Annotated in this window: 106 protein-coding genes, 1 other RNA gene, 3 pseudogenes and 1 other annotated feature (1 of these 111 cut by a window edge); of the genes and pseudogenes, 71 read left to right on the top strand and 39 right to left on the bottom strand. The window is 56.4% G+C overall.

Features of this window, described 5'->3' with window-relative positions; all coding sequences use genetic code 11:
• The first annotated feature begins 57 nt into the window (after positions 1–57).
• The 6 genes from ACMGGE_RS12205 (at position 58) to adrA (ending at position 5,726) form a co-directional block, all read left to right on the top strand.
• A complete protein-coding gene (locus ACMGGE_RS12205; protein WP_420293799.1) occupies positions 58–741 on the top strand; it encodes an extensin family protein in 684 nt (227 codons plus the stop codon).
• Positions 742–909: 168 nt separating this feature from the next.
• Entirely contained in the window at positions 910–2,124 is a 1,215-nt protein-coding gene (locus tag ACMGGE_RS12200) for a multidrug efflux MFS transporter (RefSeq protein WP_048030063.1), read from the top strand.
• A gap of 209 nt (positions 2,125–2,333) precedes the next feature.
• Positions 2,334–2,594: an anti-adapter protein IraP gene (gene iraP, locus ACMGGE_RS12195; protein WP_023293178.1), complete on the top strand. Its 261-nt coding sequence runs from the start codon at positions 2,334–2,336 to the stop codon at positions 2,592–2,594.
• Between the two features lie 99 nt (positions 2,595–2,693).
• Positions 2,694–4,109 carry an alkaline phosphatase gene (gene phoA, locus ACMGGE_RS12190; RefSeq protein ID WP_045909807.1) on the top strand — a complete coding sequence of 472 codons (1,416 nt, stop codon included), beginning with the start codon at positions 2,694–2,696 and terminating at the stop codon, positions 4,107–4,109.
• A 90-nt stretch (positions 4,110–4,199) separates the two neighbouring features.
• Positions 4,200–4,520, top strand: coding sequence for a phosphate starvation-inducible protein PsiF (gene psiF / locus ACMGGE_RS12185; RefSeq protein ID WP_008503278.1), 321 nt, complete (start codon positions 4,200–4,202; stop codon positions 4,518–4,520).
• 102 nt (positions 4,521–4,622) lie between these two features.
• Entirely contained in the window at positions 4,623–5,726 is a 1,104-nt protein-coding gene (adrA, locus tag ACMGGE_RS12180) for a diguanylate cyclase AdrA (protein WP_045909806.1), read from the top strand.
• A gap of 16 nt (positions 5,727–5,742) precedes the next feature.
• On the opposite strand, the gene proC is transcribed toward adrA, so the two are convergent.
• A complete protein-coding gene (proC, locus tag ACMGGE_RS12175; protein WP_032656527.1) occupies positions 5,743–6,552 on the bottom strand; it encodes a pyrroline-5-carboxylate reductase in 810 nt (269 codons plus the stop codon).
• Between the two features lie 97 nt (positions 6,553–6,649).
• On the opposite strand from proC, the gene ACMGGE_RS12170 reads away from it, so the two are divergent.
• From ACMGGE_RS12170 to ppnP, 5 genes are all read left to right on the top strand, one after another.
• Positions 6,650–7,108 carry a YaiI/YqxD family protein gene (locus ACMGGE_RS12170; protein ID WP_010428006.1) on the top strand — a complete coding sequence of 153 codons (459 nt, stop codon included), beginning with the start codon at positions 6,650–6,652 and terminating at the stop codon, positions 7,106–7,108.
• 144 nt (positions 7,109–7,252) lie between these two features.
• Positions 7,253–7,777, top strand: coding sequence for a shikimate kinase AroL (gene aroL / locus ACMGGE_RS12165; protein WP_045909805.1), 525 nt, complete (start codon positions 7,253–7,255; stop codon positions 7,775–7,777).
• Positions 7,778–7,821: 44 nt separating this feature from the next.
• Complete coding sequence (yaiA, locus tag ACMGGE_RS12160) at positions 7,822–8,013, top strand: protein YaiA (protein ID WP_023334675.1); 192 nt, start codon at positions 7,822–7,824, stop codon at positions 8,011–8,013.
• A 237-nt stretch (positions 8,014–8,250) separates the two neighbouring features.
• Positions 8,251–8,928, top strand: coding sequence for an AroM family protein (locus ACMGGE_RS12155; RefSeq protein WP_008503271.1), 678 nt, complete (start codon positions 8,251–8,253; stop codon positions 8,926–8,928).
• A gap of 71 nt (positions 8,929–8,999) precedes the next feature.
• On the top strand, positions 9,000–9,287 hold the full coding sequence (gene ppnP / locus ACMGGE_RS12150) for a pyrimidine/purine nucleoside phosphorylase (RefSeq protein ID WP_008503270.1): 288 nt from the start codon (positions 9,000–9,002) through the stop codon (positions 9,285–9,287).
• A gap of 48 nt (positions 9,288–9,335) precedes the next feature.
• Here the strand turns inward: ppnP and rdgC are convergent, their stop codons facing one another.
• A complete protein-coding gene (gene rdgC / locus ACMGGE_RS12145) occupies positions 9,336–10,250 on the bottom strand; it encodes a recombination-associated protein RdgC (protein WP_023310540.1) in 915 nt (304 codons plus the stop codon).
• 123 nt (positions 10,251–10,373) lie between these two features.
• Here rdgC and mak point away from each other — a divergent pair, with 123 nt between their 5' ends.
• Entirely contained in the window at positions 10,374–11,279 is a 906-nt protein-coding gene (mak, locus tag ACMGGE_RS12140; RefSeq protein WP_048225853.1) for a fructokinase, read from the top strand.
• Between the two features lie 66 nt (positions 11,280–11,345).
• On the opposite strand, the gene sbcC is transcribed toward mak, so the two are convergent.
• Both sbcC and sbcD read right to left on the bottom strand, forming a co-directional pair.
• Positions 11,346–14,477, bottom strand: a complete 3,132-nt coding sequence (gene sbcC, locus ACMGGE_RS12135) for an exonuclease subunit SbcC (protein WP_420293798.1) — start codon at positions 14,475–14,477, stop codon at positions 11,346–11,348.
• Positions 14,474–15,679 carry an exonuclease subunit SbcD gene (sbcD, locus tag ACMGGE_RS12130; protein WP_420293797.1) on the bottom strand — a complete coding sequence of 402 codons (1,206 nt, stop codon included), beginning with the start codon at positions 15,677–15,679 and terminating at the stop codon, positions 14,474–14,476. The genes sbcC and sbcD overlap by 4 nt, the downstream gene beginning before the upstream one ends.
• Positions 15,680–15,866: 187 nt before the next feature.
• Here sbcD and phoB point away from each other — a divergent pair.
• The 7 genes and pseudogenes from phoB (at position 15,867) to ACMGGE_RS12095 (ending at position 27,120) form a co-directional block, all read left to right on the top strand.
• Positions 15,867–16,555 (top strand): annotated as a pseudogene (gene phoB, locus ACMGGE_RS12125) (phosphate response regulator transcription factor PhoB).
• Positions 16,556–16,576: 21 nt separating this feature from the next.
• Complete coding sequence (gene phoR / locus ACMGGE_RS12120) at positions 16,577–17,872, top strand: phosphate regulon sensor histidine kinase PhoR (protein ID WP_420293796.1); 1,296 nt, start codon at positions 16,577–16,579, stop codon at positions 17,870–17,872.
• Between the two features lie 409 nt (positions 17,873–18,281).
• On the top strand, positions 18,282–19,601 hold the full coding sequence (gene brnQ / locus ACMGGE_RS12115; RefSeq protein ID WP_045909798.1) for a branched-chain amino acid transporter carrier protein BrnQ: 1,320 nt from the start codon (positions 18,282–18,284) through the stop codon (positions 19,599–19,601).
• Positions 19,602–19,681: 80 nt separating this feature from the next.
• A complete protein-coding gene (gene proY / locus ACMGGE_RS12110) occupies positions 19,682–21,055 on the top strand; it encodes a proline-specific permease ProY (protein ID WP_008503261.1) in 1,374 nt (457 codons plus the stop codon).
• 163 nt (positions 21,056–21,218) lie between these two features.
• On the top strand, positions 21,219–23,036 hold the full coding sequence (malZ, locus tag ACMGGE_RS12105; protein ID WP_420293795.1) for a maltodextrin glucosidase: 1,818 nt from the start codon (positions 21,219–21,221) through the stop codon (positions 23,034–23,036).
• 86 nt (positions 23,037–23,122) lie between these two features.
• Positions 23,123–25,738, top strand: coding sequence for a DUF2339 domain-containing protein (locus ACMGGE_RS12100; RefSeq protein WP_420293794.1), 2,616 nt, complete (start codon positions 23,123–23,125; stop codon positions 25,736–25,738).
• Positions 25,735–27,120, top strand: a complete 1,386-nt coding sequence (locus ACMGGE_RS12095; protein WP_420293793.1) for a DUF3999 domain-containing protein — start codon at positions 25,735–25,737, stop codon at positions 27,118–27,120. Before ACMGGE_RS12100 ends, ACMGGE_RS12095 begins: the two co-directional genes overlap by 4 nt.
• Before the next feature lie 43 nt (positions 27,121–27,163).
• Here ACMGGE_RS12095 and ACMGGE_RS12090 read toward each other — a convergent pair whose 3' ends face one another.
• Both ACMGGE_RS12090 and acpH read right to left on the bottom strand, forming a co-directional pair.
• A complete protein-coding gene (locus ACMGGE_RS12090; protein WP_008503347.1) occupies positions 27,164–27,766 on the bottom strand; it encodes a peroxiredoxin in 603 nt (200 codons plus the stop codon).
• A 127-nt stretch (positions 27,767–27,893) separates the two neighbouring features.
• Positions 27,894–28,475, bottom strand: a complete 582-nt coding sequence (acpH, locus tag ACMGGE_RS12085; protein WP_420293792.1) for an ACP phosphodiesterase — start codon at positions 28,473–28,475, stop codon at positions 27,894–27,896.
• Positions 28,476–28,567: 92 nt separating this feature from the next.
• Between acpH and queA the strand changes: the two genes are divergently transcribed.
• The 7 genes from queA to ACMGGE_RS12050 all read left to right on the top strand — a co-directional run bounded on the left by queA (position 28,568) and on the right by ACMGGE_RS12050 (position 35,234).
• Entirely contained in the window at positions 28,568–29,638 is a 1,071-nt protein-coding gene (gene queA / locus ACMGGE_RS12080; RefSeq protein WP_420293791.1) for a tRNA preQ1(34) S-adenosylmethionine ribosyltransferase-isomerase QueA, read from the top strand.
• Positions 29,639–29,691: 53 nt separating this feature from the next.
• A complete protein-coding gene (gene tgt, locus ACMGGE_RS12075; protein WP_003859110.1) occupies positions 29,692–30,819 on the top strand; it encodes a tRNA guanosine(34) transglycosylase Tgt in 1,128 nt (375 codons plus the stop codon).
• 22 nt (positions 30,820–30,841) lie between these two features.
• Positions 30,842–31,174, top strand: coding sequence for a preprotein translocase subunit YajC (gene yajC, locus ACMGGE_RS12070; RefSeq protein ID WP_003859109.1), 333 nt, complete (start codon positions 30,842–30,844; stop codon positions 31,172–31,174).
• A gap of 27 nt (positions 31,175–31,201) precedes the next feature.
• Positions 31,202–33,049 carry a protein translocase subunit SecD gene (gene secD / locus ACMGGE_RS12065; protein ID WP_072052285.1) on the top strand — a complete coding sequence of 616 codons (1,848 nt, stop codon included), beginning with the start codon at positions 31,202–31,204 and terminating at the stop codon, positions 33,047–33,049.
• A gap of 10 nt (positions 33,050–33,059) precedes the next feature.
• Positions 33,060–34,031 (top strand): protein translocase subunit SecF, encoded by a 972-nt coding sequence (secF, locus tag ACMGGE_RS12060; protein WP_048225871.1) that lies wholly within the window; start codon positions 33,060–33,062, stop codon positions 34,029–34,031.
• A 142-nt stretch (positions 34,032–34,173) separates the two neighbouring features.
• Complete coding sequence (locus ACMGGE_RS12055; protein ID WP_008503341.1) at positions 34,174–34,539, top strand: VOC family protein; 366 nt, start codon at positions 34,174–34,176, stop codon at positions 34,537–34,539.
• Positions 34,540–34,553: 14 nt separating this feature from the next.
• Complete coding sequence (locus tag ACMGGE_RS12050; protein ID WP_045909790.1) at positions 34,554–35,234, top strand: helix-turn-helix transcriptional regulator; 681 nt, start codon at positions 34,554–34,556, stop codon at positions 35,232–35,234.
• Between the two features lie 110 nt (positions 35,235–35,344).
• Here ACMGGE_RS12050 and ACMGGE_RS12045 read toward each other — a convergent pair whose 3' ends face one another.
• Positions 35,345–36,223, bottom strand: a complete 879-nt coding sequence (locus tag ACMGGE_RS12045) for a nucleoside-specific channel-forming protein Tsx (protein ID WP_025912622.1) — start codon at positions 36,221–36,223, stop codon at positions 35,345–35,347.
• Positions 36,224–36,493: 270 nt separating this feature from the next.
• A complete protein-coding gene (locus ACMGGE_RS12040) occupies positions 36,494–37,033 on the bottom strand; it encodes a DUF3251 domain-containing protein (protein ID WP_045909789.1) in 540 nt (179 codons plus the stop codon).
• 152 nt (positions 37,034–37,185) lie between these two features.
• Here ACMGGE_RS12040 and nrdR point away from each other — a divergent pair, with 152 nt between their 5' ends.
• The 5 genes from nrdR to thiL all read left to right on the top strand — a co-directional run bounded on the left by nrdR (position 37,186) and on the right by thiL (position 40,791).
• A complete protein-coding gene (gene nrdR, locus ACMGGE_RS12035) occupies positions 37,186–37,635 on the top strand; it encodes a transcriptional regulator NrdR (RefSeq protein WP_008503337.1) in 450 nt (149 codons plus the stop codon).
• Between the two features lie 4 nt (positions 37,636–37,639).
• Positions 37,640–38,743, top strand: coding sequence for a bifunctional diaminohydroxyphosphoribosylaminopyrimidine deaminase/5-amino-6-(5-phosphoribosylamino)uracil reductase RibD (ribD, locus tag ACMGGE_RS12030; protein ID WP_126534527.1), 1,104 nt, complete (start codon positions 37,640–37,642; stop codon positions 38,741–38,743).
• A gap of 87 nt (positions 38,744–38,830) precedes the next feature.
• Complete coding sequence (ribE, locus tag ACMGGE_RS12025; protein WP_006176874.1) at positions 38,831–39,301, top strand: 6,7-dimethyl-8-ribityllumazine synthase; 471 nt, start codon at positions 38,831–38,833, stop codon at positions 39,299–39,301.
• A 21-nt stretch (positions 39,302–39,322) separates the two neighbouring features.
• On the top strand, positions 39,323–39,742 hold the full coding sequence (gene nusB, locus ACMGGE_RS12020; RefSeq protein ID WP_006809908.1) for a transcription antitermination factor NusB: 420 nt from the start codon (positions 39,323–39,325) through the stop codon (positions 39,740–39,742).
• 77 nt (positions 39,743–39,819) lie between these two features.
• On the top strand, positions 39,820–40,791 hold the full coding sequence (thiL, locus tag ACMGGE_RS12015) for a thiamine-phosphate kinase (protein WP_048030082.1): 972 nt from the start codon (positions 39,820–39,822) through the stop codon (positions 40,789–40,791).
• A 62-nt stretch (positions 40,792–40,853) separates the two neighbouring features.
• On the opposite strand, the gene ACMGGE_RS12010 is transcribed toward thiL, so the two are convergent.
• From ACMGGE_RS12010 to xseB, 4 genes are read right to left on the bottom strand one after another with little or no spacing between them, the layout of a single operon-like run.
• Positions 40,854–41,828, bottom strand: a complete 975-nt coding sequence (locus ACMGGE_RS12010) for an aldo/keto reductase (protein WP_045909786.1) — start codon at positions 41,826–41,828, stop codon at positions 40,854–40,856.
• 60 nt (positions 41,829–41,888) lie between these two features.
• Positions 41,889–43,751, bottom strand: a complete 1,863-nt coding sequence (gene dxs, locus ACMGGE_RS12005) for a 1-deoxy-D-xylulose-5-phosphate synthase (protein ID WP_048030083.1) — start codon at positions 43,749–43,751, stop codon at positions 41,889–41,891.
• A 24-nt stretch (positions 43,752–43,775) separates the two neighbouring features.
• Entirely contained in the window at positions 43,776–44,675 is a 900-nt protein-coding gene (gene ispA, locus ACMGGE_RS12000) for a (2E,6E)-farnesyl diphosphate synthase (RefSeq protein WP_045909784.1), read from the bottom strand.
• Complete coding sequence (xseB, locus tag ACMGGE_RS11995) at positions 44,676–44,918, bottom strand: exodeoxyribonuclease VII small subunit (RefSeq protein ID WP_045909783.1); 243 nt, start codon at positions 44,916–44,918, stop codon at positions 44,676–44,678.
• Between the two features lie 191 nt (positions 44,919–45,109).
• On the opposite strand from xseB, the gene thiI reads away from it, so the two are divergent.
• Positions 45,110–46,558, top strand: coding sequence for a tRNA uracil 4-sulfurtransferase ThiI (gene thiI, locus ACMGGE_RS11990; RefSeq protein ID WP_420293790.1), 1,449 nt, complete (start codon positions 45,110–45,112; stop codon positions 46,556–46,558).
• 120 nt (positions 46,559–46,678) lie between these two features.
• Here the strand turns inward: thiI and yajL are convergent, their stop codons facing one another.
• Together yajL and panE are read right to left on the bottom strand one after the other, a co-directional pair.
• Positions 46,679–47,272, bottom strand: coding sequence for a protein deglycase YajL (gene yajL, locus ACMGGE_RS11985; protein ID WP_248220848.1), 594 nt, complete (start codon positions 47,270–47,272; stop codon positions 46,679–46,681).
• Positions 47,235–48,146 carry a 2-dehydropantoate 2-reductase gene (gene panE, locus ACMGGE_RS11980; RefSeq protein WP_420293789.1) on the bottom strand — a complete coding sequence of 304 codons (912 nt, stop codon included), beginning with the start codon at positions 48,144–48,146 and terminating at the stop codon, positions 47,235–47,237. The genes yajL and panE overlap by 38 nt, the downstream gene beginning before the upstream one ends.
• A gap of 121 nt (positions 48,147–48,267) precedes the next feature.
• Here panE and ACMGGE_RS11975 point away from each other — a divergent pair, with 121 nt between their 5' ends.
• Positions 48,268–48,759, top strand: a complete 492-nt coding sequence (locus ACMGGE_RS11975; RefSeq protein ID WP_023334701.1) for a YajQ family cyclic di-GMP-binding protein — start codon at positions 48,268–48,270, stop codon at positions 48,757–48,759.
• Between the two features lie 31 nt (positions 48,760–48,790).
• On the opposite strand, the gene ACMGGE_RS11970 is transcribed toward ACMGGE_RS11975, so the two are convergent.
• The 8 genes from ACMGGE_RS11970 to ACMGGE_RS11935 form a co-directional block, all read right to left on the bottom strand.
• On the bottom strand, positions 48,791–50,152 hold the full coding sequence (locus ACMGGE_RS11970) for an MFS transporter (RefSeq protein ID WP_045909780.1): 1,362 nt from the start codon (positions 50,150–50,152) through the stop codon (positions 48,791–48,793).
• Between the two features lie 149 nt (positions 50,153–50,301).
• Entirely contained in the window at positions 50,302–51,189 is an 888-nt protein-coding gene (gene cyoE / locus ACMGGE_RS11965; RefSeq protein ID WP_013095848.1) for a heme o synthase, read from the bottom strand.
• Positions 51,190–51,200: 11 nt separating this feature from the next.
• The gene (locus tag ACMGGE_RS11960; protein ID WP_006176899.1) at positions 51,201–51,527 is read right to left on the bottom strand and encodes a cytochrome o ubiquinol oxidase subunit IV; all 327 of its coding nucleotides are present in this window, start codon (positions 51,525–51,527) and stop codon (positions 51,201–51,203) included.
• Positions 51,527–52,141, bottom strand: a complete 615-nt coding sequence (locus ACMGGE_RS11955; RefSeq protein ID WP_008503324.1) for a cytochrome o ubiquinol oxidase subunit III — start codon at positions 52,139–52,141, stop codon at positions 51,527–51,529. The genes ACMGGE_RS11960 and ACMGGE_RS11955 overlap by 1 nt, the downstream gene beginning before the upstream one ends.
• Positions 52,131–54,122 carry a cytochrome o ubiquinol oxidase subunit I gene (cyoB, locus tag ACMGGE_RS11950; RefSeq protein ID WP_420293788.1) on the bottom strand — a complete coding sequence of 664 codons (1,992 nt, stop codon included), beginning with the start codon at positions 54,120–54,122 and terminating at the stop codon, positions 52,131–52,133. Before cyoB ends, ACMGGE_RS11955 begins: the two co-directional genes overlap by 11 nt.
• A gap of 16 nt (positions 54,123–54,138) precedes the next feature.
• Positions 54,139–55,086, bottom strand: coding sequence for a cytochrome o ubiquinol oxidase subunit II (gene cyoA, locus ACMGGE_RS11945; protein ID WP_008503322.1), 948 nt, complete (start codon positions 55,084–55,086; stop codon positions 54,139–54,141).
• Between the two features lie 479 nt (positions 55,087–55,565).
• Positions 55,566–57,041 carry a muropeptide MFS transporter AmpG gene (ampG, locus tag ACMGGE_RS11940; RefSeq protein WP_048030090.1) on the bottom strand — a complete coding sequence of 492 codons (1,476 nt, stop codon included), beginning with the start codon at positions 57,039–57,041 and terminating at the stop codon, positions 55,566–55,568.
• Positions 57,042–57,087: 46 nt separating this feature from the next.
• Positions 57,088–57,666, bottom strand: a complete 579-nt coding sequence (locus ACMGGE_RS11935; RefSeq protein ID WP_028017643.1) for a lipoprotein — start codon at positions 57,664–57,666, stop codon at positions 57,088–57,090.
• Positions 57,667–57,971: 305 nt separating this feature from the next.
• On the opposite strand from ACMGGE_RS11935, the gene bolA reads away from it, so the two are divergent.
• The 11 genes from bolA to ACMGGE_RS11880 all read left to right on the top strand — a co-directional run bounded on the left by bolA (position 57,972) and on the right by ACMGGE_RS11880 (position 69,051).
• Positions 57,972–58,289: a transcriptional regulator BolA gene (gene bolA, locus ACMGGE_RS11930; protein ID WP_021241655.1), complete on the top strand. Its 318-nt coding sequence runs from the start codon at positions 57,972–57,974 to the stop codon at positions 58,287–58,289.
• A gap of 330 nt (positions 58,290–58,619) precedes the next feature.
• A complete protein-coding gene (gene tig / locus ACMGGE_RS11925; RefSeq protein WP_008503318.1) occupies positions 58,620–59,918 on the top strand; it encodes a trigger factor in 1,299 nt (432 codons plus the stop codon).
• Between the two features lie 260 nt (positions 59,919–60,178).
• The gene (gene clpP, locus ACMGGE_RS11920) at positions 60,179–60,802 is read left to right on the top strand and encodes an ATP-dependent Clp endopeptidase proteolytic subunit ClpP (protein WP_008503317.1); all 624 of its coding nucleotides are present in this window, start codon (positions 60,179–60,181) and stop codon (positions 60,800–60,802) included.
• 126 nt (positions 60,803–60,928) lie between these two features.
• Entirely contained in the window at positions 60,929–62,203 is a 1,275-nt protein-coding gene (gene clpX, locus ACMGGE_RS11915; protein ID WP_045909778.1) for an ATP-dependent protease ATP-binding subunit ClpX, read from the top strand.
• Between the two features lie 182 nt (positions 62,204–62,385).
• Entirely contained in the window at positions 62,386–64,740 is a 2,355-nt protein-coding gene (lon, locus tag ACMGGE_RS11910) for an endopeptidase La (protein WP_420293787.1), read from the top strand.
• Positions 64,741–64,950: 210 nt separating this feature from the next.
• Positions 64,951–65,223, top strand: a complete 273-nt coding sequence (gene hupB / locus ACMGGE_RS11905) for a nucleoid-associated protein HU-beta (protein WP_002444653.1) — start codon at positions 64,951–64,953, stop codon at positions 65,221–65,223.
• Positions 65,224–65,435: 212 nt separating this feature from the next.
• Positions 65,436–67,307 carry a peptidylprolyl isomerase gene (ppiD, locus tag ACMGGE_RS11900; RefSeq protein WP_048030092.1) on the top strand — a complete coding sequence of 624 codons (1,872 nt, stop codon included), beginning with the start codon at positions 65,436–65,438 and terminating at the stop codon, positions 67,305–67,307.
• A gap of 148 nt (positions 67,308–67,455) precedes the next feature.
• Entirely contained in the window at positions 67,456–67,836 is a 381-nt protein-coding gene (locus ACMGGE_RS11895) for a helix-hairpin-helix domain-containing protein (RefSeq protein WP_069720233.1), read from the top strand.
• Between the two features lie 99 nt (positions 67,837–67,935).
• Positions 67,936–68,334 (top strand): YbgC/FadM family acyl-CoA thioesterase, encoded by a 399-nt coding sequence (locus ACMGGE_RS11890; protein WP_024906822.1) that lies wholly within the window; start codon positions 67,936–67,938, stop codon positions 68,332–68,334.
• A gap of 47 nt (positions 68,335–68,381) precedes the next feature.
• Positions 68,382–68,735, top strand: a complete 354-nt coding sequence (locus ACMGGE_RS11885) for a type II toxin-antitoxin system RelE/ParE family toxin (RefSeq protein WP_248220852.1) — start codon at positions 68,382–68,384, stop codon at positions 68,733–68,735.
• Positions 68,722–69,051, top strand: coding sequence for an addiction module antidote protein (locus ACMGGE_RS11880; RefSeq protein ID WP_028012165.1), 330 nt, complete (start codon positions 68,722–68,724; stop codon positions 69,049–69,051). Before ACMGGE_RS11885 ends, ACMGGE_RS11880 begins: the two co-directional genes overlap by 14 nt.
• A gap of 2 nt (positions 69,052–69,053) precedes the next feature.
• Here ACMGGE_RS11880 and queC read toward each other — a convergent pair whose 3' ends face one another.
• Both queC and ACMGGE_RS11870 read right to left on the bottom strand, forming a co-directional pair.
• On the bottom strand, positions 69,054–69,749 hold the full coding sequence (gene queC / locus ACMGGE_RS11875; protein WP_008503311.1) for a 7-cyano-7-deazaguanine synthase QueC: 696 nt from the start codon (positions 69,747–69,749) through the stop codon (positions 69,054–69,056).
• Between the two features lie 66 nt (positions 69,750–69,815).
• The gene (locus ACMGGE_RS11870; RefSeq protein WP_420293786.1) at positions 69,816–71,516 is read right to left on the bottom strand and encodes an SgrR family transcriptional regulator; all 1,701 of its coding nucleotides are present in this window, start codon (positions 71,514–71,516) and stop codon (positions 69,816–69,818) included.
• A gap of 101 nt (positions 71,517–71,617) precedes the next feature.
• Here ACMGGE_RS11870 and cof point away from each other — a divergent pair, with 101 nt between their 5' ends.
• Positions 71,618–72,436 (top strand): HMP-PP phosphatase, encoded by an 819-nt coding sequence (gene cof / locus ACMGGE_RS11865; protein WP_045356424.1) that lies wholly within the window; start codon positions 71,618–71,620, stop codon positions 72,434–72,436.
• 41 nt (positions 72,437–72,477) lie between these two features.
• Here cof and ACMGGE_RS11860 read toward each other — a convergent pair whose 3' ends face one another.
• The gene (locus ACMGGE_RS11860; RefSeq protein WP_048030096.1) at positions 72,478–73,524 is read right to left on the bottom strand and encodes a PLP-dependent cysteine synthase family protein; all 1,047 of its coding nucleotides are present in this window, start codon (positions 73,522–73,524) and stop codon (positions 72,478–72,480) included.
• A gap of 115 nt (positions 73,525–73,639) precedes the next feature.
• Here ACMGGE_RS11860 and ACMGGE_RS11855 point away from each other — a divergent pair, with 115 nt between their 5' ends.
• From ACMGGE_RS11855 to amtB, 5 genes are all read left to right on the top strand, one after another.
• Positions 73,640–74,098: an Lrp/AsnC family transcriptional regulator gene (locus ACMGGE_RS11855; protein ID WP_008503307.1), complete on the top strand. Its 459-nt coding sequence runs from the start codon at positions 73,640–73,642 to the stop codon at positions 74,096–74,098.
• Between the two features lie 30 nt (positions 74,099–74,128).
• Positions 74,129–75,901, top strand: coding sequence for a SmdA family multidrug ABC transporter permease/ATP-binding protein (locus tag ACMGGE_RS11850; RefSeq protein ID WP_126534535.1), 1,773 nt, complete (start codon positions 74,129–74,131; stop codon positions 75,899–75,901).
• Entirely contained in the window at positions 75,894–77,675 is a 1,782-nt protein-coding gene (locus ACMGGE_RS11845; RefSeq protein WP_048030098.1) for a SmdB family multidrug efflux ABC transporter permease/ATP-binding protein, read from the top strand. The genes ACMGGE_RS11850 and ACMGGE_RS11845 overlap by 8 nt, the downstream gene beginning before the upstream one ends.
• Before the next feature lie 220 nt (positions 77,676–77,895).
• A complete protein-coding gene (glnK, locus tag ACMGGE_RS11840; RefSeq protein ID WP_008503304.1) occupies positions 77,896–78,234 on the top strand; it encodes a P-II family nitrogen regulator in 339 nt (112 codons plus the stop codon).
• Between the two features lie 35 nt (positions 78,235–78,269).
• Positions 78,270–79,559, top strand: coding sequence for an ammonium transporter AmtB (gene amtB, locus ACMGGE_RS11835; RefSeq protein ID WP_047074530.1), 1,290 nt, complete (start codon positions 78,270–78,272; stop codon positions 79,557–79,559).
• Positions 79,560–79,654: 95 nt separating this feature from the next.
• Here the strand turns inward: amtB and tesB are convergent, their stop codons facing one another.
• Positions 79,655–80,515, bottom strand: coding sequence for an acyl-CoA thioesterase II (gene tesB / locus ACMGGE_RS11830; RefSeq protein ID WP_023293157.1), 861 nt, complete (start codon positions 80,513–80,515; stop codon positions 79,655–79,657).
• A 203-nt stretch (positions 80,516–80,718) separates the two neighbouring features.
• Here tesB and ACMGGE_RS11825 point away from each other — a divergent pair, with 203 nt between their 5' ends.
• Positions 80,719–81,246 (top strand): YbaY family lipoprotein, encoded by a 528-nt coding sequence (locus ACMGGE_RS11825; protein ID WP_045909766.1) that lies wholly within the window; start codon positions 80,719–80,721, stop codon positions 81,244–81,246.
• Between the two features lie 30 nt (positions 81,247–81,276).
• On the opposite strand, the pseudogene ACMGGE_RS11820 reads toward ACMGGE_RS11825, so the two are convergent.
• Positions 81,277–81,674: pseudogene (locus ACMGGE_RS11820) on the bottom strand (MGMT family protein).
• An 84-nt stretch (positions 81,675–81,758) separates the two neighbouring features.
• Between ACMGGE_RS11820 and ffs the strand changes: the two are divergent.
• From ffs to ACMGGE_RS11805, 3 genes are all read left to right on the top strand, one after another.
• Positions 81,759–81,855, top strand: an RNA gene (gene ffs / locus ACMGGE_RS11815) — signal recognition particle sRNA small type.
• Between the two features lie 261 nt (positions 81,856–82,116).
• Positions 82,117–82,368 (top strand): hypothetical protein, encoded by a 252-nt coding sequence (locus ACMGGE_RS11810; RefSeq protein ID WP_023310587.1) that lies wholly within the window; start codon positions 82,117–82,119, stop codon positions 82,366–82,368.
• Positions 82,365–82,580 carry a hypothetical protein gene (locus ACMGGE_RS11805; RefSeq protein WP_008503298.1) on the top strand — a complete coding sequence of 72 codons (216 nt, stop codon included), beginning with the start codon at positions 82,365–82,367 and terminating at the stop codon, positions 82,578–82,580. Before ACMGGE_RS11810 ends, ACMGGE_RS11805 begins: the two co-directional genes overlap by 4 nt.
• 82 nt (positions 82,581–82,662) lie before the next feature.
• Here ACMGGE_RS11805 and ACMGGE_RS11800 read toward each other — a convergent pair whose 3' ends face one another.
• Positions 82,663–84,084: a PLP-dependent aminotransferase family protein gene (locus ACMGGE_RS11800; protein WP_111967298.1), complete on the bottom strand. Its 1,422-nt coding sequence runs from the start codon at positions 84,082–84,084 to the stop codon at positions 82,663–82,665.
• A gap of 86 nt (positions 84,085–84,170) precedes the next feature.
• Between ACMGGE_RS11800 and ACMGGE_RS11795 the strand changes: the two genes are divergently transcribed.
• From ACMGGE_RS11795 to ACMGGE_RS11785, 3 genes are all read left to right on the top strand, one after another.
• Positions 84,171–84,782 carry a YczE/YyaS/YitT family protein gene (locus ACMGGE_RS11795; protein WP_032656565.1) on the top strand — a complete coding sequence of 204 codons (612 nt, stop codon included), beginning with the start codon at positions 84,171–84,173 and terminating at the stop codon, positions 84,780–84,782.
• Between the two features lie 78 nt (positions 84,783–84,860).
• Positions 84,861–85,931 (top strand): LacI family DNA-binding transcriptional regulator, encoded by a 1,071-nt coding sequence (locus ACMGGE_RS11790; protein WP_111967299.1) that lies wholly within the window; start codon positions 84,861–84,863, stop codon positions 85,929–85,931.
• A 102-nt stretch (positions 85,932–86,033) separates the two neighbouring features.
• Positions 86,034–89,123, top strand: a complete 3,090-nt coding sequence (locus ACMGGE_RS11785) for a beta-galactosidase (RefSeq protein WP_420293785.1) — start codon at positions 86,034–86,036, stop codon at positions 89,121–89,123.
• Positions 89,124–89,162: 39 nt separating this feature from the next.
• On the opposite strand, the gene ACMGGE_RS11780 is transcribed toward ACMGGE_RS11785, so the two are convergent.
• A complete protein-coding gene (locus ACMGGE_RS11780) occupies positions 89,163–89,984 on the bottom strand; it encodes a nickel/cobalt efflux protein RcnA (RefSeq protein WP_420293784.1) in 822 nt (273 codons plus the stop codon).
• 133 nt (positions 89,985–90,117) lie between these two features.
• On the opposite strand from ACMGGE_RS11780, the gene ACMGGE_RS11775 reads away from it, so the two are divergent.
• A complete protein-coding gene (locus ACMGGE_RS11775; protein ID WP_024906840.1) occupies positions 90,118–90,390 on the top strand; it encodes a metal/formaldehyde-sensitive transcriptional repressor in 273 nt (90 codons plus the stop codon).
• On the opposite strand, the gene ACMGGE_RS11770 is transcribed toward ACMGGE_RS11775, so the two are convergent.
• Positions 90,383–91,948 (bottom strand): EAL domain-containing protein, encoded by a 1,566-nt coding sequence (locus tag ACMGGE_RS11770; RefSeq protein ID WP_420293783.1) that lies wholly within the window; start codon positions 91,946–91,948, stop codon positions 90,383–90,385. The genes ACMGGE_RS11775 and ACMGGE_RS11770 overlap by 8 nt on opposite strands.
• Positions 91,949–92,167: 219 nt before the next feature.
• Here ACMGGE_RS11770 and ACMGGE_RS11765 point away from each other — a divergent pair, with 219 nt between their 5' ends.
• Both ACMGGE_RS11765 and ykgO read left to right on the top strand, forming a co-directional pair.
• On the top strand, positions 92,168–92,428 hold the full coding sequence (locus ACMGGE_RS11765; RefSeq protein ID WP_006176933.1) for a type B 50S ribosomal protein L31: 261 nt from the start codon (positions 92,168–92,170) through the stop codon (positions 92,426–92,428).
• A gap of 2 nt (positions 92,429–92,430) precedes the next feature.
• Positions 92,431–92,571 carry a type B 50S ribosomal protein L36 gene (gene ykgO / locus ACMGGE_RS11760; RefSeq protein ID WP_003859006.1) on the top strand — a complete coding sequence of 47 codons (141 nt, stop codon included), beginning with the start codon at positions 92,431–92,433 and terminating at the stop codon, positions 92,569–92,571.
• On the opposite strand, the gene ACMGGE_RS11755 is transcribed toward ykgO, so the two are convergent.
• Complete coding sequence (locus tag ACMGGE_RS11755; RefSeq protein ID WP_420293782.1) at positions 92,568–93,278, bottom strand: GNAT family N-acetyltransferase; 711 nt, start codon at positions 93,276–93,278, stop codon at positions 92,568–92,570. The two genes, ykgO and ACMGGE_RS11755, sit on opposite strands and share 4 nt — an antisense overlap.
• Before the next feature lie 101 nt (positions 93,279–93,379).
• Between ACMGGE_RS11755 and ACMGGE_RS11750 the strand changes: the two genes are divergently transcribed.
• Positions 93,380–94,843 carry a PLP-dependent aminotransferase family protein gene (locus tag ACMGGE_RS11750; RefSeq protein ID WP_420293781.1) on the top strand — a complete coding sequence of 488 codons (1,464 nt, stop codon included), beginning with the start codon at positions 93,380–93,382 and terminating at the stop codon, positions 94,841–94,843.
• Here ACMGGE_RS11750 and ACMGGE_RS11745 read toward each other — a convergent pair.
• From ACMGGE_RS11745 to acrA, 6 genes and pseudogenes are all read right to left on the bottom strand, one after another.
• A complete protein-coding gene (locus ACMGGE_RS11745; RefSeq protein ID WP_252077478.1) occupies positions 94,812–95,282 on the bottom strand; it encodes a YlaC family protein in 471 nt (156 codons plus the stop codon). The genes ACMGGE_RS11750 and ACMGGE_RS11745 overlap by 32 nt on opposite strands.
• 117 nt (positions 95,283–95,399) lie before the next feature.
• Complete coding sequence (gene maa / locus ACMGGE_RS11740) at positions 95,400–95,951, bottom strand: maltose O-acetyltransferase (RefSeq protein ID WP_045909755.1); 552 nt, start codon at positions 95,949–95,951, stop codon at positions 95,400–95,402.
• Between the two features lie 208 nt (positions 95,952–96,159).
• On the bottom strand, positions 96,160–96,378 hold the full coding sequence (locus tag ACMGGE_RS11735) for an HHA domain-containing protein (protein ID WP_008499287.1): 219 nt from the start codon (positions 96,376–96,378) through the stop codon (positions 96,160–96,162).
• A gap of 27 nt (positions 96,379–96,405) precedes the next feature.
• Positions 96,406–96,771: pseudogene (gene tomB, locus ACMGGE_RS11730) on the bottom strand (Hha toxicity modulator TomB); the annotation flags it as partial.
• Between the two features lie 518 nt (positions 96,772–97,289).
• The gene (acrB, locus tag ACMGGE_RS11725; RefSeq protein ID WP_045909754.1) at positions 97,290–100,436 is read right to left on the bottom strand and encodes a multidrug efflux RND transporter permease subunit AcrB; all 3,147 of its coding nucleotides are present in this window, start codon (positions 100,434–100,436) and stop codon (positions 97,290–97,292) included.
• A gap of 22 nt (positions 100,437–100,458) precedes the next feature.
• Positions 100,459–101,652, bottom strand: a complete 1,194-nt coding sequence (acrA, locus tag ACMGGE_RS11720) for a multidrug efflux RND transporter periplasmic adaptor subunit AcrA (RefSeq protein WP_045909753.1) — start codon at positions 101,650–101,652, stop codon at positions 100,459–100,461.
• Between the two features lie 141 nt (positions 101,653–101,793).
• Between acrA and acrR the strand changes: the two genes are divergently transcribed.
• Entirely contained in the window at positions 101,794–102,447 is a 654-nt protein-coding gene (gene acrR / locus ACMGGE_RS11715) for a multidrug efflux transporter transcriptional repressor AcrR (protein ID WP_048225918.1), read from the top strand.
• 113 nt (positions 102,448–102,560) lie between these two features.
• The gene (gene mscK / locus ACMGGE_RS11710) at positions 102,561–105,908 is read left to right on the top strand and encodes a mechanosensitive channel MscK (RefSeq protein ID WP_420293780.1); all 3,348 of its coding nucleotides are present in this window, start codon (positions 102,561–102,563) and stop codon (positions 105,906–105,908) included.
• A 1-nt stretch (position 105,909) separates the two neighbouring features.
• Here the strand turns inward: mscK and rsmS are convergent, their stop codons facing one another.
• Complete coding sequence (gene rsmS / locus ACMGGE_RS11705) at positions 105,910–106,098, bottom strand: pleiotropic regulatory protein RsmS (RefSeq protein ID WP_111967307.1); 189 nt, start codon at positions 106,096–106,098, stop codon at positions 105,910–105,912.
• A gap of 14 nt (positions 106,099–106,112) precedes the next feature.
• On the bottom strand, positions 106,113–106,640 hold the full coding sequence (priC, locus tag ACMGGE_RS11700) for a primosomal replication protein N'' (RefSeq protein ID WP_234081281.1): 528 nt from the start codon (positions 106,638–106,640) through the stop codon (positions 106,113–106,115).
• 50 nt (positions 106,641–106,690) lie between these two features.
• Between priC and ACMGGE_RS11695 the strand changes: the two genes are divergently transcribed.
• The 8 genes from ACMGGE_RS11695 to hemH form a co-directional block, all read left to right on the top strand.
• Positions 106,691–107,068, top strand: a complete 378-nt coding sequence (locus ACMGGE_RS11695; RefSeq protein ID WP_013095896.1) for a DUF454 family protein — start codon at positions 106,691–106,693, stop codon at positions 107,066–107,068.
• Between the two features lie 151 nt (positions 107,069–107,219).
• Positions 107,220–107,771 carry an adenine phosphoribosyltransferase gene (gene apt, locus ACMGGE_RS11690; RefSeq protein ID WP_000127359.1) on the top strand — a complete coding sequence of 184 codons (552 nt, stop codon included), beginning with the start codon at positions 107,220–107,222 and terminating at the stop codon, positions 107,769–107,771.
• A gap of 88 nt (positions 107,772–107,859) precedes the next feature.
• Positions 107,860–109,788 (top strand): DNA polymerase III subunit gamma/tau, encoded by a 1,929-nt coding sequence (gene dnaX / locus ACMGGE_RS11685; RefSeq protein ID WP_048030118.1) that lies wholly within the window; start codon positions 107,860–107,862, stop codon positions 109,786–109,788.
• Positions 109,118–109,182: a sequence feature (DnaX frameshifting element), on the top strand. (Overlaps the previous gene by 65 nt.)
• Before the next feature lie 54 nt (positions 109,789–109,842).
• Positions 109,843–110,175 carry a YbaB/EbfC family nucleoid-associated protein gene (locus ACMGGE_RS11680; RefSeq protein ID WP_003858972.1) on the top strand — a complete coding sequence of 111 codons (333 nt, stop codon included), beginning with the start codon at positions 109,843–109,845 and terminating at the stop codon, positions 110,173–110,175.
• Entirely contained in the window at positions 110,175–110,780 is a 606-nt protein-coding gene (gene recR / locus ACMGGE_RS11675) for a recombination mediator RecR (RefSeq protein WP_008499298.1), read from the top strand. The genes ACMGGE_RS11680 and recR overlap by 1 nt, the downstream gene beginning before the upstream one ends.
• Positions 110,781–110,890: 110 nt before the next feature.
• Positions 110,891–112,765, top strand: coding sequence for a molecular chaperone HtpG (gene htpG, locus ACMGGE_RS11670; RefSeq protein WP_045909747.1), 1,875 nt, complete (start codon positions 110,891–110,893; stop codon positions 112,763–112,765).
• 195 nt (positions 112,766–112,960) lie between these two features.
• Positions 112,961–113,605 carry an adenylate kinase gene (gene adk / locus ACMGGE_RS11665; protein WP_006809841.1) on the top strand — a complete coding sequence of 215 codons (645 nt, stop codon included), beginning with the start codon at positions 112,961–112,963 and terminating at the stop codon, positions 113,603–113,605.
• Positions 113,606–113,730: 125 nt separating this feature from the next.
• Positions 113,731–114,592: the 5' portion of a ferrochelatase gene (hemH, locus tag ACMGGE_RS11660; RefSeq protein WP_032646187.1), read on the top strand. 101 nt of this gene lie beyond the right edge of the window; 862 of the gene's 963 nt are visible here — the first part of the coding sequence; the start codon lies at positions 113,731–113,733; its stop codon lies beyond the right edge, outside the window.

The following is a 114,592-nucleotide window of genomic DNA, read 5'->3' as shown; positions in this document are numbered from 1 at the left end:
CCCGGCGTGTTTCGCGGCCTTCTGCCATAATGTTTTGGGGAATGTTGAGGGGGGAGAGTGAGAGGAAAAACGCTGCTGACCGGATTTATCATTTTGACCATCGCAACGCTGGGTTACCGCTGGTTGCCGACTTACTACAACCCTTTCACGCCGCTGACGCTTGACGATCCGCCAAGCCGAATCACTCAGTATAAGCTTCGGCGTTTAACTCCCGAGGCGTGCGCGAGCCTGCTGTTACAGGCTAATCAACGCGATCTCATCCGCACCCAGCCGGTAGCGGACAGCGGCGGCGCGTGTCCCCTTAACAACGTCGTGCGCGTGCGTGACTTCGGCCCAGTCGGCCTGAACAGCAGCTTTCTTGCCAGCTGCCCGCTGGCGCTCAGCTCAGCCCTCTTTATCAGCCAGCAGGCCCGGCCGCTGACAAAACGCTATACGGGCAGCGAGCTCGCGCGTATCGACCACCTTGGCAGCTTTGCCTGCCGCAATATTTATCACCGCCCTGACGCGCGCCGCAGTGAACATGCCACGGCGGAGGCGCTGGATATTGCCGCTTTTCGACTGGCGAACGGTGAACGCGTCACGGTGCTGAATGGCTGGAAGGCGACAACAACGCAGCCCTGGCTGAAGGCCATGCTGGCGGCGAGCTGCGGCTACTACGGGAACGGCCTGGGACCGGAGTATAACGCGGCGCATGCAAACCATTTTCATCTGGGAATGCGCGGTTTTGGCCTCTGCCGGTGAAGCATAATATTCCGCCAGAAAATGGATGAATTGTGACTTATTTCACAAATATGATGACTGGGAAGATAAAACACTAAAGTCTGTCGGGCCGCATCTCTGGTGCGACGTTGACACGCGTAACTTGCTAATCTGTCGGCGAATTCGCCTAAAAATGAAGACTATTTCGTTATGGAATCCTGGAAAGTTAATCTTATCTCGGTCTGGTTCGGTTGCTTCTTTACCGGGCTGGCCATCAGCCAGATTTTACCGTTCCTGCCGCTGTACGTGTCGCAGCTGGGGGTGACCTCGCATGAAGCGCTTTCCATGTGGTCCGGTCTGACGTTCAGCGTCACGTTTCTGGTCTCCGCCATTGTGTCACCGATGTGGGGCAGCCTGGCAGATCGAAAAGGCCGTAAACTGATGCTGCTCCGCGCCTCGCTCGGGATGGCGATTGCCATTCTGCTGCAGGCCTTCGCCACCAACGTCTGGCAGCTGTTTTTCCTGCGGGCGGTGATGGGGTTGACGTCCGGGTATATTCCAAACGCCATGGCGCTGGTCGCCTCTCAGGTGCCGCGCGAGCGTAGCGGCTGGGCGCTGAGTACGCTCTCCACGGCACAGATCAGCGGCGTCATCGGCGGGCCGCTGCTGGGGGGCTTTCTGGCGGACCACGTCGGGCTGCGCGCGGTATTTATTATCACCGCGATCCTGCTGGTGGTCAGTTTTCTGGTCACGCTCTTTCTGATTAAAGAAGGGGGGCGCCCGGTTATCAGTAAATCTGAACGCCTCAGCGGCAAGGCCGTTTTCGCCTCGCTGCCTTATCCGGGGCTGATGATTAGCCTGTTTGTGACCACCATGGTGATCCAGCTCTGCAACGGTTCGGTCGGTCCGATTCTGGCGCTGTTTATCAAGTCGATGGAGCCGGAGAGCACGAATATCGCTTTTCTGAGCGGCATGATTGCCGCCGTGCCCGGCGTATCCGCCCTGATTTCCGCGCCGCGTCTGGGTAAACTGGGGGACAGGATCGGCACGGCGCGCATCCTGATGGCGACGCTGATCTTTGCGGTGGTGCTCTTCTTCGCGATGTCGTTTGTCACTTCTCCGCTTCAGCTTGGCATATTGCGATTTCTGCTCGGCTTTGCTGACGGCGCCATGTTGCCTGCGGTACAGACCCTGCTGGTCAAATATTCCAGCGACCAGGTGACGGGGCGAATTTTTGGATATAACCAGTCATTTATGTATCTGGGGAATGTTGCCGGTCCGCTTATTGGCGCATCCGTTTCCGCAATGGCCGGTTTTCGTTGGGTATTTGCGGCGACAGCGATTGTTGTTTTAATCAATATTATTCAGCTGGCTATTGCACTGCGACGCCGCAGACAAATGGCGGAGGCCAAATCGGCGAGATAACACTTTAGTAGATGTATTATATATTCTTATGGTAGCCGCATTTTTATATAACAAAATGCGGCGTCTTTTTATAGAAAAACGTTTCGCTCACGGCGCTACCTCTTTATTTTTGTTCCTGTGTCACTTTTGCATACCATAATTAATTTCTTCTCTTTGCAATAGGGATTCAGAGTGATAACGTCAGACAAAACTGAAAAGGAACTGGCACGATGAAAAACCTCATTGCTGAATTGCTGGTCAAGCTGGCACAAAAGGAAGAAGAGTCAAAAGAGCTGGTGGCTCAGGTCGAAGCGCTTGAGATTGTGGTCACCGCGTTGCTGCGACAAATGGCGAAAACCGATCAGCAGGCGTTGATTGAGAGCGTGGAAGGCGCGCTGGAGAGCGTCAGGCCTGAATCGCAGGTACCGGTTGAGGATGCGGAGATGCTTCACCAGTACGTAAAGAAGCTGTTAAGGCATCCGCGCAGCTAAACCGTCACAGGACGTAACGACGTGTCATAGAATTGTCATGCAGGATGCCTATAGTCGCTCTGTTTTTATTTTTATGTATTTGTACATGGAGAAAATAAATTGAAACAGAGCGCACTTTTCATTGCATTACTTCCCCTGTTAATTACCCCTGCCATTTATGCAGATACGACGCAAACCAGCGTGCTGGATAATCGTGCGGCAAAAGGGGATATCACCCAGCCTGGCGGCGCGCGCCGTTTATCAGAAGATCAAACCGCCGCTATTCGCGCTTCGCTGAATGAGAAGCCGGCAAAAAATATTATTCTGCTGATTGGCGATGGTATGGGCGATTCCGAAATCACGGCGGCGCGAAATTATGCCGAGGGAGCGGGCGGCTTTTTTAAAGGTATCGATGCCTTACCGCTGACCGGACAATATACCCACTACGCGCTGGATAAAAAAACCGGTAAACCGGATTACGTAACGGATTCCGCGGCCTCTGCCACGGCGTGGTCCACCGGCGTTAAAACCTATAATGGTGCGCTGGGCGTGGATATTCACGAACACGATCATCAAACCCTTCTGGAGATGGCAAAAGCGGCGGGCCTGGCGACCGGCAACGTCTCCACCGCTGAACTTCAGGATGCGACGCCTGCGGCGCTGGTGGCACACGTGACCTCGCGTAAGTGCTACGGCCCGTCAGTGACCAGCGAAAAATGCCCTACAAATGCGCTGGAAAAAGGCGGCAAAGGCTCGATTACGGAACAACTGCTGAACGCACGTCCTGACGTGACGCTGGGCGGCGGCGCGAAAACCTTCGCGGAAACCGCGACGGCGGGCGAATGGCAGGGCAAAACGCTGCGCGAGCAGGCGCAGGCTCGCGGCTATCAGCTGGTGAGTGACGCAAATGCTCTGGCGGCGATAAGCGAGGCGAACCAGGACAAGCCGCTGCTGGGGCTGTTCTCCGACGGCAACATGCCCGTGCGCTGGGAAGGTCCAAAAGCCTCGTATCACGGCAATATCGATAAGCCTGCGGTGACCTGTACGCCAAACCCGAAACGCACGGACAGCGTACCAACGCTGGCGGCGATGACCGATAAAGCGATCTCTCTGCTGAGCAAGAGCGAAAAAGGGTTCTTCCTGCAGGTAGAAGGCGCGTCAATCGATAAGCAGGATCATGCGGCGAATCCGTGCGGTCAGATTGGCGAAACCGTCGATCTGGACGAAGCGGTGCAGAAGGCGCTCGCGTTCGCGAAAAAAGACGGTAACACCCTGGTGATCGTCACCGCGGACCACGCGCACGCCAGCCAGATCATTCCGCCAGATACCAAAGCCCCTGGCCTGACGCAGGCGCTGAACACCAAAGATGGTGCCGTCATGGTGATGAGCTACGGTAACTCTGAAGAAGAGTCCATGGAGCACACGGGCACCCAGTTGCGCATTGCCGCCTACGGCCCGCACGCGGCAAACGTGGTAGGCCTGACGGATCAAACGGATCTGTTCTACACCATGAAGGCGGCGCTGGGTCTGAAATGATAAAAATCCCGGCGGAAATCACATCTGCCGGGTGGTTTTTTTCCTGTCACGAACCAGACTTACAGGGAATGTTCACAAAAGGATGGTGCAATGAAAACAACATTACTGGTTACTCTGCTCTCCGGCCTGTTCCTGGTCGCCTCGGCGAACGCGGAGGAGAAAACGTTAACGCCGCAGCAGCAGCGTATGACCACCTGTAATCAACAGGCGACGTCTCAGAGTCTGAAGGGCGATGCTCGCAAGACCTACATGAGCGATTGCCTCAAAAACGGCGCCTCGAAGCCAGCTGAAAAAAGCCTGACGCCTCAGCAGCAAAAGATGCGCGAGTGTAATGCCAAGGCCACCGAACAGTCTCTGAAAGGGGATGACCGCAGCAAGTTCATGAGTGCCTGCCTGAAGAAAAAAGTGTAGTTCGAACGGGTGAGCGGCTCCGGCGGCTCACCCGAAATTTCATACTTTCCCCGCAGACCCCCTCTCTATAATTTGGGAAAATGTTTCAGAATATTCCCAAAAATGATGAATGATGAAACGTATTACAACAAAAAGCGCATTCGGGAAGAGTGGAATTTAACCCTTTCTCAGGATGACCCTCACCGCGCCGGCATTCAGTTTGCCCGGCGGGTTCGGCTGGCGCGCGCCGTGGGGCTGGCAGCGATGTTTTTCCCGGTTGCAGGAATGCTGGTCACCCATTTTTTACCCGGCGGCTGGTGGCTTTTACTGGTCGGTTGGGCGTTCGTATGGCCCCATTTCGCCTGGCAGTTATCCTGCCGGGCCGCGTCACCTCATCAGCAGGAAGTATTCAATCTTAAGATCGATGCCATCATTGCCGGGCTCTGGATCGGCGTGATGGGGATGAGCGCGTTACCCACGGCAGCGCTGGTGATGATGGTAGGGATGAATATGATGGGCTCCGGAGGCTGTCGTCTGTTTATTCCGGGGATCCTGTTGACCCTGCTCTCCGCGCTGGTGACGCTGCCGCTTGTCGGCCGCGTGGCCGTCTTTAACCCCGACCCGGTGGAGTGGGGCTTAACGCTGCCGGTGCTGGTGCTTTATCCCATGCTGTTTGCCTGGCTCAGCCACCGCACCGCCGTCAGGCTTGCTGAGCACAAGCAGCGGCTGGAAATGATGAGCACCCGCGACGGCATGACCGGGGTCTTTAATCGACGTCACTGGGAAATGCTGCTGCGAAATGAATTTGAGCATTGCCGCCGTGACCACTGCACCGCCACGATTTTGCTGATTGATATCGACCACTTTAAAAATATCAACGATACCTGGGGGCACGCAGTGGGGGATGAGGCGATCATTGCCATCACGCGCCAGCTCCAGATGTCGGTGCGGTCAGGTGATGCCATCGGCCGGTTTGGCGGGGATGAGTTTGCGGTGATTATGTCGCAGACCGCGGCGGAAAGCGCGATCGCCGTCATGTCCCGGGTGCATGAGCGGCTGGAAACGCTGTCGCTACCGTGCGCGCCAAAAGAGGCGCTGCGCATCAGCGTAGGCGTTGCCCCCTGGGGGCCGCAGTTTGGACATTATCGGGAATGGCTAAAGGCGGCTGACGTGGCGCTGTACAGAGCGAAAAATGCCGGGCGCAGCCGTACCGAAGTGGCCGCCTGACGCCCGACTGAAACGATCAGGATTTACTCAGCTTCTCTGATTTTTCCATGCATTTTGTCATGGCCTCAATGACGGCCGAGCGGAATCCGCGCTCTTCCAGCACCCGCACTGCTTCGATGGTGGTACCGCCAGGGGAGCAGACCATATCTTTCAGTTCACCCGGGTGTTTGCCGGTCTCCAGCACCATTTTGGCTGAGCCCATGACGGCCTGCGCGGCGAACTTATACGCCTGGGCGCGCGGCATTCCGCCAAGCACGGCGGCATCGGCCATCGCTTCTAAAAACATGAAGACATACGCAGGCGCAGAACCACTGACGCCGACTACCGGATGGATCATCGATTCGGCAATCACTTCTGCTTCACCGAAGCAGCGGAAAATGTTCAGTACATCCGCCACGTCTTCTGAGGTCACCAGGGCGTTAGGCGTGACGGAGGTCATGCCGGCGTTGACCAGTGAAGGGGTGTTTGGCATCGCACGGACGATTTTGCGGTCGTGGCCCAGCGCGCGCGCCAGCTGATCGAGCGTGACGCCCGCGGCAATCGACACCACCAGCGTCTCTTTATTCAGGCTGGAGGTAATGTCGCTCAGCACTTTGATCATGATGTTCGGCTTGACGGCGCCAAAGACGATATCGGCGACCTGGGCCACTTCCTGCGCGCTTTCGGCGGCGTTGATCCCGTACTGATCGCGCAACGCGGCGACCTTGTCCGGTGACGGGGTATAGACCCAAATCTGACCCGGCAACACCTGCCCGCTGGCGATCAGACCGCCAAGGATGGCTTTGCCCATGTTACCGCAGCCGATAAACCCGATTTTCTTGTCCATCACGATTCTCCGTCATTATGCGTTGTTTTCTCTGATTGATAGCTTAACAACGAAATGCAGGCGACAATAGTCGGCAGAGTTATTAAGGGGAGACAATATGGCGATTTGGGTTGATGCGGACGCGTGTCCGAATGTGATTAAAGAGATTTTATTTCGTGCCGCCGAGCGCGTTCAGATGCCGCTGACGCTGGTGGCGAACCAGAATATTCGCGTACCACCTTCGCGCTTCATCCGCTCTTTACGCGTGCCGGCCGGGTTTGACGTAGCGGATAACGAAATTGTCCGCCTGTGCAGCGCGGAGGATCTGGTGATCACGGCGGATATTCCGCTGGCTGCCGAAGTGCTGGAGAAAGGGGCGGCGGCGCTCAATCCGCGCGGAGAGCGATACTCGCCGTCGACCATTCGCGAGAAGCTCACTATGCGCGATTTTATGGATACGATGCGGGCCAGCGGCGTGCAGACCGGTGGGCCGGATAGCCTGTCACAGCGCGATCGCCAGCAGTTTGCTGCCGAACTGGATAAATGGCTGCTGGAAGTGAAGCGCCGCACAGCGTAATGATAATTATTGTCAATTTGTGGTACAGTGTGGCCTCCACAGGGTTGTCATCCCGTACCGCTTTGCAGTAAAGTAATCGCAACATCTTCTGCAATTATTTCTTTACACTCTTCAGCCATCCGGCATCAAGGGGAACACCTGGCTATGACCCAACCCATCTTTTTAGTTGGCCCCCGCGGCTGTGGGAAAACCACCGTTGGCCTGGAGCTGGCACGCGTGTGTCATCGCCAGTTTGTGGATACCGACCACTGGCTGCAAACCGAGGCTGGAAAAACCATCGCTGAGATTGTTGAACAAGAGGGATGGGAAAGCTTTCGCGCGCGCGAAACGGCCACGCTGAAAGCGGTCACCACCCCGTCTGCGGTGATTGCGACCGGGGGTGGCATTGTTCTGGCGGAGTGTAATCGTCAGTTTATGCGCGAAAAGGGGATTGTGATTTACCTCAGCGCGCCGGTGTCGGCCCTGGTTGGGCGTCTGGAAGCCTTTCCGGAAGAGGGGCAACGCCCTGCGCTAACCTCCAGGCCGCTGAACGAAGAGGTGAGTGAAGTGCTGGCGGAACGCGATGCGTTATACCGCGAAGCGGCTCACCACGTGGTGGATGCGTCCGCCTCTCCCGAAGACGTTGTGATTCAGATTATTACCGCCCTGCGTTTGGCTTGTGCCAGCTAAGCGGCGTCTATACTTATAGCTCAGACATAAAAAAAGGATGAGCTATGCCAACCAGACCTCCCTATCCGCGTGAAGCGCGCATTGTTACCGTTGAAAAAGGCCATACGGGTCATACCGTGACCTGGTATCAACTGCGTGCCGATCACCCAAAACCGGACTCGCTGATCAGTGAACACGAGACTGAACAGGAAGCGCTGGATGCGAAACGGCGCTACGAAGATCCCGACATAACCTGAATGTTTTCCTAAACGCTCCAGGATCGTGCCTGAATCACACTTTTTACTCATCGTGAAAGTTAAGCAGGAGTTAATATTTAGTTATTACAAGTAACTCTGGTATCGGCAGGCGATCTTTACATTTCGATGTCGGGATCACCTGCTACGCTTGGTGCTGTTTTGTTGAAAAAATGAACTGTGCAGCGTAGTGAGCCTGTACCTGTGTGCACGATGTTGGAGTAATGGAAGGCGATAAAGATGAAGGCAACGTTGGCGATCCTCACCATTGGTGTGGTCCCTGTAAGCGAAGTGTTACCGCTCTTAACCGAGCATGTATCTGAACAACAGATAACGCATCTGAGCCTGCTGGGGAAGATGAGTCGGGAAGAGGTCATGGAGGACTACGCTGTCGAGGCGGGGGAGGATCCCCTGGCGACGTTATTAAGTGACGGTAAACTGGCGCATGTTTCACGCCAGAAAATCGAGCGCTCGCTGCAGGGCGTAATAGAAGTGCTCGATAATCAGGGTTATGACGTTATTTTGCTGATGAGCACGGCCCCCATTAAGGGGCTCACGGCGCGCAATGCGATTCTGCTGGAACCGATGCGCATCATTCCGCCGCTGGTGGCCTCCATCGTGGATGGTCATCAGGTGGGGGTGATTGTCCCCATTGAGGAGCTCATGGATAACCAGGAGGCAAAATGGCACGTGCTGGAAAAAGTGCCCTTGTACGCGCTGGCCAATCCGTTCTGGGACAGTGAGGCCAAACTCATTGCTGCCGGGAAGGAACTGCTGGAAAGAGGGGCCGATGTCCTGATTCTGGACTGCCTGGGTTTCCACCAGCATCATCGTGATTTGCTGCAAAAAGCGCTGGATGTGCCGGTGCTGTTATCCAACGTTCTGATGGCTCGCCTGGCCTCGGAACTGCTCATGTAATGATTTTGCGTGACAGGTGATGAGCATGGCCCCTATAGTGAATTTTTATCTAAAAATATAAGGGCCAGTTCATGCTTCAGAGTAACGAATACTTTTCCGGTAAAGTGAAATCCATTGGTTTTACCAGCAGCAGCACTGGCCGCGCCAGCGTTGGCGTAATGGCGGAAGGGGAATACACCTTTGGCACGGCGGAAGCGGAAGAGATGACGGTGGTCAGCGGCGCGCTGAACGTCCTGCTGCCAGGTGAAACGGAATGGAAAGTTTACGCTGCCGGGCAAGTTTTCAACGTCCCTGGCCACAGCGAATTTCATTTGCAGGTGGCTGAGCCTACCTCTTATCTGTGCCGCTACCTGAAATAAAAAATTAGCCGGGTGGCGCTAACGCTTACCCGGCCTACGTTTTACCCGTTATCTCTGCGCTTCGCCGCCGAGACCTTCCACCAGATTCTGAATCAACGCGGCCAGCTCGCCGGTCATCAGGATGAAGTCCGCGTCAAAACGCTGGGCGTAATCTTCCCGGTCGATATCTTCGTTCTGATCGCGCAGCTCGTCGCAGAACTTCAGACGCTTCACGGAGCCATCGTCGCACATCACGAACTGAATACGCTGCTGCCAGTCGAGCGCCAGCTTGGTGACCACTTTACCCGCTTCAATGTGTACGGCGATCTCGTCGCTGACCAGATCCTGCTTCTTCGCGCGGATCACGCCGCCATCTTCCAGCAGGGCTTTCAGCTCGGCTTCATCAAGGATCTGGAAGCCCTGTGCCGCAGCACCGCTGCGTACCCATTCGGTCAGCGTTAACTCAATTGGCGTTTCCAGCGCCAGCGGAACGACCGGTAACGAGCCGATGCTCTTACGCAGCAGGGCCAGCGTATCTTCTGCTTTCTTGGCGCTGGCGCAGTCCACCATGATCAGCCCGTTAACGGTGTCGATCCACATCATGGTCTGGCTGAAGCGGCTGAAGGCGCGCGGCAGCAGAGAGTGCAGCACTTCGTCTTTCAGCGAATCTTTTTCGGTCTTTTTCAGCTTGCGGCCCTGCTCGGCTTCCAGCTTGAAAATTTTCGCCTCGAGCGCCTGCTTAACCACCGGCGTGGGCAGAATCTTCTCTTCTTTACGGGCGCAGACGATGATTTGACCCGTGCTGCTGGCGTGGGTCAATGCATCGCTTTGTGAACCCATTGGCGGAACCCAACCGGTTTTTGCCATATCCTGGCTACCGCAAGGGGAAAAGGTATAAGCGGCTAACTGTTTTTCCATCTCTTCTGCACGCAGCGAAACGTCGCGGCTGAGACGGTAAACCATCAAATTTTTGAACCACAGCATGATAATTTCCACGGCCTTGTCGTTAAATCAGCGGGCATGATAACGAATTGTCGCATCGCTTGCATTGCTAATCGGGATGCGTGCTTCTACTCTGTTGATAATCAAAATAATGAGGAGAGTCTTGTGCGTATTGGCATTGATTTGGGCGGCACCAAAACAGAAGTTATCGCACTGAGCGAGCAGGGGGAACAGCTGTTCCGCCACCGTCTGCCTACGCCGCGCGATGATTATCACCAGACTATCGAGACCATTGCCAGGCTGGTTGAGATGGCCGAGCAGGCCACAGGACAAACCGGCAGCGTCGGGATGGGGATCCCGGGGTCGATCTCGCCGTATACCGGCGTGGTTAAAAATGCTAACTCCACCTGGCTCAACGGTCAGCCGTTTGATAAAGATTTAAGCGCGCGCCTGAACCGGGAAGTGCGTCTGGCCAACGATGCCAACTGCCTCGCCGTCTCTGAGGCCATCGACGGTGCGGCGGCCGGTGCCCAGACCGTGTTTGCGGTGATCATCGGTACCGGCTGCGGCGCGGGCGTGGCGTTTGGCGGGCGTGCCCATATCGGCGGTAACGGCACGGCGGGCGAGTGGGGACACAACCCGCTGCCGTGGATGGATGAAGACGAACTCAAATACCGCACTGAAGTCCCGTGCTACTGCGGAAAACAGGGCTGTATTGAGACGTTTATCTCCGGTACCGGTTTTGCGACCGACTACCATCGCCTGAGCGGCCAGCCGCTCAAGGGTAACGAGATCATGCGTCTGGTCGAAGCGCAGGACCCGGTGGCGGAGCTGGCGCTTAGCCGCTACGAAATGCGGCTGGCGAAATCGCTGGCCCACGTGGTGAATATTCTCGATCCTGACGTGATAGTGCTCGGCGGCGGCATGAGCAACGTCGATCGGCTGTACGCCACGGTGCCGAACCTGGTGAAGCAGTGGGTCTTCGGCGGCGAGTGTGAAACCCCGATCCGCAAAGCGCTGCACGGGGACTCCAGCGGCGTGCGCGGCGCGGCGTGGTTATGGCCAGAATAAACGTTTATTCCCTCTCCCTGTGGGAGAGGGTTAGGGTGAGGGCATCAGACCGCACGATCCCCCCATTCATTCCACCGCAAATACCTTATCCAGCTTGCTATACCCCAGCCCGTTAATCTTCTTCACTTTGATCTGCACCGGAATACGCTCTTTCATCGCCTCTACGTGGCTGATCACGCCGATGGTTTTCCCGGTGGCGTTCAGCGCGTCGAGCGCATCCAGCGCCGTATCCAGCGTCTCACTGTCGAGCGTCCCGAACCCTTCATCCAGGAACAGCGAATCGATCCGCGTTTTATGACTCACCAGATCGGAAAGCGCCAGCGCCAGCGCCAGGCTGACCAGGAAGCTCTCGCCGCCGGAGAGGGTACGGGTATCGCGGACAGCATCCGCCTGCCACGTATCCACCACTTCCAGCTCCAGCGCGTCGCTGGCCTTACGCTGCAATAAATAACGCCCGTGCAGACGGTTAAGCTGCTGGTTAGCAAGCCAGACAAGATTGTCCAGCGTCAGCCCCTGGGCGAACTTACGGAACTTGTCGCCGGTGCTTGAGCCGATCAGCGCGTTCAGGTACCCCCAGTCATCCGCCTGGCGCGCGGCCTCTTCAATTTGCTGCATCAACGCCAGCTGGTGCTGCCGGTTATCGCTGTCCTGCTTAAGCTGCTGGCGGATCTCGCCCTGATGCGTGGTGTTCTCGCGCAGCTGTTGCGCCAGCTGCTGCAGCTGGCTTTGCAGCGTGGGTACATCGGCGTTGAGCCCTTCCGGCCTCTGCGCCAGATGAGACTGTAGCTGTTGGTTCGCTTGCCCGCACAGCGCCGCGGCCTGCTGTATCTGGTTTTCCAGCGACTGCTTTCGCTGTTCGAGGTGGCGAATGGCATCATCATCCAGCAGGGCGGCAAGAAAGGCGTCCTGGTTGGCAAAGCAGCTCGCCGAGAGCGCCGTGGTGAACTGCGTCTGCGACTGCTGCAGGCGCTCTCGCTCCAGCGCTTCCTGCTGCTGTTGCGCGCTCAGCTGGCTTTGCAGCGACACGCACTCGTCGTGGATGGCGCGCCAGTTATCAGGGATAACCGGTTCGGCGTCTTCGCTGTTCGTTGCCGGAAGCGCGTCGAGCAGTGGCTTCAGGGCGTTTATACGTTCCTGAAGCACGCCGTGCTGCGTTTGTTTCTCCTGCCACTGCGCGAATTCAGCTTCACGGGCCTGAAGCCAGGCGGCTTCCTGACCCTCTTCAGGTGCGTTAAGTGAGAGCGCGAGCAGGGCATGCTCCAGCGCCTGCCGCGTGGCCGCCAGCTGCTGCTGATACTGCCGCTCCTGCGTTTCCTGTTCGCTCAGCTGGTTCTGCAGGGTGAGACGCTGACTGAGCTGATAAAGCTGGCGCTCGTAATGTTCCTGTTCGTTCAACCATGGCGCGATATCGTCCTGAATATTCAAGGTAATGTTCAGTGACGTGCAGGCTGCCACCCACTCTTTAGTGAGCGCTTGCTCTTCCTGAGAAAGCGTCTGCGCGTCGTCTGTCTCGCGCTGGATCTGCTGAGTCAGGGCATTGACCTGTCCCAGCACCAGCAGGCCTTCCTCTTTAAGGGCGGCGACCTCTTTTTCCAGGGCATCACGGCGGCGCTGGTTATCCGTCAGCTCAAGCGACTGATATTGTTCAACGGCCGGATGTTCGCAGGAACCGCACAGCGGACAGGGTTTGCCCGCCTCAAGCTGGGAACGGTAATGCTCCAGCTTCTTAATTGTTGCTTCGGTTTCGCACAGGGCTTTTAGATCGAGATAATGCTGGTTTTTCTCTTTGTACTGCTGGCGGCGCAGCGTCAGCGTTTCATTAAGCTTACTTTGTTCAGCCTGCGCCTTCAGCACGCTTTCACTGCTCTGGCGCAGGCGCTTTTGCAGCGGCTGATAGCGGGCATGCAGCGACGTCAGCTGCTGGCGCAGCGTGCGTAACCGGGACTGCTGCTCCATGGCCGCGCTGACCTCATCCGCCGTCAGCGTCAGCGCATTTTCCGGCATCGCAGCCAGCCTGTTGCGTAATTCACCTATCCGCGCAGCAAGCGAGGCTAACTGCGTTTTATCGCGGTTAAGCTGCGAGAACTGGGCACGCCAGCCTGCAATCTCCTGGCCTAACAGACGATAGCGCTCGTGCTCCGCCAGCCACTGCGCCAGCGCCGTCAGTTCGGCCTGTCGCTGCTCGTGGTCACGCAGGGCGGTATTGCGGATACGCGAACGCAGCGCGGTTCTGGCCTGTAAGCGAGTATTTACTTCGATAATTCGCTGCTGGGTTTGCGTCAGGCGCGCGGTTTGCTCCTGCTGATGATCCCAGAGCGGCCGAAGCTGGGCGGCGGGGAGAGCAAGCTGCAGTTTTGCCAGTTCAGGTGCAGCGTCCGTCAGCGCCTGTTGCGCCAGCTGCTGCATCGCGGTGACGCGCTGTTGCTCGCGCACGAGCTCATCATGGCGCGTAAGCCACTGAAAATCTTTTTGTTGGTTTTGCTGCTGTTCCAGCAGGGTTTTCTCTTCGTCAGTAAGTGCCTGCAAACTTTGCTGTAACTGCTGCTGTTGTTCTTCGCTCAACAGCACGACGCCCGCCGCCTGCGCCTCGCACTTTTCAAGCACGCTGCGGGCGGCTTTGTGTTTCTCAAACACCATGGCGGAAATCTGACCATAGATTTCGGTGCCGGTCAGCTCTTCCAGCAGCTCGGCGCGATCGCTCGGTTTGGCGTTGAGAAAGGCAGCAAACTGCCCCTGAGAAAGCAGCATGGAGCGGGTAAAGCGCCCGTAGTCCAGCCCGGTGAGCGCGGCGGTTTGCTCCAGTTTATCCGTCACTTTGTCGGCCAGGATTTTGCCATCTTCGCAGCGCGCCAGCTCCACGCGCGGCGCCTGAAGGTTCCCGTCCGGCTGGTTGCGCGCGCGGTTCTGGCTCCAGAAGGCGCGGTAGGCGGTGCCTTTTACCTCGAACTCCACTTCCGCCAGGCACTCGGCGGTGTCGCGCGTCATCAGGTCGTTTTGCGCCTGGGAGACCTTCTGCAGTCGCGGCGTTTCGTGATAAAGCGCCAGACAGATGGCGTCGAGCAGTGTGGTTTTACCTGCCCCGGTCGCGCCGGTGATGGCAAACAGCCCGTTGCTGGCAAACGGCTCAGCGGTAAAATCAATTTTCCACTCGCCCTTGAGGGAGTTAAGATTTTTCAGTCGCAGGCTCAAAATTTTCACGCGTTTTCTTCCTCATCATTGAGCGCATGCAGGGTATGGCTGAACAGTTCGCTGAGCCTTGTGCGCTTCGCCTCGTCGATTTCCTCCTGCGAGAGTCTGCGTTCAAACACCTCTTCGACCCCCAGTTCACTGAGCGTTTCGCGTTGGGCGCTTAACAGGATTTTCTCGCGCTGCTCGCGGCTGCGGCGCACCAGCAAGACCTCAACCGGCAAATCTTCGGTCAGCGCCTGGATTTTTCGCTGCATATCGTGCAGGTAGTCGTCGGTGGTGATTTCGATGTCCAGCCAGATGGGGGGATCTTGCTCGACGCCGCGCCACTGCTCCAGTTGGGCGGTGATGGCATCGAGATCGCCTTTCAGCACGGCCAGCGGCTGAGTAACGGGCACCTCCAGCGTGTCGACGGCGCTGAGTTTCCCGTCGGAGAAGGTCACCAGATGTACGGATTTGGCTTTGCCCGTTTCGTCAAAGCTGAGCGAAAGGGGTGAGCCGCAGTAGCGAATGTGCTCGCAGCCTCCGACGATCTGCGCCCGGTGAATGTGCCCGAGCGCAATGTAGTCGGCGGGCGGGAAGTGCTGCGCCGGAAAGGCATCCAGCGTGCCGATATAGATGTCACGCACGGCGTCACTTTTACTGGCCCCGACGGTGGTGAGGTGCCCGGTCGCAATCACCGGAATCGACTGGTCACCGCGCAGGGCACAGGCTTCTGCGTGCTGCTGGTGGTAATAGTCGGTGATGGCCTGTAATAAATGTTGCTGCTTTTCCGCGCCCGACAGCCCCGCCTGGCTTTGCACGATGTCCCGCGGACGTAAAAACGGTATCGGACACAGTACCGCCCCCGGCGACCCGTCGCGCTTTTTCAGGATCTGCGGGCCGTGCCCGGCGCTGGCGACGACGGTGGTATTGAGAAACGCCAGGATGTCACGGGATTCGTTCAGCGTTGCGACGGAATCATGGTTGCCGGCGACAATCACCAGATGACAGCCGGTTTGCTGCAGATTCACCACGAAGCGGTTATACAACTCGCGCGCATAGCTCGGCGGCGAGCCGGTATCAAAGATGTCACCCGCCACAATAATCGCGTCCACCTCGTGCGTCCGGGCCGTTTCCAGCAGCCAGCCCAGGAACGCTTCATGTTCAGCCGCACGGCTTTTGCTGTAAAAATTTTGACCCAGATGCCAGTCCGAGGTGTGAAGTATGCGCATAGCTGATCCGTGGCAAAAAAGAGAAAGCAGGATTATAAACGTTCAGAGAAGGGAAAATAACCGCTGTAATAAAACAACGGTTTGCCCGTTAACGTGGTACTGTTTTTCATAAATCTGTCATAAATCTGACGCATAATGGCGCCGAATTACAAACTTGTAACGTAAATAAGATAAGACAGGGCAAAGTATGGCGAGACGTATTCTGGTCGTAGAAGATGAAGCTCCAATTCGTGAAATGGTGTGCTTCGTGCTCGAACAAAATGGCTTCCAGCCGGTTGAAGCAGAAGATTATGACAGTGCAGTGAACCAGCTGAATGAACCCTGGCCCGATCTGATTCTGCTGGACTGGATGTTGCCCGGCGGCTCCGGACTGCAGTTTATCAAACACCTGAAGCGTGAAGCGCTGACCCGCGATATACCGGTCGTGATGCTCACGGCGCGCGGAGAAGAAGAGGATCGCGTGCGTGGTCTGGAGACCGGCGCGGACGATTACATTACCAAACCGTTCTCCCCAAAGAGCTAGTGGCCCGCATTAAAGCCGTAATGCGCCGTATTTCGCCGATGGCGGTGGAAGAGGTGATCGAAATGCAGGGGCTGAGCCTTGATCCGACGTCTCATCGCGTGATGACCGGTGAAAATCCCCTCGACATGGGGCCTACCGAATTTAAACTCCTGCACTTCTTTATGACCCACCCGGAGCGCGTGTACAGCCGCGAGCAGTTGCTGAATAACGTCTGGGGAACTAACGTGTATGTCGAAGACCGGACGGTTGACGTACATATCCGCCGCCTGCGAAAAGCACTGGAACTGAGCGGCCACGATCGCATGGTGCAGACGGTCCGCGGCACGGGTTATCGTTTTTCTACCCGTTTCTGAACAATGACAGGAGTGTGACGCGTGCTGGAACGTCTGTCATGGAAAAGGCTCGTCTTTGAACTGATCTTATGCTGTATTCCGGCCTTCATTTTGGGGGCCTTTCTTGGACACCTGCCGTGGTTTCTGCTGGCGTCGGTCACCGGGCTGCTCATCTGGCATTTCTGGAACCTGCTGCGCCTCTCCTGGTGGCTGTGGGTTGACCGAAGCATGACGCCGCCGCCGGGAAGCGGCAGCTGGGAGCCGCTGCTGTACGGTCTGCATCAGATGCAGATGCGTAATAAAAAGCGCCGCCGCGAGCTGGGAAGCCTGATTAAGCGTTTTCGCAGCGGTGCAGAGTCGCTGCCGGATGCCGTGATCCTGACGACCGAAGAAGGGACGATCTTCTGGTGTAACGGCCTGGCGCAGCAGCTGCTGGGCCTGCGCTGGCCGGATGACAATGGACAGAATATCCTCAACCTTCTGCGTTATCCCGAGTTCACGCTGTACCTGAAAAAGCGTGATTTCACCCGTCCGCACAATCTCAAGCTCAATAATGGTCGCCATCTGGAGATCCGCGTGATGCCCTACAGCGATAAGCAGTGGCTGATGGTGGCGCGCGATGTCACCCAGATGCACCAGCTGGAAGGGGCGCGTCGTAATTTCTTCGCCAACGTCAGCCACGAACTGCGAACCCCGTTGACCGTGCTGCAGGGCTACCTGGAGATGATGCAGGAGCAAACGCTGGAAGGTGCGCCGCGTGAAAAAGCGCTGCACACCATGCGCGAGCAAACGCACCGGATGGAAGGCCTGGTGAAGCAGCTGCTGACGCTCTCGAAGATTGAAGCGGCGCCAACGCTCGCGCTGAATGACACCATTGATGTCCCGATGATGCTGCGAGTCGTGGAGCGTGAAGCGCAGACGTTAAGCCACAAAAAGCACCACCTGACCTTTGACGTCGACAACACGCTGAAGGTGCTGGGCAGCGAAGATGAGCTGCGCAGCGCCATTTCCAACCTGGTGTATAACGCGGTGAATCATACGCCGGAGGGGACGGATATCGTGGTGCGCTGGCACTATACCCCAACGGGGGCCGAGTTTAGCGTGGAGGACAACGGGCCGGGGATTGCGCCGGAGCATATTCCGCGTCTGACCGAGCGCTTCTACCGTGTGGATAAAGCGCGATCGCGGCAGACGGGCGGAAGCGGCCTCGGGCTGGCGATTGTGAAACACGCGGTCAACCACCATGAAAGCCGTCTCGATATTCAGAGTACCCTGGGTAAAGGAACCCGCTTCAGCTTCGTTATCCCGGAACGATTAATTGCCAAAAAGATCGCCTGACAGCGGGCGTGTCATTTTACCTTTCCACGGGTCAGCCATCGCTGGCCCGTTTGCTTTGCAGTCAAGCGAAACGCGGATGAATTTTATACGGCTGGCTGTTTTTTGTTCGCATGATTAGCCATGGGTTTTTCTTATAAACAGCGTATTGTGCTGGTGCGTATTTTCATGCTGGCATATTGTTCTGGTTTTACGATCCCACCTTGCCTTTAAACGTTATAAGCGTTTAAATTGCCCCCCAGATACTGTCAGACCGACTGTATTTGCGTGGTAAATCGAAAAACTATTCTTCTCCACGCCAGGACGGGAGCATATCCCGCTAAAATTGAGTAAATTTTCGGCTGTATCGTCCCGTCAGGGATATCGAAAATCTCAATGTTTTCAACACCACATCCACAGGCAGTAAGGTTTTATGACCCATCACTTAAAATCGCGTGACATCATCGCGCTGGGCTTTATGACATTTGCGCTGTTCGTTGGCGCAGGCAACATCATTTTCCCTCCAATGGTTGGCTTACAGGCGGGTGAACACGTCTGGACCGCCGCGTTTGGTTTCCTGATTACTGCCGTGGGTCTGCCGGTGCTGACCGTCATCGCGCTGGCGAAAGTCGGTGGCGGTGTGGATAGCCTAAGCTCCCCGATCGGCAAAGTGGCAGGCGTTCTGCTGGCAACCGTCTGCTATCTGGCCGTGGGGCCGCTGTTTGCCACCCCGCGTACCGCGACCGTTTCCTTTGAAGTGGGGATTGCTCCCCTGACCGGTGACGGCGCGATGCCGCTGTTCATCTACAGCCTGATCTACTTCGCTATCGTGATTCTGGTTTCCCTCTATCCTGGCAAGCTGCTGGATACCGTGGGTAACTTCCTGGCTCCGCTGAAAATTGTGGCGCTGATTGTCCTGGCGGTAGCGGCCATCGTCTGGCCCGCCGGCCCGATTAGCGACGCGATGGACGCCTATAAAAACGCCGCGTTCTCTAACGGCTTCGTGAACGGCTACCTGACGATGGATACGCTGGGCGCGATGGTGTTTGGTATCGTTATCGTTAACGCCGCGCGTTCCCGCGGTGTGACCGAAGCGCGTCTCCTGACCCGCTATACCATCTGGGCCGGTCTGATGGCTGGCGTAGGGCTGACGCTGCTGTATCTGGCGCTGTTCCGTCTGGGCTCCGATAGTGCCATGCTGGTCGATCAGAACGCCAACGGTGCGGCTATCCTGCACGCCTACGTTCAGCACACCTTCGGTGGTGCGGGCAGTATGCTGCTGGCGGCGCTCATCTTCCTGGCCTGTCTGGTTACCGCGGTTGGCTTGACCTGCGCCTGTGCTGAGTTCTTTGCGCAGTATCTGCCGCTCTCTTACCGTACCCTGGTGTTTATCCTTGGTATCTTCTCCATGGCGGTGTCCAACCTCGGTCTGAGCCACCTGATTCAGGTCTCTATTCCGGTACTGACGGCGATTTATCCGCCGTGCATCGTGCTGGTGGTGCTGAGCTTCACCCGCCCGTGGTGGAACAACTCCTCACGAATTATTGCGCCAGCCATGTTTATCAGCCTGATTTTTGGTATCCTTGACGGGATTAAAGCATCAGCGTTCGCGGAAGTTCTGCCAGCCTGGACACAGCGTCTGCCGCTGTCCGAGCAGGGTCTGGCCTGGCTGATGCCTACCGTTGTTGCGCTGGTTCTGGCGATTATCTGGGACCGTGCCGCAGGGCGTCAGGTCGCATCGAACGCCCATTAATCAACGGCAACAAACTGTTTAACCACGGGGCTTAAGGCCCCGTGGTTTTTTGTTTTTTCGTGTTGAATGGCAAGATTTAAATGGAAAGCACTAACAAACTTAAACGTGGATTGAGCACACGCCACATCCGCTTTATGGCGCTGGGCTCGGCTATCGGCACCGGTCTTTTTTATGGCTCGGCAGATGCCATCAAAATGGCCGGTCCCAGCGTGCTGCTGGCGTACATCATCGGCGGCGTGGCGGCATATATCATCATGCGCGCCCTCGGCGAAATGTCGGTTCACAACCCCTCCGCCAGCTCATTCTCCCGCTACGCGCAGGAAAACCTCGGCCCGCTGGCCGGGTTTATCACCGGCTGGACCTACTGCTTCGAAATACTGATTGTGGCGATTGCCGACGTGACGGCGTTTGGCATCTACATGGGCGTCTGGTTCCCGGCGGTGCCGCACTGGATTTGGGTGCTGAGCGTGGTGCTGATCATTTGCGCCGTCAACCTGATGAGCGTGAAGGTGTTCGGCGAGCTGGAGTTCTGGTTCTCCTTCTTCAAGGTCGCCACCATCATCATCATGATTGTGGCCGGTTTCGGGATTATCATCTGGGGGATTGGCAACGGCGGGCAGCCGACCGGGATCCACAACCTCTGGAGCAACGGTGGCTTCTTCAGCAACGGCTGGCTCGGGATGGTGATGTCGCTGCAGATGGTGATGTTCGCCTACGGCGGTATCGAGATTATCGGTATCACCGCCGGGGAAGCGAAAGACCCGGAGAAATCCATTCCGCGCGCCATCAACTCGGTGCCAATGCGTATTCTGGTGTTTTATGTGGGTACGCTGTTCGTGATCATGTCCATTTACCCGTGGAACCAGGTAGGCACCAACGGTAGCCCGTTTGTCCTGACCTTCCAGCATATGGGCATTGCGTTTGCGGCCAGCATTCTCAACTTTGTGGTGCTGACCGCGTCGCTTTCGGCGATCAACAGCGACGTCTTTGGCGTGGGCCGTATGCTGCACGGCATGGCGGAGCAGGGCAGTGCGCCGAAGGTGTTCGCCAAAACCTCACGCCGCGGCACGCCGTGGGTGACCGTCGTGGTGATGACCGTGGCGCTGCTGTTCTCGGTTTACCTGAACTACATCATGCCGGAGAACGTCTTCCTGGTGATTGCGTCCCTGGCGACCTTCGCAACGGTGTGGGTGTGGATCATGATCCTGCTGTCGCAGATTGCCTTCCGTCGCCGCCTGTCGCCGGATGAGGCGAAAGCGCTGAAGTTCAAAGTACCGGGCGGCGTTGCGACCACCGTCGTGGGGCTGATCTTCCTGGTGTTTATCATTGGCCTGATTGGCTACCATCCGGACACCCGCATTTCGCTCTACGTGGGCTGCGCGTGGATCGTGCTGCTGCTGGTGGGCTGGGTGTTTAAATGCCGCCGCGACCGTCAGCTGGCGGAAGCGCAGTAAGGTAAAAATGCCGGGTGGCGCTGCGCTTACCCGGCCTACACTCCCTTTTACCCCCGAAAAAAACTCCTCCCCCGTCCTCCTCCCCCAATAAATCCCATCATGGTGAGCTATCCTTAACCACCCTGTGGCAAGGTGACGTCAATTTCATCAAAGGGGATTCGTGATGTTAAACGCCTGGCACCTTCCGGTTGCCCCATTTGTTAAGCAAAACAAAGACAACCTGGTGATTACGCTCTGGCTGGCGGGTGAAAATCAGCCTGAACGCGTGACGCTCCGCGCCGAAATCGATAACGAAGAGACCGGGCTGAAAATGCACAAGCTGCGCAGCCAGCCGCAGCCGGGGATCACCGCCTGGCGGGCGAATATCGACCTGCGTAGCGGACAGCCGCGCCGCCGCTACAGCTTCAAGCTTTTGTGGAACAACCGTCAGCTGTGGTTTACCCCGCAGGGGTTTAGCCGTTTTCCGCCCGCACGGCTGGAGCAGTTTGCTGTGGATTACCCGGATAACGGCCCGCAGTGGGTTAACGATCAGGTCTTTTACCAAATTTTCCCGGACCGTTTTGCGCGCAGCGAAAAGCGCACTGCCGACCAGGATAAGGTCTACTACCACCATGCCGCGGGCCATGACATTATCCTAAAAGCGTGGGATGAGCCGCTGACCGCGCAGGCGGGCGGATCGACCTTCTACGGGGGCGATCTCGACGGCATCAGCGAAAAGCTGCCGTACCTGAAAAAACTGGGCGTGACGGCGCTGTATCTCAACCCGGTGTTCAAGGCCCCGAGCGTACATAAATACGATACCGAAGATTATCGCCACGTTGACGCGCAGTTTGGCGGTGACGAGGCGCTGCTGCGCCTGCGTAAGAACACCCAAAACGCAGGTATGCGCCTCATTCTGGACGGCGTGTTCAACCACAGCGGAGATTCGCATGTGTGGTTTGATCGGCATAACCAGTCGATGGGCGGGGCATGTCATAACCCGGATTCGCCGCAGCGCGACTGGTATAGCTTTAATGAGGAGGGGCGTGCGCTGGACTGGCTGGGCTACCCGAGCCTGCCGAAGCTCGATTTCCAGTCGCCAACGCTTGTGAACGAGATTTACGGCGGGGAAGACAGCATCGTGCGCCACTGGCTGAAGGCGCCGTGGAATATGGACGGCTGGCGTCTGGACGTAGTGCATATGCTCGGCGAAGCGGGCGGGGCGCGGAATAACCTTCAGCACGTCGCCGGGATTACGCGCTCGGCAAAAGCGGCCCATCCGGAAGCGTTCGTCTTTGGCGAGCACTTTGGCGACGCGCGCCAGTGGCTGCAGAACGATGCGGAAGATGCGGCGATGAACTATCGCGGCTTTACCTTCCCGCTGTGGGGATTCCTCGCCAACACCGATATCTCCTACGATCCGAATCATATCGACGCTGAAACCTGCATGGCGTGGATGGAGAACTACCGCGCCGGTCTGTCGCATCAGCAGCAGCTGCGGATGTTTAACCAGCTCGATAGCCACGACACCGCGCGCTTTAAATCCCTGCTCGGCAAGGATGTCGCGCGTCTGCCGCTGGCAGTGACCTGGCTCTTCACCTGGCCGGGCGTACCGTGCATCTACTACGGAGACGAGGTGGGGCTGGACGGCAACAACGATCCGTTCTGTCGCAAAACCTTCCCGTGGGCGCCGGAGAAACAGGACAAGGTGCTGTTCAGCCTGTATCAGCGCCTGGCGAAGTTGCGTAAGCAGAGTCTCGCCCTGCGCTACGGCGGCTGTCAGGTGGTGTACGCCCACGATAACGTGGTGGTGTTTGCTCGCGTCTATAACCAGCAGCGCGTGCTGGTGGCGATCAACCGGGGCGAGGCCTGCGAAGTGGTGCTGGATGATTCACCGCTGCTGAAGGTGGCTGCGTGGAAGAGCAAAGAGGGCAAGGCGACGATACAGGACGGCGTGCTGGCGCTGCCTGCGGTATCCGCGACGATCTGGTTCGGCAGCTAATGCGCTAATGTTTCCACCTTTTAAGATGGCGCAAATGCAACGATTTGTGTCAATCTTAACGGATCGTTTACGGTGAAGGTGGAAACATGGACGAGCTTTACATCCTTGGCTGTTTATTCCTGGTTTTTGCGCTGCTGGTTGCGCCCGTGCTTGCGGTTATCGGGTTTAACCGAAGTACGGCAGCGCGGCAGGAGATTGCCCGGCTGCGCCAGCGCATAGAGGCGCTTGAGCAGCGCGGCGTGCCTGAGAACGCGCCGGAGCCGGTGCAGACCGCCGCGCCGGAGGCTATGACCGCGCCGGTGGTGGAGGACGCTCCCGCGTCTGTCGACCCCTGGCGCCCCGATATTCCCGCTGCGGTGGCAGAACCCGCTCAGGCTCCTGCGCCAGTGGCAAAACCGCCTTCAGCCTTTGGCGGCATCCTGACGTCGCTGGCGCGCTGGTTCATGCAGGGTAATCCGCTGGCGAAGCTGGGGATCCTGCTGCTCTTCCTCGGCCTCTCTTTCCTGCTGCGCTATACCGTCGAGCATTCCCTGTTCCCGCTTGAGCTGCGCCTCGTGGCAACCGCGCTGTTTGCCATTGTTCTGCTGGCTGTCGGGTGGCGACTGCGGCACAGGCAGCGCGTCTATGCGCTGATCCTCCAGGGCGGAGCGACCGGCGTGCTCTACCTGACGGTGTTTGGCGCCTTCCGGCTCTGGCAAATGCTGCCGATGACGCTGGCCTTTGCGCTGCTGGTGGTGATTTGCGCGGCGAGCGTCGGGCTGGCGGTGTTGCAGAAGGCGCTGAGCCTTGCCATGCTGGCGAGCCTCGGCGGCTATCTTGCGCCGCTCCTCTTGTCTACCGGGGGCGGCAGCTTTGTCGCGCTGTTCTCTTTCTATCTCCTGCTGTCCATCGGCATTCTTGCTATTAGCATCTGGCAGCACTGGCGCGAGCTGAACCTGCTCGGGCTGCTGTTCACGTTCGGCGTGGGCGGCCTGTGGGGGCTGAATGACTACCAGCCTGAAGACTATTGGATTTGCCAGCTGTTCCTGATTGCCAATACGCTGATATTCGGCGTGCTGAGCGTGGCGTTGTCTCTGCGGGCGCAGGAGAAAGGGAAGCAGATCGTTGACGGTGTGCTGCTGTTTGCCCCGCCGCTGATCGGCTTCGGGATGCAGTACGGCATGACCCGACACTGGGAATATGGCCCGGCGCTGAGCGCGCTGGGATACGGCGCATTTTATCTCACCCTCGCGTACCTCGCGCTGCGGCGCTATCCCTCCCTCGGACGGCCGCTGGTCATGGCGGCGCTGGCGATCGGCGGCGGGTTTGCCACGCTCGCCATTCCGCTGGCGCTGTCGGCGCGCTGGACGGCAATGGCCTGGGCGCTGGAGGGGCTGGGTATCCTCTGGCTGGGCGTGCAACAGCAGCAGCGGCGGATGAGCTATAGCGGGACGGCGCTGCTGGTGCTGGCGCTCGGCAGCGCGCTGTGGGCGCAAACAAACGGCGTTACGCCGCTGAGCCTGCTCCTTATCTTCGCCATCCTTAGCCTTTGCTGGCTGGCTGCGGCCTGGCTGTGGCGGACTCTCTTCCTGCCGGTCAGTTGGGCGCTGCTGGCAGGTGGTCTGCTGTTCTGGCTCGTGGCGCTATTGGGCGCATCGCGGCTGGCATTGACGAAGGCATTACCGATTCTGGCGGGCGTGCTGGCGCTGACGGCGGCGTCGGCCTGGGGCTGGCGGCAGGTGGCCGCTCGTCTGGCGTGGCGGGAGCTGGACGCCAGCAAATGGCTGCTCTGGCCGGTTATGCTGCTGATGGTGGGTTATCAGCTCTGGCACCAGCAGATCGTCTCCGCCGGCTGGTCAAACCTGGCCTGGTGCGTTGCGCTTCCTGCCGCGCTAATGCTGCTGCGGCGCGACGGTGAAAGACTCCTGCCGCGCATCGCGATGGGGCTGCATCTGTCGCTGTTCTGGATGATTTTACTGGCGCTGGCCGCCGAGCTTTACTGGTTTGCCCGGTCCCTGCCGTGGGGCATGGCGGCCTGGGGGAGCGGACTGGCGATGGCTGCAGGCGGCGGGATGATTATGGTGCTCTCTGCTGCGGTACGGCGTCGCGTGTGGCCGTTCCGGGAGTGGCCTGCGCTCTACACCTGCCTGGCACCGATTCCCGTAGTCGTGGCGCTGCTGGTATTGCTGATGGTGACCAATTTCCAGGACGGCGTGGTCTATCGTCAGACCTGGCTGCCGCTGGTGAACCCGCTTGAGGAAGGTGCCGCGTTCGCGTTGCTGGGTCTGGTGGTCTTTTATCGGGCGGTGGATCGTTACTACCCGGCGTGGCTTGCGCAAGCGCGCCCGTGGCCTGCCGTCGCGCTCATGGCGTTTGGCTTCTGGTGGCTAAACGGTGCGCTGATGCGCGCCCTGGCATGGTACGGTGACGTGGCCTGGAATATGGCATCGCTATGGGATTCGCGGCTTATCCAGACCAGCTTTGCCCTGTTCTGGATGTTGAGCGCGCTGGTGGTCATGATCCATGCCACCCGTCGGGCTTCCCGGCAGGAGTGGCTCTGCGGTGCCGCGCTGCTGGGTGTGGTGATGGTTAAGCTGATGCTGGTGGACAGCGCGGGCGGAGGCGGTCTGTCGCGCGCGGTGGCGTTTATCGGCGTGGCGATACTGGTGCTGATAGTGGGCTATTTCTCGCCGCTACCGCCAAAAACAGGAGATGAAAAATGAAATGGATGAAAGCGGTAGCGTGTACCGCGCTGCTGGCGCTTTCCGGCCCGGCGTTCTGCGACGAGGTACCCGCGGAATCGCCCCGGGACTATGCCTTTGGTCGTTCACTCGACACGTCCGTTCCTTCCCGGTGGTATCGGGTGATGCTGCCGCTTGCCGTCTATGAGCAGAGCACGTCAGCGGATCTGCATGATGTTCGCGTCTTTAACCAGTCGGGCGAACCGGTTCCCTTTAGCCTGATCGCCGCAACGCGCCCGCAGGACACAGCGCACTCCACGGCGCTGCGTCTCTTTCCGCTGGACGCCTCGCCGCTCGCGGCTGGCTCAAACGCCGGTGACAGCGATAAGATCCTACTCCGTTCCCGAAACGGCGTTGAGATTGTGCTGGAGGGGCAAAAAGCCGCCGCAGCCGGACAACATTACCTGCTGACCTTGCCGGAGCAGACGACGGGTGAGCTGGCCATATCCCAGCTGCAGCTGCTCTGGAATACCCCGCAGACGCCGTGGCAGGGAACGGCGTCGGTCTATTACAGCGAGGATCTTAAGCGCTGGTATACCCTTCGCGAAGATATGCCGCTGCTGGACGTCGCCAGCGGCCAGGATCGCCTTAAGCTCGATCGGATCGATACCGACACGGTTTTATCTCCCGAGGCGAATCGCTATCTCATGGTGGTGCTGAATACGCAGAGCAAGGGGATAACGTTGACCGGCGTAAACGCAATCAGCGTACCTGCGCAGGCGGCTCCGGAAGAGATCAATCTTGAGGGGGAAGGGGAGCCGCTATCGACAAGCGAAGCGCAGTGGCGCTGGGCGCGCCCGCAGCCGCTGAGTGCTGTCAGCATTTCGCTGAACGGTGATGGTGTCCTTCCCGTGGAGATCGCGTGGCGCAGTACAGAAAAAGACGCATGGCACCCCCTGAAAAAAGAGGTGATTTACCGTCTGGAGGGAAAAACGTCCGGACCGGTTTCGCTTAGCGGGGGCCTGGTGCAGGCCGTGAAAATTACGACGCTGAATGCGCGTCTGCCAGAATACCTGCCGAGCGTCACGGGGCATCGCGACCGCTATGACCTGGTGTTCAACGCGCAGGGGAAAGCGCCGTACGTGCTTGCCTGGGGCAACGGCGCCGCAAAGCCTGCAAGCGTGGAGCCCGACATGCTGATCCCCGCCGACCTGCGTAAGACCTATGCTATGGCGAACCTGCCTCAGGCCGACATTGTGGATGACGTTGCGTTAGGCGGCGAGGGGCGTCTGACCGCCACCTCTGCTGCCGATCGGGCGAGCTGGATGAACGCCCTGCTGGTATGGGGCGTGCTGATTGCGGGCGTGCTCCTGCTGGCGGGCATGGCCTGGCGCATCTGGCGGGAAACGCAGCGTAAGGCATAAAAAAAGGCCCGCATAAGCGGGCCTTTCTCGTAAACCGTGCCGATTACAGGCTGGATACGTTCTCAGACAGGTATTTAGCCACGCCGTCTGGGGAAGCAGCCATACCTTCTTTACCTTTTTCCCACTGAGCCGGGCACACTTCGCCGTGCTCTTCGTGGAACTGCAGCGCGTCAACCATACGCAGCATTTCGTCGATGTTACGACCCAGCGGCAGATCGTTCACAACCTGGTGACGAACGATGCCGTTCGCGTCGATCAGGAAGGAACCGCGCAGCGCAACGCCAGCGTCCGGATGTTCGATACCGTAAGCCTGCTGGATTTCGCGTTTGATGTCCGCAACCATTGCGTATTTCACCGCACCGATGCCGCCTTTGTCGACAGGGGTGTTACGCCATGCGTTGTGTACAAATTCAGAGTCGAAGGAGACGCCAACCACTTCTACGCCACGCTTCTGGAATTCTTCATAACGTTTGTCGAACGCGATCAGCTCAGACGGGCAAACGAAAGTGAAGTCCATTGGCCAGAAGAACAGAACGGTCGCTTTACCGTTGGTGTGCTGTTTGAAGTTGAAGTTTTCAACGATTTCACCGTTGCCCAGAACTGCTGCAGCTGTAAAATCCGGAGCCGGACGAGTTACCAGAACCATATGATTCTCCTGTAGATACTAAGGTTATTTGGAACGCAACGCGAGCCAGTATAGAGAGTGTTCATGGATAAGACAAAGAGGTGGTGACAATCGTTCCGCCAGCTTTTACCTATCAATGCGAATTCTGTTACAGCTGTTTATTTTTCGCCTGCGCCATCATGCGCGGATAGAATTGCCAGAATCGGGCCTCCAGCGCGTCGTAATGTTCATCCAGGTCATACCAGGAATCCCGCAGCGCGTCCAGTCGCGGGCGACGGCTCGCCATCCCATTTAAAACGTTCTGGATGAAGTCCATCTCGCGATAGCGCTCCAGCCAGCGTTCCGACCACAGATAGTTGTTCAGATTGACAAAGCGCGGCGGCGAGTCGGGCAGAATGATCGACACCTGCTGGTGGGCATAGCGCACAAACGCCGGCAAGGGCATCTCCGGCGACAGCTGCTCCCAGTGGCGCGACAGGAAGTGATCCCACATCACGTCGAGCGTGATCGGCGCAACGCGGCGCGTTTCAGGGCGGAACCACGCTTTGGCTTCCGTCACTTCCGGCAGTTTATCCGTCAGCACGTCGATGCGGCGGTGCATAAAAATCCCGTCGACAACCTCAGGGGCGTAGTCTTCTGCGGGATTACCGCGTACGAAATCGGCCAGCAAATTGCCCGAAAGGGAGCTGTCAGCGAGGTGCGCGAGATGCAGGTGAGCGAGAAAATTCATGCGTTTTATTTGTCCGGGGGCGGCTAGTTGTTGCAGCAAAAGGGTGTGAGCACTAGACTATGCCGCCTGTTTTTAAGTCACGAGTATACGTCATGCGCGTCGCCGATTTCTCCTTTGAACTACCTGAATCCCTGATTGCTCACTATCCCATGCCTGAGCGCAGCAGCTGTCGCTTACTGTCACTGGATGGGCCAACGGGCGAGCTGACGCACGGTACTTTCACCGATTTGCTCGACAAGCTCAACCCTGGCGATCTGCTGGTCTTTAACAATACCCGCGTGATCCCGGCGCGCCTGTTCGGCCGTAAGGCCAGCGGCGGCAAGATTGAAGTGCTGGTCGAACGTATGCTTGATGATAAACGTATTCTGGCACATATTCGCGCCTCCAAAGCCCCGAAGCCGGGCGCGGAGCTGCTGCTGGGCGATGATGAGAGCATCAAGGCGACCATGACCGCGCGCCACGACGCGCTGTTCGAAGTGGAGTTTAACGACGAGCGCACGGTGCTTGATATCCTGAACGCCATCGGCCACATGCCGCTGCCGCCGTATATTGAGCGTCCGGACGAAGAGGCCGACCGCGAGCTGTATCAGACCGTCTACAGCCAGAAGCCTGGCGCGGTCGCGGCCCCAACGGCAGGTCTGCACTTTGATGAGCCGCTGCTGGAAAAACTGCGCGCGAAAGGCATTGAGATGGCGTTCGTGACGCTGCACGTCGGCGCGGGTACCTTCCAGCCGGTGCGCGTGGACAGCATTGAAGATCACATCATGCACTCTGAGTATGCTGAAGTGCCTCAGGACGTGGTGGACGCGGTGCTGGCGGCGAAAGCGCGCGGCAGCCGCGTCGTGGCGGTCGGTACGACGTCTGTGCGCTCGCTGGAGAGCGCCGCGCAGGCAGCGAAGAACGATCTTATTGAGCCATTCTTTGGCGATACGCAGATTTTTATCTACCCGGGCTACCAGTACAAAGTGATTGAGGCGCTGGTGACCAACTTCCATCTGCCTGAATCGACGCTGATTATGCTGGTCTCCGCATTCGCGGGCTATCAGCATACGATGAATGCCTACAAGTCTGCGGTAGAACAAAAATATCGCTTTTTTAGCTACGGTGACGCGATGTTTATCACGTACAATCCGCAGGCTTTGAATGAGCGTGTCGGGGAATAAGTCCGCGGCACCGTGTTACAACGTTGGACTGTTTTTCTGACGTCGGAGAAAAAATGAAATTTGAACTCGATACCACCGACGGTCGCGCGCGTCGCGGTCGCCTGGTGTTTGATCGCGGCGTGGTGGAAACCCCCGCGTTTATGCCTGTGGGTACGTACGGCACCGTAAAAGGGATGACGCCGGAAGAAGTTGAAGCCACTGGCGCGCAGATTATCCTCGGCAATACCTTCCACCTGTGGCTGCGTCCGGGCCAGGAGATCATGAAGCTCCACGGCGACCTGCACGACTTCATGCAGTGGAAAGGCCCCATCCTGACCGACTCCGGCGGCTTCCAGGTCTTCAGCCTGGGCGATATCCGCAAGATCACCGAGCAGGGCGTTCACTTCCGTAACCCGATCAACGGCGATCCGATTTTCCTCGATCCAGAAAAATCGATGGAGATTCAGTACGATCTCGGCTCTGACATCGTGATGATCTTCGACGAATGCACGCCGTATCCGGCCGACTGGGACTACGCCAAGCGTTCTATGGAAATGTCTCTGCGCTGGGCGAAGCGTAGCCGTGACCGTTTTGACTCCCTGCAGAACAAAAATGCGCTGTTCGGCATTATCCAGGGCAGCGTTTACGAAGATTTACGCGATATCTCGGTTAAAGGTCTGGTAGAGATAGGTTTTGATGGCTACGCTGTCGGCGGTTTGGCTGTGGGTGAGCCGAAGGAAGACATGCACCGTATTCTGGAACATGTCTGCCCGCAAATCCCGGCGGATAAACCACGATACCTGATGGGCGTGGGTAAACCGGAAGATCTGGTTGAAGGCGTACGCCGCGGCATTGATATGTTCGACTGCGTCATGCCAACCCGCAACGCGCGTAACGGCCATTTGTTCGTTACCGATGGCGTGGTGAAAATCCGTAACGCGAAGCATAAGAGTGACACCAGCCCGCTCGATTCCGAGTGCGATTGCTATACCTGTCGCAATTATTCTCGCGCGTACCTGCATCATCTCGATCGTTGCAATGAGATTTTGGGCGCGCGTCTCAATACCATTCATAATCTTCGTTATTATCAGCGCTTAATGGCTGGTTTACGTAAGGCTATCGAAGAGGGTAAATTAGAGAGCTTCGTGACCGATTTCTACCAACGTCAGGGGCGGGATGTTCCACCGTTGAACGTTGATTAATTTTAATAATGAGGGAATTTGAATGAGCTTTTTTATTTCTGATGCGGTAGCGGCAACAGGTGCTCCAGCGCAGGGCAGCCCGATGTCTCTGATTCTGATGCTGGTTGTGTTCGGTCTGATCTTCTACTTCATGATCCTGCGTCCACAGCAGAAGCGCACCAAAGAGCACAAAAACCTGATGAACTCCATTGCGAAAGGCGATGAAGTGCTGACTAACGGTGGTCTGGTCGGTCGCGTAACCAAAGTGGCTGAAAACGGCTACATTGCTATCGCCCTGAACGACACCACTGAAGTGGTCATCAAACGTGACTTCGTAGCTGCCGTTCTGCCGAAAGGCACCATGAAGGCGCTGTAATCCCAACTTTTCCCAAAGGGAACTGCCGTGTTAAACCGTTATCCTTTGTGGAAGTACATCATGCTGGTCGTCGTGATTCTCGTCGGCCTGCTGTACGCGCTTCCCAACCTGTATGGTGAGGATCCGGCTGTTCAAATCACTGGCGCGCGCGGTGTCGCCGCCAGTGAGCAAACGCTGATCCAGGTCCAGAAAACGTTACAAGAAGAAAAAATTACCGCTAAGTCTGTGGCTCTGGAAGAGGGTGCAATTCTTGCTCGCTTCGACACCACCGACACGCAGCTCCGCGCACGTGAAGCGCTGATGGGCGTGCTGGGTGATAAATACGTCGTGGCGCTTAACCTTGCCCCTGCAACCCCGCGTTGGCTGGCTGCGATGAATGCAGAGCCAATGAAACTCGGTCTTGACCTGCGTGGCGGCGTTCACTTCCTGATGGAAGTGGATATGGATACCGCGCTCGGCAAGCTGCAGGAACAGAATATCGACAGCCTGCGCAGCGATCTGCGTGATAAAGGCATCGCTTACACCACCGTGCGTAAAGAAGATAACTACGGCATGAGCATCACGTTCCGCGACAGCGCGGCGCGCGATCAGGCTGTAGATTACCTGACCCAACGTCACCGTGACCTGGTGATCTCCTCGCAGGGCAGCAACCAGCTGCGCGCGGTGATGACCGATGCGCGTCTGAAAGAAGCGCGTGAATATGCCGTTCAGCAGAACATCAACATTCTGCGTAACCGTGTAAACCAGCTGGGTGTAGCTGAGCCGCTGGTGCAGCGCCAGGGTGCTGACCGTATCGTGGTTGAACTGCCGGGTATCCAGGATACCGCGCGTGCGAAAGAGATTCTGGGGGCGACCGCCACGCTGGAATTCCGTCTGGTCAATTCCAACGTCGATCAGTCCGCTGCCGCAGCAGGGCGTATTCCGGGTGATTCCGAAGTGAAACAGACTCGCGAAGGTCAGCCTGTTGTGCTGTACAAACGCGTGATTCTGACCGGTGACCATATCACCGACTCCACGTCGAGCCAGGACGAATACAACCAGCCGCAGGTTAACATCTCGCTTGATAGCGCGGGTGGTAACATCATGTCTAACTTCACCAAGGACAACATCGGCAAGCCGATGGCAACCCTGTTCGTGGAGTACAAAGACAGCGGTAAGAAAGATGCAAATGGTCGTGCGGTGCTGGTGAAAGAGGAAGAGGTGATTAACATCGCCAATATCCAGTCTCGTCTGGGTAACAGCTTCCGTATTACCGGTATTAGCAACCCGAACGAAGCGCGTCAGCTCTCTCTGCTGCTGCGTGCCGGTGCGCTGATTGCGCCAATTCAGATTGTTGAAGAACGTACCATTGGTCCAACGCTGGGGATGCAAAACATCCAGCAGGGCCTGGAAGCGTGTCTGGCCGGTCTGGTGGTCTCTATCCTCTTCATGATCTTCTTCTATAAGAAGTTTGGTCTGATTGCCACCTCCGCGCTGATCGCGAACCTGGTGCTGATTATCGGCATTATGTCCCTGCTGCCGGGGGCGACGCTGACCATGCCGGGTATTGCGGGTATCGTTCTGACCCTTGCGGTGGCGGTCGACGCCAACGTACTGATTAACGAGCGTATCAAAGAAGAGTTGAGCAACGGTCGCTCTGTTCAGCAGGCGATTGATGAAGGTTATAAAGGCGCGTTCAGCTCTATCTTCGATGCGAACGTAACAACACTGATTAAGGTTCTTATCCTGTATGCAGTGGGTACTGGCGCGATCAAAGGCTTTGCGATTACAACCGGTATCGGTGTCGCAACGTCAATGTTTACCGCTATTGTCGGCACCCGTGCCATCGTGAACCTGCTGTACGGCGGCAAGCGCGTCAAAAAGCTGTCTATCTGAGGAGTGCGTTGTGGCACAGGAATATACTGTTGAACAATTGAACCACGGCCGTAAAGTCTGGGACTTTATGCGCTGGGACTACTGGGCCTTCGGCATTTCAGGTTTCCTGCTCATTCTGTCCATCATCATTATGGGCGTGAAAGGCTTTAACTGGGGTCTCGATTTCACCGGTGGTACGGTCATCGAGATCTCCCTGGAAAAACCGGTCGATATGGACCAGATGCGCGAATCGCTGCAGAAAGCGGGCTTTGAAGAGCCGCTGCTGCAGAACTTCGGCAGCAGCCGCGACATCATGGTACGTATGCCGCCGGTGCACGATGCCAACGGCAGCCAGGAGCTGGGCAGTAAGGTTGTTAGCGTGATTAACGAAACAACCAGCCAGAACGCAGCGGTTAAGCGTATTGAGTTCGTCGGCCCAAGCGTGGGTGCTGACCTGGCGCAGACCGGCGCGATGGCGCTGCTGGTGGCGCTGATTTCCATCCTGGTGTACGTCGGTTTCCGCTTTGAGTGGCGACTGGCGGCCGGTGTGGTTATCGCCCTGGCGCACGACGTGGTGATCACCATGGGCATACTGTCTCTGTTCCACATTGAGATTGACCTGACGATTGTGGCATCCCTGATGTCCGTTATCGGTTACTCACTGAACGACAGTATCGTGGTATCTGACCGTATTCGTGAAAACTTCCGTAAGATCCGTCGCGGTACGCCGTACGAAATCTTTAACGTGTCGTTGACCCAGACGCTGCACCGTACCTTGATCACCTCCGGTACTACCCTGATGGTGATCCTGATGCTGTTCCTCTTCGGTGGTCCGGTACTGGAAGGCTTCTCGCTGACCATGTTGATTGGTGTCACCATCGGTACAGCGTCGTCTATCTACGTCGCGTCTGCCCTGGCACTGAAACTCGGCATGAAGCGCGAGCACCTGCTCCAGCAGAAAGTCGAGAAAGAAGGGGCGGATCAGCCGTCCATTCTGCCGTAAGGCGACGTTTAGCGCGTTATCGAAATCCCGGTCGGTTGACCGGGATTTTTTTTATCTCCTTCTGACAAACACTCCTGACAGTATGCTGTCAGGAGCCCTGGCGTAGACTCCTTCTGAACCCAAACAACAGGCAGGAGGATGTATGAAAAGCGTCATTAACTGGTTTGAAATTCCGGTCTCGGATATGGATCGCGCCATCAAATTTTATGAGCCGGTGATGCAGCTTGCGCTGCGTCGCGAGAAAATGGACTGCGCGGAGCTGGCCGTTTTCCCGCATGAGGATCCCGCCACCGGAGGCGCACTGGCAAAATTTGACGGCGTTACACCGTCTTTGCAGGGCGCTATTATTTACCTGCATACTGACAATCTGGCGGCCACGCTCGATCGCATCGCCTCTGCGGGCGGCGAGTGCGTGTTTGGTCCGCTGGAACTGCCGCATGGCATTGGCACTATCGCCTTGTTTACCGACAGCGAGGGCAATCGCGTCGGGCTCCATCAACCAGCCTGAGAGCGGACAAAGATATGACCCGACGCGCTGACCGTTTGTTTCAGATTGTGCAGATCCTGCGGGGCAGGCGTCTGACAACGGCAGCGCACCTGGCGGACCGGCTTGGCGTGTCCGAGCGTACGGTCTATCGCGATATCCGCGACCTGTCGCTTTCCGGCGTGCCGGTGGAAGGTGAAGCGGGGAGCGGATATCGCCTCATGTCGGGCTTCGACCTGCCGCCGCTGATGCTGACAAATAAGGAATCTGAGGCGCTGATCGTCGCGATTCGCCTGCTCAAAACCTGGGGTGGGGAATCGCTGTCGCGCGAGCTGGAGTCGGCTCAGGAAAAGGTGCTGGCGATTCTGCCCGAGGAAAGTCGTCGAAAGGCGGAGCAGACGCGAATCTACGCCCCGGATTTTTGCATGCAAAGCCACTCCCGCAGCGACTTTGACAGGATTCATCAGGCGATTTCCGGCCAGCAGGTGCTGGCGCTGCATTACCGTGATGAAGCAGGACAGCTGTCTAATCGTGAGGTTCAGCCGCTGGGGCTGTTCTTCTGGGGAGAGCGCTGGCTGCTGGCCGCGTGGTGTGAACGGCGCGATGACTATCGATGTTTCCGGCTCGACAGATGCCTCAATATTGTGACTACGGAAAGGCGGTTTAGCGAGAGTGCGGACAGGTCTTTGGCGGATTTTTTGCGCAAGGTGAGGCAGTAAAAAGCCAGCTTAAGAGCTGGCTTTTTTGCCCGGCGGCGCTGCGCTTGCACGGGCCTACAGGTTTTGTAGGCCGGGTAAGGCGAAGCCGCCACCCGGCAAAAACCGCGAGATTAGAAGTTGTAACCTACAACCAAGTAACCACCCCAACCGGTAGAACGGACGTGTTCGTTCATCCATACCAGTTTCGCGTCGTCGTTCCACTGGCCGCCGTTGTGCCAGTAACGTGCCACAACAGAGTAATGCCAGTGATCGTAGTTCAGCGCCAGGATGTGGCTGGAGGCGATGGAGTCATTGGTACGCTGCTTAATACCGTTCTCTGCGTAACCGCTCTTATCGCCCAGATCTGAACCCCAGTCGAAGTTGGTGAAGCCGATATAGCTCAGGTTACCGCCCCACAGCTGGGTGATTGGCACAAAGTATTTCACTTTGAAACGATAGCCATCCCATTCGTTCTGGTTTTCAGCGCCATAGTTCTGCCACTGATATTTGGCATAGACGTTCAGAGACAGGCTCATTGGCAGGCCGGTGTCGATGTCCGTACCCAGACCCATATACCAGGTGCTCTGACGACCGGACTCATTGCGGCCCATATCGTAAATGTAGTTGTTCGCGAAGTACCACTCTTTGAACGGGCCGAAGCTCAGATCGGTGCCGGTCAGCTTGTCGATGGAGAAGCGTGGTTCGATTTCCATGAACAGAGGGGAGCCGTGGTTCCAGATACCTTTAGCCTGAGAGTTACCACCGAAGAAGACCGGTGCATCCATGTAGCCGTAGAAATCAAACCAGTCTTTCTTGGCGAAGGCTTCATATTCCAGGTAGGTATCGTTACGAATCTGTGGTCCGAAACGCGTGTGGTAGCTGCCCACCACGTTAACGCTCTGGTGCCACCAGTCGGAGAGGTATTGTGGTTTGTCGTTTTCCGCTGCGTTAACAGTGAAAGAAGAGGACAGTGCCAGCACGGCGCCAGCTGCGAGTAATGTTTTTTTCATAATCATGCCACTGATTGAAATTCCCTTCCGGGAGTGAAAAATGCGCGAATTGCGTTTCTAAATATTTCGTGTTTCTGCGGTGCCTATTATAGGAATCCCTGCTCACAAAAATATGTGTTGTTTCACATATCTCTCACGCGCGTAATCGATTGCGTTCACGTTTGCGTACTTTAAACGGCCGGGATTGTAGCGGCAATCATTTATGTTGCCAATCCATACGAAATGTAAATGTTAGCGGAGTGACATTTCACTCCGCTAAAAAGGAGGGGATTAGTGCGCGGCGGGTTGAATGTCGTGAATGCGGATAAAGCCTAACTGTTCCGGCGTAAGGCCGCTTAACTGAAGCGGAATATCCACATCGCTTGGTGCTAAAACACTGGCCGGGGCGGTGAAGAGCTGATTCTTCACGTTCACCTCCTGGTAATTCTCCGTGGTGCCCTGGATCTGGCCCCACTCGACGGTGCCGCTGAAGGCCGGAAGCGGATCGTTGGACTCTCCCTGGATGCGTAATGTTGCGCGAGTACCATCTGCATTCGCCGCCACATTCACCAGAGACATTTTTAGCGTGCCGATCTGACTATTGAGCCGCGCAGGCGTATTCGCGCCCGGCAGCAGATAAACCCCGCTGCTGGATTTAGCATTCAGCGCGTTTTGCTGGGTGATTTTCACCGTTTCTTTGTTCAGTTTGTCCATCGCCGTATTGAGCGTATTGACGCTCTGTTTCAACTGGCGGACTTCGGTTTGCTGTGCACAGGCGCTAAGGGTGAAGAGGCTCCCCACCAGCAATATTTTCAGGTAACGTCTTGTCATTGCGTTTATTTCCTTGAAATAACGGATCGTCCTAATGGTAGCCAGCATCATTGTGTCAGACATAGATCCTTTGTCTCAAAAAGCTCTTCCTTTGTTGTCAGGCCAGATCAGGGTAAAATGAAAATCAGTTAACCAGATAACAGGGATACCGTATGCATTGCCCATTCTGCTCCGCTGTGGATACCAAAGTCATCGACTCTCGCCTGGTGGGCGAAGGGTCATCCGTACGCCGTCGTCGGCAGTGTCTGGTGTGCAACGAGCGTTTTACGACCTTTGAGGTGGCAGAGCTGGTCATGCCGCGCGTGGTAAAAAGTAACGACGTGCGTGAGCCGTTTAACGAAGAGAAACTGCGCAGCGGAATGCTGAAGGCCCTTGAAAAACGTCCCGTCAGCGCGGACGACGTGGAGATGGCGTTAAACCACATAAAATCTTACCTTCGTGGTTTGGGTGAGCGTGAAGTGCCGAGCAAAATGATCGGTAACCTGGTGATGGAGCAGCTGAAAAAGCTCGATAAGGTCGCCTATATCCGCTTCGCCTCGGTCTACCGCAGCTTCGAAGATATCAAAGAGTTTGGCGAAGAGATCGCCCGCTTACAGGATTAAGCTCATGCACGATGAGATGTACATGGCGCGAGCCATGAAGCTGGCGCAGCGCGGTCGTTTTACGACCCATCCCAACCCGAACGTCGGGTGCGTTATCGTTAAAGATGGCGAGATCGTGGGGGAGGGCTTTCACTATCGCGCAGGCGAACCGCATGCTGAGGTTCATGCGCTGCGCATGGCCGGCGAGAAGGCGCGCGGTGCGACGGCCTACGTTACGCTGGAGCCCTGCAGCCATCACGGGCGTACGCCGCCGTGCTGCGACGCGTTGATTGCCGCGGGGGTTTCGCGCGTGGTCGCATCGATGCAGGATCCGAATCCGCAGGTGGCCGGACGTGGTCTGTATCGCCTGCAGCAGGAAGGCATTGACGTCAGCCATGGCCTGATGATGCAGGACGCGGAAGCGCTCAACAAAGGTTTCCTGAAGCGCATGCGTACCGGGTTCCCGTATATCCAGCTTAAGCTGGGCGCCTCGCTGGACGGTCGTACGGCGATGGCAAACGGCGAGAGTCAGTGGATCACATCGCCACAGGCAAGGCGCGATGTGCAACGTCTGCGCGCGCAAAGCCATGCTATTCTCACCAGCAGTGAAACCGTTCTGGCTGACGATCCGGCCATGACCGTGCGCTGGGACGAGCTGAATGCCGATACCCAGGCCCTGTACCCGCAGGAGAACCTGCGTCAGCCGCTGCGTATTATCATTGATAGTCAGAACCGCGTGACGCCAGAGCACCGCATCGTCCAGCAGCCGGGTGAAACCTGGATTGCCCGCACGAAGGACGATACGCGCGCATGGCCGGAAGGCGTGCGCAGCATCATGGTACCGGAGCATAACGGCCATCTGGATCTCGTGGTGCTGATGATGCTGCTCGGCAAGCAACAGGTGAACAGTATCTGGGTGGAAGCGGGGCCAACGCTCGCCGGTGCGCTCTTACAGGCCGGACTGGTGGATGAACTGCTTGTTTACGTTGCGCCTAAACTGTTAGGTCACGACGCGCGTGGCCTGTTTGTGCTGCCCGGCCTTGAAAAACTGGCCGATGCACCACAACTCAAATTCAGCGAGATTCGTCCGGTAGGTCCGGATGTCTGCCTCCACTTAACGACAGCGTAATTGCTCCCGAAATAGGGAAGCAGTGCGCAAAGTATTATGATAAAATCCGCCCCCCTGCGGGGCCAAATGAACCCGTAAAGGAAGAGTATGAACATTATTGAAGCTGCTGTAGCTACCCCGGACGCTCGCGTCGCCATCACCATTGCGCGTTTCAACAACTTCATCAACGACAGCCTGCTGGAAGGTGCCATTGACGCCCTGAAACGTATCGGCCAGGTTAAAGATGACAACATTACCGTTGTTTGGGTTCCAGGCGCTTACGAACTGCCACTGGCGGCGGGCGCGCTGGCGAAAACCGGTAAATACGACGCGGTGATTGCGCTGGGTACCGTTATTCGTGGCGGCACTGCGCACTTCGAATACGTTGCGGGCGGTGCAAGCAATGGTCTGGCACACGTTGCGCAGGATGCTGAAATTCCTGTCGCGTTCGGCGTGCTGACTACCGAAAGTATTGAACAAGCCATCGAACGTGCTGGCACCAAAGCCGGTAACAAAGGTGCAGAAGCTGCACTGACCGCGCTTGAAATGATCAATGTATTGAAAGCCATCAAGGCCTGATTTTTTTGTAAGGGGAATTCCGTGAAACCTGCTGCTCGTCGCCGCGCCCGTGAATGTGCCGTCCAGGCACTTTACTCCTGGCAGTTGTCCCAGAACGACATCGCTGATGTTGAATACCAGTTCCTGTCAGAACAGGACGTGAAAGACGTTGACGTTCTGTACTTCCGTGAACTGCTGTCGGGAGTGGCGACTAATAGCGCGTATCTCGATGGTCTGATGAAACCTTACCTGTCCCGTCTGCTCGAAGAGCTGGGTCAGGTAGAAAAAGCCGTGTTGCGTATCGCGCTGTTTGAGCTGTCTAAACGTGATGATGTGCCGTACAAAGTGGCCATTAACGAAGCGATCGAACTGGCGAAAACCTTCGGTGCTGAAGACAGCCACAAGTTTGTAAACGGCGTACTTGATAAAGCAGCACCTGCGATCCGTCCCCACAAAAAGTGATCCGCAAACCGGAGTTCTGCATTGCCTGACGGGCAGTGCGGCTCCGGTTTTTTCTTTTATTTGCTGAGGCATAACGTATGGCATGCGGCGAATTTTCCCTGATTGCCCGTTATTTCGACCGTGTCAGAACCTCTCGTCTTGATGTTGAAACCGGCATCGGCGATGACTGTGCACTTCTCAATATTCCCGAAAAACAGACGCTGGCAATCAGCACCGACACCTTAGTGTGCGGACGTCATTTTTTACCGGATATCGATCCTGCCGATCTGGCGTATAAGGCGCTGGCAGTTAACGTCAGCGATCTGGCGGCGATGGGGGCCGATCCCGCGTGGTTAACCCTGGCGCTGACGCTGCCTGAGGTAGACGAAGCCTGGCTTGAAGCCTTTAGCGATGCGCTGTTTGAGCAGCTTAACTACTACGATATGCAGCTGATTGGTGGTGATACCACTGCCGGGCCGCTGTCGATGACGCTGGCGATCCACGGCTATGTGCCGCTCGGCCGCGCGCTGAAGCGCTCAGGTGCAAAACCCGGCGACTGGATCTATGTGACCGGTACGCCGGGCGACAGCGCGGCAGGGCTGGCAATCCTCCAGGATCGCTTAACTGTGAAGGATGCCGACGATGCGGCGTATCTGGTGAAACGCCATCTGCGCCCGACGCCGCGTATTCTGCACGGTCAGGCGCTGCGCGAGCGGGCAAGCTCGGCTATCGATCTCTCTGACGGGCTGATCTCCGACCTCGGCCATATTCTGAAGGCCAGCGGTGTCGGCGCGCGCGTTGACCTGGATCTGTTCCCGCTGTCAGAGGAACTGCTTCGTCATGTCGAACCTGAGCAGGCGCTGCGCTGGGCGCTGTCCGGTGGCGAAGATTATGAGTTGTGCTTTACCGTTCCGGAGCTGAACCGCGGAACGCTCGACGTGGCATTAGCGCACCTCGGCGCGAAATTCACCTGTATCGGGCAGATTATGCCGGAAAGTGAAGGGCTGAAGTTTGTGAAAGACGGTGAGCCGGTTACGCTGGACTGGAAAGGGTACGATCACTTCGCGTGAGTTTGTGCGCTCTGTATTGCCGGGGGGCGGTTCCGCCTTACCCGGCCTACAAAAGATGGGGCTTACTTAAACCCCACCACCGGATGCTGCTGATACGGCGTCTCCAGCTCGGCAACCTGCTCCGGCGTCAGCGTGATATCCACTGCATTCAGCAGTTCATCAAGCTGCTCTTCCCGGGATGTGCCGATAATCGGCGCCGCGACGCCGCGTTTACCCAGCAGCCACGCCAGCGCTACCTGGGCGCGGGTTGCGCCGGTATCGTCGGCAATTCCGGCTAAGCGTTCAGCGATCAGGGCATCGCTGGCCTCTGTTCCTTCGTAGAGATTTTTTCCCACTTCATCCGAGACCAGACGGGCCGTGGTTTCTCCCCACGGACGGGTCAGGCGGCCGCGCGCGAGCGGGCTCCACGGGATGACCGCCACGCCCTCCTGATGGCACAGCGGCAGCATCTCACGTTCTTCTTCACGGTAGATCAGATTGTAGTGGTCCTGCATAGTGACGAAGCGCGCCCAGCCGTGCTGTGCCTGCAGATCCAGCGCCTGAGCAAACTGCGAGGCATGCATAGACGACGCGCCGATATAGCGCGCTTTACCGGCTTTGACGACGTCGTTGAGTGCTTCCAGCGTCTCCTCAATGGGCGTGTTGTAATCCCAGCGGTGAATTTGCAGCAGGTCGACGTAATCCATGTTCAGACGCCTGAGGCTATCATCAATTGAACGCAGGATCTGCGCGCGAGAAAGTCCCTGAGCCAGGTCGCCCACCGGATAGTACACCTTGGTGGCAACCACGATGTCTTCCCGACGGGCAAAATCACGCAGGGCGCGGCCGACAATCTCCTCGCTGCTGCCGTCGGAATAGCTGTTGGCGGTGTCAAAGAAGTTAATGCCGCCCTCGATGGCGCGTTTGATAATCGGACGGCTGCTCTCTTCCGGCAGCGTCCAGGCGTGGTTTCCCCGATCGGGTTCGCCAAAGGTCATGCATCCCAGGCAAAGCCGGGATACCTTAAGGTCTGTTTTTCCTAATGTTGTGTATTGCACGGTCCGCTCCTGCTGTTTAAACAATACGTTTAAGCATAGCAGGAGCGGAAAGGGGAGGGCTCAGTCCAGCCAGGCGCGGATTTTTGCTTCGATACCGGCAGCGTCCAGGCCAATCGCCGCGCGGGCTTCGTCCTGGGTACCTTGCGGGATGAAATGGTCCGGCAGGCCGAGGTTCAGCACCGGAACGGCTTTACGGTTTGCCATCAGCACCTCGTTCACGCCGCTGCCCGCACCGCCCATAATCGCGTTCTCTTCCAGCGTGACCAGCACGTCATGCGCCTCAGCCATACTCAGGATCAGGGATTCGTCGAGCGGTTTCACAAAGCGCATATCGACCAGGGTGGCGTTCAGCGTTTCAGCCACTTTCGCCGCCTCAGGCATCAGCGTGCCGAAGTTCAGAATCGCCACTTTTTCACCGCGACGTTTGACCAGACCTTTACCGATCGCCAGCTTCTCCAGCGGCTGCAGCTCAACGCCCACCGCGTTGCCGCGCGGGTAGCGAACGGCGCTTGGGCCATCCTGATAGTGGTAGCCGGTAAACAGCATCTGACGACATTCGTTCTCGTCGCTTGGCGTCATGATCACCATATCCGGAATGCAGCGCAGGAACGACAGGTCAAACGCGCCCTGGTGCGTCTGGCCGTCGGCACCGACAATGCCCGCACGATCGATAGCAAACAGCACCGGCAGCTTCTGGATCGCCACGTCGTGGATCACCTGATCGTAGGCGCGCTGCAGGAAGGTGGAATAGATAGCGACAACCGGTTTGTAGCCGCCGATGGCCAGGCCCGCGGCAAACGTCACCGCGTGCTGCTCGGCAATGGCCACGTCGAAATACTGGTCAGGGTATTTTCTGGAGAACTCCACCATGCCGGAGCCTTCGCGCATGGCCGGGGTGATCGCCATCAGCTTATTGTCTTTTGCGGCGGTTTCGCACAGCCAGTCGCCGAAGATTTTTGAATAGCTCGGCATGCCGCCGCTGCTTTTTGGCAGACAGCCGCTGGAGGGGTCAAATTTCGGTACCGCGTGGAAGGTAATCGGATCTTTTTCCGCCGGTTCGTAGCCACGCCCTTTTTTGGTCATGATGTGCAGGAACTGCGGGCCTTTCAGGTCACGCATGTTCTTGAGCGTGGTTACCAGTCCCAGCACGTCATGGCCGTCAACGGGGCCGATATAGTTAAAGCCCAGCTCTTCAAACAGGGTGCCCGGCACGACCATGCCTTTGATGTGCTCTTCGGTACGCTTGAGCAGCTCTTTGATCGGCGGTACGCCGGAGAAGACTTTCTTGCCGCCTTCACGCAGCGAGGAGTAAAGCTTGCCGGAGAGCAGTTGCGCCAGATGGTTGTTCAGCGCGCCAACGTTTTCGGAAATCGACATTTCGTTATCGTTAAGCACAACCAGCATGTCCGGCTTGATGTCGCCCGCATGGTTCATGGCCTCAAAGGCCATACCGGCAGTGATGGCGCCGTCGCCAATCACGCAGACGGTGCGGCGCTGCTTGTTCTCTTTTTCGGCAGCAACGGCAATCCCGATGCCCGCAGAAATAGAGGTGGAGGAGTGCCCGACGCTCAATACGTCGTACTCGCTCTCCCCGCGCCACGGGAACGGGTGCAGACCGCCTTTCTGACGAATGGTGCCAATTTTATCGCGACGTCCGGTCAGAATTTTGTGCGGATAAGCCTGGTGACCCACGTCCCAGATCAGCTGATCGAACGGCGTGTTATAGACGTAGTGCAGCGCCACGGTCAGCTCTACCGTGCCAAGCCCGGAGGCGAAATGGCCGCTGGAGCGGCTTACGCTGTCGAGCAGGTAGCGACGCAGTTCGTCGCATAGCTTCGGCAGGCTCTCTTTCGGCAACAGACGTAACTCCTGGGTGGAGTCAACTAACGCCAGTGTCGGGTATTTGGCAATATCAAAACTCATCAAAGGCTCATCGAGATATATAGTTTATTTATCACGCTGGATTATATAGTCCGCTAGCGCTTCCAGTGCCGAGGTATCCAGCGATTGCGCGGCCAGCTGATTCAGCGACTGGCGGGCATCGTCAATCAGATCCCGGGCTTTACGTTGGGCTTGCTCAAGACCCAGCAGGGCGGGGTAGGTACTTTTGCCAAGCTGCTGGTCCGCACCCTGACGTTTACCCAATGTTGCAGTATCGCCCACCACATCCAGAATGTCATCCTGAACCTGGAATGCCAGACCGATACTTTCTGCGTATCTGTCCAGAATCGGCAGGGCTTTGCGCCCTTGCTCACCCGCGCTCAGCGCGCCCAGGCGAACGGCGGAACGAATCAATGCCCCGGTTTTATGGCGATGAATACGCTCCAGCTGTTCCAGATTAACCTGACGTCCTTCGGCTTCAAGATCCAGGGCCTGTCCGCCGCACATGCCCGCCACGCCGCTGGCCATGGCCAGTTCGGAAATCATTGCCAGCCGGTCACGGTCAGCCACTTCGGCCATCGGCGCGTCGCTCAGAATCGAGAACGCCAGCGTCTGCAGGGCATCACCCGCCAGAATGGCATTCGCTTCGCCAAACTTGATATGGCAGGTGGGTTGACCCCGACGCAAGTCGTCGTCGTCCATGGCCGGGAGATCGTCGTGGATCAGCGAGTAGGCATGGATGCACTCAACGGCGGCTGCCGGGGCGTCCAGCGTGTTATCGCTGATGCCAAACATGTTGCCTGTGGCGTACACCAGGAACGGGCGCAGGCGCTTTCCACCCAAGAGTGCGCCATAGTGCATGGCTTCAACCAGTGGAGTGTTCTGAAAAGGCTGTGGCGCAATAAAACGGCGCAGGGCGTCGTTGGCGCGCACGACACGCGCCTGAAGCTCGTTGGCAAAATCCATTTACTCGGCGTCCGGTGTGAAAGGCGTGGTTTTCGCCTCTTCGCTGTCGGACAGCAGGATCTGCACGCGCTGTTCGGCCTGTTGCAGCTTAACCTGACCCTGGCGCGCCAGCTGGACGCCGCGCTCGAATTCGTTGAGCGCCTCTTCCAGCGGGAGATCGCCGCTCTCGAGGCGGGTAACAATTTGCTCCAGTTCACTCAGCGCAGTTTCGAAACTGGCCGGTGCGTCGTTCTTCTTCGGCATAGTGAATTGACTCTTATATTCTTCGCCCCGACATGGTAACGGACTCGGGCGGATAAGCAAATAACGCGCAATGTGCACAGGAGCGGCGCGATGGTGGTATACTTGCGCGCCTGGATGCAGCCACGGGTGTGGGCTGCTGTACTCTTTTCCATTACAAGCCTTAACAGGCTTGCCTAAGAAACATTGCCGCCATGAAGTTTATCATTAAATTGTTCCCTGAAATCACCATCAAAAGCCAATCTGTGCGTTTGCGCTTTATTAAAATTCTCACCGGGAACATTCGTAACGTATTAAAGCACTACGACGAAACCCTCGCCGTGGTGCGCCACTGGGACCACGTTGAGGTCCGTGCCAAAGACGAAAACAAACGTCAGGATATTCGCGACGCCCTGACCCGTATTCCGGGTATCCACCATATTCTGGAAGTGGAAGATGTCCCGTTTAGCGATATGCACGACATCTTCGAGAAAGCACTGGTCCAGTACCGCGACCAGATCGAAGGCAAAACCTTCTGCGTGCGCGTGAAGCGTCGCGGCAAGCACGAGTTCAGCTCCATTGAAGTTGAACGTTACGTTGGCGGCGGTCTGAACCAGCACGTCGAGTCTGCGCGCGTGCGTCTGACCAACCCGGACGTGACCGTCAATCTGGAGATCGAAAACGATCGCCTGCTGCTGGTGAAAGGCCGCTATGAAGGCATCGGCGGCTTCCCGATCGGCACCCAGGAAGACGTCCTGTCCCTGATCTCCGGCGGCTTTGACTCCGGTGTCTCCAGCTATATGCTGATGCGCCGCGGCTGCCGCGTACACTACTGCTTCTTCAACCTGGGCGGCGCGGCGCACGAGATCGGCGTTCGTCAGGTGGCACATTACCTGTGGAACCGCTTCGGCAGCTCCCACCGCGTGCGTTTCGTGGCAATTAATTTCGAACCGGTGGTCGGCGAGATTCTGGAGAAAGTGGACGACGGCCAGATGGGCGTCATCCTGAAGCGCATGATGGTGCGTGCGGCGTCCAAAGTGGCTGAACGCTACGGCGTGCAGGCGCTGGTCACCGGCGAAGCGCTGGGGCAGGTCTCCAGCCAGACGCTGACCAACCTGCGCCTGATCGACAACGTGTCTGATACGCTGATCCTGCGTCCGCTGATCTCTCACGATAAAGAACACATCATCGATCTGGCGCGCGAAATCGGCACCGAAGATTTTGCTCGCACCATGCCGGAATACTGCGGCGTGATCTCAAAAAGCCCAACGGTGAAAGCGGTGAAGGCGAAGATCGAAGCGGAAGAAGAGAACTTCGATTTCAGCATTCTGGAAAAAGTGGTGGCGGAAGCGTCCAACATTGATATTCGCGAGATTGCCCAGCAGACCGAGCAGGAGGTGGTTGAAGTGGAGACCGTGAGCGGTTTCGGCGCGAACGACGCGATTCTGGATATCCGCTCCATTGACGAGCAGGATGACAAACCGCTGCAGGTGGATGGCGTGGAGGTGGTTTCTCTGCCGTTCTATAAGCTGAGCACGAAGTTTGGCGACCTCGACCAGAGCAAAACGTACCTGCTGTGGTGTGAGCGTGGGGTGATGAGTCGCCTGCAGGCGCTGTATCTGCGCGAGCAAGGCTTTGCGAATGTGAAGGTGTATCGTCCGTAGCGTGCGGCCTGATGCCCTCACCCCGACCCTCTCCCACGGGGAGAGGGCGCAAACATTAAAAACGGCAACCTTTGGTTGCCGTTTTGCTTTTACCTCGCGCCACCCAGCTTTTTTTATGCACTACTCTTCATAGTAATTATAAATCCCCGCCGGCATCACCAGCGATGACGCCACTTCGTACGCCTTCTCGCGCCCGACCAGCAGGTCGATAATCTTTAAGCCAAAATCAATCGCGGTGCCCGGGCTCTGGCTGGTCAGCAGGTTGACGCGCGGATCCCAGACGACGCGTTTGTCCACCCACTGATCTTCCGGAATGGTGTCTTTCAGCCCCGGGAAGCCGGTCATATTGCCGATGGGGAAAATGTCGTGCGGAACCAGCACCGTTCCGGCGGCGGCGCAGATTGCCGCGACAATGCGCCCGGATAAATGAAACTGACGCACGGTCTCAACCAGCAGCGGACTGTCGCGAAAATACTCCGCGCCCTTCAGGCCACCGGGCAGGACAATGATGTCGTAATCCCCGTCGGCCACCTGCACGAGCGGAGCATCGGCCAGCAGCTTCACGCCGCGCGAGCAGGTAATCGCCAGGCTGCCGTCGCTGGCGACGCTGGCGGTTGTCACGTTAATACCGCCGCGCACCATCAGATCAATGGTGGTGACCGCTTCCATCTCTTCGCTACCAGGGGCGAGGCAGATCAGTGCCGACGCGCTCATATTCACTCTCCTTACGTTTAACCAGGTCATACAGACGGGCGTTTTCCGGCACCGCGATGCCGTGCGCGCGGGCGCGTTTTAGCAGATAGCCGGTGATGTAGTCGATCTCCGTGTGGCGTAATGCCCGAACATCCTGCAGCATCGAGGAGATGTTCTCAGCCGTACTCTCGATAACCTGCTCGACATAACAGCGCAAATCGTCTGCCGAGGTATGCAGGCCTTCCCGCTCAACGACCGCCGCGACTTCCGCACAGAGCAGTGCAACCTCCTGTGGATGATTTTTCAGCTCTCCGTTCGGGCAGTTCCACAGCGCCGTCAGCGGATTGATCACGCAGTTGACGGCCAGCTTGCGCCAGAGTTGTGGACGAATATGGTTATGCCAGGCCACGTCTGGCAGCACCTTCTGCAACACATCGGCAAGATAGCTGTAGTCCCCATCCTGCGCTCTGGCAGGGCCGATGTGGGTCACCCCGCTCGCGACATGCACGATGATGTTGCCGTCGCGACGGGCAGCGTGCGTGGTCGTCGCCATCAGCAGGGGCTGCGGAACGCTTTTCAGCTCGTCAAGGGTTCCCATGCCGTTATGCAGCAGCAGTATGGGCGAAGTGGGGGGGAGCTGGGCGGCCAGTGTCTTGACCGCGTCTGAAACCTGCCACGCTTTGAGCGTCACCAGTAAAAGGTCGCTTTGCGCCAGGAAATCAGGATCGTTCGCGGTGAGGGATTCGTTAAAGATGCTTCCGTCTTCACCAATCAGGTTTACACTGCAAAAGGGCTGGGGCACGCGGAGCCAGCCCTGAACCTCATGTCCGTGCTTGCACAGCGCGGTCAGCCATAGCTGACCAAGGGCTCCACATCCGAGCACTGTAATTTTCATTGTTCCTCCTCACCTGCAACTGCGCCAGGTGTTACAGCTTAATTATACAGCTAAGCTTCTGTTGAGTTATGCCTCGTAGCGGGTATTATGCAACGCAACAAAAGTGAAGGGAGAAGAAAAGATGCCATCTTTCGATATTGTTTCCGAAGTTGATATCCAGGAAGTTCGCAACGGCGTTGAGAACGCAACCCGCGAAGTTGAGTCACGTTTCGATTTTCGTGGCGTTGAGGCGTCGTTTGAGCTGAACGACGCAAATAAGACCATTAAGGTGCTGAGCGAGTCTGATTTCCAGGTAAATCAGCTGCTCGACATTCTGCGCGCCAAGCTGTTAAAGCGCGGCATCGAAGGGACGTCTCTGGATGTGCCGGAAGAGTTTGTGCACAGCGGCAAGAACTGGTTTGTGGAAGCCAAGCTGAAGCAGGGCATCGAGAGCGCGGTGCAGAAGAAGATTGTGAAGCTCATCAAAGACAGCAAGCTGAAGGTGCAGGCGCAGATCCAGGGCGAAGAGATTCGCGTGACCGGTAAGTCCCGCGACGACCTCCAGTCCGTGATGGCGCTGGTGCGCGGCGGCGATCTGGGGCAGCCGTTCCAGTTTAAAAACTTCCGCGATTAATATAAAAAGCCCGGTTTAACCGGGCTTTTTTTCACGCCTTGAGCGCCTGCTCGACCTCGAAGCGGTTGGTCACCTTGCTGTCAATTTTGACGTAAGCGCTGCGCTCTTCGGGAACAATCAGCACCTCTGTGACCCCGTCTTTAGCTTCCAGACGCTGTTTCAGCGCATCGCTCATCTCCACATCATCCGGAATTTCTACGCGCAGGCTGCTCACGTAGCGCGGCTCTTTCATGGTACCGGCGACCAGCAGCCAGACTGTCGCCAGTAGCGCCCCCGCGAGAAACACGGTTTGTGAATCAAAGAGTCCGTCCACCCAGCCGCCAAGCGAGCCGCCGATCGCCACGCCGAGGAACTGGCTGGTGGAGTAAATGCCCATTGCCGTGCCTTTGTAACCGGCGGGGGACTCTTTGCTGATCAGCGACGGGAGCAGGGCTTCCATCAGGTTAAATGCCAGGAAGAACAGCTGCACGCCGGCAATCAGCTCCCAGAAGTGCGGGCCAGCACCCCAGAGCACGATCTCGGCAATCAGCAGGACCGCCACGCAGCCCGCGAAGACGCGCTTCATTTTGCGCTTCACTTCAGCGTAGATGATGAACGGCACGACGGAGACAAACGAAATCAGCATCGTAACCAGATAGATTTTCCAGTGCTCAGCCGCCGGGAAACCCGCTGCGGCAAGCTGGCCGGGCAGGGCAACAAAGGTCGACATCAGCAGAATGTGCAGACACATAATGCCAAAATTCAGCTTAAGCAGGCGCGGCTCGACAATCACTTTGCTGAAGCAGCCTTTTACCATCCCCGACTCACGGTTGAGGACGTGGTTTTTGCTGTCCGGAACCACCCACAGGGTTAAGGCTATACCGATGGTTGCCAGCACGGCAATCATCCAGAACAGGGCGTGCAGGCCCAATGTGTGCGTAATGATGGGGCCCAGCACCATCGCAATCGCAAACGTCACGCCAAAGCTCACGCCGATAAATGCCATGGCTTTGGTGCGGTTCTGCTCGCGGGTTAAGTCTGACAGCAGCGCCATCACCGCGGCGGCAATCGCGCCGGAGCCCTGCAGAGCGCGGCCAAGAATAATGCCCCAGATGGAGTGGGAGAGGGCGGCAATGACGCTTCCGAGCACAAAGACCAGCAGCCCGCCGACAATCAGCGGCTTGCGGCCCACCCGGTCAGAGAGCAGACCAAACGGGATTTGGAACACCGCCTGCGCCAGACCATAAATGCCAATGGCGAGGCCAATCAGCGCCTCGCTGGCCCCCTGCAGCGCCATACCGTACGTGGTCAGAACAGGCAGGACCATAAACATGCCAAGCATCCGTAGCGAGAAGACAGTCCCTAAGCCCCAGGTCGCGCGTAGCTCGCCTGGCGTCATTTTATAATCGTTCATTACCACCTCAGTTCAAAAGCAGGCCATAGTGTAGTGCGGGGAAGGGGCGGGGTAAATAAAGGGTTATTTAACAAATATTACATGCGTTATTAATAGATTCAGTGAATAAAAAAGGGTGCCGAAGCACCCCTTTATTCACCTGTTGTGGCTTACCAGACGTAAGTCAGCAGGTTATGTGAATCCGGCACCATGAAGTCCACGGACATCATCACGGACAGTGAAGTAATGGCCACAATCGAGAACACAAACAGCTTGCGCGCCCAGACTTTGTCATCTTCCACTTTGTAACCGCGCAGCGCCATGCCGAGCCACCAGACGCTCACTGCAGCCGCTACCGCCAGATATTTGTATCCAGCGTAACCACCCAGAGAGAGCATCAGCGTTGCCACGGCAAAGGCGATGATGTACAGCGTGATGTGGTTCTTGGCAACGGAGATGCCTTTCACGACCGGCAGAACCGGGATGTTCGCTGCCTGATAATCCTTAAAGCGGAAAATCGCGATGGCATAGGAGTGCGGCATCTGCCACAGGCTAAAGATAGCCAGCAGGATCAGCGCACCGCTGTCGAACTCATTCGTGACCGCGCAGTAGCCAATCACCGGCGGCGCAGCGCCGGAGAGAGAACCAATCAGCGTGCCGTAGACGGAGTGACGCTTCATATACAGGCTGTAGACGCCCACATACACCACGAACCCCATCACCCCCAGCCAGCAGGCCAGCGGGTTAGCACCAAACCACAGCAGCATAAAGCCAGCAATACCCAGCAAGGTGGCGTACACCAGCGAGACGGAAGGGGCGATCAGGCCTTTCACCAGCACCCGATTTTTGGTCCTTTCCATCTTCTTGTCGATATCCATGTCGATGTAGTTGTTAAATACACAACCGGACGCAACAACCAGTGACACACCGACCAGCGTGTAGATAAAGAGGGTGTAATCAATGCTGCCTTTGGAGGCCAGCAGGAACCCTCCGATCACGGAGATCAGGTTGCCAAAGATGATGCCTGGTTTCGTTACTTGCAGGTATTGCTTAAACATACTCGCCGCTCTTAGTGAACCATCATGTTGTAGTTGAGGTTCCACATAATCCAGATGGAACCGACTACCAGGATAGCGATGATAATCACGGTAAAGATAAAGGCGGTCATGTTCCAGCCTTCATCGGACTTGGTGTTCATGTGCAGGAAGCAAACCAGATGCACCAGAATCTGAATCACCGCGGTCACCAGGATTGCACCCAGGATAACCGGCTTAGACGCAGAACCGCTCATCACCATCCAGAACGGGATCACCGTCAGGATGATCGACAGGATGAAACCTGTCATGTAGGTTTTTACGCTGCCGTGGGAAGCGCCATGATCGTTAGAATGACTCATTACATCGCCCCCATCAGATAGACAACAGAGAACACACAGATCCACACCACGTCCAGGAAGTGCCAGAACAGGCTCAGGCACAGGATACGGGTACGGTTAGTACTGGTCAGGCCGCGACGGGAGATCTGGAACATCAGTACTGCCATCCAGATCAGACCGGAGGTCACGTGCAGACCGTGGGTGCCGACCAGCGCGAAGAACGCGGACAGGAAGCCACTGCGATCCGGGCCGAAGCCTTCCATGATCAGGTGATGGAATTCATAGATTTCCATCCCGATAAATCCAGCACCAAACAGCCAGGTCAACGCCAGCCAGGACACAACCTGGCTCTTGTTGTTTTTGTACATGGCGATAGCCGCCATGCCGTAGGTGATGGAGCTGAATAACAGCAGTGCGGTTTCAACCAGAACGAACGGCAGTTCAAAGATGTCCTTGCCGGTCGGGCCGCCCGCTGTGCCGTTCACCAGAACGGCATAGGTCGCGAACAGACAGCAGAACAGAATGCAGTCGCTCATCAGGTAGATCCAGAAACCGAAGACTTTGGTCGGTCCTGTATCGTGGTGCGCATGCTCATGCGCGTGGGCAGTTGAGTGCGCCAGAGTATCAGTTGCCATTTTTCAGCCCCGCTTTAGAAATCTCGTCGAAATGCTGATTTTCCAGCTTCTCAACTTCACGGACTGGTACGTAGTAGTCCACGTCCTCGTCAAAGCTCTTCACAATCCAGCTGATTACGATGCCAGCGAAGCCAACAATCGCCATCCACCAGATGTGCCAGATCATTGCGAAACCAAATACCGTCGCGAAAGCGGAAATCACAATGCCCGCACCGCTGTTTTTCGGCATGTGGATCTCTTCGTAATGAGCAGGTTGCTTGTACGCTTCACCTTTTTCTTTCATTTCCCAGAATGCGTCGCGTTCATGAACCTGCGGCACGATGGCAAAGTTATAGAAAGGCGGTGGAGAAGAGGTTGCCCACTCCAGCGTACGGCCACCCCATGGGTCACCGGTCAGGTCACGGTTCTGGTCGCGGTCGCGAATAGACACGTAGAACTGAATCAGCTGAGACGCGATACCACAGGCAATCAGCACGGCACCGCCCGCTGCAACCATCAGCATTGGGTGGAACTGCGGATCGATCTGCTGGCTCAGACGACGGGTCATACCCATGAAGCCCAGCACGTACAGCGGCATAAATGCTACGAAGAAGCCGATGATCCAGAACCAGAACGCGCGTTTACCCCATTTCTCGTTCAGCGTGAAGCCGAACGCTTTTGGCCACCAGTAGGTTACGCCAGCGAAGCAGCCGAAGACCACGCCACCGATGATAACGTTATGGAAGTGCGCAATCAGGAACAGACTGTTGTGCAGAACGAAGTCAGCACCCGGTACCGCCAGCAGTACGCCGGTCATCCCACCTACGGAGAAGGTCACGATGAAGCCGATGGTCCACAGCATTGCTGAGTGGAACACGATACGGCCCTGGTACATGGTGAACAGCCAGTTGAAGATCTTCACCCCGGTCGGGATGGCGATAATCATGGTGGTAATACCGAAGAAGGCGTTTACGTTCGCGCCCGCACCCATGGTGAAGAAGTGGTGCAGCCAAACGATGAACGACAGAACGGTAATACACACGGTTGCCCACACCAGAGAGGTGTAACCAAACAGACGTTTACGCGAGAAGGTTGCTGCGATTTCGGAGAACACACCGAACACAGGCAGAACCAGGATGTACACTTCCGGGTGACCCCAGGCCCAAATCAGGTTGATGTACATCATCATGTTGCCACCCATATCATTCGTGAAGAAATGGGTGCCCAGGTAGCGGTCCAGGGTCAGCAGCGCAATGGTGACGGTCAGGATTGGGAAGGAGGCAATAATCAGGATGTTGGCGCACAGAGATGCCCAGGTAAATACCGGCATCTTGAACATGGTCATGCCAGGGGCACGCATCTTGATAATGGTCACGAAGAAGTTGATACCGGTCAGGGTTGTACCGACACCGGAGAGCTGAAGCGCCCAAATCCAGTAGTCGACGCCAACGCCCGGACTGTACTCAATTCCTGACAGCGGTGGGTAAGCCAGCCAGCCGGTCTGCGCGAATTCGCCCACACCCAGTGACAGGTTAACCAGGATAACGCCGACAACCGTGAACCAGAAGCTCAGGTTGTTCAGGAACGGGAACGCCACGTCGCGCGCGCCGATTTGCAGCGGAACGACAACGTTCATCAGACCGATAACCAGCGGCATCGCCACGAAGAAGATCATGATAACGCCGTGGGCGGTAAAGATCTGATCGTAGTGATGCGGTGGCAGGAAGCCGGCTTCACCCGCAGAGGCGAGTGCCTGCTGGCTACGCATCATGATTGCATCCGCAAAGCCACGAATTAACATGACGATGCCGACGATGCAGTACATGATACCGAGTTTTTTGTGGTCAACCGAAGTCAGCCACTCGTTCCACAGGTAGCTCCACTTACCGAAGTAAGTGATTAAGGCCAGTAAGGCCGCGCCACCAATGATAATTGCAGCCACCGTAACCACGATAATCGGTTCATGGTAGGGCACTGCATCCAGTGTCAATTTTCCGAACATTTTCTTCCTCGGCCCCTTAGTGAGCGGTTTCCGCGTGGCTCATGTCCATGCCTTCCATACCTTCGTGCGCGCTGTGCTCGCCTTCAGGCTGGGTCATGTCCATGCTCTTGCCGTGATCCATAAATTTGCCAATCACATCTTTGAACAAATCGGGTTTCACGTTAGAGAAGTACTCCACCTTGTTGTATTCGCTAGGTGCAGCCACTTTTTCGAACGCCGCCATGTCAGACATGGTGTTTGGAGACTGCTTCGCTTTTTCAACCCACTGGTCGAAAGCGGCACGGTCTGGCGTTGCAATAGCTTTGAACTTCATACCTGAGAAGCCCGGGCCGCTATAGCTGGCGGAGATACCATCATAGGTGCCTGCTTCATTCGCGATCAGGTGCAGGTTAGTCTGCATACCGGCCATCGCGTAAATCTGGCTACCCAGACGCGGGATGAAGAAGGAGTTCATTACGGAGTTGGAGGTCACTTTGAACTGAACCGGAGTGTTCGCCGGGAAGGCGATTTCATTCACGGTAGCAATACCCTGCTCTGGATAGATGAAGAACCATTTCCAGTCCATGGAGACCACTTCGATGGTAATAGGTTTTTCATCGTGAACCAGCGGCTTGCTCGGCTCAAGTGCGTGAGTGGTTTTCCAGGTCAGTACGGCAAGGAACAGGATGATCAGGATAGGTACCGTCCAGACCACAGCTTCCACTTTATTGGAGTGTGACCAGTTCGGGCTATACTTCGCATCTTTATTGCTCGCACGATACTTCCAGGCGAAACCAACAGCCATCAAAATGGCTGGAATAACCACAATCAACATCAGGCCAAAAGCCGTCAATATCAGTGAACGTTGTTCCAGTCCAATCTGTCCTTTGGGGTCTAGTAGTGCAGAATCACAGCCACTGAGTAATACAGTGCCTGCGAATAATGACAACCATCCCAAACTTTTATTGTATTTCCTGAGTCTCATTTAACGACCTCAATTCCACGGGAGTCTGGTGGCGTTTAAAGTGTGCGGGCATTTTACGGGAAGGTTACATTACTGTAAACATCATTAGGCCTGTGTCAGGAAGGTGTTACCGGGTTCTGCCGCACGTGTCACAAGTGTTGCAAATTATGTCGGTTTTTATGACCGAAGCCGCATGAGATGGGCTTTATAACGAAAGGACCCCCAAGCATACCCTAAAAGGGGCAATTGGTATAACCATTGTTAAAAATAAACAAAAAATTAACAATTAATTATCAATAAAAAGACATCTAAAAAACGAAAAATCAAACTATCACATGCTGAATCGTTTAATGAAAAATAGCGTTTTGGAACCGGAGCCAATAATTTCCAAATCCTATCCCGCACAAAACAACAAATATTTTTTTTCGTCGCTGGTGGCTATTTCACCGTTATAATTTCGGTTAGTGATTACAACGGGAAATAACCTTTCGTATTTTTCTTCAGGTCAGCTGCGTTTTACGCAACGCCATGAAATCGAGCAGACCCCCGGTCAGGATCCCAACGATGGCCAGCAGGGCACCGGCGTCCAGCAGAAGGGCCCCGAACGGGAGTGCCAGAGACGTGCTGGCATTAATAATGAGCACCACAAGCCAGAGTGCCAGCGCAATGCAGCCCACCATTAACAGTCGTAACGCAAAACGGTAGGCGCGGTGATATTCGGTGCGCGGCATAAAGTGTTCGGTCCGCTGGGTATATTCCAGCGTCTGGCGACACACCAGCAACAATAAAATCCCCGGCACGGCAGCCACCACCGAGAAGAGATAAAATGTTGGCCAACCGTGGGCTTCCACGAACCAGCCGGCAATTGGGCCTACATAAACGCGGCCTACGGCAGAGAGCGCCGAGAGCAGTGCGAACTGCGTAGCGGAAAATGACTTGTTGCACAGGGTCATCAGCAGGGCGACAAAGGCCGCAGTCCCCATACCGCCGCAGAGATTTTCAAAAAATACCGCCGCAGCCATGCTGATCATATGTTTGTCGGTAATGGACAGCAGCCAATAGCCTGCGTTAGAGGCGCCTTGCAGAATGCCGAAGATCAGCAGCGCGCGGAACAGCGTCAGGCGCTGCATCAGCACGCCGCCATACAGTGCCCCGACAATGGTCGCAAACAGCCCCAGCGTTTTATTCACCACGCCCACTTCACCGGCGTCAAAGCCGACACCCCTGATCAGGAAGGTGGTGGTCAGGCTCATGGCAAAAGCGTCACCCAGCTTATAAAGGACGATAAGCAGCAGGATCAGCCAGGCGTTGTTGCGGCCAAAGAAGTCACGCAGCGGTTCGGCGACGGCCTGCTCCAGCGAGCGGGGAACCGGGATAACGTCACTCGGTTCGGGCGCCAATAGCGTCGCGATAATGCAGGGGATCAGCAGAGCAGCCATCAGCCAGTACATCCCCTGCCAGCCTAAGTAACGGTCTGCCAGCCACAGCGCCAGCCCGCCGGAGACCAGCATCCCGAGGCGATAGCCCAGCACGCTGATGGCCGCACCGGCACCGCGTTCTTCCGCTGGTAACACGTCCGTCTTCCAGGCGTCGAACACGATATCCTGAGAGGCGGAACAGAAGGCAATCACCACCGCAAGCGCGGCCATCCAGCGCAGCTGCGTGGCGGGTTCAAGAAAACCCATCGCCGCAATGGCCAGCAATAGCAGGAGTTGCGTCATCACCAGCCAGCCGCGACGACGCCCGAGGAAAGGCGGCGTGTAACGATCCATGACCGGAGACCACAGAAACTTGAATACATAGGCCTGACCCACAAGCGAGAAGAAGCCAATGGTTTTCAGATCGATGTTCTCGACCGTCATCCACGCCTGAAGCGTGCCGGAGGTGAGCGCGAGGGGTAAACCCGAGGCAAAGCCGAGGATCAGCAGAATCGCTGATTTCGGTTGCTGGAAAATGCGTAAGTAATGGCTGGACATGTTCTTATAAAACTGACCCGGCGATAGACCGGGTCAGCGGGCAGGATTAACGCGCGTTCTGCTTGATGAAGTCGTGAATGCTGGTGTCCTGCGCCATGTCGGAAATGGTATCCGTCAGCACGCTGTTAACCGCATCAGCAATATTTTTATTCGATGCCTGGAACGCGCCTTCTACAGAGTAGCTCGCGCGATAGTTCTTGGTCATCTTGTTACCGTTCTTCGCGGTCGCGATGATGGCGATATCCGCTTTTGTGGCGATGTTGTAGCGCACGTTGCCCTGAGACACATCAGCGTACAGGTTGTTCACGATGATCTGCAGATCCACCGCGCCGCTTGGGCCAACCATATAGCCACGGGAGGTCATCTGTTTCTCCAGCACTTCCTGCAGCAGGAAGCGCAGGTCGCGGGAGGCGGTGAGCGTCACCTGCTGGTTATCGCGGGTCACTTTAGCCAGAGCCTGATCCTGACGCTGATCGGCGCCGTTAATGCTCACGGTGACGCCCATCAGGCTTGGGTCCTGCTGAGGCAGGGTGATTTTCGGTGAGACATCAATGGTGGTCGGCGGGGTAGCGCAGCCTGCCAGCATAAAAAGGGCTACCAATGGAAAGAAGAGTTTTTTTAACATTTTAAGGTTCTCACGAATCGTAAGCATAATAGAGAGAAAAATTGCCGCCATCATAACATCGCCAACGGTCAGGGGAAGTGGTCAACGCATGTAAATTCATCGTCTTGTCCGAAAACTGACCAGCTCACCCATTTTCTCCTTCCACGGATGACAAAAGGTATGAGCCTCACAGTGAACTTCATTCGTTTGAATGAGAAAATCAGACGAAAGCTAAATATTTGTTGTCAAGGTGTAATGGAAACGGTAAAAGCGGCTAATATTTAAAGGGATGGGTGACATCCTGGCGTTGTCGGAGGAGTAATTTCATGATGATACGTGAGCATATAGAAGATAAATTAAGGGCAGCGTTCAACCCTGTGTTCCTCGAAGTCGTCGACGAAAGCTATCGTCATAACGTACCGGCAGGTTCTGAAAGCCACTTTAAAGTGGTTCTGGTTAGCGATCGCTTCACGGGAGAACGTTTCCTGAACCGACATCGCTTGATCTACAGCACCTTGACGGAAGAGCTCTCCACGACCGTGCATGCGCTGGCACTGCATACCTACACTATTAAGGAATGGGAAGGCTTGCAGGATACGGTTTTCGCATCGCCGCCCTGTCGCGGTGCAGGCACTATCGCCTGATAAATCGGATTTGCAACGGCTGGAGCTTTTCCAGTATGTTGCTTACAGATTTCCTCAAAACGGCCTCCGGGCCGTTTTGTTTTGTCTGAGTTTTGAGCGGATGGTGCGATTTTAAGGCTAAAAATAGCCTTAAAGTGTGAAAAAAGCCGCAGCAACATGCCCCAACCGTTCTCGACTCACCTAAGTGATGCCGCTATAATGCCGCGTCTTATTGAATGTCTTCGGGATGATTCTGGCGACAGGGAATGTGAATCTGCACTAAGAGAGCATCCCGGTATAACAGACAGATTCAGAGTTGACCGAGCACTGTGATTTTTTTGAGGTAACAAGATGCAAGTTTCAGTTGAAACCACTCAAGGCCTTGGCCGCCGTGTAACGATTACTATCGCTGCTGACAGCATCGAAACTGCTGTGAAAAGCGAGCTGGTCAACGTAGCAAAAAAAGTACGTATTGACGGCTTCCGTAAGGGCAAAGTACCAATGAATGTTGTTGCTCAGCGTTATGGCGCTTCCGTGCGTCAGGATGTGCTGGGTGAACTGATGAGCCGCAACTTTATCGATGCGATCATCAAAGAAAAAATCAATCCGGCCGGTGCGCCAAACTACGTTCCAGGCGAATACAAACTGGGCGAAGACTTCACCTACTCCGTAGAGTTCGAAGTGTACCCGGAAGTTGAGCTGAAAGGTCTGGAATCTATCGAAGTTGAAAAACCGATTGTCTCCGTGACTGACGAAGACGTTGACGGCATGCTGGACACCCTGCGTAAGCAGCAGGCGAACTGGAAAGAGAAAGAAGGCGCTGTTGACGCGGAAGACCGTGTGACCATCGACTTCACCGGTTCTGTAGACGGCGAAGAGTTCGAAGGCGGCAAAGCGTCTGACTTCGTACTGGCAATGGGCCAGGGTCGTATGATCCCAGGCTTCGAAGACGGTATCAAAGGCCACAAAGCGGGCGAAGAGTTCACCATCGACGTGACCTTCCCTGAAGAGTACCACGCTGAAAACCTGAAGGGTAAAGCAGCGAAGTTCGTCATCAACCTGAAGAAAGTGGAAGAGCGCGAACTGCCAGAACTGACTGAAGAGTTCATCAAACGTTTCGGCGTGGAAGACGGTTCTGTTGCTGGCCTGCGTACCGAAGTGCGTAAAAACATGGAGCGCGAGCTGAACGGCGCTGTGCGCAACCGCGTGAAGTCTCAGGCGATCGAAGGTCTGGTGAAAGCCAACGAAATCGACGTTCCTGCTGCCCTGATCGACAGCGAAATAGACGTTCTGCGCCGTCAGGCTGCACAGCGTTTCGGTGGCAACCAGCAGCAAGCGATGGAACTGCCACGCGAGCTGTTCGAAGAGCAAGCGAAACGTCGCGTTGTGGTTGGCCTGCTGCTGGGCGAAGTGATTCGTACCCACGAGCTGAAAGCTGACGAAGAGCGTGTGAAAGGCCTGATCGAAGAGATGGCTTCTGCATACGAAGATCCATCAGAAGTGATCGAGTTCTACGGTAAGAACAAAGAGCTGATGGACAACATGCGCAACGTAGCCCTGGAAGAGCAGGCGGTTGAAGCGGTACTGGCGAAAGCGAAAGTGACCGAAAAAGCGACCTCTTTCAACGAACTGATGAACCAGCAGGCGTAATTTCGCCCCAACGGTTTAAAGTTTGAACAGAAAACCCGTTGCCTTGCGGCAGCGGGTTTTTTTTATCGCAGCCAGAGCCCAGGAAGAGTGCTAAAACGCCCTTTCGGTGTTAGCGTAACAACAAAAGGTTGTTATGCTTGAAATAGGGCACTGTGAACCCCATAAGTACGTAATCATGATGAATGAGACTGGCTGATAATCCGTCCGTAAGGTTACAATCAGTACAGCAGGTGTTTTCAATTTTGATCCAGGAGACGGAAATGTCATACAGTGGCGAACGAGATAACTTTGCACCCCATATGGCTCTGGTGCCAATGGTTATTGAACAGACCTCACGTGGTGAGCGTTCTTTTGATATCTATTCCCGTCTGCTCAAGGAACGCGTTATCTTTCTGACCGGCCAGGTGGAAGACCACATGGCTAACCTGATCGTGGCGCAGATGCTGTTTCTGGAAGCGGAAAACCCGGAAAAAGACATTTACCTGTACATTAACTCCCCGGGTGGCGTGATTACAGCAGGGATGTCCATTTATGACACCATGCAATTCATCAAACCGGATGTCAGCACGATCTGTATGGGTCAGGCAGCATCTATGGGCGCGTTCCTGTTAACCGCAGGGGCGAAGGGTAAGCGTTTCTGCTTGCCAAATTCCCGCGTGATGATTCACCAGCCGCTGGGCGGTTACCAGGGGCAGGCGACGGATATCGAAATCCACGCCCGCGAAATTCTGAAAGTAAAAGCGCGCATGAATGAACTTATGGCGCAGCATACGGGTCAACCTCTCGAGCAGATCGAGCGCGATACCGAGCGCGATCGCTTCCTCTCTGCTTCAGAGGCAGTTGAGTACGGCTTAGTCGACTCCGTGTTGACCCATCGTAATTGATGCCCGCGACGCGAGTGTGCCGCTATACTAAGGTAGGGCGGCACGCTGCTTGATGCAGCTTGCGTCTTAGAATGGCATTTGCGTCGTCATGTGCGGCACAAAGAACTTAAAAAGAGGTTTGGACTCATGACAGATAAACGCAAAGATGGTTCGGGCAAACTGCTGTACTGCTCTTTTTGCGGCAAAAGCCAGCATGAAGTGCGTAAACTGATTGCCGGGCCGTCCGTGTATATCTGCGACGAATGTGTCGATTTATGTAACGACATCATTCGCGAAGAGATTAAAGAAGTCGCACCGCACCGTGAGCGCAGCGCGCTGCCAACGCCGCATGAAATTCGTCATCACCTTGACGACTACGTCATCGGTCAGGAGCAGGCCAAGAAAGTGCTGGCGGTAGCGGTCTATAACCACTACAAACGCCTGCGTAACGGCGACACCAGCAATGGCGTGGAACTGGGTAAAAGCAACATTCTGCTGATCGGCCCAACCGGTTCCGGTAAAACGCTGCTGGCTGAAACCCTGGCGCGTCTGCTTGATGTTCCGTTCACCATGGCGGATGCCACCACCCTGACCGAGGCCGGTTACGTGGGTGAGGACGTCGAAAACATCATCCAGAAACTGCTGCAGAAGTGCGATTACGACGTACAGAAAGCCCAGCGCGGGATTGTTTACATCGATGAGATCGACAAGATCTCCCGTAAATCCGACAACCCGTCCATCACCCGTGACGTATCGGGTGAAGGCGTACAGCAGGCACTGCTGAAGCTGATCGAAGGTACGGTAGCCGCTGTTCCACCACAGGGTGGGCGTAAACATCCTCAGCAGGAGTTCCTGCAGGTTGATACCTCCAAGATCCTGTTCATCTGTGGCGGTGCGTTTGCCGGTCTGGATAAAGTCATATCCCACCGTGTTGAAACCGGCTCCGGCATTGGTTTTGGCGCAACGGTGAAATCGACGGCTGAAAAACCGAACGAAGGCGAGCTGCTGTCTCAGGTCGAACCGGAAGATCTGATCAAATTCGGTCTGATCCCTGAGTTCATCGGTCGTCTGCCGGTTGTGGCAACGCTGAATGAGCTGAGTGAAGACGCGCTGATCCAGATCCTGAAAGAGCCAAAAAATGCGCTGACCAAGCAGTATCAGGCGCTGTTCAATCTGGAAGGCGTTGACCTGGAATTCCGCGACGAAGCGCTGGATGCCATTGCTAAGAAAGCGATGGTCCGTAAAACCGGTGCTCGTGGTCTGCGTTCTATCGTTGAAGCGGCACTGCTCGACACCATGTACGATCTGCCGTCGATGGAAGACGTTGAGAAAGTGGTGATTGACGAGTCCGTCATCAGCGGTCAAACCAAGCCGCTGCTGATTTACGGTAAACCGGAAGCCCAGCAGGCATCTGGCGAATAATTCACCAAATCATACAAGCAGTTAATCAAAAAGGGGGGATTTTATCTCCCCTTTACTTTTTCCGTATTCATAGCGTTGAATGTGTGGGAAACATCCCCATATACTGGATACATGTTAATGGTTATGTGAAGCACAGTGACATGACCAGCTTACCTGGCGGACACTAACTAAGAGAGAGCTCTATGAATCCTGAGCGTTCTGAACGCATTGAAATCCCCGTATTGCCGTTGCGCGATGTGGTGGTTTATCCGCACATGGTCATACCCTTATTTGTAGGGCGGGAAAAATCTATCCGTTGCCTCGAAGCCGCTATGGATCATGATAAAAAAATCATGCTGGTGGCGCAGAAAGAAGCATCAACGGATGAGCCGGGTGTAAACGATCTTTTCACCGTCGGGACCGTGGCCTCTATTTTGCAGATGCTGAAGCTGCCTGACGGCACCGTGAAGGTGCTGGTTGAAGGCCTGCAGCGTGCGCGTATTACCACTCTGTCAGACGACGGCGAACATTTCTCTGCCAAGGCAGAGTACCTTGATTCGCCTGAACTTGATGAGCGCGAGCAGGAAGTACTGGTTCGCACCGCGATTAGCCAGTTTGAAGGCTACATCAAGCTGAACAAGAAAATCCCACCAGAAGTGCTGACGTCGCTGAACAGCATCGACGATCCTGCACGTCTGGCGGACACCATCGCTGCACATATGCCGCTGAAGCTGGCTGACAAACAGTCCGTGCTGGAAATGTCCGACGTTAACGAACGTCTGGAATATCTGATGGCGATGATGGAGTCCGAAATCGATCTGCTGCAGGTTGAGAAGCGTATTCGCAACCGCGTGAAAAAGCAGATGGAAAAATCTCAGCGTGAGTACTATCTGAATGAGCAAATGAAGGCCATTCAGAAAGAACTGGGCGAGATGGACGATGCGCCGGACGAAAACGAAGCGCTGAAGCGTAAGATCGACGCGGCGAAGATGCCGAAAGAGGCGAAAGAGAAAGCCGAAGCCGAGTTGCAGAAGCTGAAAATGATGTCTCCAATGTCGGCTGAAGCGACCGTCGTACGCGGCTACATTGAGTGGATGGTGCAGGTTCCGTGGAACGCCCGCAGCAAGGTCAAAAAAGACCTGCGTCAGGCGCAGGAAATCCTCGATACCGACCACTACGGCCTGGAACGCGTGAAAGACCGCATTCTTGAGTACCTCGCGGTTCAAAGCCGTGTAAACAAAATCAAAGGCCCAATTCTGTGCCTGGTAGGACCGCCAGGGGTGGGTAAAACCTCTCTGGGTCAGTCCATCGCTAAAGCGACCGGACGTAAGTATATCCGTATGGCGCTGGGTGGCGTGCGCGATGAAGCGGAAATCCGCGGTCACCGCCGTACCTACATCGGTTCTATGCCGGGTAAATTGATCCAGAAGATGGCGAAAGTGGGCGTTAAAAACCCGCTGTTCCTGCTGGATGAGATCGACAAGATGTCGTCGGACATGCGTGGCGATCCAGCGTCTGCCCTGCTGGAAGTACTTGATCCAGAACAGAACGTGGCGTTCAGCGATCACTATCTGGAAGTGGACTACGACCTGAGCGACGTCATGTTCGTGGCGACGTCGAACTCCATGAACATTCCGGCTCCGCTGCTGGACCGTATGGAAGTGATCCGTCTCTCCGGTTACACCGAAGACGAGAAGCTGAACATTGCTAAACAGCACCTGCTGCCGAAACAGATTGAGCGTAACGCGCTTAAAGCCAACGAGCTGACCGTCGAGGACAGCGCGATTATTGGCATCATTCGCTACTACACCCGTGAAGCGGGCGTGCGTAGCCTTGAGCGTGAAATCTCTAAACTGTGCCGTAAGGCGGTGAAACAGTTGCTGCTGGATAAGAGCCTGAAACACATTGTGATTAACGGCGATAATCTGCATGCCTATCTCGGTGTTCAGCGCTTCGACTACGGTCGCGCGGATAACGAAAACCGCGTTGGCCAGGTGACCGGTCTGGCATGGACGGAAGTGGGCGGCGATCTGCTGACCATCGAAACCGCCTGTGTACCGGGTAAAGGCAAACTGACCTACACCGGCTCGCTGGGTGAAGTGATGCAGGAGTCCATTCAGGCGGCGCTGACCGTGGTGCGCGCGCGCGCGGAGAAACTGGGGATCAACCCTGATTTCTACGAAAAACGCGACATCCACGTGCACGTACCTGAAGGGGCGACGCCGAAAGATGGTCCAAGCGCGGGTATTGCCATGTGTACCGCTCTGGTTTCTTGCCTGACAGGGAACCCGGTGCGTGCCGATGTGGCGATGACCGGTGAGATTACGCTGCGTGGCCAGGTTCTGCCGATTGGCGGCTTAAAAGAAAAACTGCTGGCGGCACACCGCGGTGGGATCAGAACCGTATTGATCCCTTACGAAAATAAACGCGATCTGGAAGAGATTCCGGACAACGTGATTGCCGACCTGCAGATTCATCCTGTTAAGCGAATTGAGGAAGTTCTTAGTCTCGCATTGCAGAATGAACCGTCAGGAATGCAGGTTGTAACCGCAAAATAGTGACCTCGCGCAAAGAGCGTCAATAAAAACAAGGCTGGTAAGTCATTTCGCACTTGCCAGCCTTTTTTTGTATAGCTAATTTAGATTGCTGATTAGGTCAGCCATCAACAACGGGTGTTGTAAGGTCATGGCAGGCCTGATATAACTGCTGCGCGGTCGCGTTGTGAAGGATTCAGGCGCGATATAAATTATAAAGAGAGGAAGAGAACAGTGAATAAATCTCAACTGATTGACAAAATTGCTGCTGGTGCTGATATTTCTAAAGCTGCAGCTGGACGTGCGTTAGATGCATTAATTGCTTCTGTTACTGAATCTCTGCAGGCTGGGGACGACGTTGCACTGGTAGGCTTCGGTACTTTTGCTGTTAAAGAGCGTGCTGCCCGTACTGGCCGCAACCCTCAGACCGGTAAAGAGATCACCATTGCTGCCGCTAAAGTGCCGGGTTTCCGTGCAGGTAAAGCGCTGAAAGACGCAGTAAACTGATTGCTTTCCCGTTTCAGGGAAGCCGGATAGTACAAGGGCGCATCGTTTGATGTGCCTTTTTTGTTTGTCCAGACCTGATTTGTGCGAGTTTATGCGAGTTGTGGGCTGACAATCGCCCCGTTTTCTTGTCACAATACGACTTTACGCGCGACGGGCAGGATTTTCCGTCAGCGTCAGGTAACCAGTCACCTACAGCGGAGTGTTGTTACACCATGATGGACAGCTTACGCACGGCTGCTAACAGTCTCGTGCTCAAGATTATTTTCGGTATCATTATCGTGTCGTTCATATTGACCGGCGTGAGCAGTTACCTTATTGGCGGTGGCGCGAACTATGCCGCAAAAGTGAATGGCCAGGAGATCAGCCGCGGTCAGTTCGAGAATGCTTTTGCCGGTGAACGTAACCGTATGCAGCAACAGCTGGGCGACCAATTCTCTGAACTGGCAGCGAACGAAGGGTACATGAAGACCCTGCGCCAACAGACTCTGAACCGTCTTATCGACGAAGCTCTGCTGGATCAGTATGCCAAAAAACTGGGCCTTGGCATCAGCGATGAGCAGGTGAAAAAAGCCATTTTCTCCACGCAAGCCTTCCAGTCTAACGGTAAATTCGACAACGCGCGTTACAACAGCATCGTCAACCAGATGGGGATGACGGCCGATCAGTACGCGCAGGCTCTGCGTAACCAGCTGACCACTCAGCAGCTCATCAATGCCGTTGTCGGCACTGATTTCATGCTCAAAGGTGAAACGGATGAACTGGCCGCGCTGGTAGCACAGCAGCGCGTTGTACGTGAAGCGACCATTGATGTGAACGCCCTTGCCGCGAAACAGCAGGTGAGCGACGCTGACGTTAACGCTTATTACGAGCAGAACAAGAATACCTTTGTTTCTCCAGAGCAGTTCCGTGTGAGCTACATCAAGCTGGATGCTGCCGCGCTGCAGGAAACCGCGTCTGACGCGGAAATCCAGTCTTACTATGACCAGCATCAGGATCAGTTCACACAGCCGCAGCGTAACCGCTACAGCGTGATTCAGACCAAAACCGAGGAGGATGCCAAAGCGGTACTGGATGAGCTGAACAAAGGCGCTGATTTCGCGACCGTCGCGAAAGCGAAATCCACCGACATTATCTCTGCGAAAAACGGCGGCGATATGGGCTGGCTGGAAGACGCGACCACGCCGGACGAGCTGAAAAATGCCGGCCTGAAAGAGAAAGGCCAACTGTCTGGCGTCATTAAATCTTCCGTGGGCTTCCTGGTCGTGCGTCTGGACGACATCACCGCGGCGAAAACCAAGCCGCTGGCTGAGGTTCGCGACGATATCGCGGCGAAAGTGAAACAGGAAAAAGCGCTGGATGCCTACTATGCACTGCAGCAGAAGGTGAGCGATGCTGCCAGCAACGACAACGAATCTCTGGCGGGTGCCGAGCAGGCGGCTGGGGTGAAAGCGGTTGAGACGGGCTGGTTTGGCCGTGACAACCTGCCGGAAGAACTGAACTTCAAACCGGTTTCAGATGCCATCTTCAACGGTGGTCTGGTCGGCGAGAACGGCACGCCGGGCAGTAACTCTGACATCATTACCGTTGATGGCGATCGTGCGTTTGTGCTGCGCGTCAGCGAGCACAAGCCAGAAGCGGTCAAACCGCTGGCGGAAGTGAAGGATCAGGTCGTCGCTCAGGTTAAGCACAACAAAGCGGAACAGCAGGCGAAGCTGGATGCTGAGAAGATTCTGGCCGATCTGAAAGCGGGTAAAGAGGATGCGCTGAAAGCGGCTGGCCTGAGCTTCGGTGAGGCGAAAACGCTGAGCCGTACCGGTCAGGATCCAATCAGCCAGGCCGCGTTTGGCCTGACTCTGCCTGCGAAGGACAAGCCAAGCTTCGGTACTACCACCGATGCGCAGGGTAACGTCGTTCTGCTGGCGCTGGATGAAGTGAAAGCCGGTACCCTGCCAGACGCGCAGAAGAAGGCGATGGTCCAGGGGATTACCCAGAACAATGCTCAGATTGCCTTCGAAGCCATGATGAGCAACCTGCGTAAAGATGCCAAAATTAAGCTGGGCGACATCATCACTCAGCAGCAATAATTACGTATCTGCTCGCAGATTTTCGTAACGCTCTGCAATAACTAAAGGCCGCTTTCGCGGCCTTTTCCATTTCTGCACTCTGCTGTTTGTGCCGGTTTTCTCGGGCGGCTATCGTGACGGGGCTGTCAACAAACAAGGAGATAACAGCATGAAATGTGGAATCAAAGCACTGTTAATTACGCTGGCTATTGCCACCACCGGGATGAGCGCGGGGGCGCTGGCGGCGACGCCTGCCGCCAAACAACAGACGACACAGAGCAAATCCGACGCAGCGACGATGGCGCAAGGGCAGACTAAAGCGACCGAAGCCGGTAAAAATGCGGACGATGATGGTACGCGGGTCAGCATCAATTCAGCCTCTGCCGAGGATCTCGCCCGCGTGATGAATGGCGTCGGACTGAAAAAAGCGCAGGCTATCGTCAGCTATCGTGAAGAGTATGGTCCTTTCAAAACGGTCGACGATCTCAAACAGGTTCCGGGCATGGGGAGCGCGCTGGTTGAGCGCAACCTCTCACACCTGACGTTGTAATCTCACAATTACTTGCACAGCGGCAAAAATTTGCCAGGATAAAGAGGTCATACCAGTTATGACCTCTCATCCTACAATAACAGTAAAGGCTATTGCGCTATGCAGACAAAAATTAAAGTACGCGGTTTTCACCTCGACGTTTACCAGCATGTGAACAATGCCCGCTACCTGGAGTTTCTTGAGGAAGCGCGCTGGGACGGGCTGGAAAACAGCGAAAGCTTTCAGTGGCTGACCGCGCACAACATCGCGTTCGTGGTCGTCAATATCAACATCAACTACCGTCGTCCGGCCGTGCTGGGCGATGTACTCACGGTGACCAGCCAGGTGCAGCAGATCAATGGCAAAAGCGGCGTGTTAAGCCAGGTGGTGACGCTCGATCCCGAAGGGCAGGTGGTCGCTGATGCGCTGATTACTTTTGTCTGTATCGATCTGAAAACGCAAAAAGCGCTGCCGCTGGAAGGGGAATTGCGCGAAAAGCTGGAGCTGATGATCGCGTAGGAATTTGTCTTTTATAAAAGACAAAAGGGTTTTTCAGGGATAGAATAATGGACAGGGACTACGTTGTTGAACGTTACCGGACCCGTGACGGGAAAGTGCCGTTTGAGGAGTGGGTAGCCAGAATGAATCGAAGGGATCCGGATACGGTTTTCCGGATCCTTATGCGGATCAACCGTGCAATAAAACGTAATTTTGGCGATTACAGATACCTCAGGGAAGGTGTTTGGGAGATGCGAGTCGACAGTGGCCCCGGCTACAGAATCTTTTTTGCAGTAGAGAATCGGCAGGTTTTATTGTTACTTATCGGTGGTGACAAAAAGAGCCAAAAAGCGGATATCAAACTGGCAATAGATTACTGGAAAGATCATCAAATAAAAGGACAATCGAATGAGCGCCACTGAACGAAAATATTCGAGTTCTGTTAGCCATCATGATGCTGTTGTGAAAATGCTACGAGAGAATCCTTCCTACGCTCAGCGTTATTTGCAAACAGCCCTGGAAGAAATCTATGAAGACCAGGGGATCCCTGCCTATCTCATTGCACTCCGCCAGGTGATCGAAGCACGAGGTGGCATCGGAGAAATTTCTGCTAAATCAGGCCTGTCTCGTCAGCAGCTATACCGAACCTTATCAGACAACGGCAACCCAACGCTGACAACGCTGATGAAAGTCACCCGTGCTGCCGGCGTGAAACTGTTCGACAGCACGGTTAAGTAGCCCTATTTAAGCCCGGTTTTTTTCTGCATCGCGGCCATCACGCCGGCTTTATCGGCCAGATAGTGGTTCAGCCCATTCGCGCGCAGATTACAGGCGGCGCACTGGCCGCAACCGTCGCCTTTGATGCCGTTATAGCAGGTGAGGGTTTCGCTGCGAACCAGGTCCAGCTTGCCCCAGTAGTCCGCCAGCGCCCAGGTTTCGGCTTTATCCAGCCACATCAGCGGGGTTTCAAAGCGCGTCTCTTTCGCCATCCCCAGATTGACGGCGTGGTTTAACGCCTTCACGAACTCATCACGACAGTCCGGGTAGCCGGAGAAATCTGTTTCACACACGCCCGTGATCACCGCTTCGGCTTTCACCTGGTAGGCGTAGATCGCCGTCAGGGTCAGGAAGAGGATATTACGGCCCGGCACGAAGGTATTCGGAATGCCGCTGGCATCGGGTTCGTAGTCCGGGACGGGAATACTGTCCCGGGTGAGGCTACTCACGGCCAGTTCATTTAACAGCGTAACGTCCAGCACCTTGTGCGCGCGTGCGCCCAGTTTCAGGGCCAGTTCACGGGCAACGTCGATCTCAGCGCGATGACGCTGACCATAATCGAAAGTCACACAGTGAACTTCATCGTACTGATGAAGAGCCTGAACCAGGCAGGTAGTAGAATCTTGTCCTCCGCTGAACACGACGACGGCACGTTTCATAAATCATCTCGACTGTTACGGTAAAAACGTTATGTTACCGTCTGACCACGACGGCGACCAGCTTCTTCACGCTTTGGGGGCGGGCAGCCAGGCTTCGGTAAAGTCAAACCAGCCGCGGGTGTTGAGGCGTATGCCGTTGACACCCGGCGGGGCGCTGATCTGGTATTGATAATTGAACAGTGGGGTGATCACCGCCTTTTCCATGAGTCCGGAGAAAATGGCCCTGAGCCCGGCATGTCTGGCCTGCTCATCTGACTGAGTCTGTACCGCATCCAGCGTGGCCTTCAGATGGGCATATTGCGGCGCGCTCAGCAGGTGTGGCCAGAGGGCATCACAGCGTAGCCACTGCTCAAGCGTATATTCCGGCGCTTCGCCAATCAGCCTGTCACCCATCATGAGATCCGCGTCCGCCAGTTGCTGGCATCCGTCCCAGGTTTTTGCGTCGTGAAAGATAACCGTTAGCTCGCAGCCCTGCTGTGCAAGGTACTGTTTTAGCTGACGCGCCATCGTGTGCAACTCAACTGGCAAATGGTAAATCAGGGTTAAGGTCTCCGGCAGGGGGACATGTGCCAGATCCGACCACTGAGGGATCGCCCATCCGGGCAGTAATTCCTCTGTTGGGGTAATCAGCCCCTCGTTAAGCGGTAGCGTATGCAGAAGCGATGAGAGATGAATGATGTTGATGAGCCGTCGTGCCTGCATTTCACTCAGCCGCGGGCTTTGCTTCAGGGTGAGATAGCAAAAGCCAAGACTGGTACTGTTCGTCACCAGGCGCAGGCTTTCAAGTTCATCCGGCTCGCCAATGGCGATCTGCACCGGATGGCGACAGCTGGTACCCAGCCCATAGTCAAACAGCGTCGGTGTGATCCAATATTCGATAGCCTTAAGCAGCGGGTGGCTGAGATGGTACTGCTCGTGGCTTTCCAGACGGACAAGATCGGGCTCATATACGCTTAGCCTGAAGGGGCCGCAGCCCGTCATGGGCTGTTCGGGATGTGCAAGCCGACTACAGTAGGTGGCCAGGCGGTGTGCCAGCCAGTAGTCCGGCTGGTGCAGCGTGAACGTCAGACACTGAGGGTGAGTGACGTCAATGCGCAGGACGCTCTGGAACAGTTTCCGCAGGGCGGGCAAGGCAAAAAGCGCATTCAGGCTTTGCTGAAGCTGTCCGGTTTCGACCTTATCGCCGTTATGCCAGTGTAAGGTGGAACGAATATAAAAATGCCAGCGCAAACCGTCCGTCGACACCTCCCAGTGATGGGCAAGGTCGCCAGTCGGTTCACTGCTGTTGCCGTGAAAGCGCGTCAGTCCTGAAAAGATCTGTCCTGCCAGATGCTGTTCCGCCCGACCGGGTAAAAAACCCGGATGAAGCGGATCCAGCGAGCGGTAATAAGGGATGCGCAGCGTTGGCGTATCGTTTTGCCACTGCCCGCCTAAAAAGGGATGCAGCAATGATCGCAATGCGTCGGGGGCGAGCTGGGCCAGCTCAAGCACGTTGTGCTGTTCTCCCCGCCTCAGCGCCTCCTCCATCATGGTATTGCGCAGAGATTCAGGCGCGACATGGAACGTCAGTTCACCCCGTTTACCGCGGCCAGACTGCGCTCGCCAGCTCAGCCAGCCCGCCTCCTGTGCCTGACGCAGCAGCGTTCGGACATGCCGCTCGCTGCAAAAACAGCGGGCGGCCAGCTCGCTGATGGTGACCTGTTGCGTTGCACCCTCGGAAGGCTGCCAGAGCCGGTGATACTGATTAAGTCGATTGAGCTGGCGCATGCTAAACCCGGAACAATAATTATCATCTTTTCACTATTACTTCCGTATATCTCACACGATACTGTTGCACAAGTTAACCGCATCACATTTCGGGAGTAATCATGGCTCGGCTCGCTGCATTTGATATGGACGGTACGCTGTTAATGCCGGATCACCGTTTAGGGGAGAAAACCCTGAACACGCTGAAGCGTCTGCACGAGCGTAATGTCACCCTGACGTTTGCCACTGGCCGCCATGTGCTGGAGATGCGCCACCTGCTGGGCGCGTTTTCCCTCGACGCCTTTCTGATCACCGGCAACGGGACGCGAATTCACTCCGTAGAAGGCGATGTGCTGCACCGACAGGATCTCAACCCGGAAGTGGCGGACATCGTGCTGCACAGTACCTGGGACACGCAGGCCAGCGTCCACGTCTTTAACGATCGCGGCTGGTTTACCGGAAGCGACATCCCGGAATTATTGCACGCGCATGTATACAGCGGCTTTAAATACCAGCTTATCGATCTGCGTCGGATCCCTGCCCATGCGGTAACCAAGATCTGCTTCTGTGGCGATCATGACGATCTATGCCGCTTAAGGATTCAACTGAATGAGGCGCTGGGCGACCGGGCGCACCTGACCTTCTCGGCGGTGGATTGTCTGGAAGTGCTGCCGGTAGGCTGTAACAAAGGTTCGGCTCTGGCGGTGCTGAGCGACCACCTGGGCTTAACGCTGCAGGAGTGTATGGCGTTCGGCGACGCCATGAACGACCGCGAAATGCTGGGTAGCGTAGGTCGCGGTCTGATCATGGGGAATGCGATGGCGCAGCTGAAAGCAGAACTTCCTCATCTGCCGGTTATTGGTCACTGCCGTAATGAAGCGGTGTCCCATTTTTTGACGCATTGGCTGGACAATAACAACCTCCCCTATTCCCCCGAATAGTGAGACCCTTCCAGCAAGCCAGACTTCGGTCTGGCTTTTTTTTATTTCAGCAGCTGCGCAATCTGCGCTTTCCAGGGGGCGATGTCACCGATGTTAGCCTGCACCCACTCCGCATTGTAGTAGGTATCAAGGTAACGCTCGCCGCTGTCGCACAGCAGCGTGACGATGGAACCGCTGCGGCCCGCTTCGCGCATGCGTGCGGCAAGCTGCAGCGCGCCCCACATATTGGTGCCCGTCGAGGCGCCCACTTTGCGACCCAGCTGCGTTTCCAGCCAGTGAGCGGTGGCCACGCTGGCGGCATCCGGCACGCGCATCATCTCGTCCACCACGTCGGGGATGAAAGAGGGCTCGACGCGCGGACGACCAATGCCTTCAATTTTGCTGCCTACCGGGCTGCGCAGGTCGGCATCGCGGTTTTGCCAGTAGTCGAGGAACACGGAGTTCTGCGGATCAACCACCATCAGCTGGGTATCGTAGCCCTGACAGCGGATGTAGCGTCCGATCGTGGCTGACGTGCCGCCGGTACCGGCGCTCATGACAATGTACGACGGAACCGGATGCGGTTCGTGGGTCATCTGGCGGAAGATACTGTCGGCAATGTTGTTATTCCCGCGCCAGTCTGTCGCGCGCTCGGCGAAGGTGAACTGGTCCATATAGTGGCCGTTCAGCTCACGGGCCAGCATTTCGGAGGCGGCGTAGATTTCGCAGGCGCTTTCCACAAAGTGGCAGCGACCGCCGTAAAATTCGATCTGCTCGATTTTGCGTTTTGCGGTGCAGGAGGGCATCACCGCGATAAACGGCAGACCCAGCAGGCGGGCGAAATAGGCTTCGGATACTGCCGTTGAACCGGAAGAGGATTCAATAATGGTGGTACCCTCTTTAATCCAGCCGTTACATAAACCGTATAAAAACAGCGAGCGCGCCAGGCGATGCTTCAGGCTGCCGGTAGGATGGGTGCTTTCATCTTTCAGATAGAGCTGAATGCCGTCAAATCCCGGCAGGGAAAGGCGAATCAGGTGCGTATCCGCCGAGCGCTGATAGTCGGCATTGATTTCGCTGATCGCATGTTTAACCCAGGTGCTATTCATCGTCGTTATCCGTTTGTCATTTTGTGCCTAGCATAGCGAAAAGCACAGAAAAAATTGTTGCTATCTGGCCTTTAAAATAGAATGAAGGGAGAAAATTTTTCTCTGTGAGGTGGGTATGCTAGATAAAATTGACCGCAAGCTCCTTTCATTGCTGCAAAGTGACTGTACCCTCTCTTTGCAGGCGCTGGCAGATGCCGTTAATCTGACCACCACCCCGTGCTGGAAGCGTCTTAAGAAGCTGGAAGATGACGGCATTCTTCTGGGGCGCGTCGCGCTGTTAGATCCCGAAAAACTGGGGCTTGGATTGACGGCATTTGTGCTGATAAAAACCCAGCATCACAGCAGCGAGTGGTATTGCCGCTTCGTCACCCAGGTGTCTGAGATGCCCGAAGTGCTCGGTTTCTGGCGCATGGCCGGCGAGTACGATTACCTGATGCGCGTCCAGGTGGCCGACATGAAGCGCTATGATGACTTCTACAAGCGGCTGGTGAACAGCGTGCCGGGGTTATCGGACGTCACCTCAAGCTTCGCCATGGAACAGATTAAATACACCACAGCATTACCTATTGAATAACTTCGTAAAATACCTTCAGGAACAAACCGCGTGCGATTATTTGCCCAATTAAGCTGGTACTTTCGTCGGGAGTGGCAACGCTACCTCGGTGCAGTCGCCCTGCTTATTATCATTGCCATCCTGCAGCTGATCCCGCCGAAAGTTGTGGGCTACGTCGTGGATGGCGTCACCGAACAGCATTACACCACCGCACGGGTGTTGATGTGGGTTGGCACGCTGGTGCTGACGGCGGTCATTGTTTATCTGCTGCGCTACGTCTGGCGCGTGCTGCTGTTTGGTGCGTCCTATCAGCTGGCCGTTGAGCTGCGCGAAGATTTTTATCACCAGCTGAGCCGACAGCATCCCGAATTCTATCTACGCCACCGCACCGGGGATCTTATCGCGCGCGCCACTAACGACGTCGACCGCGTGGTCTTTGCCGCCGGGGAAGGGGTGTTGACGCTGGTGGACTCGCTGGTGATGGGCTGTGCGGTGCTGATCGTCATGTCCACGCAGATCAGCTGGCAGTTGACCCTGCTGGCCCTACTGCCGATGCCGCTCATGGCGCTGGCGATCAATCGCTATGGCGAACAATTGCACGAGCGCTTCAAGCTGGCGCAGGCGGCGTTTTCGTCGCTGAACGATCGCACCCAGGAGAGCATGACCAGCATCCGCATGATCAAGGCGTTTGGCCTGGAGGACCGGCAATCAGCGCTGTTTGCGGCCGATGCCGCGGACACGGGAGCGAAGAACATGCGCGTCGCGCGTATTGACGCTCGCTTTGACCCGACGATCTATATCGCGATTGGCATGGCAAACCTGCTGGCCATTGGCGGCGGCAGCTGGATGGTGGTACAGGGCACGCTCACCCTGGGGCAATTGACCAGCTTTGCCATGTATCTGGGGCTGATGATATGGCCGATGCTGGCGCTGGCCTGGATGTTTAACATTGTGGAGCGCGGCAGTGCCGCCTATAGCCGCATTCGCGCCATGCTGGCCGAAGCGCCGGTGGTCATCGACGGTAGCGAAGCCGTACCGGAAGGGCGCGGCGTCATGCATGTCGACGTCCGCAAGTTTGTCTATCCGCATACGGAGCATCCGGTGCTGGAGAACGTCAGCTTTACGCTGCAGCCCGGCCAGATGCTGGGCATATGTGGCCCGACGGGATCCGGTAAAAGTACCGTGCTCTCGCTGCTCCAGCGCCACTTTGACGTCACGCAGGGCGATATTCGCTTCCATGATATTCCGCTCACCAGCCTGCTGCTGGATGAGTGGCGTGGTCGCCTGGCGGTTGTCAGCCAGACGCCGTTTCTTTTTTCTGACACCGTGGCGAACAACATCGCGCTCGGTTGCCCGGCGGCAACGCAGGAAGAGATCGAGCATGTGGCGCGTTTAGCCAGCGTACATGATGACATTTTGCGTCTGCCGCAGGGCTACGACACCGAAGTCGGGGAACGTGGCGTCATGCTGTCCGGCGGGCAAAAACAGCGTATCTCCATTGCTCGCGCGCTGCTGCTGAATGCGGAAATCCTGATCCTGGACGATGCGCTCTCCGCCGTGGATGGCCGTACCGAGCATCAGATCCTGCATAACCTGCGCCAGTGGGGCGACGGACGCACGATAATCATCAGTGCCCATCGTTTGTCAGCGCTTACCGAAGCCAGTGAAATTCTGGTATTGCAGCACGGCCATATTGCCCAGCGTGGGCAGCATGACGCGCTGGCCGAGCAGCCGGGCTGGTATCGCGATATGTACCGCTATCAGCAGCTTGAAGCAGCGCTTGACGATGCGCCGGAACAGGATCAGGAGGCCGCCAATGCGTAAGCTCGGAACGATGTGGCCGACGCTTAAACGTCTGCTGGCCTACGGCTCGCCGTGGCGTAAACCGCTCTCCGTTGCTGTGCTTTTACTCTGGATTGCGGCGATTGCCGAAGTGAGCGGACCGCTGCTCATCAGCTATTTCATCGACAATATGGTCGCCAAAAGCTACCTGCCGCTCGGGCTGGTGGCGGGGTTAGGCGTGGCCTACGTTGGCTTACAGCTGACGGCGGCAGGGTTGCATTATGCTCAGTCGCTGCTGTTTAACCGGGCCGCCGTGGGCGTTGTTCAGCAGCTGCGTACCGATGTCATGGACGCGGCGCTTCGCCAGCCGCTCAGCGAGTTTGATATCCAGCCGGTCGGGCAGGTGATTTCGCGCGTGACCAACGATACCGAGGTGATCCGCGATCTGTACGTCACCGTGGTCGCGACGGTATTACGCAGCGCGGCGCTGATTGGCGCGATGCTGGTGGCGATGTTCAGCCTCGACTGGCGCATGGCGCTGGTGGCGATCACCATCTTCCCGGCGGTGCTGATCGTCATGGTGATTTATCAGCGTTACAGTACGCCGATTGTGCGTCGGGTTCGCGCCTATCTGGCCGACATCAACGATGGCTTCAACGAAGTGATTAACGGCATGAGCGTCATCCAGCAGTTCCGCCAGCAGGCGCGCTTTGGCGAGCGCATGGGCGAAGCCAGCCGTTCACACTATATGGCGCGTATGCAGACGCTGCGCCTGGACGGTTTCCTGCTGCGACCGCTGTTGAGCCTGTTCTCAGCGCTGGTGCTGTGTGGGTTGCTGATGCTCTTTGGCCTGAGCTCAAACGGTACGATTGAGGTGGGCGTGCTGTACGCTTTTATTAGCTATCTGGGACGCCTCAACGAGCCGCTGATCGAGCTCACTACGCAGCAATCGATGCTGCAACAGGCGGTCGTCGCCGGTGAGCGCGTCTTTGAGCTGATGGACAGGCCGCGTCAGGCCTACGGCAATGATGAGCGACCTCTGCAAAGCGGGACTATCGCCTTTGATAACGTCTCGTTTGCCTACCGCGAAGATCGTCTGGTGTTGCAGGACATCACGCTTGACGTTCCGTCGCGCGGTTTCGTCGCGCTGGTGGGCCATACCGGCAGCGGTAAAAGCACGCTCGCCAGCCTGTTGATGGGCTACTACCCGGTCACGCAAGGCGAAATCCGCCTCGACGGGCGCCCGCTCGCGTCTCTTAGCCACACGGTGTTACGCAAAGGCGTTGCGATGGTGCAGCAGGATCCGGTCGTACTGGCCGATACCTTCTTTGCCAACGTAACCCTGGGACGGGACTATTCGGAGGAGCAGGTTTGGGCAGTACTGGAAACGGTGCAGCTGGCAGAGCTGGCGCGCGGGTTCAGCGACGGGATCAACACGAAGCTGGGCGAGCAGGGCAACAATCTCTCCGTGGGGCAAAAACAGCTCCTGGCGCTGGCGCGCGTCCTGATTGAAACGCCGCAGGTGCTGATTCTTGACGAAGCTACGGCCAGCATAGATTCCGGTACCGAGCAGGCGATTCAGCAGGCGCTGGCCGCCGTACGCGACCATACGACGCTGGTGGTGATTGCCCACCGTCTTTCCACCATCGTCGACGCGGACACTATTCTGGTGCTGCATCGCGGACAGGCCGTGGAGCGCGGTACGCACCGCGAGCTGCTGGAAGCAAAAGGGCGCTACTGGCAGATGTACCAGCTGCAGCTGGCGGGCGAAGAGCTGGCCGCCAGCGTGCGTGATGAAGAGTCGCTTAGCGCCTGATGCACTAAAATGAGGCGCCGCGCTAACAGTCATTCCTGTTGGTGCAAAACTGAAACGCACCCTGCACCGGCATGGTGCGTTTTTTTTCACCGGTTCATTTATCAGGGCCGTGTAACGCATATCGCACCGCGATTCCCTCCCGTTTTCATTTCTGGCACATCCCTTGCAATACCTTCCGCGTAAGCTGCGGCCATTACCGAATTCTGACTGGAGGGGATCTATGAAGCTGGTTACGGTTGTAATCAAACCATTCAAACTCGAAGACGTGCGTGAAGCATTGTCTTCAATGGGTATTCAGGGACTGACTGTCACCGAAGTGAAAGGCTTTGGTCGTCAGAAGGGTCATGCCGAGCTTTATCGCGGGGCGGAATACAGCGTTAACTTTCTGCCAAAAGTAAAAATTGATGTCGCGATTGCTGACGATCAGCTTGATGAAGTCATTGATGTCATTAGCAAAGCGGCCTACACCGGCAAAATTGGCGACGGCAAAATTTTCGTTGCCGAACTGCAGCGCGTCATTCGCATCCGTACCGGCGAATCTGACGAAGCGGCTCTGTAATTAACGCCTGGCACACAGTGATAGGGATCGAGAAAATGAAGATAGCAACACTTAAAACGGGTCTGGGTTCGCTGGCGCTGCTGCCGGGCCTGGCGCTGGCTGCTGCCCCTGCGGTGGCCGACAAAGCCGACAACGCCTTTATGATGATCAGCACCGCGCTGGTGCTGTTCATGTCCATTCCGGGCATTGCGCTGTTCTACGGCGGCCTGATCCGTGGCAAAAACGTTCTCTCCATGCTGACGCAGGTTGCCGTGACGTTCGCACTGGTCTGCGTGCTGTGGGTGGTTTACGGTTACTCGCTGGCGTTCGGCACGGGCAACGCGTTCTTTGGTAACTTCGACTGGGTGATGCTGAAAAACATTGAACTGACCGCGCTGATGGGCAGCTTCTATCAGTATATTCACGTGGCGTTCCAGGGCTCCTTCGCCTGCATTACCGTCGGGCTGATTGTGGGCGCGCTCGCCGAGCGTATTCGTTTCTCTGCGGTCCTGATCTTCGTGGTGGTCTGGCTGACGCTCTCCTATGTGCCGATTGCGCACATGGTCTGGGGTGGCGGTCTGCTGGCGACGCACGGTGCGCTGGACTTCGCGGGCGGTACCGTTGTTCACATTAACGCCGCGGTCGCGGGTCTGGTGGGCGCATACCTCATTGGCAAACGCGTGGGCTTCGGTAAAGAAGCGTTCAAACCGCACAACCTGCCGATGGTCTTTACCGGTACCGCGATCCTCTACTTTGGCTGGTTTGGCTTCAACGCCGGCTCAGCCAGTGCCGCGAACGAAATTGCCGCACTGGCCTTCGTGAACACCGTGGTGGCCACGGCGGGCGCAATCCTCTCCTGGGTGTTTGGCGAGTGGGCGGTGCGCGGTAAACCTTCCCTGCTGGGTGCCTGCTCGGGGGCGATTGCGGGTCTGGTCGGTATTACGCCTGCGTGTGGTTATGTCGGCGTAGGCGGCGCGCTGCTGGTCGGCCTGGTGTCCGGTCTGGCGGGTCTGTGGGGCGTGACCGCACTGAAACGTCTGCTGCGCGTGGATGACCCTTGCGATGTATTTGGCGTTCACGGCGTGTGCGGGATTGTCGGCTGTATCATGACCGGTATCTTCGCGGCGAAATCACTCGGTGGTGTGGGCTATGCAGAAGGCGTCACCATGGTTCATCAGGTGCTGGTGCAGCTGGAGAGTATTGCTATCACCGTGGTGTGGTCTGCGGTTGTCGCGTTCATCGGCTACAAGCTGGCGGATATGACGGTCGGTCTGCGCGTACCGGAAGAGCAGGAACGCGAAGGTCTGGATGTGAACAGCCACGGCGAGAATGCGTATAACGCATGATCTGAGTGTCTTGCCGGGTGGCGGCTTCGCCTTACCCGGCCTACAACAGCACAAAACGTAGGCCCGGTAAGCGTCGCGCCACCGGGCTTTTTACATTAACCTCTGTTACGCATTACCCCTTCCTGCACCGTTGAAGCCACCAGCACGCCGTCCTGAGTATAAAACTCCCCTCGCACAAACCCGCGGGCACTGGATGCCGACGTACTCTCCACGCTGTAGAGCAGCCACTCATTCATGTTGAAGGGACGGTGGAACCACATCGAGTGATCGATGGTCGCGACCTGCATCCCTTTTTCGAGGAAGCCGACGCCGTGCGGCTGCAGCGCCACCGGCAGGAAGTTGAAGTCAGACGCATAGCCCAGCAGATACTGATGGACGCGGAAATCTTCCGGCACGGTGCCGTTGGCGCGGATCCACACCTGGCGTTTTGGCTCGGCGGTGTGGCCCTTCATTGGGTTGTGGAATTCGACGGGGCGGATCTCAAGCGGCTTATCGCAGAGAAACTTCTCTTTGACCTGCGGCGGCAGCAGATGCGCCAGGGCGCGAGCGATATCCGTTTCCGATTTGAGATCGTCCGGCGAGGGGGCAGGGGGCATGACTTTCTGATGCTCATAACCCGGCTCTGGCGCCTGGAAGGAGGCTGTCATGTAAAAGATCGGCTTACCGTTCTGAATGGCCGCGACGCGGCGCGCGCTGAAGCTGTTACCGTCTCGCAGAACTTCAACGTCATACACGATGGGTTTCGCGCTATCGCCAGGGCGTAAGAAGTAGCTGTGGAATGAATGCACCAGACGGTCTGCCGGGACAGTCTCCTTTGCAGCGTACAGCGCTTGTCCAACGACTTGCCCACCGAAGACCTGGCGTAAACCTAAATCTTCGCTTTGTCCGCGAAAGAGTCCTTCCTCAATTTTTTCCAGATTCAGTAATGTCAGCAGATTGTTCAGTGCCTGACTCATAGTTGTCCTCAATAAACGCCGTAGCGAAAGATAGGCAGAGTATAACGCAGAAAAGAAAGTGGTCCGATGGGTAGAATAATCTGAATATCGGGATGATTTCAGGCATTAATCAGTGAGTTGTGCCACACTTAACTACGTTATGTGATTGAAACGACATCGGATGGGATCGATCCCGCTGGTGCATTGATGATAAGGAGACTTCAATGAAACTCGTGCCTATGCTAAGTGGTGTAGCGATTGCGGTGGCGTTGTCCGCCTGTGCCGGTAAGAGCGCCCAGGTGCCAGTGCCAGCAGCTGACCCGAACGGGATTAATACCCTATCGCAGCAGTCCATTCAGCAGCCTAACGTTTCCGGTACCATCTGGATTAAACAGAAAGTTGCGTTGCCGCCGGATGCGGTATTAACGGTGACGCTGTCTGATGCTTCCCTGGCCGACGCGCCGTCGAAAGTCGTGGCTCAGCGTGCCGTCCGTACTGAAGGCAAGCAGGCGCCGTTTAGCTTCGTGTTGCCGTATAACCCGTCGGACGTGCAGCCTAATGCCCGTATTCTGCTGAGCGCAGCGGTCACCATCAACGGTAAGCTGGTGTTTATCACCGATACGGTCCAGGAAGCGATTAACAACGGTGGAACCAAAATCGACCTGAACCTGGTGCCTGTGCAGCAGACCGAAGTGCCGATCGCCCCGCAGACCAATCAGCCGTCCCTGCCAACCCCACCCACTCAGATGTAATGGGTATCCCCCTCTCCTTCGGGAGAGGGGTTAATACACCCACCGGTACTTCTGCAAATCGATCTGACCCGACCCTGACACCTGCACCCCCTCTGAAAGTAACGCCTGACGCTGACGCTGGAGATCCGGCCCGGTGAGTGAGATGACGCCATGACGGTTCACCACCCGATGCCAGGGCAGCGTACTGCCTTCCGGCAGCCGTTTCAGGACGCCTCCAACCTGTCGCGCCGCGCGCGGGGAACCGGCCAGGCGCGCGACATCACCATAGGTGGTGACATAGCCCTCCGGGATTGAAGCCACGATTTGCCATACGCGCTGTGGAAAGGAGTCGTGCTCGTCCATACCTTCACCTGTGGGGAGTTTCTGGAGAGCCATGGTAAACGAAGATCGTCATGATTGCTGCGCCTGTTTGCGCAAGAAACCAGCATCCGGTTCCTGGCGGCTTGCAATTGGGCCTTCGCACAGGGATAATGCGCCAGCGCGTTGGTTATCAACGCTCTCAATGGGGGCTCTGTTGGTTCTCCCGCAACGCTACTCTGTTCACCAGGTCAGGTCCGGAAGGAAGCAGCCAGGGCAGACGACGTGTGTGCCGGGATGTAGCTGGCAGGGCCCCCACCCATTTACGCCATCATAAAATCTTCCTGCTTTCACCTCTCACTTTTGACGGCTATCCCACAATAATATTATGCCTATATCGTGTAATATATATTTCATCGTGCTGAAATATTATTGTCATAAACCTGTAATAATAGTCGGGCATTTTATCATTGGCCGTCTATTTTCTGGCATAACTCAAAAAATATATATCTGGATAACATTGTTAACTTCGTGTATTAAATAAAGTACTTATTCCGAAGGGAAGTGACAAACATGGCTACAGCGGTATTAAACGTTAAGATTGATGACGCGCTAAAAGAAAGGCTTCGCCACTATGCGGAAGTGAATAACGAGAACTTAAGCGTGACGACAGAGAAACTGCTGCTGCTGGCGTTCGAAGCAGTAGAAGAGGCGGGAGTATCGGAAGAGGATATTGATAATCAGCATACGGAAGAAGAGAGTGTTTCTCCATTTACTCCTAAAGAAATCAAGGCTCTACGTAAACTTCTGAAGAAGAGAAAATGAAACAACAACTGTCAACTGCCAGTGACTACAAAGAGGCCTGCGATCTATTGCGTTCAGGCTACGTGAAGCATGTACGTCTTGGCTGGAATGTCGGAAGTGATGAGTTCTTTCGTATTGCGTCTGACTGGTGTGATACTGGCGCAAAAATAAAGAAAGACGGTGAAAACTTCGTTATTTCACTGAAAGGGTTTCCTATTCCTGCTCAGCATTAATTCCGGATGGGTGAAAACTGCTGACTGTATCCGTGACAGTCAGCAGTTTTTATTTTTTATGATCGGCTTCAAACTTTTGCTATTAAATCACGCTGCGTTTAACGGCTGGCACGTTTTTATTCAGGGCGAGCCATAACGGTTTAATCCTCAGCAGCGCCTGTTCAAGCTCTGTTGGCTCGAGCGAGAAGGGCATCCGCAAATAGCGGTCAAACGCACCCGATAAACCAAACCGCGTACCGGTTCCCAGATTAATCCCCAGAATCTCAGCCCGTGCGGCAAGCTGCGTCGCCAGCATGCCGGGGAGCTCAATCCAGTATGAAAGCCCGCCTTCCGCTTCATGGAATGTCCACTCCGGGAAATGTTCACGCAGCAGTTCACCGCATCGATCGCGTCGCTCCGCCAGCATTTTGCGGCGGGCGGGTAGAAACGTCTCGCTGTTGTTGATGAGCCACAGCGCCGCCAGCTGTTCCAGCAGCGGTGAACCTAAATCGAGGGTATCGCGCGTCTGGGCAAGCGTGGCGATCGTGCGCGAGGAGGCGCGGATCCAGCCGAGACGCAGCCCGCCCCAGAAGCTTTTTCCGGCAGAACCTAAGGTGATGACGGTGGCCTGCGGGTTAAAGGAGGCCAGCGGAGGCGGAGGAGGGGCGTCAAACCAGAGATCCACCATCGTTTCATCCACCACCAGCGCCGTACGGGTTTGCGCAGCAATATTGGTAATGGCCTGGCGCGTCGCGATATCCATACAGCGCCCGGTGGGGTTATGAAAATCAGGCATCAGGTACGCCAGGCGCGGCGCGGTTTGGGCAAGCGTGGCGGCGAAGCCATCCGTATCCCAGCCCGTTTCCGGCAGCGACACCCCCACGGGCCGACACTGCGCGCCCTGAATGGCGGCAATCGCCAGCGGATAGGTGGGGTGATCGACCACGACGCGATCCCCGGGCCCGGTCATCATCCGCAGGACCAGCGCGAAGCCGCTGACGGCGCCATTGACCACCATCACTTCGTCCGCGCGGGTGGGAAGGCCCCGCGCGGTATAACGCGCAGCGATGGCCTCCCGCAGCGTTGGCAGTCCTAGCTGATCGTAGCCCGTCAGCGAGAGGTGCTGCGTAATGGCCGTGAGCGCATGGGTATACGCCTGGTGGATCTCCGGCCCGGCATTGAGGGCGGCAGTGGAGAGATCCAGTGCAGCACTCGCCGCGGAAAGCGTGGGAACGGCGCGCGTATCCGGGAGGATCACGCGTGACCCGCTGCCGTGGCGGCTCTCAAGATATCCCTCCTCGCGCAGATGGGCGAGGGCGCTGCTGATGGTGGTCCGGCTTACGTCCAGGGCCGTGGCCAGCTCGCGCTCTCCCGGTAGCCGTGTATTCAGTGCCAGACGTCCATCAAGAATTAACAGGCGCAGCGCATCGGCCAGCTGCCGCCAGAGCGGCGTGCGGGATGAGGTTTGCTGCCAGTGGCCTAAAAGGCGTACCAGAGACTGGCTTCCGAAGCGACGTGACGACATATGCAGTCCACTATTTGAAAACTGGACATTAATCATAGTGCCATTTTAGGTCAGGATGAAAGCCTGGTTCACTGGAGAAGATAAAAATGGTACGTCGTCTGCTACAACTCTATGTCGGTTTAGGACTGTATGGCCTGTCCACCGCGATGTTTATTCGTTCCGATTTGGGTGTCGATCCCTGGGATGTTTTTCACCTTGGGGTGGGGATACAGCTGGGGATGACCATCGGGACGGTGATCATTTTAACCGGTGCTGCGGTGCTGCTGCTGTGGATCCCCCTGCGCCAGATGCCGGGCCTGGGCACCATCAGCAACGTGATTTGTATTGGTCTGGCGGCGGACGCCAGCATGGCGCTTATTCCGGAACTGGATTCGTTACCTGTTCGCATCGCTTTCCTGGTGTCGGGCATCGTGATGAACGCGATTGCGACCAGCATGTACATTGGCGCCGGTTTTGGGCCTGGCCCGCGCGACGGCCTGATGACCGGCATTCATGCCCGGCTGGGGTGGTCCATTCGCAGCGTGCGCACCTCCATTGAGGTGTCCGTCCTGCTGATTGGGTGCGTGCTTGGCGGCACGTTTGGGGTGGGAACGGTCGTGTATGCCCTGACCATTGGCCCACTTATCCAGCTCTGTCTGCCCTGGTTCCGCCAGAAGCCGCGCGTTGCTGAAATCGCGCAGCCGGAGCGGGTTGTCTAATTTTGCGAAGCGCTCACATGCTTTAACGGCGTCGCTGTGCCACAATAATGGGCCACGACTCACGCGATGCCACAATGCATGAAAGCGATCACTCTCTATGATGTCGCCCTCCTTGCGGGGGTTTCTTATCAGACCGTCTCTCGCGTCATTAACGACGCGGAGCATGTCTCTGCCCGCACGCGGGAAAAGGTGCAGCAGGCGATGGCAGAGCTGCACTACGTACCTAACCTGCGGGCACAGCAGCTGGCGGGTAAACGCACCCGCACGCTGGGACTCATCACCACCGATCTTGCCCTGCATGCGCCCTCGCAAATTGTGTCGGCGGTAAAATCACGTGCGGCCGAAAAAGGGGCGAGCGTCCTCATTTCCATGGTGGAGCAGCCGCAGCAGTGTCAGGCCGCGCTTCAGGCGCTGCTGGCGCAGCGGGTGGAGGCGTTGCTGGTGAATGTGCCGCTCGACGATTCTGACGCCGAAGCGCTCAGGGCGCTGGCATCACCTGTTCCGGTGCTGTTCCTTGATGTCTCGCCTTCAGCACAGGTAAACAGCCTCGTGTTTAACGCCGGGCAGGGCGCGCATCTGGGCGTTGAGCACCTGCTTTCGCTGGGGCATCAGCATATTGCCCTGCTGAGCGGGCCGGAAAGCTCGGTCTCTGCTCGGGCGCGTCTGGCTGGTTGGAAAGCGGCTCTGGCCCGCGCGGGACATGACGCCGCTGCGGTGGCCTACGGGGACTGGAGCGCGGCCAGCGGTTATGAGAAAGGACATGTGCTGCTGTCGGGTAGCGCATTGCCGGATGCCATTCTGGTGGCGAACGATCAAATGGCGCTAGGAGTGATGCGCGCCTGCGCGGAAAAGGGGATCGCGATTCCAGGTCAGATGTCGGTGCTTGGGTTCGACGATACGGCTGACAGCGCCTGGTTTTCCCCGCCGCTGACGACCATTCGCCAGGCATTTCGCGAGGCGGGCGAGCGCAGCGTGGAGTGGCTGCTGGCCCCCACCGAAGGCGAGACGTGCTGGCAGGTTCAGCTGCCGGTGGCGCTGGTTACCCGGCATTCCAGCGCGCGCCGCGCGCCGCAGCAGGCCGAACGCGAGGATCTGGCGCAGCAGCTCAGAAGTCTGGCACTCCTGGCCGAGCAGCTTGCCCGCAAATAAAACTTTGTGATCGGACTCGCTACCCTGCGATCGAACGCTTTACCGTCGCATAATGCCAGGGCATGTTAACCAAAATTGTGAGCGCTTCGCAAAGAGGTTGATATGTCTCATCCACCTTCGCTGACCCTCAGCGACATCCTGGCCCGTCGGGACTGGGAAAACCCCGGCGTCACCCAGTGGAACCGCCTGCCCGCACACGCGCCGTTGCACAGCTGGCGTCATGAATCTTCCGCCAGAAATGACGCTGGATCCCTCAGCAGGCGCTCCCTCAACGGGATCTGGCGGTTTAGCTACTTTTCTGCTCCCGAGCGGGTTCCTCAGGCATGGGTCACCGAAGATTGCGCTGATGTCGTCGCGATGCCCGTGCCGTCTAACTGGCAGATGCGGGGGTTCGACACGCCCATCTATACCAATGTCACCTATCCAATCCCCGTTAACCCGCCTTTTGTACCGCAGGAAAACCCGACAGGTTGTTACTCGCTCACATTCGACGTGGATGACGCCTGGCTTCAGAGCGGGCAAACCCGAATTATTTTTGATGGCGTGAACTCGGCGTTCCATCTGTGGTGCAACGGGCAGTGGATAGGCTATTCCCAGGACAGTCGATTGCCCGCCGAGTTTGACCTCTCGGCGGCATTACGCCCAGGGCAGAACCGCCTGGCGGTCATGGTCTTGCGCTGGTGCGACGGCAGCTATCTGGAAGATCAGGACATGTGGCGCATGAGCGGCATTTTCCGTGATGTCTCCCTGCTGCATAAGCCGGAGACGCACATTGCGGATTATCATGTGGTCACCGATCTGAATGCGGAACTGGACCGCGCGGTGCTGAAAGTCGAGGTCGCGCTGACAGGCGCTGACTACGCTGAGTGCGACGTGGCGATAACGCTGTGGCGCAACGGTGAACGCTGTGGCAGCACCACCCAACGGCCAGGCTCTGCCATTGTGGACGAGCGCGGCAACTGGGCCGAGCGGTTAACGGCGGCGATCCCGGTTACAGCCCCGGCGTTATGGAGTGCGGAAACCCCGGAACTCTATCGCCTGACGATCGCGCTTTTGGATGCGCAGGGCAACGTGCTTGAGACGGAAGCCTGCGATGTCGGCTTCCGCCGGGTTGAAATCAGCAACGGCCTGCTGAAGCTCAACGGTAAACCGCTGTTGATCCGCGGGGTTAACCGGCACGAGCATCATCCGGAAAACGGCCAGGTGATGGACGAAGCGACGATGCGTCGCGATATCGAGATCATGAAGCAGCACAACTTCAACGCCGTGCGCTGCTCGCATTACCCGAATCATCCGCTGTGGTACCGGCTTTGCGACCGCTATGGGCTGTACGTTGTTGACGAAGCCAACATCGAAACCCACGGCATGGTGCCGATGAGCCGCCTTGCTGACGATCCGCGCTGGCTGCCCGCCATGAGCGAGCGCGTGATCCGTATGGTGCAGCGCGATCGTAATCATCCCTCAATTATCATCTGGTCGCTGGGCAATGAGTCCGGGCACGGTGCAAACCACGACGCGCTGTACCGCTGGGTGAAATCCACGGATCCGACGCGTCCGGTGCAGTATGAAGGTGGCGGCGCGAACACGGCGGCGACTGATATTGTCTGTCCGATGTATGCCCGGGTCGATCAGGATCAGCCCTTCCCGGCAGTGCCTAAATGGTCAATCAAGAAATGGATCGGCATGCCGGATGAAACACGCCCGCTGATCCTCTGCGAATACGCCCACGCGATGGGGAACAGCTTCGGCGGGTTCGCGAAATACTGGCAGGCGTTTCGCAGCCACCCTCGCCTGCAGGGGGGATTTGTCTGGGACTGGGTCGATCAGGCATTAACGAAGAAAGACGAAAATGGCAACGCGTTCTGGGCGTACGGCGGGGACTTTGGCGATAAGCCAAACGATCGACAGTTCTGCCTCAACGGCCTGGTCTTCCCCGATCGCACGCCGCACCCGGCGCTGTTCGAGGCGCAGCGCGCGCAGCAGTTCTTCACCTTTACGCGGGTCAGTACCTCTCCGCTGGTGATTGAGGTGCAAAGCGGCTACCTGTTCCGCTATACCGATAACGAGGTGCTGAGCTGGACGGTCAGCCGGGATGGGGAGGTGCTGGTTTCGGGCGAGGTGACGCTGGCGATAGCCCCTGAAGGCGCTCAGCGTCTGGAGATCGCTCTACCGGAATTGAAAGCCGAACCGGGGGAAGTCTGGCTGAATGTTGAAGTGCGCCAGCCGCGTGCAACGCCGTGGTCACCGGCTGACCATCGCTGCGCGTGGGAGCAGTGGCCGCTTCCGTCTCCGCTGTTTGTCGCACCGCCAGCCTCTGCGGGCGAGCCGCCGGTTTTGACGCAAAACGACCGCATCCTGGCGATCGCGCATGGTCAACAGCGCTGGCAGTTCGATCGTGCATCCGGAAACCTGACCCAATGGTGGCGAAATGGCGTGGAAACGCTGATGTCACCTCTGACGGATAACGTCAGCCGTGCGCCGCTGGACAATGATATTGGCGTGAGTGAAGCGACGAGGATCGATCCGAATGCCTGGGTTGAACGCTGGAAAGCGGCGGGCATGTACAATTTCACCTCACGCGTTCTGTACTGTGAGGCAGAGCAGCATGCGGGCGAAGTCGTGGTCAATACCCTTCACGTCGGGGAGTATCATGGCAAAACGCTGTTCCTGAGCCGTAAAGTCTGGCGGGTGGATGACCACGGGAGGCTGCACGGCGATATTCAGGTGGATATTGCGTCCGATATCCCGGAACCCGCACGTATTGGCCTGAGCGTTCATCTCGCCGAAACGCCGGAAAACGTGTCCTGGCTGGGGCTGGGGCCGCATGAAAACTACCCGGACAGAACGCTGGCGGCACAGCAGGGACGCTGGACATTACCCCTGGCGGAGATGCACACGCCGTATATCTTCCCGACGGAAAATGGTTTGCGCTGTGATACGCGGGAGCTGGTGCTGGGAACGCATCAGGTACATGGCCGGTTCCATTTCTCGGTGAGCCGCTACAGCCAGCAGCAGCTGCGCGAGACAACCCATCACCATCTGCTGCGGGAAGAGCCGGGGTGCTGGCTCAACCTCGATGCTTTCCATATGGGCGTGGGCGGCGACGACTCCTGGAGCCCCAGCGTTTCACCGGAATTCATTCTGCAAACACGCCAGCTTCGCTACACCTTTAGCTGGCAGCAAAATCCTTAACGGATCATTGAGATGCGGCCACAGGGCGTGGCCGCAGGCTTACGCCAGAATGCCGCTCAGACCGTGCAGGCTCATATAAATTCCTACCACGGTAATCAGCGCAGCGGAAATCCACGGCGCTTTACGGGAAAGCTCGTTAAACCCGGGCCAGCGTTTTGTCGCGTGCTTGAGGCTTAAGGCGGCAATCGCACCGGAAGCCACCAGGGTTAACGCCAGCCCAATACTGAAGCTGAACACCAGCGTCGCGCCGAGGGCGAAATGCTTCAGCTGCAGGCAGATCAGCAGAACGGTAATGGACGCCGGGCAGGGGATAAGCCCGCCGGTCAGGCCAAACATGACGATCTGTCCGGTGGTGACGTTTTGTCCGCTAAAGCGGCGGTTGATATCCTGCGCGTGCGCGCGCTGGTGAGCATCCTGCCACTCCTCTTCAACCAGCGGGTGTTCGTGGTGGTGATGTTCATGATGATGGTCATGATCATGGTGGTGGTGATGATCATGGTCGTGATGATGATCGTGTGGCTGGCTCTCTTTCCAGGTTCGCCACGCCATCCACAGGGCGATCGCAACGATCAATACCCCTGAGATCAGCTGGAACCAGGGTTCAGACGTATGCGCATCCCATCCCCGCCCAAACCATAAACCCGCCATAGCGACGATCCAGACCACTGCCGTATGGGAAAACGTGGCCGCCAGGCCGAGCAGGACCGCCTGTTTCAGCGTACCGCGGATAGCCACGATAAAGGCGGCCATCATGGTCTTTGAGTGGCCCGGTTCCAGGCCATGCAGCGCGCCAAGCAGGATGGCGCTGGGAACAAACAGCCAGGCATTACCCTGCTGCAGAAGTGAAGCAAAATCGGTCATGGGGGATTCCGGCGTGGAAAATGTCTGCAAATACTACTCCCCCCCAGTAGGGTAATACTACCCCCCAGTAGAAAAATACTCAGGGGGAGTAGAGCGTGTTATGCTTTAAAAGCCAAAAATAAGGGATAGAGAGATGTCACATACCGTTCGCGACAAGAAAATGTTACTGACTCGGCTGAAGAAAATTCAGGGGCAGAGCAACGCTCTGGAGAAAATGCTGAACAGCGATCACGAATGCGCCGAGGTGTTACAGCAACTGGCGGCGATCCGCGGGGCGGTCAACGGCATGATGATGCAGGTGATCGAAGGGCATTTAACCGATCATGTGGTGAAAGAACCTGAAGAAGCGCAGCGTGAAGCCGATCTTGGCGTGGTGCTGCAGGTGATCAAATCCTATCTTAAGTAGCGTGCGTGCCGAGGTTATTCTCTGCCCAAAGGATAAATTCCATTTTCGGCAGCGCTTTGCTGTAGTACCAGCCCTGCCCGTACTGCACGCCGTGCTGGTGCAGCCAGGCGAGCTGCCCGGCGGTCTCGACGCCTTCCGCAACCATCGCCAGCTTCAGCGACTTCGCCATTTCAATAATGTGTGGCGTCACGTTTTTGTACTCTAGCGCATCCACGAACGATTTATCAATTTTTAGCGTGTCGACATCCAGATCCTGCAGATAGCTCAGGCTGGAATAGCCCGTACCAAAATCATCTATATAGACAGGGTGCCCCGAACGGCGGAATGCGGCGATTGCCGGCGCGCTGATTTTGGGATCGGCAAAGCCGCGCTCGGTGACCTCAAGGGCGATTTGGCCCGGATGGACCTTCCATTTGTTCAGCAAGTGACTCAGCAGCGGCGGCAGCGTGCCGGAGGTCAAATCGGCGGGCGCGAGGTTGATGGAGATATGCTGATCGGGGTGAAGGTGCAGCCAGTTACCCATATCCTCGAACACTTTTTCGATAACGAGCTGCGTCAGCTGAGAGATAAGCCCGGTTTGCTCAGCAAGGGGAATAAAAATATCAGGCGAGAGGCTGCTTCCGTCCGGCTGCGGCCAGCGCGTCAGCGCTTCTGCGCCGACAATTTTTCCGCTACACAGCGCCACGATGGGCTGATAGTGAACCACAAAATCGCGGCTGTTAATGGCGTCAAGCAGGCGGTTGCGCGGCGACTGGATGCGACGCAGTATCCGCAGGACAAAGAGCGCGGCAAGCAGGCTTATCAGGATACCGAAGGGCAGCCATAAAAGCAGCTGCCGGTGCCAGGTTTCCGCCAGCGGTTTGAGCGTAGCCCATGCGACAACGGTAAATCCCAGTTCAGGTACAGGCTTCATAACGTACATTGAACCGTCGTACTGTATGCTGGTCATCGCCTGACCTTTGATCATGTCACGGATATGCGGATCGAGTGTATTGCTGCTGGCGAAGATACGGTGTGTTGTGCTTCCTACCAGGGCAGCATCAATCGCTATCTCGCCGAAAGGGATGACATCCACCAGTGAGGCCGGATCGACCAGGACAAGGTAATGACCTTGTCCCAGCACGGCCATGTAGCGCTGAAACCCAAGATCGTTTTGCGTGGTCAGCCATGCGCTGTAACCGTCTTCGGTAATGCGCATCGGCGGGGGGAAAGGGGCGGCATGGCTGGTTTGCTCAAGAGAGGAGCAGAGCGGCCTGAGGTTGTCGATATAAATCACTTCCTGAACGTATCGCCACGAGAAAGCGACCCGTCGCATCTCTCTTAACTGCAACGGGCTGCACGGCACGCCCTCAAAGGCCTGCAGATGATTAAGCGCTTCTTTCGCCTGATCCACGACCTTGTCGGTGCGTATCAGCACGCGTGAGGCATAGTTTTCCAGCGCATCGACAAATTTATCTTCCGCCTGGCGATGGGCCAGCCAGATGCTCAGGCAAATGGGGACCAGCACGGAAAAGATGAGTACGCCAGTCACCAGACTGACCAGATGTCGGGTTTTCATGCTGTCGTGTCCTTCCTCGTATACCCGTTCCTGAGCACTGAGTTCCCTGCCTGAAGAGAAAGATTTTACCGCGAAATGATATAGTTATAGCACGTGGGTGGCCTGGTTTTCATTTTATCTCAGGTAAACCAGAAAATATCGTCAGAGGGGAGGGGTTGTTTTTTGAATCTGGCCTGGATATTATTTTGTTATGTTATAACAAAACATAAAGGATTGACGATGAAACCCAATATCCATCCCGCCTATCGCACCGTGGTCTTCCATGACACCAGCGCGAATGAATACTTCAAAGTGGGCTCAACCATTAAGACCGACCGCGAAATTGAACTCGACGGTGAAACGTATCCGTACATCACCATCGAAGTTTCTTCAAAATCGCACCCGTTTTATACCGGTAAGCAGAAAACGTTCTCCACGGACGGTAGCGCAGCGCGCTTCCGCAAGCGTTTTGGTGGTTTTCTCAATGCGAAGCGGGGCTAACCATGCAGGTACTTAACTCATTGCGCAGTGCAAAACAGCGTCACCCGGATTGCCAGATAGTCAAACGCAAGGGACGCTTGTACGTGATTTGCAAATCCAATCCGCGCTTTAAGGCGGTTCAGGGACGTAAAAAAAGACGCTAAACGCGCGTTTCTCGCCAGCTTTCCAGGGATCTTTTCTGTTTGCCATCGGCAGTAAAATTGTCGGTGGCAAGCCAGCTTTCAAAGGCGTTCGCCAGCGTCGGCCACTCTTTATCGAGAATCGAAAACCAGTCGGTATCCCGGTTATGGCCTTTAATCACCAGCGCCTGACGAAAACGCCCCTCAAACTGAAAACCCAGACGCAGGGCGGCCTTGCGGGAAGGCTCGTTCAGGCTATTGCACTTCCACTCATAACGTCGGTAGCCCAGGGTATCGAACACATACCGCATCAGCAGATATTGCGCCTCTGTCGACATGGGCGTGCGGCTTAACAGAGGCGAGAAGTGAACGTGCCCCACCTCCACGACCCCGTTTTTAGGATCGATCCGCATCAGGGACAGCGTCCCGACCGGAGACCGGGTCTGGTTATCGATAACGGTAAAGTGTATGGGGTCGGATAACTCACTTACGCTCGCCACCCATTCGGCAAATTCCTCTGCGGTGGCATCGGGTTCACGCAGCAGCCATGTCCAGCTGCGCGTATCTCCGGCCAGGGAATAGGCGGAGAACAGCGCGTTGGCATGCTCCACGCGCAGCGGCTCAAGGCGACAATACCGGCCCTGAAGCACGACCCGGGATGGGGGCTGACGAGGTTGCCAGTCGCTAAGCACTTCACCCACCGGCTGTCCGAACTGATTGAATGTCTTCATCTTCATTTCCGTGACGTTGAAAAGAGTTTCAGACTAGTGAATTGCTGGTTCCTTAAAAAGAACCACTGCGATATGTTTTGATGGTGCCACGAGGAGGTGAGATGAATATACCGGGTGATGAATTTTATACCTTGCTCAACGCAGCCCTGAATAAACGAGGGGAAGAGACGCTCCAGCGCGCGCTTTATCTTGCTTTACGGGAGGCGATTCTGTGCGGAAGACTCCTGTCCGGCAGCCAGCTTCCCGGTTCGCGAACGCTGGCCCAGCAGCTCTCCCTTTCCCGCAATACCGTCAATGCGGCGCTGGACCAGCTCACGCTGGAAGGGTATTTGCAGCGTAACCGCCAGGGAACGCGGGTGGCACAGCTGGCTTACCGTTCGGCCACCCGGACATTGCCGGACCCTGACATCAGGCTCGCCCGGCGGGTTGGCCTGCTGCCTGCGCCGGTGCAGCGGGATACCCCGGTACTGGCATTTACGCCGGGGACACCCGCCATCAACTATTTCCCTCTGCCGCTGTGGCGGCGATTGTACGATCGCGTGATGCGGGAGGAGGGAAATGCCCTGCTGGGGTATGGCGACCCGGCCGGTGAACCGTCGCTGCGGGCAGCGATTGCCCGGCATCTCGCCCTGTCTCGCGGTATCGACTGCGACGCGAGCCAGATTGTGATCACGGAAGGCGCGCTTGAGGGTGTCAACCTGTGCACGATGCTGTTGAGCGAGCCGGGGGATATCGCCTGGGTAGAAAACCCCGGCTATAGCGGGGCAAAAAGCGCGTTTGTTAAAACCGGCCTGACCATGACGGGGATCCCGGTTGATGACGAGGGGATGTGCTGGGAGGGATTGAATGCCCCTTCTCCCTCGTTAATTTTTACCTCACCTTCACACCAGTTCCCCTACGGAAGCGTGCTCAGCGCCCGACGGCGTCTGGCGCTGCTGGAGCTCGCCCGGCAGCACAACGCGTGGATCATAGAAGACGATTACGACAGCGAATTCCGTTATGCCGGAGAGCCCGTGCCGGCGATGCTGGGAATGGTCAACAATGCGCCCGTGGTTTATCTGGGGACGTTCAGTAAAACGCTGTTTCCGTCGCTCCGAATAGGGTTCATGGTCTTGCCGCCTGCGCTGGCGAAGGCGGTTCGTCCGGCCATCGGCTCGCTGTTGCGCGGTGGGCATCGTGCCGAACAGCGCACGCTGGCGCTGTTTATCGAAGAAGGTCATTATGCCCGTCATCTTGCCGCCATGCGTCGACTCTATCGTAAACGATACCGCCAGCTGCGGGAGGTGCTGGGCGCAGAGCTTCATGCGCCGCACCGTATTCTGGCCGGTGAAGGCGGGATGCATCTGACGCTGGCGATAGACGATATTGATGACCAGAAACTGGTGGAGCAGGCGAGGGCGTTTCAGCTGGCACCCGCTGCATTGAGCGGGTACTACCTGGAGGCGAAGCAGGGGCAAACCGGTCTGGTTTTAGGTTACGGCAATACCTCTGCTTCTCAGTTTGCGCCGGGGATCCGGCGTCTGCAGGCGCTCATTACGCAGCAGCAGCAGGGCGCGAAAGGGTAAAGACGTCATAGAAAGAGAGCTGACCTTTGGTAGAGACCATTTTTTGCAGCTTCTCTTTTTGCACGGTTTCAACGGCCGGAGAGTGCAGAATGCTGTCGATCAGCTCCTCTGGCACGTAACGCGTGTTGTACCATTCGCCGTTATAGCAGACCCGGAAATCGAGGACGTCGATATCTTCGTAACGGTAGCGCGGATTCACGTCGAAAAAGAAAAAGGCGTTAAAGACCACAAACAGCACAACCAGCAGCCAGACGGAGTCCACCAGCGTTTCAGACTTCAGCATCACAATAAGCGTCGCCAGCCAGGCGGCATACATGGCGACAAACAGTCCAGGATGTTTGCGAATAAAGCTAATGCTAAAGCGCGGGCGATTGTCGCGCTTTTCGCGGAGGTTAAGATCGTCGATGGTGGCGGTGAGCAGGCGCTGTATCTCGGTCATTTTTTGCCTTTATGAGAGTTGACAATACAGGGTGTCTGCCAATTTTAGGGGAGCCATTGGGCTGAAAAAAGTAACAGTCTGGCGCTAAAAGACCATAACAGTTGGCTCCCCACTCCCTCACAGCGTTTTGATGATTTTTGCCGGATTGCCGCCCACGACAACGTTAGCCGGGACGTCTTTCGTCACCACGGCTCCGGAGGCCACCACCACATTATCACCAATGGTGACGCCAGGGTTAATAACCGCCCGACCACCGATCCAGACATTATTCCCAATGGTGACGGGTTTGCCAAACTCCACGCCGCTGTTCCGTTCCTCTGCATCCAGCGGATGGGTGGCCGTATAAATATGCACACCCGGCGCGAGCATGCAGTTATCGCCGATACGAACGGGGCAGACATCCAGCATCACGCAGTCGAAGTTCGCGTAAAAGTTTTTACCCAGAGAGATGTTATATCCATAGTCGCAGCGGAAGCTCGGTTCGATATAAGCGCCTTCGCTTTGCCCCAGCAGTTCCGCCAGGATGTTCTGGCGTTCTGTCTTTTCATCGGGCGCGGTGTGGTTATAGCGGTACACCAGATGGCGGGCCCGCAGTCTGTCGGCCCGTAACGTCTCATCGCCGGGGCGGTAGTGTTCACCGGCAATCATCTTCTGTTTTTCTACGCTCATAGGAAACCTCTCTGGAAAAGATTACCGCAGGGTAATAGGAACAGGCCAGGAGGGGAACGTTCCCGAAAAGCCGATGTGACTGGCGTCACAACAATGTTGCTGATAAACACGTTTAACACGGAGACCTGGCCTGGGCACAGGGAGCATAACGGGATAGGTAAAAACAGCTTAGAACGTGGCGTAGAACTCTACAGACACCCTTCAAACATTAACGGACAAATTTCCATACAGAAGTAGGGATTTTGTCATACAGCTTATTCATGGTCAGTTCAGCAAGACGATGGTCCGCGGCTGAATAAAATACGGCCAGTTCATTATCAGAAAGCTCGTATTTATTCTTTTCAATGACGCGTTCGAGCGTGTCAATTGACTGACAACGTCGTAAGCGCATCAAATAATCGATTTTTGTGAGTGGTTTATCAGACATAAATTCACCTTAGTAATTGTAATAATTTTAACAGGAAAGACTAACCGGGTTAGCTCTGCTCACGTTGACGAAACAGCGGAATAGCCGGTTTCCCGATTTACGCCATTTTTGCAAATCCTGGGCGTTAATGCCGTAACTACTGAACAACATAAAGGTGTCGTCCAGGTATTCATCAATTTGCTCAATGAGCTTATTATCTTCATTGTACTTAATTTTATAATTAAGTGCGAAGGTTGCGATATGCTCTATCAGCTCATTCAACTGTAAATTGATGGCAGACGTTGGGTCGTTTACCCAGCCATGGTTACTTTCATCAAGGTTGGCAAGGCAGTCATGGTACAAGGATTCGCAGAGAAATTTCAACTGCGCGATATCATGCCTTTTTGGCGAGTATCTCGTCCATAGCGCATCCCCTTCTGAGTGATTTCTTACTCACCGAACATCATAGTCGGGATGGATACAACTGACTTAGCTACATGAGTGCTGTGTTCCTGATAACTTAACTATAAGCCACTCCTTCCTGGATTTCATCGCGCTATTACGAAAAATTACAAATAAAACCGTAGACTGCGAGCATGTACGCAATGTTCCGTCCTGGACACCCTTTTTTTATCCAAATTAACGCGATTTTTTATCGCTTCCTTACGTTTCATTGGCTTAGCAAAACGGCCTGAAAAGTTCAGATTCGAACTTCTCTTTGTCAGAACTTCTTATTAGGAATATTCCTAATAGCTTAAGCGGGGAAATGAAATTAAAAAAATCCTGAATTCACCGATTAAGTTATCAGTTAATTATGATATGTCTAATTAAGATGGCAGAAAATAAATAGAACCACAATAAGCGTAATTTATGATTTTTTCTGAAAATGAAAAAGGCCGCTAATGCGGCCTTTTTATCATGTGAAACCGGTATCAGTGAGGTTCTACCGAATGCGTGTGTTCAATATCCTCATTTTTCCGGCTGAAGCGGCGGCGAACCACCACGAAGAACACCGGTACGAAGAAGATAGCGAGTACGGTTGCGGTAACCATACCACCCATAACGCCTGTACCAACCGCGTTCTGCGCACCGGAGCCAGCACCGGAGCTGATAACCAGCGGCAGTACGCCGAGGATAAACGCCAGTGATGTCATCAGGATTGGGCGCAGACGCATACGAACAGCCTCAAGCGTTGCCTCAATCAGACCTTTACCTTCTTTCTCCATCAGATCTTTGGCGAATTCAACGATAAGTATCGCGTTCTTCGCCGACAAGCCAATGGTTGTCAGCAGGCCTACCTGGAAGTACACGTCGTTGGTCAGTCCACGGAACGTTGCCGCAAGCAGCGCACCGATAACCCCAAGCGGTACCACCAGCATAACGGAGAACGGAATTGACCAGCTCTCGTACAGCGCTGCCAGACACAGGAAGACGACGATCAGTGAAATCGCGTACAGGGCAGGGGCCTGGTTTCCGGACAGACGTTCCTGATAGGACATACCGGTCCAGTCGTAGCCGATCCCCGAAGGCAGTTTGCTCGCCAGCTCTTCCATCAGGTTCATGGCTTCACCGGTGCTTCGGCCCGGAGCGGCCTGACCCAGGATCTCCATCGATGGCAGACCGTTATAGCGTTCCAGACGCGGCGAACCGTATTCCCAGCGAGACGTTGAGAACGCTGAGAACGGTACCATCTGACCATTGCTGCCGCGCACGAACCAGCTGTTGATATCGTTTGGCAACATACGGTATTGCGCCTCGGACATCACGTACACTTTCTTCACGCGACCGCGGTCGATGAAGTCGTTAACGTAGCTACCGCCCCAGGCGGCGCCCAGCGTGGTATTAATGTCACTGATGGATACGCCCAGCGCCTGGGCTTTCTCCTGGTCGATGTCGATTTTGTACTGCGGCGTATCTTCCAGGCCGTTCGGACGCACGCCGACCAGCAGGTCAGGGTGCTTAGCCACTTCGCCAAACAGCTGGTTACGCGCCTGCGTCAGTTTTTCGTGACCCAGACCGCCCTGGTCAATCAGCTGGAAGTCGAAGCCGGTCGCGGTACCCAGTTCAACAATCGCTGGCAGGTTGAAGGCGAACACCATCGCATCTTTAATCTGCGAGAAGGTGCCCATCGCACGGCCGGTAATGGCTTCAACCTTGTTCTCTTTGCCCGGACGTTCAGACCAGTCTTTCAGAGAAACGAAGGCAATACCGGTGTTCTGACCACGACCCGCAAAGCCAAAGCCGTTAACCGCAAACACGGATTCAACGTTGTCTTTCTCTTTGGTGAGGTAGTAGTCCGTCACTTCGTCCAGCACTTTCTGGGTACGCTCTTGCGACGCGCCCGCAGGAAGCTGTGCCATCGTCAGGAACACGCCCTGGTCTTCATCCGGCAGGAACGAGCTTGGCAGACGAACGAACAGGAACGCCATCCCCACGACGATGATGATATAGAGCAGCAGGTAACGACCGGTGCTGCGCAGGATGTTGCCCACGCTGTCGGTGTAGTGGTGCGTGCTCTTATCAAACATGCGGTTAAACCAGCCGAAGAACCCTTTATGCTCGCCATGACCGCCTTTCTGAATCGGCTTCAGCATGGTGGCACACAGGGCAGGCGTCAGGATCAACGCGACCAGCACCGACAGCGCCATCGCGGAAACGATGGTAATTGAGAACTGACGGTAAATCGCACCGGTAGAGCCCCCGAAGAAGGCCATCGGGATAAATACCGCAGACAGTACCATCGCGATACCGACCAGCGCGCCCTGGATCTGACCCATTGATTTACGGGTCGCTTCCTTCGGCGGCAGACCTTCTTCCGCCATTACGCGCTCGACGTTCTCGACCACGACGATGGCGTCATCCACCAGCAGGCCGATGGCGAGCACCATCCCGAACATCGTCAGGGTGTTTATCGAGTAGCCAAATATCGACAGGATCGCAAAGGTCCCGAGCAGAACAACCGGCACGGCAATCGTTGGGATAAGCGTCGCGCGGAAGTTTTGCAGGAACAGGTACATCACCAGGAACACCAGGATGATGGCTTCTACCAGCGTTTTAACCACTTCGTGAATCGAAATTTTGACGAACGGCGTGGTGTCATACGGGTAAACGATTTTCAGACCTGACGGGAAGAACGGTTCCATCTTCTTCAGCTCTGCGCGGATCGCCGTGGCGGTGTCCAGGGCGTTAGCCCCTGTCGCCAGTTTGATACCCAGACCGGAAGCCGGTTTACCGTTGAACTTCGCGATGATGTCGTAGTTCTCACCGCCCAGCTCGACTTTAGCCACGTCGCGCAGGCGAACCTGGGAACCGTCCTGATTCACTTTCAGCAGAATTTTGCTGAACTCATCGGCAGAGGTCAGACGGGTCTGTGCGATGATCGAGGCGTTAAGCTGCTGGCCTTTCACCGGCGGCGTACCGCCTAACTGACCGGCTGCCACCTGGGCGTTCTGCGCTTTAATCGCATTGATCACGTCAACGGGGGTCAGCTGGAAGTTGTTCAGTTTGTTCGGATCCATCCAGATACGCATCGCGTACTGAGAACCGAACAGCTGAACGTCACCCACACCGGAAGTACGGCTGATGGCGTCCTTCATGTTGGCACCCACGTAGTCGGAAATATCCTCCTGCGTCATGGTGCCGTTGGTGTTGATAACGCCGACAACCATCAGGAAGCTGCTGGACGATTTCTCGACGCTCACACCCTGCTGTTGTACTTCCTGCGGCAGCAGAGGCATCGCCAGCTGCAGTTTGTTCTGCACCTGAACCTGCGCAATGTCAGCATCCGTACCTGACTGGAAGGTCAGGGTGATCTGAACTGTACCGGTAGAGTCACTGTTTGAGGACATGTACATCAGGTTATCGATACCGTTCATGTTCTGTTCGATAACCTGAGTGACGGTGTCCTGCACCGTTTTCGCATCAGCCCCCGGGTAGGTTGCGGAGATAGTCACCGCCGGTGGCGCAATCGTTGGATATTGCGCGACAGGCAGCTTCAGGATCGCAAGTCCCCCGGCCAGCATGATGATAATGGCGATCACCCACGCAAATATGGGGCGATCGATAAAGAAATTAGGCATGTCTTAACGGCTCCTGTTTAAGTTAAGACTTGGTTTGTTCTGACTGGCCAGCGGCCGAAGCTTGTTGTTTATCGTCAGATTTCACTTCCTGTGCTTTAACCTGCGCGCCAGGACGAACTTTTTGCAAACCAGAAACAATCACGCGATCGCCATCTTTCAGACCTTCCGTCACCAGCCATTTATCGCCAATCGCCTGTGTGGCGGTGATATTGCGCGTTTCGACTTTGTCATCTGCTCCAACAACCAGCGCGCTCGCATCGCCGCGTGGCGTACGGGTCACACCCTGCTGTGGAACCAGAAGTGCGGTTGGATTCGTTCCTTCTTCCAGACGCGCGCGAACGAACATACCTGGCAGCAGATTCTTGTCAGGGTTCGGGAAAATCGCACGTAAGGTGATGGAACCGGTGGTCTGGTCGACCGTCACATCAGAGAATTCCAGGGTACCTTCCTGCGGGAACTTGATACCGTCGTTGGTGATCAGCTCCACTTTGGCTTTGCCGTTTTCCTGTTTCAGGGTGCCGTTAGCCAGCTCCTGTTTCAGGCGCAGGAAATCATTGCTGGACTGCGTGACGTCAACGTAGATCGGATCGAGCTGCTGCACGGTCGCCAGCGCAGTGGTCTGACCGTTCTGCACCAGAGCCCCTTCCGTCACGGAAGATTTACCAATACGACCGCTGATAGGGGAGGTCACTTTGGTATAGGCCAGGTTAATGCGCGCGGTTTCGACGGCCGCTTTGGCTGCCACCACGGCTGCGTTAGCCTGCTGGGCATCCGCCAGGGCGGTATCGTAATCCTGCTGACTGATGTACTTGGTACCGAGCAGTTTTTGATAGCGGTTCAGCGTCAGCTGAGCAATTTTAGCCGCGGCCTGTGCTTTAGCCAGATCGCCTTTCGCGCTTTCATAAGACGCCTGATAGGTTGCGGGATCAATCTGATACAGAGACTCACCGGCCTTCACATCACCGCCTTCGGTGAAGTTACGTTTCAGGATAATGCCGCTAACCTGAGGACGCACTTCCGCAATGCGGTAAGCATTTGTACGGCCGGGTAATTCGGTAGTGATTTGTAGAGGTTCAGATTTGAGCGTCACAACGCCTACTTCTGGCGCCTGCTGAGCTCCTTGTTGAGCCGGTTTGTCGTCACATCCTGTTAGCGCTAAGCTGCCTGAGAGCATCAGAACGACCGCCAGAGGCGTTAACCCTCTGTTTTTGTTCATATGTAAACCTCGAGTGTCCGATTTCAAATTGATCAAGGGTCCTGAGTCTAAAAACCCATTGCTGCGTTTATATTATCGTCATGCTATGGTACATACATTCACAAATGTATGTAAATCTGACTCCTGTAAATTCACCCACCTATGGCACGAAAAACTAAACAACAAGCGCTGGAAACCCGACAACACATTCTGGATGTGGCAATACGTTTGTTCTCGCAGCAGGGTGTTTCATCTACCTCGCTGGCACAAATTGCTCAGGCTGCCGGTGTGACGCGGGGAGCGATTTACTGGCATTTTAAAGACAAGTCAGATCTGTTCAGTGAAATCTGGGAGCTTTCAGAGTCCAGCATTAGCGATCTCGAGAGTGAGTATCGGGCAAAATTCCCTGACGATCCACTCTCAGTATTGAGAGAAATATTAGTATATATCCTTGAAGCTACGGTAGTTGAAGAACGTCGCAGATTAATGATGGAAATAATCTTTCATAAATGCGAGTTCGTGGGCGAGATGGCGATTGTTCAGCAGGCACAACGCAGCCTCAGCCTGGAGAGCTATGACCGTATTGAATACAACCTGAATCAGTGCATGCAGGCAAAACTGCTGCCGGCCAACCTGTTGACCCGCCGGGCGGCAATTCTGATGCGTAGCTACATTTCCGGTCTGATGGAAAACTGGCTGTTTGCGCCACAGTCGTTTGATCTTAAAGCGGAGGCCCGCAGCTACGTCGCGATTTTACTGGAAATGCTACAGCTCTGCCCGACGCTGCGCAGCGACGCGCCGTCGCTAACCGCCTGACTCATTTCCAGGATTTATCTCAGAGGCTCACGTTCGCGCTATTCTGCTTCCGGCGAGCGTGATATTCTTCACGCCGGACTATTTTCGGTCATCTTCTGACATCATTCACAACTATGCTGCCCATCAATCGCTCGCAACATCCTGTTTTTGCATTGCTCTTTGCGATGCTGTTTTTCTTCGCCACGGCGCCGCTGACCTGGGCCCGCGCCGACAACAGCAACGATATCCCCACGCGTGCGGATGTTCAGTCGCAGCTCGACACGCTGAACAAACAAAAAGAACTCTCTCCTCAGGAAAAACTGACGCAGCAGGATCTGACGGAAACGCTGGAAACGCTGGATAAAATTGAACGCGTTAAGGCAGAAACCGCACAGCTCCGTCAGAAGGTGGCGCAGGCCCCAGAAAACATGCGCAAAGCGACGGAATCGCTGAATGCCCTGAGCGACGTGGATAACGACGACGAAACACGCAAAACGCTCGCGGCGCTCTCCTTACGCCAGCTCGAATCGCGCGTGGCGCAACTGCTCGACGACCTGCAAACGGCGCAGTCCGATCTCGCCACCTACAACAGCCAGCTTGTTTCACTGCAGACCCAGCCCGAGCGCGTGCAAAATGCGATGTACGCCGCGTCTCAGCAGCTGCAGCAGATCCGCAACCGCCTCAACGGCACAACGGTAGGAGAGGGCACGCTGCGCCCGACGCAGCAAACCCTGCTGCTGGTGCAGCAGACGTTGCTCAATGCGCAGATTGAACAGCAGCGTAAAAGTCTGGAAGGGAATACGGTGCTGCAGGACACCCTGCAGAAACAGCGCGATTACGTCACCGCAAACATTAATCGTCTGGAGCACCAGCTACAGCTGCTGCAGGAAGCGGTTAACAGCAAGCGCCTGACGCTGACGGAAAAAACCGCCCAGGAGGCCGTATCCCCTGACGAAACCGCCCGCATCCAGGCCAACCCGCTGGTGAAGCAGGAGCTCGAAGCCAACCACCAGCTTAGCCAGCGCCTGATACTGGCGACCGAAAACGGCAACTCGCTGGTTCAGCAAAATATCAAGGTGAAGAACTGGCTGGATCGCGCCCTGCAGGCGGAACGCAACATCAAAGAGCAGATCGCGGTCCTGAAAGGCAGTCTCCTGCTGTCGCGTATTCTCTACCAGCAGCAGCAGACGCTTCCGTCTGCCGATGAGCTGGAAGACATGACCAACCGCATTGCGGATTTACGTCTGGAACAGTTTGACGTCAACCAGCAGCGCGATGCGCTTTTCCAGAGCGATACCTTTGTCGACAAAATTGAAGAAGGGCACTCCAGCGACGTGAACCCGGAAGTGCACGACGCGCTGCTCCAGGTCGTGGATATGCGTCGCGAGCTGCTGGATCAGCTCAACAAACAGCTGGGCAACCAGCTGATGATGGCCATTAACCTGCAAATCAACCAGCAGCAGCTGGTGAGCGTTTCGAAAAGTCTGCAGGAGATCCTGACTCAGCAGATTTTCTGGGTAAACAGCAACAAACCGATGGACTGGGACTGGATTAAATCCTTCCCTGAGACGCTGAAAACGCAGATCAAGAGCATGAAAATCACCGTAAACTGGGAGAAAGCCTGGCCTGCGGTGATGATTGCCTTGCTGGCGGGGCTACCGCTGCTGCTGATCGCGGGTCTGATTCGCTGGCGTCTGGGCTGGCTGAAAAAATATCAGGCGAAGCTGGCGTCCGAAGTGGGGCAGCTGCGTAACGATAGCCAGCTCCATACGCCAAAAGCGATTCTGATCGACCTTATTCGCGCCCTGCCGGTGTGCCTGATTATTCTGGCCGTGGGCCTGATCCTGCTCACCATGCAGCTCAACGTCAGCGATCTGCTGTGGGCGTTCAGTAAAAAACTGGCGCTGTTCTGGCTGGTGTTTGGCCTGTGCTGGAAGGTGCTGGAAAAAGACGGCGTGGCGGTGCGTCATTTCAACATGCCTGCGCAGCTGACCAGTCACTGGCGTCGTCAGATTGTGCGCATCAGCCTGGCGCTGCTGCCGCTGCACTTCTGGTCGGTTGTCTCTGAGCTTTCCCCGCTGCATCTGATGGATGATGTGCTGGGCCAGCTGGTCATCCTGCTGAACCTGCTGTTGATTGCTATCCTGATGTGGCCGATGTGCCGCGACAGCTGGCGTGATAAAGAGTCCCACAATATCCGTCTGGCCACCGTGACCGTGCTGGCGATCATTCCGCTGGCGCTGATGGTGCTGACGGCAACGGGCTACTTCTATACCACGCTGCGCCTGTCCGGGCGCTGGATTGAAACGGTCTATCTGGTGATCGTCTGGAACCTGCTCTATCAGACCGTACTGCGCGGCCTGAGCGTGGCGGCCCGCCGCATTGCCTATCGCCGTGCCATCGCGCGTCGTCAGCATCAGGTGAAAGAGGGGGCCGAGGGCGCGGAGCCGCAGGAAGAGCCGACCATCGCGCTGGAGCAGGTTAACCAGCAGACGCTGCGCATCACCATGCTGGTGATGATCGCCCTGTTTGCCGTGATGTTCTGGGCGATCTGGTCCGATCTTATTACCGTTTTCGCCTATCTCGACAGTATTACCCTCTGGCAATACAACGGAACCGAAGCCGGCGCGGCGGTCATGAAAAGCGTGACCATGGGCAGCCTGCTGTTTGCGCTGGTGTCGTCGGTGGTCGCCTGGGCGCTGATCCGCAACCTGCCTGGCCTGCTCGAAGTGCTGCTCCTGTCACGTCTGAATCTTCGCCAGGGGGCGTCCTACGCCATCACCACGATCCTCAACTACGTCATCATTATTGTTGGAGCGATGACGGTCTTTGGTTCGCTTGGCGTCTCGTGGGATAAACTGCAGTGGCTGGCGGCCGCCCTCTCGGTCGGTCTTGGTTTTGGCCTGCAGGAGATCTTCGGTAACTTTGTCTCCGGCCTGATCATCCTGTTTGAACGTCCGGTACGTATCGGCGATACCGTCACCATCGGCACGTTCTCGGGAACGGTCAGCAAGATCCGCATTCGTGCGACCACCATCACCGACTTCGATCGCAAAGAGGTGATCATCCCGAACAAAGCGTTCGTGACCGAGCGTCTGATCAACTGGTCGCTCTCGGATACGGTGACGCGCGTGGTGATCCGCCTGGGCGTGGCCTATGGATCGGATCTGGATAAGGTGAAAGAGGTGCTGCTGAAGGCGGCGTCTGAACATCCGAAAGTGATGCACGATCCGGCTCCGGCGGTCTTCTTCACCACTTTTGGGCCGAGCACGCTGGATCACGAGCTGCGTTTATACGTGCGCGAGCTGCGCGATCGCAGCTACACGGTGGATGAACTTAACCGCTCTATCGATCGTCTGTGCCGTGAAAACGATATAAATATCGCCTTCAACCAGCTTGAGGTTCACCTGCGTAACGAGAAAGGTGATGAGCATACGGAAGTGAAGCGCGAGATTAAGGGTGATGACCCCACTCCGGCGTAATCTATAATTTTCCCTCTCCCTGTGGGAGAGGGTTAGGGTGAGGGCAACAGGCCTTCACCTTTGCCTCAAAATCCCGCCGTACAATCTCCAGTGCCTTAAGCACCGTCCCGGCGGGAATATCATGATTCTCCAGCAGCATAATCAAATCGACGGCCAGCTTGACCTCATCGGGTGCATTTTCCAGTGACATGGGTGTGGCTCCTGTTAACGGGTCAAACGTTCTATGACGCGTTCAATGTCATCCAGCGCCTGACGGCAGCGGACGATGCGTCCTTCCAGCGCGCTAATCTCGCGCATCAATAGCTGCTGCTCTTCCAGCGTTTCGCTGTTGTTCAGGCGCACCTCGCGTTCGCGCTTCATCTCAAACAGTCGGCGTTCAAACTCCTGGTTCTCCAGCCGCTTGCGCTGCCATTTGCCGAGCCCCGGTGAGGCGCTGTCCCAGGCGCGCAGCGGCCAGGCGGCGATTTCGCGATGCAGCGCGGTGATCTGCTCGGTGAGATGCGCCGCAAGCCACGCCACCTGTTCCTGCTGTTCATGCTCAACCGCATGGCGAAGCTCGTCGAGGTTCGTCTGCGCTTCAGCCAGGTAATCCTGAATAACGGTGCTGCGGGTACGAAAAAGCTGCCGGTCAAAGCGCGGTTTCAGCGTGGCGTGCCCCATCAGCGGCGTGGCCTGCTCCCGCAGAGCAATCAGCTGATTTTGCAGCCTCTCAAGAAGCAGTGCTGTTTTCAAGGCGCTCTCCAGTGGTAAAGTAGCCGTTCAGTTTGATAACGATTCGCATTATGCAGCGTACTATTTTAATCATCATTGGCTGGCTCGCGGTAGTGCTTGGCACGCTGGGTGTGGTTTTACCCTTGCTGCCGACCACGCCGTTTATCCTGCTGGCGGCCTGGTGCTTCGCCCGCTCGTCACCGCGTTTTCACCACTGGCTGCTCTATCGCTCATGGTTTGGCGGCTATCTGCGGCACTGGCAAAAACACCGGGCCATGCCGCCCGGCGCCAAGCCGCGCGCGATCGCGGTGATCCTCATCACCTTCGCCATTTCATTATGGCTGGTGAAAATGATGTGGGTGCGGATCCTGCTGCTGGTCATCCTGACCTGCCTGCTTATCTTCATGTGGCGGATCCCCGTGGTTGATGAAAAGCAACAAAAGCACTGAAGCCTTATCATGGCTGTTGCAATTATTGCGTACAGCCAGTAAATTCGACCGTTTTCGAGCACAGGCGCGCCTGGTTAAAGGTTAAACAATTGTTACCTTTGCCGACCCGTTGCGCGCCGTGAGTAACACTGTTTCATTTAGGCACAAACCGATGACCGCAACTGCACAGCAGCTTGAATATCTGAAAAACAGCATCAAAAGCATCCAGGACTATCCAAAGCCTGGCATTCTTTTCCGTGATGTCACCAGCTTGCTGGAAGACCCGAAAGCGTACGCGCTCAGCATTGAACTGCTGGTCGAGCGTTATAAAAACGCCGGGATCACCAAAGTAGTAGGTACCGAAGCCCGTGGCTTCCTGTTTGGCGCACCGGTTGCGCTGGCGATGGGCGTAGGTTTTGTGCCGGTGCGTAAGCCGCGCAAGCTGCCGCGTGAAACCATTGCAGAAAGCTACGAGCTGGAGTACGGCACCGATCAGCTGGAGATCCACGTTGACGCGATCAAGCCTGGCGACAAAGTGCTGGTGGTTGACGATCTGCTGGCGACCGGCGGCACCATTGAAGCGACCGTGAAGCTGATCCGCCGTCTGGGTGGGGAAGTGACCGACGCGGCCTTCATCATCAACCTGTTCGATCTCGGCGGTGAACAGCGCCTGGAAAAACAGGGTATTACCAGCTACAGCCTGGTGCCTTTCCCGGGTCACTAATCCCGGTTTTCACAACCTCGCTCAATGGGTGAGGTTGTGATAGCATTCCCCTCCATAAATTCACCTTCCAGCGTTGCAGAGCCTGCCCATGAGTTATCAGGTGTTAGCCCGTAAATGGCGACCACAAACCTTTGCTGACGTTGTCGGTCAGGAACATGTGCTGACGGCCCTGGCGAACGGCTTGTCGCTAGGTCGCATCCATCACGCCTATCTTTTTTCCGGCACCCGTGGCGTCGGTAAGACCTCTATTGCCCGTTTGCTGGCAAAAGGTCTCAACTGCGAAACCGGGATCACCGCCACGCCGTGCGGCGTGTGTGATAACTGTCGGGAGATCGAGCAGGGGCGTTTTGTCGATCTGATCGAGATCGATGCCGCTTCGCGCACCAAAGTGGAAGATACCCGCGACCTGCTCGACAACGTGCAGTACGCCCCGGCGCGCGGCCGCTTCAAGGTCTACCTGATCGATGAAGTGCACATGCTGTCGCGCCACAGCTTTAACGCCCTGCTGAAGACGCTGGAAGAGCCGCCCGCGCACGTGAAGTTCCTGCTGGCGACCACCGATCCGCAAAAGCTGCCGGTCACGATTTTATCGCGCTGCCTGCAGTTCCACCTGAAGGCGCTGGACGTTGAGCAGATCCGTGCGCAGCTTGAGCATATTCTTGATGAAGAGAAGATTGTCCACGAACCGCGCGCCCTGCAGCTGCTTGCCCGCGCGGCGGACGGCAGCCTGCGTGATGCATTAAGCCTGACCGACCAGGCGATTGCCAGCGGTGACGGCAAGCTCTCCACCGAGGCGGTCAGCACCATGCTTGGCACGCTGGATGACGATCAGGCGCTGTCGCTTATCGAAGCGATGATTGCCGCTAACGGCGAACGCGTGATGTCGCAGGTGAACGCGGCCGCTGCCCGCGGTATTGAGTGGGAAGGGCTGCTGGTTGAGATGCTCAGCCTGCTGCACCGCGTGGCGATGCTGCAGCTTTCTCCTTCCGCGATTGGTGCGGATATGGCGGCCATTGAACAGCGGATGCGTGAGCTTGCCCGCACCGTGCCGCCTGCCGACGTGCAGCTTTATTACCAGACGCTGCTGATTGGCCGCAAAGAGTTACCGTTTGCGCCGGATCCGCGGATGGGCGTTGAAATGACGCTGCTGCGCGCGCTGGCGTTCCACCCGCGCATGCCGCTGCCGGAGCCGGAAGTGCCGCGACAGTCTTTCGCGCCGGTCGCGCCCACGGCGGTGATGTCACCGCAGCAGGTGCCGCCGCAGCCGACGCCGCCACCGCAGCAGAACGTACCGCTGTCGGATGCCACCAGTTCGGTGCTTGCCGCGCGCAGCCAGCTGCAGCGTGCCCAGGGAGTAACCAAACCAAAAAAGAGTGAACCGGCAGCGCCAGGAAGAGCGCGGCCGGTGAACAACGCCGCGCTTGAACGACTGGCCTCGGTAACGGAGCGCGTTCAGTCGCGTCCGGCACCGTCCGCGCTCGAGCAGAAAGCCCCGGTGAAAGAAGAGGCTTACCGCTGGAAGGCAACCACCATCACCGAAACCGTGAAGGAAGAGGTGGCCACGCCGAAAGCGCTGAAAAAGGCGCTGGAGCATGAAAAAACGCCGGAGCTTTCCGCGAAGCTTGCTGAAGAGTCGATTGCGCGCGACGCCTGGGCCGCCGAGGTCAGCAAACTCCAGTTGCCGAAGCTGGTCGAGCAGGTCGCGCTGAACGCCTGGAAAGAGCAGGACGGCAATCAGGTGCGTCTGCACCTGCGTCCTGGCCAGCGTCACCTGAATTCCCCTGGCGCGCAAAAGGCGCTGGCCGAGGCGCTTGCCGCTTTACAGGGGGCACCGGTTGAATTGACTATCATTGAAGATGATAATCCGGCAGTGAAAACGCCGCTCGAGTGGCGCCAGGCCATTTATGAAGAGAAGCTCGCGCAGGCGCGCGAGGCGATTATTGCGGATAACAACATTCAGACCCTGCGCCGGTTCTTCGACGCCGATCTGGATGAAGAGAGTATTCGCCCCATTTGATCGTGAGTCTGACTTACGGTTGTAATCCTTAAACGTGAAAGAAGAGAGAAGCCTATGTTTGGTGGAAAAGGCGGTCTGGGTGGCCTGATGAAGCAGGCTCAGCAGATGCAGGAAAAAATGCAGAAGATGCAGGAAGAGATCGCTCAGCTGGAAGTCACGGGTGAATCCGGTGCCGGTCTGGTCAAGGTGACCATCAACGGTGCGCACAACTGCCGTCGCGTGGAAATCGACCCGAGCCTGCTCGAAGACGACAAAGAGATGCTGGAAGATCTGGTTGCAGCCGCGTTTAACGATGCCGCTCGCCGTATCGACGAAACCCAGAAAGAGAAAATGGCCTCCGTGTCCAGCGGCATGCAGCTGCCGCCTGGCTTCAAGATGCCGTTCTGATGCAAACCAGTCCGCTGCTCACGCAGTTAATGGAAGCACTGCGCTGCCTGCCGGGCGTTGGCCCGAAGTCGGCGCAGCGCATGGCGTTTACGCTATTGCAGCGCGACCGCAGCGGCGGGATGCGCCTGGCGCAGGCTTTAACCCGCGCCATGTCAGAAATCGGTCACTGTGCGGATTGCCGTACCTTTACCGAGCAGGACGTGTGTAACATCTGCACGAACCCGCGTCGTCAGGAAAACGGCCAGATTTGCGTGGTGGAGAGTCCGGCGGACATCTACGCCATCGAACAAACCGGGCAGTTTTCCGGCCGCTATTTCGTGCTGATGGGGCATCTCTCCCCGCTGGACGGTATTGGCCCGGACGATATCGGTCTTGACCGCCTTGAACAGCGTCTTGAATCCGAAACGATCAAAGAGGTGATCCTCGCCACCAACCCCACGGTGGAAGGGGAGGCAACCGCCAACTATATTGCCGAGCTGTGCTCGCAGTATGGCGTTGACGCCAGCCGCATCGCCCATGGCGTGCCGGTCGGCGGCGAGCTGGAGATGGTGGACGGCACCACGCTGTCGCACTCTCTGGCCGGACGTCACAAGATTATTTTCTGACCAAACGGAGGCTGCGTGCGCGGCCTCCGCTTGAAAATTTCCCCCCGTATCCCCATCTCTCACTCAACGTTTTAAAACCCCATTAAATGGCATTGTTGAGGTCGACATAGATGAAAGGACAAGAAACCCGTGGTTTCCAGTCAGAAGTAAAACAGCTTCTGCACCTGATGATCCATTCCCTGTATTCCAACAAAGAAATTTTCCTGCGTGAGCTGATTTCCAACGCCTCGGATGCGGCGGACAAGCTGCGCTTCCGCGCGCTGTCTAACCCGGATCTGTACGAAGGCGACGGCGAGCTGCGCGTGCGCGTCTCGTTTAATAAAGAGAACCGCACCCTGACTATCGCCGATAACGGCATCGGGATGAACCGCGACGAGGTGATCGACCACCTCGGGACCATCGCGAAATCCGGCACTAAGGCGTTCCTGGAGTCCATGGGCTCTGACCAGGCGAAAGACAGCCAGCTCATCGGCCAGTTCGGCGTCGGTTTCTACTCGGCGTTCATTGTGGCGGACAAAGTTACCGTGCGCACCCGTGCGGCGGGCGACAGCGCTGAAAACGGAGTGCTGTGGGAATCCAAAGGGGAAGGCGAATACACCGTTGATGACATCACCAAAGCGGACCGCGGCACCGAAATCACCCTGCACCTGCGTGAAGGGGAAGATGATTTCCTGAACGACTGGCGCGTGCGCTCCATCATCAGCAAATATTCCGACCACATCGCCCTGCCGGTCGAGATTGAAAAACAGGAAGAGAAAGACGGTGAAACCGTGGTTTCCTGGGAGAAAATCAACAAGGCGCAGGCGCTGTGGACGCGCAACAAGTCTGAAATTAAAGACGACGAGTACAACGAATTCTACAAGCACATCGCCCACGACTTTACCGACCCGCTGACCTGGAGCCACAACCGTGTGGAAGGTAAGCAGGAGTACACCAGCCTGCTGTACATCCCGGCACAGGCGCCGTGGGACATGTGGAACCGCGATCACAAGCACGGCCTGAAGCTGTACGTGCAGCGCGTCTTCATCATGGACGACGCCGAGCAGTTCATGCCGAACTACCTGCGCTTTGTCCGCGGCCTGATCGATTCCAACGACCTGCCGCTGAACGTCTCCCGTGAAATTCTGCAGGACAGCACTGTCACCCGTAACCTGCGCAACGCCCTGACCAAACGTGCGCTGCAGATGCTGGAAAAACTGGCGAAAGACGATGCGGAAAAATATCAGACCTTCTGGAAACAGTTCGGCCTGGTGCTGAAAGAAGGCCCGGCAGAAGACACCGCGAACGTTGAAACCATCGCCAAACTGCTGCGCTTCGCCTCTACGCACACCGACTCCTCCGCGCAGACCGTGTCGCTGGAAGAGTACGTCTCCCGCATGAAAGAAGGGCAGGAGAAGATCTACTACATCACCGCCGACAGCTACGCCGCGGCGAAGAGCAGCCCGCACCTGGAGCTGCTGCGTAAGAAAGGCATCGAAGTGCTGCTGCTTTCTGACCGCATCGACGAGTGGATGATGAACTACCTGACCGAGTTCGACGGTAAGGCGTTCCAGTCCGTTGCCAAAGCCGACGAATCTATCGACAAGCTGGCGGATGAAGTGGATGAGAACGCGAAAGAAGCCGAGAAGGCGCTGGAGCCGTTCGTTGAGCGCGTGAAAACCCTGCTGGGTGACCGCGTGAAAGAGGTGCGTTTCACTCACCGTCTGACCGACACCCCGGCCATCGTCACGACCGATGCCGACGAAATGAGCACCCAGATGGCGAAGCTGTTCGCGGCAGCGGGCCAGGCGGTACCGGAAGTGAAATATATCTTTGAGCTTAATCCGGATCATCCGCTGGTGAAACGCGCGGCGGATACCCAGGACGACGCCCGCTTTGCCGAGTGGGTTGAACTCCTGCTGGATCAGTCCCTGCTGGCCGAACGCGGCACGCTGGAAGATCCTAACCTCTTCATTAAACGTGTGAATGCGCTGCTGCTGGCGTAATTGAGCACGCCTCTCCTGGTCTTCTCCCTCTCCCCGTGGGAGAGGGCCGGGGTGAGGGCACCAGACCGCACAACTCCAAATTATCTCCCCCCATTAACCGTTTCAGCCTTCCTGCCTTCCTTGAGCGATGCCCGTTCTGGTGGTATTGTTTAGCGCTTTTGAAAAATTGAAACGACTTTTGAGGGGATTTTCGCAATGCGTATTATTCTGCTTGGCGCTCCGGGCGCGGGTAAAGGAACTCAGGCTCAGTTCATCATGGAGAAATACGGTATTCCGCAAATCTCCACCGGTGATATGCTGCGCGCCGCTGTAAAATCTGGCTCCGAGCTGGGTAAACAGGCGAAAGACATCATGGACGCAGGCAAGCTGGTGACCGACGAGCTGGTAATTGCTCTGGTCAAAGAGCGCATTGCTCAGGAAGACTGCCGTAACGGTTTCCTGCTGGACGGCTTCCCACGCACCATTCCTCAGGCTGACGCCATGAAAGAAGCGGGCATCAACGTGGACTACGTTCTGGAGTTCGACGTACCGGACGAGCTGATCGTTGACCGCATCGTTGGCCGTCGCGTACACGCTGCTTCTGGCCGCGTTTACCACATCAAATTCAACCCGCCTAAGGTTGAAGGCAAAGATGACGTGACCGGCGAAGAGCTGACCACCCGTAAAGACGATCAGGAAGAGACCGTGCGCAAGCGCCTGGTGGAATACCATCAGATGACCGCGCCGCTGATCGGCTACTACACCAAAGAAGCGCAGGCGGGTAACACCAAATACGCCAAAGTCGACGGCACCAAAGCCGTGGCTGATGTACGTGCAGAGCTGGAAAAAATCCTCGGCTAATTGCACTTCTCTCACCCGGGTCCTCCGGGTGAGAAATATTCTCATCTTACCTATTGCAGCAATGGGTTCCGTTTAAACGCATTTCCGCTACAATTGACAACCATTCAAATGGTTAAGAGGCGTGAATGAGTCAGGCGAAAACCGGCATCCTGCTTGCCAATCTGGGCACTCCAGAAGCACCTACATCAGACGCGGTAAAACGCTACCTGCGACAATTTTTAAGCGACACGCGCGTCGTGGATTTTCCGCGACTGCTGTGGTGGCCGCTGCTGCGTGGCGTCATTCTGCCGATTCGTTCTCCGCGCGTCGCCAAACTCTATCAGTCCGTATGGATGGAAGAGGGCTCGCCGCTGATGGTCTACAGCCGTCGCCAGGAAAAAGCGCTGGCCGCCCGCCTGCCGGATATGCCCGTCGCGCTCGGCATGAGCTACGGCAAACCCTCTCTGGAAAGCGCGGTAGAATCCCTGCTGGCGCAGGGCGTGGACCATATCGTGGTGCTGGCGCTCTACCCGCAGTACTCCTGCTCGACGGTGGCCGCCGTCTGGGACGAGCTGGCGCGCATTCTGGCGACCCGCCGCCGCATTCCGGGCGTGACCTTTATTCGCGACTACGCGGATAACGAGCTCTACATCAAGGCGCTTGCTAACAGCGCGCGCGCGTCGTTTGAAAAGCACGGTGAGCCGGATCTGCTGCTGCTCTCCTATCACGGGATCCCGCAGCGTTTCGCTAACGAAGGGGATGATTACCCGCAGCGCTGTCGCGATACCACCCGCGAGCTGGTCTCCGCCCTTGGCCTGCCGCCGGAGAAGGTGATGATGACCTTCCAGTCGCGCTTCGGCCGCGAGCCGTGGCTGACGCCGTACACCGATGAAACCCTCAAAATGCTCGGCGAGAAGGGCGTGAAGCATATTCAGGTGATGTCGCCGGGCTTCTCGGCAGACTGTCTGGAAACGCTGGAGGAGATCGCGGTGCAAAACCGGGAATTTT

Origin of the sequence: Enterobacter sp. BNK-22, from assembly GCF_048684805.1 — a bacterium.
Classification (GTDB): domain Bacteria; phylum Pseudomonadota; class Gammaproteobacteria; order Enterobacterales; family Enterobacteriaceae; genus Enterobacter; species Enterobacter quasiroggenkampii.
The sequence above is the reverse complement of the archived record's forward strand: the minus strand, read 5'-3'. Positions and strand labels throughout refer to the sequence as shown.

Bases quoted from the DNA above. Each gene is read 5' to 3' on its own strand.
- ACMGGE_RS12200 (WP_048030063.1), top strand. From the start codon at position 910: ATGGAATCCTGGAAAGTTAATCTTATCTCGGTCTGGTTCGGTTGCTTC.
- iraP (WP_023293178.1), top strand. From the start codon at position 2,334: ATGAAAAACCTCATTGCTGAATTGCTGGTCAAGCTGGCACAAAAGGAA.
- psiF (WP_008503278.1), top strand. From the start codon at position 4,200: ATGAAAACAACATTACTGGTTACTCTGCTCTCCGGCCTGTTCCTGGTC.
- adrA (WP_045909806.1), top strand. From the start codon at position 4,623: ATGATGAATGATGAAACGTATTACAACAAAAAGCGCATTCGGGAAGAG.
- proC (WP_032656527.1), bottom strand. From the start codon at position 6,552: ATGGACAAGAAAATCGGGTTTATCGGCTGCGGTAACATGGGCAAAGCC.
- ACMGGE_RS12170 (WP_010428006.1), top strand. From the start codon at position 6,650: ATGGCGATTTGGGTTGATGCGGACGCGTGTCCGAATGTGATTAAAGAG.
- aroL (WP_045909805.1), top strand. From the start codon at position 7,253: ATGACCCAACCCATCTTTTTAGTTGGCCCCCGCGGCTGTGGGAAAACC.
- yaiA (WP_023334675.1), top strand. From the start codon at position 7,822: ATGCCAACCAGACCTCCCTATCCGCGTGAAGCGCGCATTGTTACCGTT.
- ACMGGE_RS12155 (WP_008503271.1), top strand. From the start codon at position 8,251: ATGAAGGCAACGTTGGCGATCCTCACCATTGGTGTGGTCCCTGTAAGC.
- ppnP (WP_008503270.1), top strand. From the start codon at position 9,000: ATGCTTCAGAGTAACGAATACTTTTCCGGTAAAGTGAAATCCATTGGT.
- rdgC (WP_023310540.1), bottom strand. From the start codon at position 10,250: ATGCTGTGGTTCAAAAATTTGATGGTTTACCGTCTCAGCCGCGACGTT.
- sbcD (WP_420293797.1), bottom strand. From the start codon at position 15,679: ATGCGCATACTTCACACCTCGGACTGGCATCTGGGTCAAAATTTTTAC.
- brnQ (WP_045909798.1), top strand. From the start codon at position 18,282: ATGACCCATCACTTAAAATCGCGTGACATCATCGCGCTGGGCTTTATG.
- proY (WP_008503261.1), top strand. From the start codon at position 19,682: ATGGAAAGCACTAACAAACTTAAACGTGGATTGAGCACACGCCACATC.
- malZ (WP_420293795.1), top strand. From the start codon at position 21,219: ATGTTAAACGCCTGGCACCTTCCGGTTGCCCCATTTGTTAAGCAAAAC.
- ACMGGE_RS12100 (WP_420293794.1), top strand. From the start codon at position 23,123: ATGGACGAGCTTTACATCCTTGGCTGTTTATTCCTGGTTTTTGCGCTG.
- ACMGGE_RS12095 (WP_420293793.1), top strand. From the start codon at position 25,735: ATGAAATGGATGAAAGCGGTAGCGTGTACCGCGCTGCTGGCGCTTTCC.
- ACMGGE_RS12090 (WP_008503347.1), bottom strand. From the start codon at position 27,766: ATGGTTCTGGTAACTCGTCCGGCTCCGGATTTTACAGCTGCAGCAGTT.
- acpH (WP_420293792.1), bottom strand. From the start codon at position 28,475: ATGAATTTTCTCGCTCACCTGCATCTCGCGCACCTCGCTGACAGCTCC.
- queA (WP_420293791.1), top strand. From the start codon at position 28,568: ATGCGCGTCGCCGATTTCTCCTTTGAACTACCTGAATCCCTGATTGCT.
- tgt (WP_003859110.1), top strand. From the start codon at position 29,692: ATGAAATTTGAACTCGATACCACCGACGGTCGCGCGCGTCGCGGTCGC.
- yajC (WP_003859109.1), top strand. From the start codon at position 30,842: ATGAGCTTTTTTATTTCTGATGCGGTAGCGGCAACAGGTGCTCCAGCG.
- ACMGGE_RS12055 (WP_008503341.1), top strand. From the start codon at position 34,174: ATGAAAAGCGTCATTAACTGGTTTGAAATTCCGGTCTCGGATATGGAT.
- ACMGGE_RS12050 (WP_045909790.1), top strand. From the start codon at position 34,554: ATGACCCGACGCGCTGACCGTTTGTTTCAGATTGTGCAGATCCTGCGG.
- ACMGGE_RS12045 (WP_025912622.1), bottom strand. From the start codon at position 36,223: ATGAAAAAAACATTACTCGCAGCTGGCGCCGTGCTGGCACTGTCCTCT.
- ACMGGE_RS12040 (WP_045909789.1), bottom strand. From the start codon at position 37,033: ATGACAAGACGTTACCTGAAAATATTGCTGGTGGGGAGCCTCTTCACC.
- nrdR (WP_008503337.1), top strand. From the start codon at position 37,186: ATGCATTGCCCATTCTGCTCCGCTGTGGATACCAAAGTCATCGACTCT.
- ribD (WP_126534527.1), top strand. From the start codon at position 37,640: ATGCACGATGAGATGTACATGGCGCGAGCCATGAAGCTGGCGCAGCGC.
- ribE (WP_006176874.1), top strand. From the start codon at position 38,831: ATGAACATTATTGAAGCTGCTGTAGCTACCCCGGACGCTCGCGTCGCC.
- thiL (WP_048030082.1), top strand. From the start codon at position 39,820: ATGGCATGCGGCGAATTTTCCCTGATTGCCCGTTATTTCGACCGTGTC.
- dxs (WP_048030083.1), bottom strand. From the start codon at position 43,751: ATGAGTTTTGATATTGCCAAATACCCGACACTGGCGTTAGTTGACTCC.
- ispA (WP_045909784.1), bottom strand. From the start codon at position 44,675: ATGGATTTTGCCAACGAGCTTCAGGCGCGTGTCGTGCGCGCCAACGAC.
- xseB (WP_045909783.1), bottom strand. From the start codon at position 44,918: ATGCCGAAGAAGAACGACGCACCGGCCAGTTTCGAAACTGCGCTGAGT.
- thiI (WP_420293790.1), top strand. From the start codon at position 45,110: ATGAAGTTTATCATTAAATTGTTCCCTGAAATCACCATCAAAAGCCAA.
- yajL (WP_248220848.1), bottom strand. From the start codon at position 47,272: ATGAGCGCGTCGGCACTGATCTGCCTCGCCCCTGGTAGCGAAGAGATG.
- panE (WP_420293789.1), bottom strand. From the start codon at position 48,146: ATGAAAATTACAGTGCTCGGATGTGGAGCCCTTGGTCAGCTATGGCTG.
- ACMGGE_RS11975 (WP_023334701.1), top strand. From the start codon at position 48,268: ATGCCATCTTTCGATATTGTTTCCGAAGTTGATATCCAGGAAGTTCGC.
- ACMGGE_RS11970 (WP_045909780.1), bottom strand. From the start codon at position 50,152: ATGAACGATTATAAAATGACGCCAGGCGAGCTACGCGCGACCTGGGGC.
- cyoE (WP_013095848.1), bottom strand. From the start codon at position 51,189: ATGTTTAAGCAATACCTGCAAGTAACGAAACCAGGCATCATCTTTGGC.
- ACMGGE_RS11960 (WP_006176899.1), bottom strand. From the start codon at position 51,527: ATGAGTCATTCTAACGATCATGGCGCTTCCCACGGCAGCGTAAAAACC.
- ACMGGE_RS11955 (WP_008503324.1), bottom strand. From the start codon at position 52,141: ATGGCAACTGATACTCTGGCGCACTCAACTGCCCACGCGCATGAGCAT.
- cyoB (WP_420293788.1), bottom strand. From the start codon at position 54,122: ATGTTCGGAAAATTGACACTGGATGCAGTGCCCTACCATGAACCGATT.
- cyoA (WP_008503322.1), bottom strand. From the start codon at position 55,086: ATGAGACTCAGGAAATACAATAAAAGTTTGGGATGGTTGTCATTATTC.
- ampG (WP_048030090.1), bottom strand. From the start codon at position 57,041: ATGTCCAGCCATTACTTACGCATTTTCCAGCAACCGAAATCAGCGATT.
- ACMGGE_RS11935 (WP_028017643.1), bottom strand. From the start codon at position 57,666: ATGTTAAAAAAACTCTTCTTTCCATTGGTAGCCCTTTTTATGCTGGCA.
- bolA (WP_021241655.1), top strand. From the start codon at position 57,972: ATGATGATACGTGAGCATATAGAAGATAAATTAAGGGCAGCGTTCAAC.
- tig (WP_008503318.1), top strand. From the start codon at position 58,620: ATGCAAGTTTCAGTTGAAACCACTCAAGGCCTTGGCCGCCGTGTAACG.
- clpP (WP_008503317.1), top strand. From the start codon at position 60,179: ATGTCATACAGTGGCGAACGAGATAACTTTGCACCCCATATGGCTCTG.
- clpX (WP_045909778.1), top strand. From the start codon at position 60,929: ATGACAGATAAACGCAAAGATGGTTCGGGCAAACTGCTGTACTGCTCT.
- lon (WP_420293787.1), top strand. From the start codon at position 62,386: ATGAATCCTGAGCGTTCTGAACGCATTGAAATCCCCGTATTGCCGTTG.
- ppiD (WP_048030092.1), top strand. From the start codon at position 65,436: ATGATGGACAGCTTACGCACGGCTGCTAACAGTCTCGTGCTCAAGATT.
- ACMGGE_RS11895 (WP_069720233.1), top strand. From the start codon at position 67,456: ATGAAATGTGGAATCAAAGCACTGTTAATTACGCTGGCTATTGCCACC.
- ACMGGE_RS11890 (WP_024906822.1), top strand. From the start codon at position 67,936: ATGCAGACAAAAATTAAAGTACGCGGTTTTCACCTCGACGTTTACCAG.
- ACMGGE_RS11885 (WP_248220852.1), top strand. From the start codon at position 68,382: ATGGACAGGGACTACGTTGTTGAACGTTACCGGACCCGTGACGGGAAA.
- ACMGGE_RS11880 (WP_028012165.1), top strand. From the start codon at position 68,722: ATGAGCGCCACTGAACGAAAATATTCGAGTTCTGTTAGCCATCATGAT.
- queC (WP_008503311.1), bottom strand. From the start codon at position 69,749: ATGAAACGTGCCGTCGTCGTGTTCAGCGGAGGACAAGATTCTACTACC.
- ACMGGE_RS11870 (WP_420293786.1), bottom strand. From the start codon at position 71,516: ATGCGCCAGCTCAATCGACTTAATCAGTATCACCGGCTCTGGCAGCCT.
- cof (WP_045356424.1), top strand. From the start codon at position 71,618: ATGGCTCGGCTCGCTGCATTTGATATGGACGGTACGCTGTTAATGCCG.
- ACMGGE_RS11860 (WP_048030096.1), bottom strand. From the start codon at position 73,524: ATGAATAGCACCTGGGTTAAACATGCGATCAGCGAAATCAATGCCGAC.
- ACMGGE_RS11855 (WP_008503307.1), top strand. From the start codon at position 73,640: ATGCTAGATAAAATTGACCGCAAGCTCCTTTCATTGCTGCAAAGTGAC.
- ACMGGE_RS11845 (WP_048030098.1), top strand. From the start codon at position 75,894: ATGCGTAAGCTCGGAACGATGTGGCCGACGCTTAAACGTCTGCTGGCC.
- glnK (WP_008503304.1), top strand. From the start codon at position 77,896: ATGAAGCTGGTTACGGTTGTAATCAAACCATTCAAACTCGAAGACGTG.
- amtB (WP_047074530.1), top strand. From the start codon at position 78,270: ATGAAGATAGCAACACTTAAAACGGGTCTGGGTTCGCTGGCGCTGCTG.
- tesB (WP_023293157.1), bottom strand. From the start codon at position 80,515: ATGAGTCAGGCACTGAACAATCTGCTGACATTACTGAATCTGGAAAAA.
- ACMGGE_RS11825 (WP_045909766.1), top strand. From the start codon at position 80,719: ATGAAACTCGTGCCTATGCTAAGTGGTGTAGCGATTGCGGTGGCGTTG.
- ACMGGE_RS11810 (WP_023310587.1), top strand. From the start codon at position 82,117: ATGGCTACAGCGGTATTAAACGTTAAGATTGATGACGCGCTAAAAGAA.
- ACMGGE_RS11805 (WP_008503298.1), top strand. From the start codon at position 82,365: ATGAAACAACAACTGTCAACTGCCAGTGACTACAAAGAGGCCTGCGAT.
- ACMGGE_RS11800 (WP_111967298.1), bottom strand. From the start codon at position 84,084: ATGTCGTCACGTCGCTTCGGAAGCCAGTCTCTGGTACGCCTTTTAGGC.
- ACMGGE_RS11795 (WP_032656565.1), top strand. From the start codon at position 84,171: ATGGTACGTCGTCTGCTACAACTCTATGTCGGTTTAGGACTGTATGGC.
- ACMGGE_RS11790 (WP_111967299.1), top strand. From the start codon at position 84,861: ATGAAAGCGATCACTCTCTATGATGTCGCCCTCCTTGCGGGGGTTTCT.
- ACMGGE_RS11785 (WP_420293785.1), top strand. From the start codon at position 86,034: ATGTCTCATCCACCTTCGCTGACCCTCAGCGACATCCTGGCCCGTCGG.
- ACMGGE_RS11780 (WP_420293784.1), bottom strand. From the start codon at position 89,984: ATGACCGATTTTGCTTCACTTCTGCAGCAGGGTAATGCCTGGCTGTTT.
- ACMGGE_RS11775 (WP_024906840.1), top strand. From the start codon at position 90,118: ATGTCACATACCGTTCGCGACAAGAAAATGTTACTGACTCGGCTGAAG.
- ACMGGE_RS11770 (WP_420293783.1), bottom strand. From the start codon at position 91,948: ATGAAAACCCGACATCTGGTCAGTCTGGTGACTGGCGTACTCATCTTT.
- ACMGGE_RS11765 (WP_006176933.1), top strand. From the start codon at position 92,168: ATGAAACCCAATATCCATCCCGCCTATCGCACCGTGGTCTTCCATGAC.
- ykgO (WP_003859006.1), top strand. From the start codon at position 92,431: ATGCAGGTACTTAACTCATTGCGCAGTGCAAAACAGCGTCACCCGGAT.
- ACMGGE_RS11755 (WP_420293782.1), bottom strand. From the start codon at position 93,278: ATGAAGACATTCAATCAGTTCGGACAGCCGGTGGGTGAAGTGCTTAGC.
- ACMGGE_RS11750 (WP_420293781.1), top strand. From the start codon at position 93,380: ATGAATATACCGGGTGATGAATTTTATACCTTGCTCAACGCAGCCCTG.
- ACMGGE_RS11745 (WP_252077478.1), bottom strand. From the start codon at position 95,282: ATGACCGAGATACAGCGCCTGCTCACCGCCACCATCGACGATCTTAAC.
- maa (WP_045909755.1), bottom strand. From the start codon at position 95,951: ATGAGCGTAGAAAAACAGAAGATGATTGCCGGTGAACACTACCGCCCC.
- ACMGGE_RS11735 (WP_008499287.1), bottom strand. From the start codon at position 96,378: ATGTCTGATAAACCACTCACAAAAATCGATTATTTGATGCGCTTACGA.
- acrB (WP_045909754.1), bottom strand. From the start codon at position 100,436: ATGCCTAATTTCTTTATCGATCGCCCCATATTTGCGTGGGTGATCGCC.
- acrA (WP_045909753.1), bottom strand. From the start codon at position 101,652: ATGAACAAAAACAGAGGGTTAACGCCTCTGGCGGTCGTTCTGATGCTC.
- acrR (WP_048225918.1), top strand. From the start codon at position 101,794: ATGGCACGAAAAACTAAACAACAAGCGCTGGAAACCCGACAACACATT.
- mscK (WP_420293780.1), top strand. From the start codon at position 102,561: ATGCTGCCCATCAATCGCTCGCAACATCCTGTTTTTGCATTGCTCTTT.
- rsmS (WP_111967307.1), bottom strand. From the start codon at position 106,098: ATGTCACTGGAAAATGCACCCGATGAGGTCAAGCTGGCCGTCGATTTG.
- ACMGGE_RS11695 (WP_013095896.1), top strand. From the start codon at position 106,691: ATGCAGCGTACTATTTTAATCATCATTGGCTGGCTCGCGGTAGTGCTT.
- apt (WP_000127359.1), top strand. From the start codon at position 107,220: ATGACCGCAACTGCACAGCAGCTTGAATATCTGAAAAACAGCATCAAA.
- dnaX (WP_048030118.1), top strand. From the start codon at position 107,860: ATGAGTTATCAGGTGTTAGCCCGTAAATGGCGACCACAAACCTTTGCT.
- ACMGGE_RS11680 (WP_003858972.1), top strand. From the start codon at position 109,843: ATGTTTGGTGGAAAAGGCGGTCTGGGTGGCCTGATGAAGCAGGCTCAG.
- recR (WP_008499298.1), top strand. From the start codon at position 110,175: ATGCAAACCAGTCCGCTGCTCACGCAGTTAATGGAAGCACTGCGCTGC.
- htpG (WP_045909747.1), top strand. From the start codon at position 110,891: ATGAAAGGACAAGAAACCCGTGGTTTCCAGTCAGAAGTAAAACAGCTT.
- adk (WP_006809841.1), top strand. From the start codon at position 112,961: ATGCGTATTATTCTGCTTGGCGCTCCGGGCGCGGGTAAAGGAACTCAG.